Source organism: Brevibacterium sp. 'Marine' (assembly GCF_012844365.1).
GTDB lineage: Bacteria > Actinomycetota > Actinomycetes > Actinomycetales > Brevibacteriaceae > Brevibacterium.
In genome coordinates this window covers 863,861-979,203 of sequence record NZ_CP051626.1, presented here as the reverse complement: position 1 = coordinate 979,203, position 115,343 = coordinate 863,861, and the positions used below count along the sequence as shown (strand labels likewise).

Here is a 115,343-nt window from a genome sequence, read left to right as displayed (position 1 = left end):
CGTGCCGATGACGACGGCGATCTCACCTTCGAAGGCGAGCAGCGAGGTGCCTGCCGGGCGCTTGATGGACTGGCCGGAGGCGGCGACGGAGCTGGCCGCCTTGAGGAAGTAGGACGGCTGGGCGGGGCGTTTTCCTCGTTGCGCCGCACGGGACTCATAGGCCACATGAACGGCAATGATCTTGCCCGGGCGGGCGGGAACACCTGCTGGAGTCGACATCGATCTCACACCTCATTTCGATTGGCTTCACCACAGATCGTATATGATACGGTTCCGGAGAACAAGTAATCCAGGCCACAGAGAATGTGGCCGGGATGCACTGCAGACGCACGACAGGACACAGGAGTCATGGCAGCACAGAAGCACACTCAGACCCGGGTGGCGTTCGCGACGATCGTCGGCACGAGCATCGAGTGGTACGACTACTTCCTCTACGCGGCGGCCTCGGGGCTGATCTTCAACCAGCTCTTCTTCGGCCCGCTCGGATCGACGCTGTCGACCATGGTCGCCTTCGCGACGGTCGGGATCAGCTTCCTCTTCCGCCCCTTGGGCGCATTCCTCGCCGGACATTTCGGCGACAAGCTCGGCCGCCGGGTGGTCCTCATCATCACGCTCATCGCCATGGGCGCCGCAACTGCGCTCATCGGCTTCCTGCCGACCTACGAATCCGCGGGCGTGCTCGCCCCGATCCTGCTCATCGCCCTGCGCATCATCCAAGGCATCTCAGCCGGCGGAGAATGGGGCGGAGCCGTTCTGCTCGCCGTCGAGCACGCAGATGAGAAGTCACGCGGACTGCGCGGTTCCTTCCCGCAGATCGGCGTGTCCATCGGCCTTCTGCTGTCCTCGGGCGTACTCGCCCTGATGACGTCGATCGCCCCGGGCGATGCCTTCCTCGAATGGGGCTGGCGGGTGCCGTTCTTCCTCTCCATCGTGCTCGTCTTCATCGGCTACTGGATCCGCCGCGGAGTCGAGGAATCCCCCGTGTTCCACGAGATCGCCGAACGCAAGGAGCAGGTGACGAACCCGCTGGGCACGCTCATCAAGAGCCACTGGCTGCTCGTCGTCCTCGCCTCGCTCGTCTTCATGGGCAACAACGCCGCCGGATACATGACCACCGGCGGATACATCCAGAACTACGCCACGGACCCGGCCGGCCCCATCGGCCTCGGGCGCGGTCCCGTGCTCTGGGCCGTGGCCGCCTCGGCGGTGTCCTGGCTGGTGTTCACGATCATCGCGGGCGCCGTCTCGGACAGGATCGGACGCCGGAACACCTACATCCTCGGCTGGATCCTCCTGCTCGCGGGCATCTTCTCTCTGTTCCCGCTGGTCAACACCGGTTCGGTGGGCATGCTCCTGCTCGGACTCGTCGTCCTCACCATCGGCTTGGGCTTCACCTACGGTCAGCAGCCGGCGATGTACGCCGAGCTGTTCCCCTCCAGCGTCCGCTTCTCCGGGGTCTCGGTCTCCTGTGCGATCGGGTCGATCCTCGGCGGCGCCTTCGCCCCGACGATCGCGAAGGGCCTCGTGTCATCGACGGGAACGACCGCCTCGGTGGCGGTGTACCTGGGCGTCGTCGCCGTGCACGCCCTCGCCGCGACCCTGCTGCTGCGTGATCGCACCGGAATTCCGCTGGGCCCCGACCACGAGGACGAGCAGGCGGTGAGCCCGATCATCGGGATCGGGGCGCCGCAGGTGACCCGCGATGACGGTGACCGGCGCCACCCCGCCGACACCAGATCGTATATGAACTGATAGCATTCGAATATCACGACGACGTGTCACGAACCGGAGGTTGACATGCATTTCCATCAGAACGGCTACGTGTCCGCGGACCCGCGGATCGAAGAGGCCGCTGGGTACGGAATCGAGCGCAGCGAGGAGCTGCCCGATGAGGTCGATGTCCTCATCGTCGGCAGCGGTCCCGCGGGAATGATCGCGGCGGCTCAGCTGTCGCAGTACCCGCACGTGAACACGCGGATGATCGAGAAGCGCGATTCCCGGCTGGTCATCGGTCAGGCCGACGGCATCCAGGCGCGTTCCGTCGAGACCTTCCAGGCGTTCGGCTTCGCCGAGGAGATCATGCGCGAGGGCTACCACATCACGGAGATGGCGTTCTGGAATCCGGATCCTGAGAACCCCGAGAACATCATCCGCACCGGTCGGCCCAAGGATGACGAGCACGGGATCAGCGAGTTCCCGCACCTCATCGTCAACCAGGCACGCGTGCTCGACTACTTCGCCCAGTTCGCCGCCCAGTCCCCCGGCAAGATCACGCCCGACTATGGGATCGAATTCGTCGACCTCACGGTCGACCAGGACGCCGCGACCGCCTCGGCGAAGGATCATCCGGTATCGGTCACCGTCCGTTACACCGCAGGCGAGCGCACCGGGGAGGAACGCACCATCCGCGCCGGCTACGTCGTCGGGTGCGACGGTGCCCGGTCGAAGGTCCGGTCGTCGATCGGTCGGACGATGTCCGGCGATCAGGCCAATCATGCCTGGGGTGTGATGGATGTGCTCGCGGATTCCGATTTCCCCGATATCCGCACCAAGTGTGCGATCTCGTCGAAGCACGGCAACATCCTCCACATCCCCCGCGAGGGCGGGCATCTGTTCCGGATGTACGTCGATCTCGGCGAGGTGCCCGAAGATGATGCGCGCAAGGTGCGGTCGACGAGCATCGACGAGATCATCCGCCGGGCGAATGCGATCATCGCGCCCTACAGCATCGACGTGAAGAACGTGGCCTGGCATTCGGTCTACGAGGTCGGGCACAGGCTCACGGACGCCTTCGACGACACCGATGAGACCGCACCCGATTCGCAGTGCCCACGCGTGTTCATCACCGGCGATGCCTGCCATACGCATTCGGCGAAGGCCGGACAGGGAATGAACGTGTCCATGCAGGACGGCTTCAACATCGCGTGGAAGCTCGGGCAGGTCATCTCGGGCCGGTCGTCGACGGAGCTGCTGCGCACCTACTCCGCCGAACGGCAGGTGGCGGCGAAGAATCTCATCGAGTTCGACAAGGAATGGTCGACGCTCATGGCGACTCCGCAGGAGGAGCTGCCGGACAAGACCTACCTCGAGGACTTCTACGTCAAGACCGCGGAGTTCCCAGCCGGGTTCATGACCGAGTACACGGAGTCGATGATCACGACGCCGACGACGCATCAGGAGCTCGCGGTCGGATTCCCGATCGGCAAGCGGTTCAAGTCGGCTCGGGTCAAGCGCAGCTGCGATGCGAATTTCATCCACCTCGGTCACGAAGCGCGTGCCGATGGTCGCTGGAGAGTCTATGTCTTCGCCGATCGGGCCGCTCCGGTCGTCGACAGCTCCGCTGACGGCTCCGCCGGTGAGTCGAAGGTGGCGGCGCTGGCGGAGTGGCTCGCATCTGATCCGGCCTCTCCCCTGGTTGCCTTCCGCCGGGAGGGCGAGGATCCCGATGCCCTCGTTGAGCTCAGCGTCATCTACCAGCAGGAACACAAGGAGTTCGCGTTTCCCGATGTGCCGCAGGTCTTCCGTCCGCACGTGGGCGCCTACGACCTCGAATACGTGGAGAAGATCTACGCGACCCTGCCCGACGAGGACATCTTCGAGGCCCGCGAGATCAGCCGCGACGGCGCCGTCGTCGTGGTCCGCCCCGACCAGTACGTCTCCGGCATCTTCCCGTTGGACGCACATGCCGAGATCGGCGACTACTTCGCAGGAGTCTTCGAACCCGTGAAGTGATGCCGGAATGGTTCCGTGCTCAAACGCCCTCGACTGGTGGTCTCTGGACTGCTGGCCGGGGGCGTTTGGTCTGCGCGAGGAGCCCGCAGATCCCAGCTGAGATGAGTGCGGCGGCTCCGACGAGCCACAGCCCATATCCGACGGAGGGGTAGCCGATCTCCATTCCGCCCGTCGGAGTGCCGTCTGGCAGCTGACCGTCCCACATCAACAGCGGCGGCTCGAGGACGAGTCCGATGAGGAGGACGACGATGAGGGCTCCGATGAGCATGGCCGCCGCGGCCCACCACCGAGCCGAGGGGAAGAAGAGACCGAGGACGGCGATGGTGATGATCAGCGCCCAGAGGACGAGGTAGAACGTGTCGGGAGGAGTGGTGGAGTCGAGTGACCAGTCCCCCAGCGAGGTCATGATGATGCGCGGGCCGCTGTCGTTGAAGCTGTCGATGACGGGTATGAAGAGGGTGATGACCCAGGCGGTCAGCGTGATGAGCGGAAGCAACCGTGCCAGGCGCCGCAGTCGGCGTGACCTCTCTGCAGCCTCCCCCGGTGTCCTCCGCTGAGTGGTGCGTTCGATCCGGCGGCGGTCGCTGATGAACCCGCACACTCCTGCTGCGATGAGTGCGCAGCCGCCGAGCGTCCAGAGGAGGACGCCTGCTGACGGATCGGCGACGATGAGGGCTGAGCGGTCCTCGCCGGCGGAATCTGTGACCCAGACTCGCTCACGGGGTGGGCGCGCGAGGAGGACGATCTCGATGATAAGGAGCCCGACGCCGCTGAGACCAGCGACGAAGGACCAGTGAGAGAAGGGGCTGAACGCTCTGGCGGTTGCGGCACAGATGAGCACGACCGCCCATGCCAGCAGCAGTGTCGGCAGGAACTCGAGGCTGCCGAGGGACGTGACGATGAAGCGTTCGTCGCCGTGATCGCCGCTGTCGAAGATCGGGATCCAGATCATCAGCACCCAGGCGGCGACGGCGACCCACGGCAGCCGCTGTGCGAGGCGATGGGTTCGGTTCCCGCGAGGCCACGCGGTGACCCTGGGCTCCGTGCGACTGGGGGATGCTGCATCGGGAACGTGTGCGGTACCGCTGCGGACCCGGCTTCGACGATGACCGCCGAGGAGGCCGCAGACTCCCGCGGCCAGAAGACAGAGACCCCCGATAGCCCACAGCCCTGCACCGACCGCCGGTTGAGCGACGACCGTTCCGAAAACCGGCCTCCCCCGATCATCGACGGCGTCCCACATGATCGTCGGCAGATTCGCCAACGAGGCGGCCAACACGAGGAAGGCGCAGGCGCCGAGAATGAGAGTTCCCACCGACCACAGGCGCCCGACGACGTCCGGCCACGGGTGCGAATCGGGCCGAGACCGGCCGCTGATCAGGGATGAAGCAACCGCACATACGACAACGCCGACGGCGACCAGGACCATCGACACACGAGCCTCCTCGAGGTCGAACGGCGGTCCGCCGAGAGCAGTGACGATGATCCGCGGCGGGTGCGGCGCTTCGGAGATGTCCTCAGAGCTGGCGGCCACCGGAACCCACAGCATGAGAATCCACAGGCAGAGCGCAGACCACGACAGTGCTTGGGCGAATCGCAGAAGCAGTCGGCCGTCTGAAATCCGTCGGACTCTCACCAGCCCGGGCCGAGACTTACGCGGCGGGACCATGGCGCTTCGACATGCAGCGTTTGATCCGTTCACGACGGTCATGGTCCTGTTGGGCAGCTGCGACCAGACCACAGATGCCGGCGGCGACGAACAGAAGGCTTCCCAGAACCCACAGGCCGAAGCCTGCCGCAGGATAGGCGACTTCCATGCCGCCGGTGGGCATACCGTCGGCCGTCTGCCCGTCCCACATCATGATCGGCGGATCGGCGACCATCTGCAGGAGTCGCAGTCCCAGCACTGTGCCCAGAACGATGGCCGCGATCGACCACCACTTCGATGCGGACAGCAGCCAGGCAGTGAACGCGCCGGTGAGAATGACGACCCAGAGCACGAGGTAGACCTCATCGAGGTCATTCATGTCGATCGGCGAGAACCCGAGAGACGTCACACGGATCCGCATCGAGCCGGGTCCTCCGCTGTCGAGGACCGGCACGAAGATCGTGATCACCCAGCAGGCCACCGCCCCTGATGGGAGCACACGCGCCACAAGGTTGAGACTGCGCCCCCGCGCAGTCGTCAGAGGTGTGCTTCCGTTCTTACCCGCCCTGTCCATAACTACGATTCTCTGCAGTCTCTCTGTGACAGGTGTTGCCGCCATGTTCCAGATCCGACACGCAGCTCAGTCGGGCCCGAACACCACCTGCACCAACTGATGCTCGACCATGCTGCCTCCGCAGTCCTTCGAGGACGGGCGCCGGTGCGCATTGCGTCTGCGCCAGTCGGCGATCTTCTCGGCACGCGTGCAATACCGTGGTGGCCGCTCTTCCGGCTGAGCCGACGCTTGCGGTTCGTCTGTGCCGACCTCTTCGGCGGCGACCGTTGCCCTGCTGTCTTCCCTCGCTGCTCTCCTGGCTTCCTCCCTATCCGGTTCGAGGATTCGGGAGAAGAGCTGCTGCCAGTCCGATCCCGGCGGCGAACCGCCCGGTTCCGACACTGATACGGGACGCGGGAACCGTATGCGACGGACCACCGCTGGCGTGGCCACCTCATAGGAACGCCCACTCGGCGTGGTGACGCGCAGCCCGTCCGCTGTGGCCTCGTGCGTCCACCCGGGATGTTCCTTCGCGTAGTTGCAGGACGCACACAGCCCGGAGCCGTTCTCCCAGGTGGTTTCTCCGCCTGCGGCGACAGGCTGAGCGTGATCGGCGTGCCGGATCGGGGCGTCGCACCACGGGGTCCGGCAGACATCGTCACGGAAGGTGATCATCTGCCGCAGTCGGCCGGTGAACTCCCGGCTCTTCGCATCCATTCCCACCAGCTGCCCATCCTCGGGGCGGGTGAAGATCCGGCTGATGAACATCTGTGCTTCGTTCGCGGCGATGAACTCTCGGTCCGTCTTCGCCGGCAGCGGCCCGTACCCCGGAAGCCAGGCCGGAACGAGTCCGTCGGAGAGCAGAGATTCGGTGTCGACGAGCAGATGGATCTCCGCGGGCACCGCCGTTGCGCTCGCCTGCCCGCTCAGCCGTTCGACGAACGTATCGGCGATGACCTGCTGGCGGTTCCGTCCGCCGGCATCACCGGCAGCAGTGATCGTCTCAGCGCCGGCCCGGAGGCTCTCATAGGCGGCGACGGCCCGCGTCAGCGGCAGGATCGCGGAGATCCTGGCGATCCCGTCATCGATCACGGTCATGTTCACTCGACGATTGGACTTCGCTTTCGCTGCCCTCTTCGCGGCCGCCTCGGCGTCCATCTCCGCACTGAGCGCACGCACTTCGGCGCGCAGGCTCCGCAGCCCGGACGGCCCCAGACTCCGCTTCATCCGCATATCGACCGTGCGCCGATCGGCAGCGACGAGGACCGCGGTCTCATCGACCAAGATGCGCACCTTGTCCTCGGAGATCTCCCCGCCGGCCAGAGCTTTGAAGGTATTGGGCATGCCCGTGACGATCGAGCGGGCAGTGCTGAGGAACTTCCGGCCCGATCCGGGCGAGACCTTCTTCGCCAGCCCGACCTCGTCACCGGCGCGCTTTCCGCAGTCGAGCGCGGGCACCCGGTTGAGCCGGTCCCGCTCGATGCGCAGTGTCTCGAAAGCCACTGTCTCTTTCGCCTGTGCGGCGGCGACAGCAGACTTGAGTTCTTCGAGCGCTGTGATCCGCTCCAGCGTCTCGGCCTCGGTGTCGCCCGGGTCGAGTGCGCGCAGGAAGTCACCGATCCGAGTGATCTCGGTCAGCGGATCCGGAACCGACGCTGGTTCCCGTGCGGGGTCGACGTCCATATGAAGACAGTACCCAGCGGCACTGACACGACTTCGCAACCGCCCCCGAAGAAGACCGTTCGCGCAGGTCACGAACTGTTCCCGGCTCAGCCGCCTCCGTTTCGGGCTCAGCCGACTCCGTTTCGGGCTCAGCCGACTCCGCGCTGGATGCGGTTGAGGATCATGTCCATGGCGACGATGTTGTGGCCGCCGTCGGGGATGATGAGGTCGGCATTGCGCTTCGACGGCTCGACGTAGAGTTCGTGCATCGGCTTGACCGTGCCCAGATATTGGTCCTCCACCGACTGCAGGGTTCGCCCGCGGTCGACGACATCGCGTTTGATCCGGCGCAGCAGGCGCACATCGGCATCGGTGTCGACGAAGAGCTTGATGTCGAGCAGCTGGCAGATCCGCGGTTCGGCGAAGATGAGGATACCTTCGACGATGATGACGGGTGCGGGCTCGACTCGCGTCGTCTCATCGCTGCGGTTGTGGATCGAGAAGTCGTAGACCGGGCTGTCGACCGCCTGCGAGTTCCGCAGCGCAGTGAGGTGGTCGACGAAGAGGTCGTTGTCGAAGGCGTCGAGATCGTCGTAGTTGACCTTCTCGCGCTCCGCATAGGTGAGTTCGTCGCGCCGTTTGTAGTAGTTGTCGTGGAAAAGCACCGACGGCGGCCCCTCGCACTTGTCCAACAGCGCCTGAGTCAACGTCGTCTTCCCGCTGCCGGTTCCGCCGGCCACGCCCACAACCAAAGTCTCCACGGCACAAATATAGACCACGACCCCCGCCGAGGCGGCTCCCGGCTTCCGTGCTCAGCCGAGGCTGCGGGTCAGCTGAGTCCACAGCTCCTGGTCGAAGCGCCGCCTGCCGAGCAGACCGGCCATATGCCTCACCGCATTGTCGACCTTGCCGCGCCAGACCTCGATCGCCATCTTCGCGTCCGCCCGGCTCAACGCGCTGAACATGGCACGGTCGTCGCTGACGATGCGGTCGCTGGCCGGAGAATAGTCGAGCTGCAGAATGGAGATGAACAGACGCAGCCGCAGAGTCAGGGCCTCGAAGGCACGCGCCGATTCCCGCAGCCCCGATGCCCGGGCCAGCTCCTGCTGGAAATGGAGGTCGGCGTCCTCGACGTCGATTCCGCTGCGCGTCGGCGCCGAGGCCTCGACCTGCCGCAGAGCCAGCTGCACGGGCACGAGGTAGCGCTGCGGACGCAGGGCCAAGGAGCGGAGCACGACCTCCCCGATGGCCATGCGCGCGGCATAGAGGTCGAGCACATCGACCGTCGTGATCAAGGGGATCCGTGCACCGCCACGAGAACCGTCGAGGAGTTTGTCATCGACCATCCGTCGCAGCGCCGCGTCGACCGAGGCCCTGGGCACCTGCATGCGACGCGACAGCAGGCGCGGATTGATCCGATCGCCGGGTTCGTATCCGGAATCGATGATCTCCTCACGCAGCGCGATCGCCAGGTGTTCGGTGATCGACCGCGTCTCTTTCGGCAGCCACGACGAGATCTCCATTGAGTCAGAAGTGATGGAAGTTCTCTGCGGCTCGTAGGGGACCGATTCCCGCCACAGCACTCCTTCGAGTCCGTGCCGAACGCGGTCGGCCACCAGATCGAGCAGGGACCCGGGAATGTCCTGACACTCGCCGAGGCGGCTCTTGAGTGCGCTGACGAAATCGTCGAAATCCGCGCACACCGCCACCCGGGCTCCAGCCCCGTCGGAGAGGTCGTCAGGAACCTCACCGAGGGGGTCGAAGACGAGGAAGTCACCGTCACCGTCGAGCAGGCCGAGCAGTTCGGCGGTGGGCACCTGCCGATGCTCGCTGTCGAAGCGCTGTGCCCACCGCCCGACTCCCGCAATCCGCAGGGCCGCGGTGATTCCGGCGATGCGTCGCTGGACCCGCCGAGGCGGCACGATCGTCGCGGACTCCTCACGACTACCTGCTCCACCTGCATCGATTCTGCGAACACCGACGATGACGAGGGGAAACCCGCTGGCAGCGAGGACGAGCTCGGAGCCGCCGGACACCTCGGTGACGGGGATCGTCAGCGCCCTCACCGACCGAGAGACGATGCTCTGACTCAGCCCCGTCGCCTCGGACAGAGCACGGGTCGAATAGTCTCGCCCGGAGATCCGGGCCCCCGCGGTCGCGACGAGAGCCTCGACGACCCGGTCGGCAGTCTCCTGGATCGGCGGGCGACCGCTGCGGGGGCGATCCTCAAGGTCGGATCGGTTCGCCCAACGACGCAGGGTCGACGGTGATGCACCCGTGCGCGCGGACGCCTCGGCGAGGGTCGACGTCGTCAGCAGCGACACCGCGTCACGACGGAACTCAGCGGAATACATCCCTCTATCTTAGGACTTCTGACTCAAACATTCTCAGCGTTCCACTCCATCTCTTCACCCCCGGATTTCGGCGGCGCATACTGATCTCACACCCCGGCTCCACGGTCAGCGCCGATACGTGAGAGCACCGAATCCGAGCACCGAAGGAGCACAGTTGCTGCACACCGAAACCGACCTCGCCACGCTCACCGCCCAGTCGATCGACACCGTCCGCCGGTGGCTGCGAGTGTCGACGTCGATGACCACGGCGAAGAACCCCGCGGCCGAACGCCTCTCCGCCGTCCTCTCCGACGACAACGGCCTCGACTTCACTGTCGGGTTCGTCGATCGGGTCGTGCGCACTGACGATGTCCACGCCGCCGCCGACGCGCTGGCCGAGGTCGGCAAGCTCGCCCCTGAGACGATGTCGTACCTCGACCGCGCGCAGATCAAGGCCGGTGCCGCACTGGCCAAGATCGCCCCGCAGGTCGTCGTGCCCGCCGCCCGCACTCGTCTGCGTCAGATGGTCGGGCATATGGTCGTCGACGCCCGGGACAAGCAGTTCGGCAAGACCGTCGCCGCGCTCACCGCCGACGGTCACCGGCTCAACATCAACCTCCTCGGCGAGGCCGTGCTCGGTGACGGCGAAGCCGACAACCACCTGGAGCAGACCCACCGGCTGCTCGCCCGCGACGATGTCGACTATGTGTCGGTGAAGGTCTCCTCGGTGGCCTCGCAGATCTCGATGTGGGCCTTCGACGAGACCGTCGACTATGTCGTCGACCGCCTCCGTCCGCTCTACCAGCAGGCCGCGAAAGCCCCGACCGGTGCGAAGTTCGTCAACCTCGATATGGAGGAGTACCAGGACCTCGAACTGACGATCGCGGTATTCACGCGCCTGCTCTCCGAACCGGAGTTCAAGGATCTCGAGGCCGGAATCGTCATCCAGGCCTACCAGCCCGATGCGCTCGGCGCCGTGCAGCGGCTGAGCGAATTCGCTTCCCGTCGCGTCGAGAACGGCGGGGTCGGGATCAAGGTCCGCCTCGTCAAGGGCGCGAACCTCGCGATGGAGACGGTGCATGCCGAGATCGCGGGTTGGCCTGCCACGACGTGCGATTCGAAGCAGTCCACGGATGCGAACTACAAGCGGGTCCTGCACTGGCTGTTCACCCCGGAGCGGATGAAGGGGCTGCGCATCGGTGTGGCCGGCCACAACCTCTTCGACATCGCCTTCGCTCACCACCTCTCCGTCGAACGCGCGGTGACCGACCGCGTCGAGTTCGAGATGCTCCAGGGCATGGCCAGCGAGCAGGCCGCCGCCGTGACCGAGGACGTCGGAGACCTCCTCCTTTACGTTCCGGCCGTGCATCCGAAGGAGTTCGACGTCGCGATCTCCTACCTCGTGCGCAGGCTTGAAGAGAACTCTGCGTCCGAGAACTTCATGTCCGGAATCTTCGACCTCGCCAACGGCAACGACGTGTTCAAGCGCGAAGCCGACCGATTCACCGCATCGGTCAACCAGCTCGAATCGATCCTCGACGCCGAGGGCGAGACCGCACCGGCCCCGAACCGCCACCAGAACCGGTCGACCGAAACTCTCGGCGAGACCGTGGTGCCGACCCGGTTCTTCAATGAACCCGACACCGACCCGTCCCTTCCGGCCAACCAGGAGTGGGTGCGCACAATCATCGCCGAGGCGACCGCCCCCGGCTACCTCGACGACCGTCCGAACGCGCCCAAGGTCGAATCCACGGACGCACTCGATGAGATGATCGCCCGCGGTCGCGCCGCCGCTGCCGACTGGCGGGCCCTCGGCGCCGCCGGTCGCGCCGAGATCCTCCACCGAGCCGCGGACATCTTCGCTGCCCGTCGCGGCGAGTTCATCGCCGTCGAGGCGGCCGAGGTCGGCAAGATGCCATCGCAGTCCGATCCCGAGGTATCCGAGGCCATCGACTTCATCCGCTACTACGCGCTGAATTCGCTCGAGCTCGACAACCTCGAGGGCGCGGAGTTCACTCCCGATGAGATGGTCGTCATCACTCCCCCGTGGAACTTCCCCGTGGCGATCCCCACCGGCGGCACCGTTGCGGCGCTGGCGGCCGGATCCGCAGTCATCCATAAGCCGTCGAAGCCGACCCCGCATTGTTCGGCACTCATCGTCGACTGCCTGTGGCAGGCCGGAGTGCCCAAGGACGTGCTGCAGCTGTGCGCACCGGTCGAGCGGGAGCTCGGCCAGCATCTCGTCTCGCATCCCGATGTCGACCGGGTCATCCTCACCGGTGCCTCGGAGACCGCGGCGATGTTCAAGTCCTTCCGTCCCGAACTCCACGTCAATGCGGAGACCTCGGGCAAGAACGCACTGGTCATCACCCCGGCGGCGGACCGAGACCTCGCCATGGCCGACCTCGTGTACTCGGCGTTCGGACATGCCGGGCAGAAATGCTCGGCCGCCTCGTTGGGCATCATGGTCGGGTCGACCTACGATTCCGAGCGCTACCGTCGCCAGCTCGTCGATGCCGCCTCGTCGATGGTCGTCGATTGGCCCTCGAACCTCGCATCGACCATGGGCCCGCTGACCGAGGACCCGTCGGACAAGCTGCGTCGGGCACTGACGACGCTGGAGCCCGGCGAATCCTGGCTGCTCGAGCCCAAGCAGCTCGACGATTCGGGGCGCCTGTGGAGCCCGGGAATCAAGGACGGGGTCAAACCCGGTTCCTTCTTCCACCTCACCGAGGTCTTCGGTCCGGTGCTCGGTCTCATGCATGCCAAGGACCTCGATGAGGCCATCGAGTTCCAGAATGCCGTGGACTTCGGCCTCACCGGCGGCATCCATTCCCTCGACCCCGAGGAGGTCGCCACCTGGCTCGATCGCGTCGAGGTCGGCAACGCCTACGTCAACCGCGGAATCACCGGTGCGATCGTGCGTCGGCAGTCCTTCGGCGGCTGGAAGCAGTCCTCGGTGGGGCTGGGATCGAAGGCAGGCGGCCCGAACTACCTCATGCTCTTCGGCCATTTCGCCGATGCCGGCAACCAGGACCTCGAGGCGGCGAAGGCCGATGACAAGCGCTGGTTCGAAGCCGAATTCGGTGCGGCGAAGGACCACACGGGACTGCGCGCGGAGGCGAACATCTTCCGCTACCGTCCCCGCCCGGTCACCTTGCGCGTGACCGCCGAGGCGAGCCTGTTCGATCTCGAACGCTCCCTCCACGCGGCCGCCACGGTCGATTCCCCGGTGCAGCTGTCCGTGGCCGAGGATGTGGCAGCCGAGGTGAAGATCGCGGTGACGAATGCCGGTGTTCCCGCCCGCACGGAGTCGGCCGCCGAGTTCGCCGAGATGGTCGGTCAGGGTCGCTACGACGACACGGTGGGTGCCCGCATCCGCGTTCTCGGTCGGTTCGAGGACGAGCTGCTGGCTGCAGCCGCACCCCGTCCGGAGGTCGCGATCATCGATGAGCCGGTGACAACCTCGGGACGAGTGGAGCTTCGGTACTACGTGCAGGAGCAGGCGGTGTCGATGACCCTGCACCGCTTCGGCAACCCGAGCCGTGACTTCCACGAGCTCGCCGCCACCCTCACCTCCTAATTGCTACCCGACGGCGGCCCAGCAACCTCGCGCGAGGTTGCTGGGCCGCCGTCGGGTAGTTCGGGGGCAGGGTGAGTTGTGTAGGATGAGTGCCACCTGCAGCACTCAGTGGACTGTCCGACTGTTCACAAGCTGTTCACATCTTCGCCGCTGTCGTCGATGAGTGAGCCGCTAGGGTGCAAGGGACCGCGCACGTGATCGTCACGATGCGCACAGCCGCTCATCCGCCCGAAAGGCTCCCATGAAAGTCACGACAACTCTCTCTTCCGCCGCGGCGCTCAGCCTCGTCGCAGGCCTGTCCCTTCCCCTCGCACCGACGCCCGCAGTCGCAGCAGACGCTGCGGCAGACGGCATCCACATCTCCGAGATCGCCTACACTCTCGAGACCGACTTCATCGAGATCGCCGCCGATCCCGGCACCGATGTCTCGGGCTGGACCTTCGGCTCGGTGACTCGCGGCGGCAGCGTCTATGCGCAGGAGAACACGATCACCGCGCCCGAGGACACGACGGTCGGTGATTCCGGTGCCGTGGCCATCGACGTGCCGGTCACGAACTCCGTCAAGGCCGGCTCGGCCGCCGACGGCGAATACGGTTCGAGCGCCTTCGTCATCGACGATGACGGTGAGTTGGTCGACTTCCAGCAGATCGGCGGCGTCGTCGGCGGCAAGGGCGTCACCGGCGCGAAGAACGTCTATACCCCCGCACCGGTCGTCGGACAGGAAGCCGAGCCGACGGGCGCGACGGCCGCCGGCGGCCAGTCGATCCAGCTCACCGACGACGCATGGACGTCGGCGGCGCCCACCCCGAATGCCCTGCCCGACGGCGACGGCGGTGACCTGGATCCCGACGGCGTCACCCCGATCGCCGATATCCAGGGCACCGGCGACGCCAGCCCCGTCCAGGGCAAGACCGTGACCACCCGCGGTGTCGTCACCGCCGCCTACCCCGAGGGCGGGCTGAACGGCTACTACATCCAGACCCCGGGCACCGGTGGAGCAGGCGCCGATGACGCGACCCCCGGGGCCTCGGACGGCATCTTCGTCTACTCCCCCGACACCGTGGCCGATATCAGCATCGACGACCACGTCGAGGTCACCGGCACCGTGTCCGAACACTACGGACAGACTCAGATCTCCGTATCCGCGTCCGGCTTCGAAACAGTCGACGAACCCGCCGAGGCGGTCAAACCCGTCGAAGACGCTTTCCCCGCAGGAGACGAGAAGCGCGAATCGCTCGAAGGCATGCTCGTCCAGCCGAGCGAATCGCTGACCGTCGCCGACAACTACAACACGAACACCTACGGTGAGGTCGTCCTCGCCACCGGTGAGGGCACCCTGCCCCAACCCACCGACGTCCACCGCCCCGGCACCCCCGAGGCAAAAGCCCTGGAAACCGAGAACCTCGACCGCGAGGTCGTCCTCGACGACGGTGCCACCGTGAACTTCCTCAAGGCCGACAAGGACATCCCCCTGCCGTACCTCAGCCAGGAGGACCCGGTCCGCGTCGGCGCGCAGGCGACCTTCACCTCACCGGTGGTGCTCGGCTTCGATCACGAGAAGTGGCGGTTCCAGCCGACGACCCGCCTGACCGGAGCCAACGCCGAGGCGGTGCAGCCGACCACGTTCACCGACACCCGCACCGACGCCCCCGAGGCCGTCGGCGGGCAGGTCAGCCTCGCCAGCTTCAACGTGCTCAACTACTTCACCACCACAGGCGACCAGCTCTCAGGGTGCCAGTACTACGACGACCGCAATGGTGACCACATCACCGTCCGCGGCGGCTGCGATGCCCGCGGTGCCGCGAACGCGGAGAGCCTCAAGCGGCAGGAGACGAAGATCGTCACCGCGATCAACAAGCTCGACACCTCGGTCGTCTCGCTCATGGAGATCGAGAATTCCGCCGCCTTCGGCAAGGACCGCGATGACGCGCTGGCGACGCTGGTCAGACGCCTCAACGAGGCGGCCGGGACCCAGAAATGGGACTTCGTCGAATCCCCGTCCGCGGTCCCGTCCGATGAGGACGTCATCCGCACAGCCCTGATCTACCAACCCGCCGAAGTGGCCCCGCAGAACGAGTCCACGATCCTTGACGATCAGGATGCGTTCTCCAACGCTCGCGAACCCCTGTCCCAGGCGTTCGCTCCGAAGGACGACTCCGGTGAGGTCGAGAAGGACAAGACCTTCGTGACGATCGCCAACCACTTCAAATCCAAGGGGTCGGGCTCAGGTCCGGGCAACGAGGACTCCGGCGACGGTCAGGGCGCGTCGAATGCTGATCGCGTCAAGCAGGCCGAATCGCTCGTCGGGTTCGCCGGTGACCAGCAGGAGGCCGCGGACAGCGACCTCGTCTATCTCCTCGGTGACTTCAACTCCTACACTCAGGAAGACCCGATGCAGGTCTTCTACGAGGCCGGATACAAGGACATCGCCGCTGAGAAGACGGACGAATCCACCTATGTCTATGGCTCGCGCACCGGCAGCCTCGACCATGTCCTCGCTCTCGACGCCTCGGACGCGGGCAACGATGCAGGTACGGATCCGTCGGCCTTCGACTCGGTCACCGGGGCCGATGTCTGGAACATCAACTCGGTCGAGTCCCTGGCGCTCGAATACAGCCGCTTCAACTACAACATCGCCAACCTCTACGCGCCGGACCAGTTCCGGGCTTCCGACCATGATCCGGTCGTCGTCGGTCTCTTCGACTCCTCAGATGAGGGCGGGGACGACGACGCCGACGGTTCCGATGAAGCGGATGCCGGAGACAACGCCGACGGCGCAGGCGATGATGCGAACGCCGACGGTTCGAGCGATCATCCCGGCGGAAAGAACGCAGGGAAGAACGGCAACCACTGGGGCAGCCGCGACGGCGACCACCCCGGAGGCAAGAACGCAGGGAAGAACGGTCGCCACAACGGTTGGTGACACTTAGTCGATGACGGCCACCTGCCCTCGCATGAGCACTCGTGCCGTGCGGAAGAGGGAGGTGGCCGTCACTGTGTCCGCGTCGAACACGGCACCGGCGGTGACCACACCCGACGGGGTAGCCAGCCGCACTTCCGGCCCGACTGCCCCGGGCCGGGAGCGCCGGATGATGCGGTTGATGATCGTGTCCGGGATCTGCGCGGGCGCGGTCTGCCATTCGTCCAGAAGTTTTGGTGTCTCGCCGGCCAGAATTGATTCGGAAGCGATCTCCACGACTCGTTGCGTCTGATCGTCATCCAGAAACGAAAACGAATTCGCGGCGTTGAGGGCAGTCATTGTCTTGCTACTTGCTCTCGCACCCTCGATCCGCAGTGCGCCGGCCGCTTTGAGCCCGAACTGCAGGCCGCTATCCAACACTCCAGGCCGAACAAAGCAGACATCCTGGATCGGATAATGCAGACTCTCTACATCGGAAAATGCAGAAACGCTGCATCGGATAATGCAGAGCAATCCAGTGAGAACTTGTACTCCCGAAGTAACACTCCTACAGACGTCACTGCACGGATGCCAGCGGCCTCAGCGTACGGATCTCGGCACGATCGCCATGGCCGCGAAGCCGAACAGAGCGACGACGGCGAAGAGGTAGAAGCCCCACGGGTAGGCGATGCCCGCGGTGACGAGGGCACCGGTGATGAAGGGGCCGACGATGGCACCGATCCGCCCGATGCCCGAGGCCATGCCCAGCGCGGTGCCGCGGGCTTGAGGCGGGTAGACGGCCGAGACGAAGGCGTAGACGAGCACCTGGGCGGAGAAGACGAAGACTCCCGTGATGAACACTGCGAGGTTGAGCAGCACCTGGCTGGTCATCGGGATCGACAGTGCGGCGAGGAAGATCGCGGCGAGGACGAACCACATGAGCACGATCTTCTTCGTCCCGTGCTTGTCGGCCAACCAGCCGGCCAGGACGAGTCCGACGACGGCGCCGATGTTCATGACGAAGAGCATGACCAGCGAATCAGAGACCTCGTAGCCGGCGTCGGCCATGATCTTCGGCAGCCAGGTGTTGAGTCCGTAGACGAGCAGGAGTCCCATGAAGCTCGCTGCCCACACGCCGATGGTCACCAGCGCGAGCTTGCCTGCGAAGAGTCCGGCCATTCCGGTCTTCACCTGTGCGTCGACAGTGCCGTCGACAGAGCCGGCCGGATCGGCGGCGTCTGCGTCCACCGCTTGTGCAGCGGCGGGGTTGCGTTTGAGTTCCTGAGCGATGAGGAAGACCTCGGACTCGGGCAGTTTCCAGATCAGAAGGGGAACCATGACGAGGCCCGCGATGCCGCCGGCGAGGAAGAGCAGGTGCCAGTTGTGGGAGTAGGCGACGGCGAGCAGGGAGATCGCCACCGCACCGGCGTGATAGCCGGTCATCGTCAGGGTCGTGGCCTTACCCGTCTTGCCGGACTTGTTGTACTCGCTGATGTAGGCGAGCGCACTGGGCATCACGGCTCCGAGGAAGAGTCCGGCGATGAACCGGCAGATGGTGAACAGTGCGACGTTCGGCGCGAATGCGACGAGCAGGGTGAAGACGCTGAAGCCGATGACGCAGCCGATGATCGCCCACCGCCGCCCGATCCGGTCGACGACGGGGCCGACGGATACGGCGCCGAGGCCGACGCCGACGAGACTGAGGGTGGCCACCATCGTGGCCGCCTCGGGGGTGAATCCGAGGGCCTCGGTTGCCAGCAGCTCGGGGATGACCGCGCCGAGGACGACGAGGTCGAAGCCCTCCAGGGCGACGGCCAGCCAGCACAGGACTGCCGGCCAGCGCCCCGCCGAGGCGAAGCCGGTCGTGGATGCGGATGGGGAGGGTGCGGACATCGATGTCTCCGAGGTGGTGTGGTGTCGGTCAGAACGGGTAGGGCGCGATGGACGAGCGCATCGTCACCCATTGGGTTTCGGTGAAGGCTTCGATATTCGCCTCGGCCCCTCCGAATCGGGATCCGTTGCCGGAGTCCTTCATCCCGCCGAAGGGGACGTTGGCTTCGTCGGAGACGGTCTGTTCGTTGATGTGGACCTTCCCTGTGTCGACGAGGTCGGCCAGGTCCATGGCCATCCCCACATCGCCGAGGATGCCGAGCGAGAGCCCGTATTCACTGTCGTTGACCATTGCGGCCGCCTCCTCCAGGGTGGAGAAGCGTGCGACGGGTGCGACGGGCCCGAAGATCTCCTGAGCCCAGGCCGGGTTCGAGGGGCTCAGGTCGGTGAGCACCGTGGGTGGGACGAAGGCACCTTCGCCCGGTCCCCCGGCGACGAGCCTCGCACCGTCGGCGGTGGCTTTGTCGAGGATGTCACGGACGTGGGTGCGCTGTTTCTCGTCGATGATCGGTCCGATCGCGACCTCCTCGGTGGCGGGGTCGCCGACCGGCAGGTTGCGAGCGCGTTCGGCCAACTGTTCGACGTACTCGTCATAGATGGAGTCGTGGACGAGGTGGCGGCCGGTGGTCATGCAGATCTGGCCCTGGTGCATCCACGATCCGAAGGCCCCCGCCGAGGTGGCCGGACCGACCTCGGCTCCGGGAAGGACGACGAGCGCATTGTTTCCACCGAGTTCGAGGTGGCAGCGCTTGAGGAGGCGACCGGCGGCTTCGCCGACCTTGCGTCCGGCCGCGGTGGACCCGGTGAAGGAGATGACGGAGACCTCGGGTGCGGCGACGACGGCTTCACCGGCGTCGAGGCCGCCGGGCAGGACCTGGAGCAGCCCTTCGGGCAGGCCCGCCTCGGCGAAGACCTTCGCGATCGCCACTCCGGCGCACACGGCGGTGCGCGGGTCCGGCTTGAGCAGGACTGCGTTGCCCAGGGCCAGAGCTGGGGCGACGGAGCGCATGGCGAGGATGAGGGGGAAGTTGAACGGGGCGATGACGGAGACGACTCCGGCGGGCACTCGGCGGGCGAAGGACCAGCGGGGTTCGTTCGAGGTCAGCACCTGGCCCTTGGGGTGGCTGGGCAGCGCGGAGGATTCATAGCAGATGGCTTCAGCGGAGGAGATCTCGAGAGCGGCCTTCGGCGGGATGGAGCCGGCTTCCCGGATGATCCAGCCGGCGAGCTCATCGGCGTGTTCGGCCCACAGGGCACCGGCGCGGCGCAGCACTGCGGCCCGTTCGGCCGGAGTGGTCTTCGCCCATTCCTTCTGTGCAGCGGCGGCTCGCGTGGCGGCGGCGGTGACGTCGTCGGCGCTGGCGGCACCGAGGCGGCCGAGGGTCTCACCGGTGGCCGGTTCGATGACGTCGTAGGTCTCTCCCGAGCCTGCGGTCCAGATGCCGGTGAAGATCTTCTCGTGCCAGTCGGTTCCCAGGAAATCAGTCATTGTCTGTCCTCACTTCTTTGTCGGGGCGGGACTGTGGTGCACCTCTCGTCAGGGTAGTGATCCGCACCACCCGAAGCCACAGTGATCCCATTCATTGAGAATCTGGCATCGGAACCGCTAGAATCCGAGGCATGGCGAACTCTCCTTCCGGCGATTCGATGATCGATCGGCTCGTGCGCGTGCTCGCATCCTTCGACCCGGACCATCAGAGCCTGAGCGCCGAGGAGATCGCAGAGCGTGCCGAGCTGCCGAAATCGACGGCGTACCGACTGATCGGTGAGATGATGCGTCACGACCTGCTCCAGCGCGACCCCACAGGGCGCATCCGGATCGGGGTCGGAATGTGGGAGCTGTCGAACCGCGCCTCGGATGCCGTTGATCTGGCTTCGGTGGCCCGCCCGCACATGATGGGTGTGCATGAGTTCGTCGGTGAGAACACGCAGTTGGGCATCCTGCGGGAACGCGAGGTGCTCATCATCGAGCGCATGTCGGCGCCGAATGCAGTCATCCACCGGTCGAAGACCGCCGGTCGGCTGCCCGCTCATGCGTCCTCCTGTGGGCTCGTGCTTTTGGCCTACGCGCCGAAGCATCAGCGGGAGGCATATCTGCGGGGACCGCTGGCCGCGATCACGGAGAAGACGACGACGGATCCTGCCTCATTGCGCACAATGCTCACCTCGATCCGGTCTCACCATTTCGCCGAACTGTCCGGCCATATCGATGAGGGCACGACTGGCATCACGGTTCCGGTCTTCGACGCCGGCGGGGCGGCGATCGCCGGTCTCGGGGTCGTCATCGATTCGGAGCATCGGAAAGGAGTGCCTGCGATCATGCGGGTCCTGCGGACCGCCTCGGCGAGGATCACGCAAGATCTTGCGAACGATCGTCGCTTCGCCGACTGAGCAGGATCGCTGCGGCTCGGACCACGACGACTCAGATCAGCACGCCGACGATCAGGCAGAGAATTCCCAGCAGCGGCAGTGTTCCCTGTTTGAGCGCCGAGGCGAGCAGCTCGCGGCTGGAGAGCGCGAGCACCAATGCCGCGGCGACCATCGATCCGGCTCCGACCAAGACGAGGGTGAGTCCGACTTCGGCAGCGCCTGTGCCGAAGACGATGAGGCCGATGAACACGGTGAGAGCGAGGAAGAGGTTGTAGAAGCCTTGGTTGAAGGCCAGGGACTTCGTCGTCTCGGCCTCGGCTTCGGTCGTGCCGAAGGTGGCGCGGGCACGTGGACTCGTCCAGGCGATGGATTCCAGGTAGAAGATGAAGACGTGCAGGGCGGCGGCAAGGCCGGCGAGGACGAGTCCGGCGATCGTCATGCGCGGGCCGCGAATCTCGCTCGTCGCTTCTCCGCCTCCTCCTCTCGATTCTTCGGCGGCGCGTTCGTCACCAGCGCATCGAGGAGATGCTGAGTGGTGTGCGCGATCTCCTCGACCGCGGCGTCGAAAGCCTCGGCATTGGCCTGCGAGGGTTTCGTCGTCCCGGCGATCTTGCGCACGTACTGCAGAGCGGCGGCATGGACTTCGTCGGAAGTGGCTGCGGGCTCGAAATTATGGAGGGTTCTGATGTTTCTGCACATGCTGAAACGGTACTCCTCGGCACTGACACAGAACAGATCTTCCGCCGACTGCGGACGGAATTCTCGAGGATTGGAGCGCTGAGCCTTCAGTCCCTCTTAGGCCGGTAGGTGCGGCCGAAGCTGCGCGGATTGGCCTCGTCGATCGTGGCGAGTTCCCAATCGAGGCGTCGCCCACCGGGGACATCGAAGATCCGCGTTCCGTCCCCGAGGAAGACCGGGGCGACGTAGACCTGGAGTTCGTCGATGAGGTCGACCTCGAGCGCCTGCCGGGCGATATCGGCGCTGATGATCTGGATATCGCGGTCACCGGCGATCTTCTGGGCCCGCTCGACCGCCTCGGTGATGGTGCAGTTCATCGCCGTCACCGAGGCGTCTGCGGCCAATTCCTCGGGACGATGGGTGAGGATGATTTCCGTCCCCGACCACGCCCCACCGTACGGTTCGGCTGTCATCTCATCGCGGATGTCGGCCTGCGCCTTGGCCGCGTCATAGCCGCGCCGACCGGAGATGATGACCGCGACCTTCGATGCCATGTCCTCCGTGGTGTCCTCGGCGGTCTCCGCGGTCTCGCCCAGCCACGACATGTCATGGCCCGGCCCGGCGATGAACCCGTCGATCGAACAGGTGAAACCCCATGCTACTTTTCCCATCACTCCCCCTCGAGCTGGCGTAATCGGCTCTAGTGATTGCAGATTGCAATTAGTCAACCACTGTTGAGCGCCTCAATCAATGCTTGACGCAATCAAGCAGCCCCGCAGTCAGTGGAATGCTCTCCGGAATTTCATCGTTGTGCCTGATGAGGGCCACATCAGCCGGGCTCCGCAGATTTTCGAGAAAGAAGGACATCGCCATGGCAGATTTCACGAACAAGGTCGCACTCGTCACCGGTGGAGGCTCCGGACTCGGAGAGGCGATCTCCAAGGACCTCGCCTCCAAGGGCGCGAAGGTGGTCCTCACCGACATCAATCTCGACGCCGCGCAGCGCGTCGCCGATGAGATCGCCGAAGCCGGAGGAACCGCCTCGGCGATCCAGCAGGACACGTCCTCGAAGGAGGATTCGGAGAAGGTCGTTCAGTTCGCCGTCGACACCTATGGTGGGCTCAACTTCGCCGTGAACAACGCAGGCATCGGCGGCAAGCAGGTGCCCGTCGGTGAGACCGACCTCGACTCCTGGGACAAGGTCATCGACGTCAACCTCAACGGCGTGCTCTACGGCATGCGTTTCCAGATCCCGGCCATGCTCGAGTCCGGTGCGAAGGACTCCGCGATTGTCAATATGGCTTCGGTTCACGGAACCGTCGCCGCGATCAACAACGGCGCGTACACCGCCGCGAAGCACGGCGTCGTCGGCATCACGAAGAACGCCGCCGCCGAATACGGCGCGGAAGGTCTGCGCATCAACGCGGTCGGCCCCGGTTACATTACGACTCCGTTGCTGGAATCGAGCCTCGATGCCGAAACCCTTGAAGGGCTCAAGGCCAAGCACCCCCTCGGCCGCCTGGGCACCGCAGATGAAGTAGCTAAGGTGGTGTCGTTCCTGCTCTCCGACGACGCTTCGTTCGTCAGCGGCGCCTACTACCTCATTGACGGCGGCTACACCGCGGTGTGAGGCCCCCGGCCGGCGAACCGGACCTGGCGTTCAATGTTCCGTGCTGTTCAATCTCCTTGAACACCTGCGGTTCATTGAACACCGGGAATCGTCTGCCCGCGGGCCATGGTTCAGACCGACGACCAAGCAGCCGCCACCGCTTCTGCAGCCGCTTTCGCAGTCACCTGCGGTCGGCACTGATGGGCGAGATCAGTCGTCCACGCCTGCTCTGAAGGAATCGAAGCGAACGACACGGCACCCGGGCTCGTGAACGGCCCGTGACGCGAGAACAGCTCTGCGGCCTCGCTGCTGATGATCCCATTGACCGCCATCGCCCACATGTCATAGAGATCGCGAGAGGCATGTCTGTCGTTCCACGCTACAAGTTTCGCTGCAGCGAATGCAGGAGCAGTCAACACGGTGAGCCGAGCAGGCGGCGCATCACTGTAGCGCTGTTCGATTTCTCGCCACTCGGTCGGCCAAGGTGGATATCCCTTCTGCGACAGCAGTTGAATCTGAATACGCGAATCGGCTACCGACATCACCGCAGGCTCCGAACGCCGAGTGTCAACCAGATCCGGAGTGAACGCCGGGCGGCCCAACGAGCGTCGCAGGCTCCTGCTCACCGCGGCTTGGATGAATCCGGCCACCAGCTGCCTGTCGCCGACGGCGATCAGATCGATGTCCTCAGACAGCCTCAAATCGGTCAGATGGGTGCGTGTCAGCGCAGTTCCACCGAAGAAGATGACGTCTTCAGAGACCGCTGCTGATAGAGCCGCCAGGACATGCGAAATGAGATGGTCACGGCGCACCTGGGATTCCGCGACACCGAAATCCTCAGCGATTGAGCTCGCCTCGTCTGCGTCGAGTAAACCCGGATCCGGCCCCGGCATCGGAGCCTTCGCTTCACTCATGCCTTCTGCCCCGTCCCCCGCACAATTCGTCTCACGGCGTCATTTGCTCGAACTGATCCGCCGACGACCTCGGCAAACTCGTCGAGGTCGATCTGCGGCCGCAGGTTCCTGGCCGCCTCTGCCGATGCTTCAGGGTTGCCACCCTGTGCCGGCCTCATCAGCAGGTCGAAGAGTGTCTGCTCACGAGACGCGATCAGCCCCGAGCCGAGCTCGGTCCTCTCCACTGAAGCGTCAATGCCACCCAGATCGCGATGAGCAAAATACACGGTTCCGCTTCCGACCCGAAGAGGCCTGCGCCCGGCGACAGGGATCGCCACCACCGTACTGCCGATGGCACGAGGGATCGCACCCCAGAATCGAGCAGCGCCGATCCCCATGAGAATCGCCTGTCGACTTCCGTGCCTGGACGCGGCAACCGCAAGCGCGGCGGCCTCAAGACTCGGTGACCATGTACGGGCATCCTGGCCATTCGGAGGTGCGGTGTACACCCCCCGCGCGATGCGCTTGAGCGCACCTTGGTCGACGAGGTCATCGAGTACTCTCCACGAGTTCGTCCCGAGACTTCGCGCATCCTGATAGCGCATCGTCCTCATCGGCGCACGAGCGACCGCCCTGAGGATATCGATCGCATCTGTCATTCCGACCACCTCTCAACTATGCACAAATATACCTTTTCGGTATATTTCTGCATAGTCACGCCAAAATGGTTGTGGCCCACCTCAGTGCTCGTGCCCGGCCGGCACTCCGACTTCTGCCTCCTGACCTCGCTCGATGACGACTAACTGGCCCATCATGCCCTCGTCCTCGTGCAACAGCATGTGGCAGTGATACATGTACGGCATCGTCGGGTCGGTGAAGTCCTCGAATCGCATGAGCAGCCGGTAGTCGCGATTCGGTTCGAGGTAGATCGTGTCCTTCCTTCCGCTCATCTCCACCGGCGGCGCCTCCCCATCGACCGAGAGCACGTCGAACTGCACATCATGGACATGGAAACTGTGCGGAATCGGCTGCCTGCTGCGCACTTCCCACACCTCGGTGTCGCCGACGTAGGCCACCTCGTCGATGCGGTTCATGTCCATCCGCTCACCGTTGATCTCACGTTCCTCGAGTTCGAACTTGCGGGTCCTGGCGGCCTCGGGCCCGTCCAGGGCATCCTCCTCGGCGTGCTTCGACGGCGACCACGCAGGTTCGGGAGCAGGTTTCAGGGTCTCGGCTGCGCGGAATTCGAGAACGTCGAAGGAATCGTGACCGCCCATCGTCGCCGGCACCGCCACCCCGCCGAGGTCGACCTCGGCCGAACGCATCCGCACCGTCTCGCCCGCCGAGAAGTCGACGACCACCTCGGCGCGCTCCCCCGGCGCCAGGCGGAGCCGGTCGACCTCGGTGGGTTCGCCGAGGAGTCCGCCGTCACCGGCGATGAGATCCATCGTCCGGTCGGGGAATTCGAAGGCGTAGGTTCTCGCCGTCGATCCGTTGAGCAGGCGCAGCCGCACCTTCTCCGACGCCACTTCCTGCACTCCGCCGATCGTGCCGTTGACCATGACGGTGTCGCCGAGCATCCCCGGCTCGGCACCGTCGTGCGAAAGCTCGAGCTCACCGTCCTCGAAGGATCTGTCCTGAACGATGAGCGGCAGGTCGTCGACTCCGTATTCGTCCGGCAGATCCGCCTCAGTGCTGGCATCGTCGTCGAGGATGACCATCCCGGCCAGCCCTTTGTAGACATGGTCTTCGGTCTTCCCGTGCGGATGCGGGTGGTACCACAGGGTCGCGGCCGGCTGGTCGATCGTCCAGTACGGCTTCCACGTCTGACCAGGGTCGATCATCTGGTGCGGTCCCCCGTCCATCTTCGCCGGCAGATGCATCCCGTGCCAGTGCACGCTCGTCGGTTCGTCGAGGTCGTTCGCGACGTCGACGGCGATCTTCTCCCCGCGCTCGGCCCGCAGGGTGGGCCCGAGAAATGACCCGTTGAATCCCCAGGTCTCCGTCGGCCCGTCCTGTCCGGGGAACTCCGTCGCCCCTTTCTCAGCGGTGAGGTCGAAGGTGCGCACACCGTCGTCGACCGTCGATTCCGCCAACGGCGGGATGGCCAGTTCGTTGTCGAACTCGGCCTGCGTCACCGAGGTGGTCGACACTCCGCAGGCTGCCAACCCGACCGCGACGACCACCGCAACGGCGGCACCGGCCGCGACCGAGGCATGCCTGCGCCGTTTCATCGCTGCTCCCGCGTCCTGAGCATCGCCTGGATGCCGAAGGCCGCCAGTCCGGTGAGGGCACCGATTCCGGCGCCCATTCCGAGGCTCGGGATGAGTGCCATGAACACTGCCGGCCCGTTGCTGATCAGCCCGGTCCCGGCGAGCAGTCCGCCGAATGCGAGGGTGAGGAAGCCGTGCGCCGCACCGCAGATCGTCAGGGTGAGCACGGGGCGAGCGACGCGGGCGAAGCCGACGGTCCCGATCCAGATCGCACCGGTGAGACCGAGCAGGGTCAGCGCGCGGACGGCACCGTCACCGAGAATGGGCCACAGTCCGGTCAGCGGCCACAGCAGTGCCAGAGAGGACAGACCGACGATGAGCGGCCAGGACAGGGGGCGTTTCGAATGTGTTGTCATACCCTCAACTCTTCCGGCCGACCGTTCTTCGCACATCGGCGCTGAGGCGTCAGTTCCGCCCGCCCGAAGGCGAGACCCGAGTCGCCTGCAGGCGATCGCCGGATCGACGCCGGACGACTGCGGCGAACGCGTTTGCTCCGTAGTCTTGGACTATGGGTTCGGCAGATGCTGGTGAGACGGGTGAGGAGCGCGAGCGCCTCGAGCCGTGGCTGACCGATGCTTCTCTGGCGGTTGCGGTGACCCTGGTGATCTCGCTGGTCATCGCCGCCGATGCCGAGTCGTCCCCGCTGCCCGGCGTCGCCTGGGCCATCGGCTTCGGCGCTCTGCTGCTCCTGCGTCGCCGACTGCCGCTGGCCGTACTGGCCGTGACCGTGTTCGGGATCTTCGCCTACTACGCTCTGGATCTGCCGCCGATCGGCATGGTCCTGCCCGCTGTCGGCGCTCTCTACTCCACTGCCGAGGTGCGGCGCACCTCGTGGTCCGTGCTCGGCGCCGCCGTCCTTATCGCGGTGTCGACGTTCTACAGGTTCGATGACCTCGACCCGCGTGCCCACCTGACCGGGTACGGCTTCGTCACCGAACTGGCGTTGGCCGCCGCCGCAATCGCCCTCGGCTCCGTGGTCCGCTTGGTCCGCGAGACCCGAACGCAGTCGGCGCGCATCGCCGCCCTCACCTCCGCCGAGGAATCCCGAGCCGCCGAGGCGCGAATGCACGCCGAACGGGTGCGCATCGCCCGCGACCTCCACGACACGATCGGCCACACCCTGTCCGTGGCTTCGCTGCACACCTCCGTGGCGGGCGAGGCCGTGGACCCGGACGACCGTGCGGCCGCACTCGAACGGGTGCGCGGTGCCACCTCGGAGGCACTGAGGGAACTGCGTCGCACAGTCAGAGTCCTCCGCGAGGAGTCCGCGGGCGAGACCGACCCGGGTCCCGCCTCGGCGTTGGGGTTGGCTTCGATCTCCTCCGTCATCGAGGCGGCCCGCGCCGCCGGCCTCGACGTCACGGTCGACCTCGACGTCGACCCCGGACAGCTGCCTCGGGCCGTCGACGCCGCGGCATTTCGGATCGTCCAGGAATCGGTGACGAACGTGCTCCGCCATTCCGGGGCGAACGCGGCCCATGTCTCCGCGCAGGTGCACGGTGACGAGCTCATCGTGCGCATCGTCGACAACGGTTACGGCGGAACCGTCGATCCGGAGCCCGGTGCCGGCATCCGCGGGATGAGGGAACGGGCGGGACTGCTCGGTGGTCGCCTCGGTGTCGGGCCGAACGACGAAGGGTTCACTGTGACCGCGCACCTGCCGATCGATGTCGAGGAGGAACCATGACCGAGGTGATCCGCGTCGTCATCGTCGACGATCAGGAACTCGTTCGGGCCGGTCTGCGGCCCCTGGCCGAACGCGACGGTGACATCACGGTCGTCGCCGAGGCGGCGAACGGAAGGTCAGGCCTGTCGCATGTGCGGGAGCTGCGCCCCGACGTCGTGCTCATGGATATCCGCATGCCCGTCATGGACGGGATCGAAGCGACGCGGGCCATCGTTGACGACGCTGCGTTGAACGGGGTCAGGGTGCTCATGCTCACCACCTTCGACGAGGACGAGAACGTCTTCGCCGCCATTCGGGCGGGAGCCGCCGGGTACTTGCTCAAGGATGTCTCTCCCAGCGATCTGCGCGCCGCGATCCGCGCTGTCGCCGCCGGTGATGCCCTGCTGTCACCATCGGTCACCGCCGGGGTCATGCGGGCCGTCGCCGAGGGACATTCCCCCGATCCGATCGGCCATGGACTCGATGAGCTGACGGAGCGGGAGGTCGAGGTCCTCAGCGGAATCGGGCGTGGGCTGACCAATGACGAGATCGCCGCCGAACTCTTCCTCAGCCCCGCCACGGCTCGCACTTACGTCAGCCGGCTGCTCACTCGCCTCGATGCCCGGGACCGTGCCGCGCTCATCGTGCTCGCCTATGAGACGGGGTTGGTCCGGCCCGGCGATGCCACCCCTCGCTGATCGACGACTGCTCCCATCGAACGTCCTCAGAGCACCCAGTGCACACTCTGTTTGCAGGCGTAGCGTGGCAGGCACAGCCCAAAAGGTTTGGACCGTGGACGAAAACACAAGGTGATCGACCATGAGCACGACACAGACCTATCAATATCCGAAGACCCTGGCGGTGGTCCTCGGCAAGAGGGCGGCACTGTTCCTCTTCATCGGCGTCCTCGGGTTCCTCCTCGTCAAGATCGTCGGCCCGATCCTGCAGTCCGGCCCCGAGTATGTCGTCGAGGCCGTCGTCTCCGGGATTCCGCTGCTCATCGCCGCCGGCAGCGCTATCGCCGCGCTGACTTTGGCGATCGTGCACAGAGTGCGTCACAAGGCTGCGTGAATACTGCCCCACATGGGTTCACTCCGGGTGCGCGACGATATTGAACACGTTGCCGTCGGGTGCGCGGACGAAGAGCCGTCGCACTCCCCATTCTTCGTGGGTGAGCGGGTGGATGATCTCGATGCCCTGCTCCTGGGCTTCGGCGAAGGCAACGTCGACGTCCTCGACGAGCACCGAGGCCACGGGATTCGTCTGCCCCGTCTCATCCTCGGTGAGCACCTGCACGCTGGCGCCGGTTTCCGGGGAGGTGAAGCGTGCGACCCAGCCGAGGTTGAATTCCTCACTGCTCAGCCCGAGGAAGCCCGAATAGAACTCCCGCGCGGCGTCGATGTCGTCGACAGCGATGTCCGGGATGATCCTGTTGACCTTCATGGCATCACCACTGATCGTGGTCGAAGATCTGGCAGAACACGCTCGTCATCTGATCGCTGAAGAGGACGAACTGGACCTCATCGATCGATTCCCAGCGCCCGCGGGACCGGCCGTCGACGATGACACTGTGAGCCGCCTCGGCGACGTCTCTGGGCGACCAACCGTAGACTCCGCCGCCGATGGCGGGGAAGGCTATCGAGGTCGCACCGAGCTCCTCGGCGAGGTTGAGGCTCGATTCGAAACAGGACTCGAGGATCTCCGGGTCCGCCTCGCCCGCGTTCCGGTTCGGTCCGACAGTGTGGATGACCCAGCGGGCGGGCAGATCTCCCGCCGAGGTGGCCACGGCCTGGCCCGGCGGCAGACCGCGCACATGGGTCGTCTGTCTGACCTCGCGGCAGGCTTCGAGGAGCGCGGGACCGGCCGCGCGGTGGATGGCTCCGTCGACCCCGCCGCCACCGAGCAGGGACGAATTCGCGGCGTTGACGATCGCGTCGACGGCCACCTCGGTGATATCGCCTTCGAGAACCGTGATCTTCATGTCTTGAGTCTAGACATCGGCACTGACATTGCCCACCGTTTCGGGCGTAACCTGAGGTCAGCGCGAAGGAGGGCTCATGTGCAGACTGCTCGGGTTCATCTCCCCCACCCCGACTACGGCCGGGGATCTCATCGGGACCGATGAGTGCAGGCAATGGCAATCGATGGGGACCGTCCACGATGACGGATGGGGCACGGCATGGATCGACACCCGCGCCGAGGCGGTCGCACGGTTCCGCACGCCCACGGAAGGGGCGGATGATCCCCGGTTGGCCCGGGCATTGGACACGGATGTCAGTGAAGGTCGGATCTGCCACCTGCGGATGGCGACGACGGGGCTGGCCGACCTCGAGGAGAACACGCACCCGTTCCTCGCCGACGGTGTGGCGATGGCGCACAACGGTTCTGTGCACCCGATCGAACGACTGCGCGAATTCGTCAGCGTCGCCGAGGCGGACGAGGTGGGCGGAACGACGGATTCGGCGATCATCTTCGCCCTTGTTCTGCAGCGGTTGCGGCAAGGTGAGTCGCTGCTCGGATCCGTGGTCGGGACAGTGCGGATGCTGCGGGCCGGTTTCGATCACCCGGGCATGAATCTGCTTTTCCTCACTCTCACAGAGATGATCGTCGTCCACGCCACCGCGGGCACGCAGGTGCCGTATCTGCAGGGTCCGCTGCCGCCGGATCATCACGATCACTACTACCGGATGAGCTGGCGGCGTTTTCCCGACAACGCAATGATCGTGTCCTCCTCGGGGCTCGACCACAAGGGGTGGAGCCTCATCGAGCAGAACACGATCATGCGGCTGACCGTCGCCGATGGGGCGGAGACGATCGTCAGACTGTAGGGGTGTGCGGCCGGGTTGGGGCCGTCAGGCCGGTCAGGCTTTCTGGACGGTGATGGTCCAGCTGGCGTCGGTGACCCGGTCGAAGTGGGTGACAGGGTAGCCGTTCTCGGCGGCCCACTGCGGGATCGCCTCGGTGGCCTGGGTGCAGTCGAAGTTGATGACGAGTTCGTCACCGGCGGTGAGACCGTTCATCGCTTCTTTGGCTTCGACGAGTGGGAAGGGGCAGACCTGGCCGTCGGTTTCGAGTACTTGCTTCATACTGTCCTGCTTTCTGCCGCGGGCGCTGCGACCTGCGACTGCTTCGGTTTGATGGTGGCCTTCGCCGCGATTCCGGCGCCGGCGATCATGAAGACCATGGACACCCAGCCCTGGTATTCGAATTGGGCGGTCGAGACCATGGCGTTGCCGACGGTGCAGCCGCCGGCGATGGCCGCGCCGACGCCCATACCGATTCCGCCGATGATCGACTTGATGATCGTGCCCTTGTCCGGCACGCGGACCCGGAACTCGCCGGAGGCCTTGGCGGCGATGAAGGAGCCGACGAGGATGCCGATGACGAGCATGACACCCCAGTCGATGAGCTGTGTGTCGCCGGTGGTGAGGAACCCGGTGAGGTTCGCCGAGGGGGTGGTGATGCCCAGACCGGAGTTGCGGCCCGTGGCGGCAGAGAGCGGCCAGGCGATCGTGGCGATGATGCCGATGACCACGGCGGTGGCGAAGGGGTTCCAGCGCTTCTCGGTGAGCAGGTGCGCCAGGCCGGTCTTGCGCGGCGGCAGGGTAGCCATCGGGGCCTTGAGTTTGCGATTGTGATGGACGGCCAGCCAGATGGCGATCGCTGAGATGACGGCGACGAAGACCCAGGGACTCAGCCCGGTGCTCGCCTGCAGGGTGCCGTTGTCCAGGGTGATCGAGCGGATTCCGTCGGTGAAGCCGGCGAGAGGGCCGAGCTTCATAACAGCGGAGAACAGCGCGTAGAAGATGAGGGCGAACCAGCTGCCGACGAGTCCTTCACCCGCTCGGTAATAGGTGCCCGTCGCACAGCCTCCGGCGAAGACGATGGAGAAGCCGAAGATCAGTCCGCCGACGATCGAGGCCAACCACGGGAACGGTGTGGCCTCAAGACTGATGACCCCGAAGCTGTTGAGCAGGAACAAGCCGATGGAGTGGACGGCGATGAGGACGATGAGGGCTGAGAACCAGCGCGTGTTCCCCGTCAGGGAGAGGTCGCGGAAAGCCCCGGTCACGCAGAAGCGCCCACGCTGGAGGACGAATCCGAGGACGAGGCCGACGATGAGTCCGGTGATGATCATTGAGCTGCTTTCTGTTCACGGCAGGTTCGCGGACGAACACAACAGTTGCCCATTTTGCTCAACAATCCGGGGCGAGTCAACCGGGGAGGATGCTAGGAAGTCAGATTGCGACAGTTCCCGCCGATTCCGGCTATCAGTCCTGCATTGCTCGCCACAGCGGCGGCATCCGACTGCCAGCCGCTCTCGTGTTCAACGACGAAGGCGATCTCCAGCTCACTCCCCAGACCCAGCAGGCCGCCTAGGAGGTTGGCGGGCACGTCCGTCGTATATGTGCCATTGCCACTTGAGGTGGTGTTCCCGCTCAAGTTGAATCCGGCCAACGGCGCTAGGACCGATCCGAGTCCGCTCGTCGACGCTTTCACGACGATGTCGTCGAGCTGATAGCCATCGGGCAGCCGCCAGAAGATCCGCACGCGAGCACCCAGGCCGAGCACGCCGGGACGGAATTGGCAGTCTTGAGTCAGTTCCGGAGCAGGGATTTTTGCCGCGCTCAGATCCCCCTGGCTCGTCTTCGAATCAGTCCACCCGGCGAGCGTGCCGTTGACCGCGACCGGACCCGCGACGAGGGCGAGCAAGGCGACGACCCCCAACAGCAGACGGGCCCGTTTCCATGATGGCCGCGGCGAAGTTCTGCCTGTCATGACACCCTCGATTTCCGCGTTCTCGAGACGATTGCCGAACCAGTGACCACGAGCAGGAACGCAGCGAGCAGAATCCACTGCCAACCGTCGATTCCGGTCCGCGGGAGATCACCAGATCCGTCACCATCGGAATCAGAATCATCTGGCGCAGAAGGATCACTGGGGTCACCCGGATCTCCGGGCCCCGTCGAGACCTCGTCGCCAAGGCCTTCAGCGAGCACACGCACCCCTGCCGTGGCACCAGCAACCGCCTGACCATCGGCCTCGGCGTCGAGAGCAGCGGTCACTTCGACTCGGCGAGAGTCCTCGCTGTCCATGTCCAACAGCTTGCGCCCTCCGTCGGCTGCGGACTCCAATTCGCTGAGCAACATCCCGCTGGCCAGCAGTTCCGAGCCGGTCGGACACGGGGCTTCCGCTTCGGTCATCTTGCATGACCGCACGTCGATGAACAGCGAATCGGCCAAAGCCTCAGTCGACACTCCAGACCCGATCGAGACCGTTATATTCCCGGCTTCGGGAGCATCAGCCCAGATATCGACCGTCCATTTCACCGATGCCCCTGGCCCGAGATTGCCCATCTTCTCGACATCGCCGTAATCACGCATACGCAGGATGTCGTCCGTCGTTTCTGCCGACGCGGACACGTCGTGGTCCGCACCTGCGCCGAGGACATCCTCGGCGAACGATGTCCCCGGCACTGCGTGCCCTCCGACGGCAACGGCCACCACCACCGGCAATGCGATGGCATGCCGCGGTGACCGCGCACGGGGGCGGGTTGCCTCGGCGAGGGCGTCGTCGTCTTCCTCTTCTCGGCGTGGCCAGAAGGCCCACACGACGAGGAGGCTCGCCGCGACCGTGATGCCGCCGAGCAGGAGCGGATTGCGCCACTGTTGAAGGATAGGAGCGACCCCGGGGACGGAGAACATCACCGTCCGGACGGTCTCGGCGGTGTAGGGGTCAGGGTCTTTCTCGGAGTTCGCGTCGCCCTTCATCTCAAAGGACACGGCACCGGTGGAGTCGTCAATGCTCTGGATCTCGGTGACGCGGTGGGTCACCGGCAGGACCTTCTCACCGCGATCGACGGTGACGATGTCGCCGGCCTTCATGTCCTTTGCGGGGATCTCACGAACGAGAGAGGCCGATCCGGCCGGGATCGTCGGACTCATCGACCCGGTCTTGAACATGATGATCGACACGTTGAACACGAAGCTGAGGATGACGAGCACGATGCAGACCACGCCGAGAACAGCGAGGATGTTGAGCACGGCCCCGCCCAGCCATGAACCCACGCTGTCCTTCGCCGCCATGGTCAGTTCTCCGGCGCGACGGACTCGGCGTCGAACGTCCAGGTGTGAGTTGCCGACTGTCCCTGCGCGTTGGTCGAGGCATCACTCGGCAGGCTCACTTCGAAGCAATAGGCCTGGATCGAGGCACTGGCAGCCTCGAGAGTCGGCTCATTGGTGCTGGTATTCGCAGTCGTCAATGCCACGGTGCTCGACTCCCCGCCGAACACATAGGTCGCCGAGCCGTTGAAGTTCCCGGCACCACAGGCGAACCCGGAGACGTCGCCTGCGGAAATGTTCTGAGTCACCGCCCGATACTTCAGTGCGCCGGCCATGGCGTTCAGGCTGTCGATTCCGTTGCCCCTGACTGTGAGTGCACCAGCGATGGACGTGTCTGGACTGGTTCGCGCGAACACGGGGGCGTAGACCTTCGACCCCGGAAACATCGGCGCGGAATCGAAGGTCATCTCATTGGTGCTGGTCCACTGATCATCGATCGACAGCTCGATATTGAACGTCCCGGCCTCGAACGACCCGTCAGCGGATTCAATGTCCGTCCACGCGGCGACCGTGGCCGTCGCGCCCACGCCGAAGACGAGGCCGCCAGCGAGAATCGCCTTGATGCGGCGGCCTCGCAGCTGGCGCCGCGCGCGCATCTGCCGTCGACTGACCGGGCGGGCATCATCAGGCACCCGCCCGGTCGAGAAGAGCCTGCGAAGCGACGAGAAGTGGAAAGGCATGAATCAGGTCTGCGTGATCATTCAGCCGAGGTCGCGGTGAACCCCCACTGCGCAGTGGTGTTCTGCCCCTGCTCCAGCGAGTCGCCGGCAGTGACCTGGAAGCACAGAGTGACCGGGTCGCCGGTCGCAGTGTCTGCGCCCGCGGAGAGGTTGAAATCAGCAGCTCCCGCGGTCGAGTCCAGCGCCGTTCCCTCGGGCACAATCGACGTGCCCTCTGCGGTGGCCGAGCAGTCCCCTACCGAGGCGACCTGAACGATCGCGTAGGTCAGCGCCGCAGCGTTGTCCCCGCCACCTGCTGCCGAGGTGAGAGCGACGGTCGAGTCATAGCTCGTCGGTCCGTCGAGGCGCAGCACGAAAGGTGCCGCCACGGTATCGCCGGGCGACATGTTGTTCCCGCCGTCGAGGTCGAAGGTCAAGGCCGCGGCACCGTCACTGCTCTCATGATCGGCGAAGTCGGTTCCATTGGTGCTGCCCTGAACGTTGAACGAGCCGGCACCGAAGGTGCCTTCAGCCCACTCATTGTCGGTCCAGGCCGCCAGCGTCACGGCAGCGCCGACGCCGAGGACGATGCCACCGGCGAGGATGGCTTTGAATTTGCGCGAACGCGTCTTGGTTGTCGTCACAATGACTCCTCATCTGCGGCGCATCAGCGCCTCTGTTCTGCGGCGCACCAGCGCCAAGGTCACAAAGAAATGAAGCGGGTAATGACTTCATTGTGACTGCTGAATTACTTTACAGATACTTTTAGAAACCACTTCTATTATCTGTTATTGAATGGTTACCAAGCGGCCACCTCAGCGCTCTCAGACCGGCCCGCGCTATCGCGCCTCCAGAAGCGCCTGACTCCCATTCATTGAGAACGCCATCGCTTCGTGTCCGTGACTGGGAGCACACTGTTGAGAAGACAGAAGGCAAGGAGGCCAAGGTGGCACAACTTCAGACAGACGTTGCGATCGTCGGAGCCGGACCCGCGGGACTCATGCTCGCGCACCTGCTGCACAATGCAGGCATCGAATCCGTCGTCATCGACAACCGCAGCCGCGACGACATCGCCCACACCCACCGCGCCGGCATCCTCGAAGCAGGATCGGTGCGCATGCTCGAGGCTGCAGGCGTCGAATCCCGCGTCCACTCGGACGGGCACCGCCACGACGGCATCGACATCCGAGTCAACGGCTCCTCGAACCACTTCGATTTCCCCGAACTCGTCGGCGAATCCGTCTGGCTCTATCCGCAGAACGAGATCTTCGTCGACCTCTCCGCCGCCCGCGAACGGACCGGTCGCCCCACCTATTATTCGGTCACGGACACCCGCCTCGGCGATATCGAAACCGACCGCCCGTGGGTCACCGCGACCACCTCAGACGGCGACGAGCTGCGCATCGACGCCCGCTACGTCGTCGGCGCTGACGGCTCCCGCGGACCGTGCCGCTCGATGATCCCCGACGGCACCCGGCAGCGCTTCTTCCACGAGTACCCATTCGCCTGGTTCGGCATCCTCTGCGAAGCCCCGCCCAGCCACGAAGTCCTCATCTACTCCCGCTCCGAACGCGGCTTCGCACTCATCTCCCAGCGCTCCGATGACGTCCAGCGCATGTACTTCCAGGCCTCCCCCGACACCGACGTGACCGACTGGTCCGACGATCGGATCTGGACCGAACTCCAGGCCCGCGTCGACGGCCCCGACGGCTTCGAACTCAAGACCGGGCCGATCTTCGACAAGACCGTGCTGCCCTTCCGCTCGGCCGTGACCGAGCCGATGCAGCACGGCTCGATGTTCCTCGCCGGCGACAGCGCCCACACCGTCCCACCGACCGGGGCGAAGGGCCTCAACCTCGCCTTCGCCGACGTCGCCGTGCTCGCACCGGCCCTCATCTCGGCGCTCAAGGATTCCGACGCCGAGGCGCTGGCCGGCTATTCGCAGACCGCGACCAAACGCGTCTGGAAGGCTCAGAACTTCTCGTACCAGATGACACGGATGCTCCACACCGACCCGACTCAGGATGCCTTCGAAACGAAACGCAGCCTCGGCGAACTCCGGTCCATCCTCGAATCCGACCACGGTCGCCGCTACCTGGCCGAGTGCTACACCGGCCGGCCCCACGGCTGAGCCGTAACCCCACCGACCCCACCACGATGTCAACCGACGAAGAGACGAAGAAAGGTTCGACGATGAGTCAGCACCAGTCCTCGGACACCGACGATCAGACCGTGAAAGGCCCCGACGACGCCGCCGAATCCCAGGCGACGCTGTCCGCCGAGATCGACGGCATCGAAGCGCAGTACACACAGGACGTCGCCGGCGGCAAGAAGCCCGAGACCCAGCCGCGCCTGGACTACCGGCCCTACCGGTCATCGATCCTGCGCCACCCGACAAAAGATCCCCGCCACACCGACCCCGAGACGATCGAGCTCTTCTCCCCCGCCTTCGGGCACCGGGACATCGGCACCCTCGAATCCGACCTGACGATCCAGGCCGACGGAGAACCCATCGGCGAGCGCATCCGCGTCACGGGCCGGGTCCTCGACGGCGAAGGACGCCCCGTGCGGGGTCAGCTCGTCGAGATCTGGCAGGCGAACTCGGCCGGACGCTATATCCACAAACGCGACCAGCACCCGGCCCCGATCGACCCGAACTTCACCGGCGTCGGCCGCACCCTGACCGACGACGACGGCTCCTATTCGTTCACGACGATCAAACCGGGCCCCTACCCGTGGAAGAACCACCACAACGCCTGGCGACCGGCCCACATCCACTTCTCGCTCTTCGGGTCCGAGTTCACGCAGCGGATGATCACCCAGATGTACTTCCCCGGGGACCCGCTCTTCGCGCTCGACCCGATCTACCAGTCGATCACCGACCAAAAGGCCCGAGACCGCCTCGTGGCGACCTATGACCACAACATCACCGAGCACGAATTCCTCATGGGATACAACTGGGACATCGTGCTCACCGGCGCCAACCGGACCTGGATGGAAGAAGAGGACGATGACTGACACTCCCACGACCCCTGATCTCACTCCGACCCCGGGCCAGACCGTCGGCCCGTTCTACGGCTATGCGCTGCCGTTCGATCACGACAATGAGCTCGTCCCGCCCGGCTCGGCTCGCGCCGTGCAGCTGACCGGAACCGTCTATGACGGAGCCGGCGACCGGGTCCCCGATGCCATCCTCGAGATCTGGCAGCCCGATGAGCACGGCGTCGTCCCCCGAGAGACAGGCTCGCTTCGCCGCAACGGCTTCACCTTCACCGGCTTCGGCCGCGCCGCCGTCGACCCGGAAGGCGAGTTCAGCTTCTCCACGGTCGATCCCGGCCCCACCGAGGCGGGCAAGGCACCCTTCATCAGCGTCGTCATCTTCGCTCGGGGTCTGCTCAACCGACTGTTCACCCGCATCTATCTGCCCGAGGACACCGCGGCCCTGGCCGCCGACCCGCTGCTGTCCTCCCTCGACGAGGACGAGCGCGCCCGCCTCATCGCCGCTCGGGGGGCTGACGGATCGCTGCACTTCGACATACGGTTGCAGGGTGAGGAGGAAACTCCCTTCCTCCGTTTCCCCAGCCATGAGGACTGACGCAACATGACCGACACCGCCCACACCCGGTTCCTCTTCGCCCCCGGCGATCTGCGCGGTTCCGAAGCCATCGACGACGCCGCGTTCATCACTGCGATCGGCCAAGTCGAGACCGCGTGGATCGTCGCGCAGGGACGGGTGGGGCTGGTGTCGGCGGAGATCCGCGCCGAGGTGGCCGCCGCCATCGATGCCACGATCCGCACGCTCACGGACGATCACACCGAACTCGAGTCCCTGGGCGAGGCCGCCGAGGCCGGCGGCAACCCGCTCATCCCGTTCCTCGCGCTCGTCCGCTCCCGGCTCTCCCCCGACGCCGCGCGATGCCTGCACCGGGGGCTGACCAGCCAAGACGTCATCGATACGGCCATCGGCCTGCTCGTCTCCCGCGTCGTGCGGCAGATGCAGGCCAGGCTCGAAGTCATCGGCGCCTCCCTCGTCGAACTCTCCGATGCTCATGCGACGACCCTGTGCCTGGCCCGCACACTGACTCAGCCGGCGCTGCCGACGACCTTCGGCCTCAAAGCCGCGGCCTGGGCCGCGGAGGTCAATGAAGTCCAAGGCCAGGCACCTTACGTCGACTATGTGCAGGTCGGCGGGGCCGCTGGCACCCGTGCCGCGATCCGCTGGTTCGCCGGCGAATCCACCGACTCCCTGCTGCGCGAATTCCACATGCAGATGGTCGGTCCCGATGCGGCGCTCACCCAGATACCCGTCCCCTGGCACACCGACCGCGTCCGCATCCTCTCCTGGGGCTCCCATCTGGCCCAATGCGTCACCGTCGGAGCTTCCATCGCGCGCGACGTCCTCATCGGCGTGCGCCCCGAGATCGGTGAGCTGTCCCTGACGTCGACCGGCGGATCCTCGACGATGCCGCACAAGTCGAATCCCACTTCGGCGGTGCTGCTCCACCGCAACGGAATGCGCGTGCCTGGATCGCTGTCGACGCTGACCACGGCCGCGGCCGAAGCCGTCGAAGAACGCTCCGACGGCGCTTGGCATGCCGAATGGCCGGCCCTGTCCGAGCTCATGACCCTGGCGATCTCCTCGCTGATCATCCTCGACGAGATGATCGCGGGCCTGCAGGTCGACCCCGAGGCCATGCGCGCGAACCTCGATGCCGCCTCGCCCGGGATCTACGGGGAGAAGCTCGGCATCGTCTTCGGCGACCGGATCGACAAAGACACCCGCGCAGCCATCATCGCCCCCGGATCCGACCCCGTCGCCGCACTCCGAGCAGAGATCGGCGACGACGACGGAATCGAGGAGATCTTCACCCCCGAGTCCTACCTCGGCGAGGCCGAGGACATCCGCCGCACCATCCTGGCGACCATCAACAGCTCCGGACCGCAGGAGATCGACCTGCCGACCTTCGACTGAGACCCGCATTTCGACTTGAGAACCGACCGAAGAAAGTGACACCCATGGACCTCACCGCATCCGTTCTTGCCGCCCCCGCCGCCCCCGCTGACGACGCCCGGGTGCTCGTCGTCCTGCCCTCGCTGGGCACCTCCGCGGCCGCCCTGTGGCAGCAGGCCGCCACCGAGCTGACCGCGCTCAGCCCGGAGACGACGGTCATCGGCATCGACCTGCCCGGTCACGGTCGCTCGGCTCCGATCGACGTCCCCGCAGGGACGTCGGTGGCCCCGCGGATCACGATGTCCGACCTCGCCGAGGCGGTCCTTGCCACCCTGGACCGGGTCCTTCCCGATGTGGCCGCGCCCGGCGCTCCCGTCGACCTCGCCGGAGATTCGATCGGCGGCGCCACCGCCCTGCAGCTGGCACTCGACCACGGCGACCGCTTCGGCCGCATCGCCGTCTTCTGCACGGGCGCGAAGATCGGTGAGGCGACAGCGTGGGAGGAACGCGCCCAGACGGTGGCGACCTCGGGCACCCCGACGCAGGTCATCGGTTCGGCACAGCGCTGGTTCGGTGAAGGGTTCATGGACCGGGAACCGGATGCCTCGGCCGCGCTCCTCCACTCGCTGCAAGACGCCGACCGCTTCTCCTATGCTGCTCTCTGCTACGCGCTGGCCGACTTCGATGTCCGCGCACGACTGCCCGAGATCACGCGTCCCCTGCTGGCCGTCGCGGGCTCTCAGGACCAGCCGACTCCGGCGACGAAACTCGCCGAGATCGCAGGTGATGTTCCCGGGGCGCTGCTCGAGGTCATCGACGGTGCCGCCCATCTCGTCCCGGCCGAGGCTCCGGTCGTGACCGCGGGCCTGCTCGCCGACTTCCTGCAAGGCAAGGGCCTCGGTGCAGGGGCCGGCGGCACCGGCGGTGCGGGCGCAACTGCCGCGAGCGATTCGCCGGCCGACCTGCCCACCGCCTCCGGTCCGCGAGAGGCCAGCCGCGACGAGGTCCGTGAAGCCGGAATGACTGTGCGGCGGCAGGTGCTCTCCGATGCCCATGTCGACCGCGCGAACGCGAAGGTCGACGACTTCACGAGCGACTTCCAGGACCTCATCACCCGCTACGCGTGGGGAGAGATCTGGACCCGGCCCGGGCTCGAACGTCGCATGCGCTCGGCGATCACGCTCACGGCGATGATCGCCGGAGGCCACGAAGCCGAATTGGCGATGCACGTCAAGGCCGCGCTGCGCAACGGGCTCACCCGCGACGAGATCAAGGAGGTCCTCCTCCAGTCGGCGATCTACTGCTCCGTGCCGAGCGCGAACACCGCCTTCTCCGTCGCCTCTCGGGCCCTGGCCGAATACGAAGCCGAGGAGAACGCCGACTGAGGCTGTTCGAATCGTCACAATGCGTCCTCAGGACTACCGGGCAGCGCCGATCGACAATAGGCTGGTGCGGTTGCCTCCCCGATCTCGCCTGCCCTGAAGGAGCCCCATGAGTGATGCCCCGGTCTCCCGCGGAGTCTACAAGTTCGCTGTCTTCGCCCTGGCGATCGGCGCCTTCGCCATCGGGGTGACCGAATTCGCGACCATGGGCCTGCTGCCGATGATCGCCGAGGAGCTGGGCATCACAGTCCCCCAGGCCGGGCATGCGGTGTCGTTCTACGCCATCGGCGTCGTCGTCGGCGCGCCGCTGATCACCACCATCGCAGCACACATGGATCGCAAGCTGCTGCTCCTGTGCCTGATGGGGCTCTTCGCTCTGGGCAACCTCGCCTCGATGCTCGCGCCGACGGCCGGGCTGTTCAACATCGCACGCTTCGTCTCCGGCCTGCCGCACGGAGCTTATCTGGGCATCGGAGCCGTCGTCGCCGCCTCCCTCGTCCCGGCCAACCGCCGCGGCCGAGCCATGTCGCGGGTGATGCTCGGCCTGACGATCGCGAACATCTTCGGTGTGCCCTTCGCCGCGGCCCTGGGCAATCTGTTCGGGTGGCGCAGCGCCTATGCTCTCGTCGCCGGCCTGGGAGTGCTCACCGTCATCATGGTCGTCATCGCCGTGCCGCGCGTCAGTGTCGGAGCCGGTGAGGTTCCCTCGGCCCGAGGCGAGATCAAGGCGCTCGGCCGCGTCCAGATCATCCTCACCCTCGTCGCAGGCTCCGTCGGCTTCGGCGGCATGTTCGCCGTCTACACCTATATCACCCCGACGATGACCGACGTCGCCGGCGTCCCCGGCGTCGCGATCCCGTGGGTGCTCGCCGTCTACGGCCTGGGCATGACCGCAGGTTCGCTGATCGCAGGCCCTCTGGTCGACAAGTCCATCGAACGTTCGGCCACCGGCGGCATGATCCTCTCGGCTCTCGTGCTCGCCGCCTTCGGCGCCTTCACCCACATCGCCGCGATTGCGATCATCGCCCTCTTCCTCATCGGCATCTCCGGGTCCATGATCACCACGGCCCTGCAGATGCGGCTGTTCCGCGAATCCCATGACGCCCCGAGCCTGTCCGCGGCCATGAACCACGCCGCTTTCAACCTCGCCAATGCCCTCGGCGCGTGGCTCGGCGGAATCGTCATCACCGCCGGGCTCGGCTATCGTGCACCGGCTTGGGTGGGCGTGGGCCTGTGCCTGTCCGGGCTCGTCGTCATCTCCGTTGCGATCTTCCTGCGCCGAGGCGGCTCCCCCGACCCGAGCACCCGCACCTCCGTCGAGACCTGAGTCCCAGGCCGCGCCGAGAAACGGGCTGCGTGTCGAGAAACGCGTGCGCACGCCCGTGTCTCGACGCCGCGCCCGTTTCTCGGTGAAAGTGCCGATACGATGAACGCATGGATCACCTCGCACAGAGTCACTCTCATGTCCTGACCCGTCGTCCTCAGCCAGCCGTTGTGCTGACACTGGCCGCCTTCGCCGTCCTCGCTCTTCTGCTGTTGAGCGGATGCGGATCGTCTGATTCCGAGGGTGATTCCAGCGGCTCCGCAGCGGGCACCTGCTCGTACCCCGCCGATTCGCAGTCCGGCGCGAAGGAGGTCGAGGCACCGGCAGAGGAACCGGAGGCGAAGGGCACTGTCGACGCCACCATCGCAACGAACGTCGGGGACCTCGCAGTGACTCTCGATGCCGACCGCACACCGTGCACAGTCAACAGCTTCCTGTCGCTGGCCGCGCAGAAGTACTTCGACGACACCGACTGCCACCGACTGACCACCGAAGGCATCTTCGTCCTCCAGTGCGGTGACCCCACGGGTACCGGCTCGGGCGGTCCCGGATACTCGTTCCCGGATGAGCTCGATGGTTCCGAGACCTACCCGGCAGGGACTCTGGCCATGGCGAACTCTGGTCCCGATACGAACGGCTCCCAGTTCTTCGTCGTCTACGATGACAGCTCGCTGCCGCCCGACTACACGGTGTTCGGACAGCTGGACGAGAAGAGCACGAAGACCGTCGCCGACATCGCGGCCAAGGGCACGGACTCCGGCGCCGGCGATGGAGCGCCCAAGGAGAAAGTGACGATCACGCAGGTCTCGACCGCGGACTGACCGCCGGTCTGAGTCGTCCAGAACACTTCGACCACCTAGTAATCCCAATTAGTGAGACTCGGATATCGCGTTTTGTGAGACGGGCGTAGTGTCTATTCGTCGCCGTCGACGCTGTGCCTGACACAGCGCCGACGGCCTTTTCCATTGGCACGGACCACCCGCCCGTGCCTGCACTCACGAAACAGCGGAGCACCACCACCATGTCCACCCAAACACAGCCGGAGAATCCCTCCTCGGCAACCGAAGTCGACGACGCCATCGCGGCGACTCGGAAGAACAACACCCGCGGCAAGGTCCTGACCGCCTCGATGGTCGGCACCACGATCGAGTTCTTCGATTTCTACGCCTACGCCACGGCCTCCTCGCTGGTCTTCCCGGCTCTCTTCTTCCCCAACCAGACATCGACGACTCAGCTGCTGAGCTCGTTCGCGATCTTCGGCGTCGCCTTCGTCGCCCGCCCCCTCGGCTCGATCATCTTCGGTCACTTCGGTGACCGCATCGGCCGGAAGAAGACGCTCATCGCCTCCCTGCTCATCATGGGCATCGGCACCTTCCTCATCGGCCTGCTCCCGACCGCCAGCACCCCGGGCTGGGTCGTCCTCGCGCCGCTGTTCCTCGTCCTCCTGCGCTTCTGCCAGGGTGTCGGCCTCGGCGGCGAATGGTCGGGCGCGGCCCTGCTGGCCACCGAGAATGCCCCGAAGGGCAAGCGCGCCATCTGGGGCACGTTCCCTCAGCTCGGCGCACCCGTCGGCTTCATCATCGCGAACCTGCTCTTCGTCGCACTCGGCACCTGGACCTCCCCCGAGGCGTTCCTCGCCTGGGGCTGGCGCATCCCGTTCCTGCTCTCGGCACTGCTCGTGGCCGTCGGCCTCTACGTGCGCATGTCGCTCATGGAGACCCCGGCGTTCCAGCTCGTCGCGCAGAAGCAGCAGATCTCGAAGGCCCCGCTCGGACGGGTCTTCGCCACGAGCTGGAAGCCGCTCATCCTCGGCACCTTCATCATGCTCGCGACCTACGTGATCTTCTACTTCATGACCGCGTTCACCCTCACCTACGGCACCTCGCCGGCCACCCCGGAACAGGCGCAGTCCCTCGCCGAGGCGGCAGGGAATTCCTTCGATCCCGCAGGCTTCGTCGCGGGGCTGGGGTACACGAAGAACGAGTTCCTCACCTATCTCATTATCGGAGTCGTCTTCTTCGGAATCTTCACCGTCGTCTCCGGACCATTGGCCGAGAAGCTGGGTCGGCGGAAGATGCTGCTCGGTGTGACCGTGCTCATCGCCGCCTACGGGCTCGTCGTCAATGCCCTGTTCAATGCCGGCACCCCGGGAGTCATCATCGGCCTCATCGTCGGCTTCATCCTCATGGGCCTGACCTTCGGCCCGATGGCCGCGTACCTGCCGGAGCTCTTCCCCGCCAACGTCCGCTACACCGGATCGGCGATCTCGTACAACATGTCCAGCGTCATCGGGGCCGGTCCCGCACCGTTCGCCATGGTCGCTCTGTGGCAGGCCGAAGGAGGTTCGATCGTCTACTGCGGCCTCTACATCATCGCCGCAGCGATCCTTACGATCATCGCCCTGTGGCTGGCCAAGGACACCTCGGAGATCGACATGGAGGATCAGCTCAGCTGAGGCTGCCGAGCTCGACCAACGCCCCGAGGGCCCGACCGACGTTGTCGTCGGTCGGGCCCTTTCGCGACCGCGGCCGGCGGCTCAGGCCGGTCACCCGCATACACGGCAACACTACGATTTCGTCACAACCACCTCGGCGATCATCGATTCGACATGAGTGTGACCCAGTTCACGGTAGGATTCCTCGCAGACACTGCTCAGACTTCAACGTCAGAGCGAACCGCGAACGTGACTCACCTGTCACCGATCCCCTGGAGGAACCATGAAACGACGCTCGAGTCTGGCCATTGCGGCCGTCGGCGCCATGCTCGCCCTGTCCGCCTGCGGCGGAGGCGATTCCGAACCTGCAGCGACCGCCGAGGGCGGGGTGCCCCTGGTCAAGGAAGGCAAGCTGACCACCTGCACCCATCTGTCCTACCAGCCCTTCCAGTTCGAGAAGGACGGCGAGGTCGTCGGCTTCGATGTCGACATCGTCGACGCCGTGGCGAAGAAGCTCGGTGTCGAGCAGGAGATCATCAACACCTCGTTCGAGACGATCACCTCGGGTGCGGAATTCAACCAGAACAAATGTGACGTGGCTGCAGCGGCGACGACGATCACCCCCGAACGTGAAGAAGCCACGGACTTCTCCGAGCCGTACTTCGACGCGAACCAGGCGATTCTGACGAAGGATGACAAAACCGCGGAGGATGAGGCCGGGCTCAAGGACTTCAAGGTCGGTGCACAGTCAGGCACCACCGGCCTCGACTACGCCGAGGAGCACTTCAAAGACTCCGAGGTCATCACATATGAAGATCTGCCGCTCTCGCTCGAAGCGCTCAAGACCGGTCAGGTCGATGCCGTCATCAATGACAATGGTGTGCTGTACAACTACAACAACGAGAACAAAGGCTTTGCGATCGGCTTCGATATCAAGACCGATGAGCATTACGGCATCTCGATGAAGAAGGGCAACACCGAGATGAAGAAGGCCGTGGACGACACGATCAAGGAGATCAAGGACAACGGCGAGTACGACAAGATCTACGAGAAGTGGTTCGGCGACGCTCCGAAGTGATTGCCTGCGAATGGGCGGCCTGCTGCGATCTGTCGTTGCAGCGGGCCGCCCGTTCGGCTGAAATCGACCGGCCTGCCTGAGTCTCTTCCGTCTCTCACGGCACGCATCCCGGCGGACATCCCCGCCACAGTCTTCGAAGGACAACCATGTCAGTTCCCTCCGCGTCAGAGGACGGCCGCCCGACCGGCCCCGCCGTCCCCGTCGCCACCGCCACCCCGAAAGCGAAGATGAGCAAGCGCCAGAAGGCGAAGCTCTCCCGCGGCATCCAGTACGCCGTCCTCGTCATCATCGCGATCCTCATTGCGATCTTCGCCGACTGGCCGACACTCATCGACACGTTCGGACGGGCCGACATCGCCACGGGCATGTTCCCCGACGTCATTACGATGGCCTTGAAGAACACCGTGATCTACACGTTCCTCGGCTTCGCTCTCGGCCTTGTCATCGCCTTGTTCGTCGCGCTCATGCGCCTGTCCTCGGTCGGCGTCTACCGGTGGCTCGCGACGATCTACATCGAGTTCTTCCGCGGACTCCCGGCCCTCGTCGTCTTCCTCGTTCTGGGATTCGGCATGCCTGTGGCCTTTCCCGGATTCAACCTGCCGCAGCTCGTCGTCATCATGATCGCTCTCGGCCTCGTGTCCTCGGCGTACATGGCCGAAACCATCCGCGCCGGCATCCAGGCGGTGCCGAAGGGGCAGATCGAAGCCGCCCGGTCTCTCGGCATGTCCTCCTCGCGAGCGATGTTCACGATCGTTCTGCCACAGGCGATGCGTATCATCCTGCCGCCTCTGACCAACGAACTCATCCTGCTCGCGAAGGATTCGTCGCTGGCCTATATCCTCGGCTCCTCGGTCGACGGCCGTGAGCTCGCGGCACTCGGCCGCGCCGAGATCGTCAACACCGCCAACCTCACACCCTTCATCGTCATCGCACTGTGCTACCTCATCATCACGGTTCCGCTGTCGTACCTGTCGCGGGTGTTGGAGAAGAAGTACGGTTCCGCAGATTCTGGAGTGAAATGATGAATGTCCCCACCGCCTCGGCGCGCGCGACCACAACCCCGATCATCGCCATCCGCAACCTCCAGAAGAGCTTCGGAACGAACCAGGTCCTCACCGACATCAGCCTCGACGTCGACAAGGGCGAGGTCGTCTGCGTCATCGGGCCCTCGGGCTCCGGCAAGTCGACGATGCTGCGCTGCATCAACACACTCGAAACACCCACCGGCGGCTCGATCGTCGTCGACGGCATGGACATGACCGACCTCGATCTCGACATCGACGCCGCCCGCACCCGCATCGGCATGGTCTTCCAGTCCTTCAACCTCTTCGCCCACCTCACCGTGCGTGAGAACCTCACGATCGCGCAGACGAAGGTCCTGGGGCGTTCGAAGGCCGAGGCGAATAAGGTCGCCGAAGCGAACCTCGCGAAGGTCGGGCTCTCCGAGAAGATGGAGGCCAAGCCGGGATCGCTGTCCGGTGGTCAGCAGCAGCGGGTCGCGATCGCCCGGGCCCTGAGCATGGACCCCGATGTCATGCTCTTCGACGAGCCGACTTCGGCGCTGGATCCGGAGACCGTCGGTGACGTCCTCCAGGTCATGCGCAACCTCGCCGAGGCGGGAATGACGATGGTCGTCGTCACCCACGAGATGGAGTTCGCCCGGCAGGTCGCTGACCGCGTGGTCTTCATGGACGGCGGAGTCGTCGTCGAGGCTGGACCTGCCAAGGACGTCATCGGCAACCCGGCCGAGCAGCGGACGAAGGATTTCCTCTCCCGCGTCCTCCATCCCGGCCAGCTGGGATAGCCGCGATCTCGCCGACCGCTCACGTTACCGTCGCTGTATCAAGCTCTACGGCGCGCGCTCGGTGGTAACGTGAGCGGTCAGCGAACGCGAGCAGGTTCAGAGGGTGAAGCCGGCGGGGAACGGGTCGCTGGGGTCGAGCATGAACTGCGAGGTCGCGGTCAGCCAGGCGCTGCCGGTGATCGTCGGCACCACAGCCACATGCTCGCCGACTCTCGTCTCCTCGACGAGGCGTCCGGTGAACGAGGTGCCGATGAAGCACTCGTTGACGAAGTCTGTGTTCAGGTCCAGCTGCCCACGGGCGTGCCGGATTGCCATGAGCGCGCTTGTCCCGGTGCCGCCGGGCGACCGGTCGAGCCAGCCGGGGTGATTGATGAGAACTTGCCGGGCATCCGGCACTTCGCCGCTCGGACCGGGTTGTGTCGGCTCCGTCAGGAACACGACGTGTTCGCAGCCGCTGTAGCCGGTCTCCGGATGCACCGGCGACAGCTGTTCGTTGACGGCGGCCATGATCTCGCGACCGGCGGCGATGAAGTCCTCGGAACGATCACGTTCGAACGGGATGCCGACGTCGGCGGCGGAGACGAAGGCGTAGAAGTTCCCGCCGAAGCCGATGTCGCAGGCGATCGACCCTCGCCCGGGCACCTCGACGGACTGGTCGAGAGCGTGCGCAAACGAGGCGACATTGACGATGGTCACCGACTCGGCGCGACCGTCCCGCACGACCACCTCGGCGGTGATGAGCCCGATCGGGGCGTCGAGGCGCACCGTCGTCAAGGGCGAGGTCACCGGCACCATTCCCGTCTCGACGAGCACGGTCGCCACTGCGATCGTGCCGGCCCCGCACATCGGCAGCACGCCGGTGACCTCGATGAAGAGCACTCCCCAGTCAGCATCGGCACGGGTCGGCGGCTGCAGGATCGCTCCCGACAGCCACCCGTGGCCGCGCGGTTCGCACATGAGGAAGGTCCGCAGATCGTCGGAGTTCTCGATGAACCACTCACGGCGTTCGGCCATGGACTCACCGGGGGAATGGTCCCACTCCCCCGGTGACGACGCGGACGGGCAGCCCCTCGGTGTGGGCTTCGACGGTCTGGATGAGACGGGTGGTCTGCACGGTCGATCGCCTCGCCTTTCTCGCTCAGTTCTCCAGAACCTCTTTGAGGATGACGCGGTAGCCCTGGCGGGAGTCGTAGCCGTGGATCTCTCGGGTGTCGAGCGCCGACATGAAGTCGAGCACCTCGGCGGTGATGACCTGTCCGGGCACGAGCACCGGAAACCCGGGCGGGTACGGGGTGACGAATCCGGCCGAGACCGGATGTTCCCCGTTCTCGACCCGGCGTCGCAGTTCATGCGGCAGCACGTGCTCGATGTTCTGGCGACGCAGACCCGCATAGTAGGCGGTGCGCAGGTCGCCGTCGGGCAGCTGCTTCGACGGGTCGTCGGCGGGCACCTCGGCGGCGTAGTCGGGGGCGAAGGCCGAGAAGTCCGGCAGCGGCGGCATCACCGCGGCGGGTTCGGTCAGCGCATCCTGTTCATGGAGTTCGTGCGGGTCGTTGAACTTCCCGGCCAGTTTGACGAGCACCTCGATGAGGTAGGCGACGGCCGAGCGTGAGGTGCCGATGTTCGTCATGAACAGCACCGTGTTCCGGCTCGTCTTGTTCACCTGGATGCCGTAGCGGTCCATGAGGTGTTCGTGCTTGAACGTGTCCCCGTCGACTCCTGTGCCCGAGATCTCGACGGTGATGCGGCTGGGATCGACGACGAACTCGTCGCGGACCCAGGCATCCCACATCGTGGAGAGCCCATCGCGCAATGGCATCGTCCGTTCGGTGACCCGATATTCCTCGGGGATGAGATCGGCGGCGGTGAGCACCTTGAACGTCTTCTTCAGCAGAGGATGACGCGCGATCGCCGAGGACAGGCTCATCGCCAGATCCAGCTGCTTCTGCACGAGCGCGAAGCCCTCCATCTCCACCTGCCTGCGACCGAGGTCGAGGGACGCGAGGATCTGATAGTTCGGCGACGTCGAGGTGTGGGTCATGTACGCCTCGTGGAAGGCCTCCTCGGCGCCGGTGGAGAACTCCTGATCGTAGACGTGGATCATCGACCCCTGGCGCAGCGCGGTCAGCGTCTTATGCGTCGACTGCGTCGCGTACACGCGGATCGTCGCGTCCGGCGGCGGCAGCAGGTCCTCCTCCAGCCACACCGAATCGGGGGCCGGGGCACCGGTCTCGGGATCGAACAGGCGCTTCTGCTGCTCCCGGTACGCCGCGGCGTGGGCGTTGGTGGCGAGGTTCTCCTCGAGGGTCTCCGCGGCGACCATGGCGGTGCGCTTGCGGGTGACCGGGTGGAACCGGGCGAAGGCGAACCAGGCTTCATCCCAGAGGAAGACGAGGTCGGGTTTGATCGCCAGGCATTCGGACATGACCTTGTAGGGGTCGTAGACGATTCCGTCGAAGGTGCAGTTGGTCAGGGTGATCATCCGCACCTCGTCGAGGCGGCCGGCGGCCCGGTAGTCGAGCAGCAGCTGCTTGATCCTGTTCAGCGGCACCGCCCCGTAGAAGGCGACGTCGTTGAGCGGATACGCCTCGAGGTAGGCGGTGCGGGCACCGGTGAGCATGAGCGCATGGTGGTGGGACTTGTGGCAGTTGCGGTCGACCATGACGACCTCGTCGGGTGAGACGACGGCCTGGTGGACGATCTTGTTCGCCGTCGACGTGCCGTTCGTGACGAAGTAGGTGCGCTTGGCACCGTAGGCCCGGGCGGCCAGCGACTGCGCCTTCTTCAGCGTGTGCACCGGCGCGAGCAGGGAGTCCAACTCCCCCGAGGTGGCGCTGGATTCCGCGAGCAGCAGGTTGAGCCCGTAGAAGTCGACGAAGTCGCCGATCCACTTCGACCCGACGACGGAGCCGCCGCGGGAGACGGGCAGTGCGTGGAAGACACCGGCGGGGCGGCGGGCGTGCTCTCGGATGGCGTCGAAGAACGGAGTGTCGTAGAGATGCTGGGCGCGGCGCAGCAGGGACAGATGGAGTTCGAACTGGTCCTCGCGGCGGAAGACGCGACGGAACCGGTGGGTCAGGGCACCGGCGAGGCTTTCGATATGGGCGCCTGCCATGAGGTAGAGGTCGAGTTCGGGTCGCAGATTCGCCAGGGTGTCGGCCAGCCGCAGCACCCGGCGCACCGAATTGAGCGGGCTCATCGGCGCCGTCGGCGATTCCTTCGTCGAGGTGTGCGCGAACTCGATGGAATCGCGCAGGTCACGGCTGAGCACCTCGCGGGTGTTGTCGGTGAATCCGGGACGGATGACGCAGGCGAGCAGGTTCGGGTTCGTCAGGGCCGCCGCCACCGCATCGTCGGCGGTGGGCACGATGACGTAGTCGTAGATGAACTGGTCGGAGGCGTTGCGGAGTTTGAGCAGATCCGTGTGCAGCTCATCGCGGCCGCCCTCGGTGGTCTCGTCGACGATGAGGACCTCGAAGCGGGGACGGGTGTCCTGGCGGTCCTTGAGTTCGGCGCGCTCATCCTCGGTGAGGTCGTCTTCACCGGTGTCGGGCACGGTGGTGCCGCGCAGCCGATTCACCGCACGTGTGATCATGTCGTGCGCGCGGTCGAATTCGCCGTTCGAGAGCAGGTCGGTGATCTCCTCGACATAGCGCTGACCGAAACCGGCCCAGTAGAGCTCGATCGTCTTCAGCGAGCGCAGCGAGCGCCACACCTCGCCGTCTTCGGCGATCATCGAGAAGTCACCGCCGCTGACGGCCAGGCGTTTGATCGCGAACTTCAGGTACTCCCACGCGTCCGAACGCAGCCGCCACGTACTCGCCGGCATTCCCGGATCCCGTTCGAGCTGGGCCCGGCGCGGCGTCGAGGGGGCTCCTGCGCGACTGTGCCTGCGGCCGCCGCCGAGGTCGGTGGGCTCAAACTCCTGCGCCGTTGCCTGGTCGGAGTCGATTCCGGTCATGCGAGAGCCTCCTGGCTGTCAATCTCAGTCCCCACCCCGGTCCGGTGTGGATTTCCTGCTCACGGACTCAGTCGGCGGACCGTACTGATTCCGTTGTTGCACGATCATACGACCTCACGGTTGCGAATGGGCAGGGTGGTGGGCTGTTGAGACAACCACAGGACGCGAAATGATGATAAGCATGGGGTATGGACACCTCCGCGTCTCTTTCTGCAGGTCATCTCATCGTCGAGGAACTCGAAGCACACGGAGTCTCGCGTACCTATCTGGTTCCCGGCGAGTCGTATCTCGATGTCATCGACGGTCTCCGCGATTCGTCGATCACCCCGATCGTCTGCCGCCAGGAGGGCGGGGCCGCATATATGGCCGTCGCCGAAGGGCGGATGACCGGAGTGCCCGGAATCGCCATGGTCACCCGTGGTCCGGGAGCGGCGAACGTCAAGGTCGGCGTCCACACCGCCTTCCAGGATGCGACCCCGCTCGTCGTCTTCGTCGGCCTCATCCCCACCGATCATCGCGGCCGCGAATCCTTCCAGGAATTCGACCTGGACGGCTGGTTCTCCTCGACCGCGAAGAAGGTGCTCACCCTCGATGATCCCGATAAGGCCGCCGAGGTGGTCGTCGACGCCATGCACACCGCCGTGACCGGGCGGCCCGGTCCCGTCATCGTCGGTCTGCCCGAAGAGGTCCTCGTCCGCCCGACGTCGGGGACGGTGCTGCCCCCACGCGTGCACGGTTCGGCCTCACCGTACGCCGGGGACGTCACGGAGCTGCGGGCCCGCATCACCGCCGCCGACCGTCCCGTGCTCATCATCGGCGGCGAGGACTGGTCCCCGTCGACCTCGCGGCGCATCGCCCAATGGTCACGCGACCGCGGCCTCGGCGTGCTCGGCACCTTCCGCGCCTATGACGGCATCGACCATGACAGTCCGAATTTCCTCGGCATCCTGGGCTATGGTGCGTCCCCCGTGGCGAAGCGAGTCCTCGCCGAGGCGGACCTGCACATCTTCTTGGGCTGTGTCCGCACCGATGTGGCCACCGACGGGTTCACCAACGGCGTCGACCAGCGCACCGTCGTCATCGGCCCCGACGCCGATGCGCACGGCCATTTCGGTCGTCTCGACCAGCACATCGTCACCTCGGTCGGGCGGTTCGCCCAATCCCTGTTCACCGAGGAGGGAACCCGCACGTATTCGGTGTCCTCCGACGGGTCGATCGACGAACCGCCGCTCGGCGATGCCCTGTCCGAGGCGGCCGGGGACGCCGTATCGCTGCCGGACTGGGTCGCCGAGGCCCGGGCCGAGCTCGAGGCGTGGCGGACACCGCAGGTGGCAGGTTCGGGGTCGGCCGCCTCGGCGGGATTCGTCGACATGGACGAAGCATTCGTCCATGTGCAGGACCTGCTGCCGGACGACGCGATCATCACCTACGGGGCGGGGAACTTCTCCGGCTGGGCGACCAGGTTCCTGCCCACGCACGGGTTCCCCTCGGCGCTTGGCCCGCGCAACGGATCGATGGGATTCGGCCTGCCTGCTGCGGTCGCCGCCGCGCTCGTCCATCCGGAACGGCCGGTGTTCTGCATCGCCGGCGACGGGGATTTCCTCATGAACGGGCAGGAGATGGCCACGGCCGTCCAGTACGGCGCGGACCTTACCGTGGTGCTCAACGACAATTCGGTCTACGGCACGATCCGAGGCCATCAGGACCGCGAATATCCGGGCCGGGCCACGGCCACGGCGCTTAAGAATCCGGACTTCGCAGCCATGGCCACGGCGTTCGGCGGGCTCGGCATCCGCGTCGAACGGACCGAGGACTTCCGCGACGCGTTCGAACGGGCTCTGGCACACAAGGGGCTCTCGCTCGTCCACTGCATCACGGATCCGGCCGTTCGCGGGGCGCGCCTGCCATGAACTGCTGGTGTGAACGGGCTGGCGTGAACGGGCTGGCGTGAACGGCGGAGCGGCAGTCGTGCGAATCTGACTAAGGTGGCTCTATGAGAATCGACGCGATCTTCACCGACCTCGACGCCTACACGCTTGATCCGACCCGCCCGCGGGCGCAGAAGATCGGGGTGTGGGGCAACCGGATCATCGGCTTCGACGAGGAGCTCGACGGCATCGACGCCGACCGGGTCGAGTCCCTGGGCGGGGCGACGGTGCTGCCGGGCTTCAACGACGTCCACTGCCACACGACATGGTTCGGTCTCACCCTGGCCTCGGTCGATGTCACGGCGCTGCCCGGCGGTCTGCCCGATGTCTACGCGGCGCTCGAGAAGGCCGCGGCGACGACTCCGTCCGGGGAATGGATCGAAGCCACGGGGTACGCCCACCGTGACTATGACGGGCAGTATCCGGACTTGGGCCGTCTCGACGAGATCACCGGGGACCGACCCCTGTTCATGCGGCAGACGTCCGGTCATGCCGCGATCGCCAACACCGAGGCGATGCGACGGGCCGGGATCCTGGACCCCGATTTCGAGGAGCCGGTCGGCGGGAAGGTCGTCCGCGACGCGGCCGGACATCCGACGGGGCTGATCGAAGAGACCGCACAGACGCTGGTGCAGGACCTCATCCGCCCGTATTCGCTCGACACCGTCGTCGACGCCCTCGATCTGGCGACGGCCTACTACGCGAAGGAAGGCATCACGTCCTTCGGCGAATGCGGAATCGCCTACGGCTGGATCGGCCACTCCCCCATCGAGATCAGCGGCTACCTGCGAGCCCGCGAAGAGGGCAAGCTGCGAGCGCGGGCTCAGCTCATGCCGCAGGCCGACGGGCTGCATCCGATCGCGGCGAACTCCGCCGACGGGTTCGGCATCGGTCTGGACGCGGGACTGCGCACCGGCCTCGGTGACGATCTCATCTCGATCGGGCCGGTGAAGTTCTTCATGGACGGTGCCCTGTCCGGCGAGACCGCGGCGCTGCGGGAGAACTATGCGGGCAAGGACCACCCCGGCTATCTGCAGGACGACGCCGAGGTGCTGCGGCAGCAGATCCTGGACACCTATGCCTCCGGCTGGTCGTTGGCCGTGCATGCCATCGGCGATGCCGCTGTGGATGCGGCGGTCGCCAACATCGTGGAGGCGCAGAAGCGCTACGGCCGCCGGGCGGTGCCGAACCGGATCGAGCATGCCGCTTTGGTCCATGACGAGCATCTGGCGACGCTGGCCGAGCACGGAATCGTCGTCACCCCGCAGGCGGCGTTTGCCGACGGCATCGGGGACGGGATGAACGCCTCGCTCGGTCCGGACCGGCGGCACCTGATCTATCGGGCGAAATCGTTCGTCGATGCGGGTGTGCCGATGGCCGGCAGCTCGGACCGGCCGTGCGCCGACGGCAATGTGCTGCGCGGAATCGAAGCCTATGTCACCCGCCGGACCCGTGACGGGGATGTCATGGGTTCGGCGGCCGAAGCCCTGAGCGTCGATGAGGCGATCGCGGCCTACACGGTCGAGGCGGCAAAGGCCTCGGGTCAGGGCGCGGACAAGGGAACACTGAGCCGAGGCAAGCTCGCCGACTTCGTCGCCCTGGACACCCACCCCGGAAACGTCGCGGCGGACGAGATCGCGCAGATCCCCGTCCGCGCGACAATCCTAGGCGGCAACTACACCCACCAAACCCCCTAATTGCTACCTGACGGCGGCTGAGCAACCTCGCGCGAGGTTGCTGGGCCGCCGTCAGGTAGTAAGGGGAGCAAGTCAGTGGGGGAAGTCTAAGTCGGTGAGGACCTTTTCGAAGACTCCGAGGCCGCGTTCGAGGTCCTCTTCGCTGATGTTGATCGGCGGGACCACGTGCAGTCGGTGGTAGTTGTTGAACGGGATGACGCCGTGTTCCTTCAGCGCCGCCACCACCGAGGCGACTTCGGGTGAGCCGCCGCCGTAGGGGGCCAGCGGCTCCTTGGACTCCTTGTCCCAGACGAGTTCGATCGCCCAGAACGCTCCGGTGCCGCGAACCTCTCCGACGTGCTTCGAGTTCTCAGCGATCTGCCGCAGACGCGGACCGATGATGTCCTCCCCGATCCGGGCGGCGTGGTCGATCATGCCCTCATCGGCCATCGCGTTGATCGTCGCGACCGCGGCCGCGCATGCCAGCGGATGCCCGGAGTAGGTCAGCCCGCCGGGGTAGACGCGTTCGGCGAAGGTATCGAAGATCGCATCGCTGATGACGACTCCGCCCAGCGGCACATACCCGGAGTTCACACCCTTGGCGAAGGTGATGAGGTCGGGGACGATGTCGAAGTGTTCGAAGGCGAACCATTTGCCCGACCGACCGAATCCGGCCATCACCTCATCGGCGATGAGCACGATCCCGAACTCGTCGCACAGCGCCCGCACACCCTGCATGTACTCGGGACTGGGCACCATGATTCCGGCGGTGCCGGGAATGGATTCGAGGATGATCGCCGCGATCGTCGCCGGCCCCTCCAACTCGATGGTCCGCCGCAGGTGCTGCAGTGCGCGTTCGGTCTCTTCTGCCTCGGTGGCGGCGTGGAACTCCGAACGGTAGAGGAAGGGCCCGAAGAAGTGGACAACGCCCGATTCTCCGGTCTCGTTCTCCCACCGGCGCGGGTCACCGGTGACGTTGACGGCCGTCTGGGTTCCGCCGTGGTAGGACCGGTAGCGGGCGAGCACCTTCGTCCGTCCGGTGTGCAGACGGGCCATCCGGATGGCGTGCTCGTTCGCATCCGCGCCGCCGTTGGTGAAGAACACCCGGTCGAGCCCGGCAGGGGTGCGATCGGTGATGAGTCGAGCCGCCTCGGAGCGGGCGGCGTTGACGGTGGCCGGGCTGATCGTGCACAGCACATCGGCTTGGGCCTTGATCGCGGCCACGACGGCCGGATGCTGGTGGCCGATGTTCGTGTTCACCAGCTGCGAGGAGAAGTCGAGGAACTCGCGACCGTCACCGTCGACGACCGTCGACCCGAACGCTCTGACCACCGTCGGCGGGTCGATGAGCCGCTGCGCCGACCACGAGTGGAAGACGTGCGCGCGGTCGAGCTCACGGGCTCGAGCCGATTCGTCCTTGAGCGCTGCGAGGTCGGCATCGCCTGGTTGGTGCACCATCGTCACCCTTTCACTGAAGTACCGGGGATGAGCACGGAATCCGCGCCCGTGGGCTCATCGTAGAACACATTCGACTACAGTGACGAGCATGTCTTACCGGACCGTCGTCAGCCCCGTCGAGGCCGAGATCGAGATCAAGAGATCCCGTTTCCTCGCCCGCCTCTCCCCCGCCGCCGATGAGGCCGAGGCCAGATCCGTCATCGCCGCCGCCCGCGCCGCGCATCCGAAGGCCCGCCACCATTGTTCGGCGTTCGTCCTCGACACCGATTCGCGCACTCAGCGTTTCAGCGATGACGGGGAGCCGGCCGGCACCGCGGGCGCTCCGATCCTCGATGTCGTCACCGGCCACGATCTGACCTTCGTCGTCGCCGTCGTCACCCGGTATTTCGGCGGCACCCTGCTGGGTGCGGGCGGGCTCGTGCGCGCTTACGGTCAGGCCGCCTCGGCGGCGGTGGAGAGGGCCCGGATCGTCACCCGTCGTGAACGCGTCCCGGTGTCAGCAGCCGTCGACTACGCCCAGGCCAACGCCCTGGAACGGGCGGCCGGGAACCGGGGGTGGACGACGCGGGCCGACTACGGCGGTGAGGTCGGACTCGACGTCCTCGTTCCCCTCGCCGAGGTGGCCGATGCGCAGGCGATGTACGCCGACCTCACCGCCGGCCGGGCAGAGCCCGAGGTCGGTGAGGTCGAATGGGTGTGAGGCCGGGGATCGGCGCTCAGATCAGCGAGAGCTGATCAGTCGAGCGCGGCGATCTTCGCGACCTGAGCGTTCGTGAGCATGACGAGGTCCTCGGGTCGGATCTCGATCTCGAGTCCGCGACGGCCGGCCGAGACGAACACGGTGGAGTGGTCGAGCGCGGTGCGGTCGACGACGACCGGCACGGCATGGCGCTGTCCGAACGGAGAGACTCCTCCGACGGGGTAGCCGGTGCGGCGTTCGGTCTCGGCCACGCCGGACAGCTGGGCCTTCTTCGCACCGCGTGCGGAAGCCAGGGCCTTGAGGTCGAGCTGACCGGAGACCGGGACGAGCGCGGTCACGGGCTGACCGTCGACCTGGATCATCAGGGTCTTGAACACCTGGTCGGAACTGACGCCGAGCTTGTCGGCGGCCTCCGAGCCGTAGCGGCGAGTGGCCGGATCGTGATCGAAGCTGCGCAGGCTGTAGTCGATGCCTGCCAGGTTGAGCACTCGCACGGCCGGGGTCGCCGCACTGGAAGTCTTGGATGCAACTGTCATAAGGGGGTAGTGCCTCCTGCCCGCAGGTCGGCGGGGCCAGAAGGCGCAGATCTCACGACTTCGTGTCCCCGCGTCGATACGGACGGAATGTTGTATCGGTGCTGATAGGTACCCGCCCACAATAGGCGAAGTAGGCTCGCGGACGCCAATTCCCATGACTTCAAGTGACTCGTCGGTAAGCCCGTCGTGCATTTCGGCCGGGGAGGTTCAGCCCCACCCGAGCTCGTGGAGCCGGTCATCGTCGAGACCATAGAAATGCGCGATCTCATGGACGATGGTGATGACGATCTCCTCACGCAGATGATCGACATCCTCGGCGAAGTCGATGAGGTTGTCACGATAGATGAAGATGTTGTCGGGCATCTCGAACCCCGCGATCCCCCGCTCCCCGATCGGTGTGCCCTCATAGAGGCCGAGCAGGTGCCGGTCACCGTCCTCCGGCCGGTCCTCGACGAACAGGGCGACATTGTCCAGCTGTTCGGTCACCCCGGCCGGCAGCAGATCCAGGGCTTCGCCGAGGATCGCATCGAACTCCTCTTCACTCAGAGCCTCCATGCCTCCCACTCTAGCGACCCCGATCCCCTCGCCGAGGCGGCCGCGCGAAACGTCGCAAAGCACCGTTTCCGTCGTGTGACCGAGGACACCCCTTTTCGTTTTGCATTCCGCGAATCGGGTGGGATAAGCTTAACGTCGTTGCCCACGGGGAATCCGAGGACAACCTGGGCCCCCATCGTCTAGAGGCCTAGGACACCGCCCTTTCACGGCGGCGACACGGGTTCGAATCCCGTTGGGGGTACGGTGTAAGATCGTAAGGTCTTCCATCACAACAGCAAGGCCCTGTGGCGCAGTTGGTTAGCGCGCCGCCCTGTCACGGCGGAGGTCGCGGGTTCGAGTCCCGTCAGGGTCGCGGAGCATAAGGCTCTTCTTCGGAAGAGCCTTTGTTTCTCTCGGCATACTTGATGAGTATGTCGGCGGCTCGGCTCTGTAGCTCAGTTGGTAGAGCGTTCGACTGAAAATCGAAAGGTCACCGGATCGACGCCGGTCGGAGCCACCAGAAAGAAGCCCCGTTTCCCAGTCCAGGACTGGGAAACGGGGCTTCTTCGCGTCTGCGCTGCGAAACGCCGCCACTTGGGTGAGAGGGCCGGACGTGATCTGCGCCCCGCATTCGGGACCCCTGACTACCTTTGCGGTGACTCTGCGGATTATTCGCGTAGTACTGCGGAATTTCGGCATACCCCCGCCACTACGCTGATTGCGGCCCCGGGAGTGGTTGCTCCTCCCCGGGCAGACCGCCTCCCGCACAATCCCCTGGGAGCCCGGTCTCCACATCCCCACAGTGAGCAGGAGATCCTCGACGTGCGCACTTCAGCAGATATCGGTCAGCTCGGAACCGGAGACCACCCCTCGCTCGCAATCTTCGACCGCGGACCGGTCCCGGCCCCGCGCACACTCATCGACATCTTCACCGAGACCGTGCGCGCCCACCCCGATGCCACGGCCATCGATTCCGCCGATGCCGCCCTGAGCTACCGGCAGCTCGCCGAGGCGGCCGACCAGTTGGCCCAGCGCCTGCACCGGTGTGGGATCACCCGTGGTGATCGGGTCGGCATCCGCGTTCCCTCGGGAACCGCTGACCTCTATATCGCCGTGCTCGGAATCCTCACCGCCGGATGCGCCTACGTCCCCGTCGACTGGGACGACTCCGAAGAGCGCGCGGCCACCGTCTTCGACGAGGCCGCAGTCGCCGCCGTGATCGGAGAGAAGCTGAAGATCGTCCCCACCGCCGAGCCGGCCCCCGCCGCCTCGGCACCCGCCGGGCCGCCGGGCCTCGCCGACGATGCGTGGATCATCTTCACGTCGGGCTCGACGGGCAAGCCCAAGGGGGTGGCGATCACCCACCGTTCGGCCGCGGCTCTCGTCGACTCCGAACATTCCCTCTACCTCGCCTCCGACCCTCTCGGCCCGGCCGACCGGGTCATGGCCGGGCTGTCCGTGGCCTTCGACGCCTCCTGTGAGGAGATGTGGCTGGCCTGGCGCAACGGTGCCGTGCTCGTGCCCGCACCCCGAGACATCGTGCGTTCCGGCCCCGACCTCGGCGACTGGCTGACCGCACAGCGCATCACGGCGGTCTCGACCGTGCCGACACTGGCCTCGCTCTGGCCGGCCGAGGCGCTCGAACACGTGCGTCTGCTCATCTTCGGCGGGGAGGCCTGCCCGGCCGAGCTCATCGCCCGCCTCCACGAACCGTGGCGGGAGGTGTGGAACTCCTACGGCCCCACCGAGGCGACCGTGATCGTCAGCGCCGCCCTCCTCGTGCCCGGGGACATTGTGCGCATCGGCCGGCCCATCGACGGGTGGGAGCTCACCGTCGTCGATCCCGACACCGAACATCCGGTGGGGTGGGGCGAATCCGGAGAGCTCGTCGTCGGCGGCGTCGGCCTCGGCCGCTACCTCGATGCCGAGAAGGACGCCGAGAAATACGCTCCCCTGCCGGCCCTCGGCTGGGATCGGGCCTACCGCACCGGCGACCTCGTCCGTGCCGAGACAGACGGCCTCCTCTTCGAGGGCCGGATCGACGACCAGGTCAAGCTCGGAGGCAAACGCATCGAACTCGGCGAGGTCGACACGTATCTCGCCGCGATCCCCGGAGCCAACACCGGAGCCGCGGCCGTGCAGAAGACGAGCGGCGGCTCCGACGTCCTCGTCGGCTATTTCACCGAGACCGAACCCGGCAACATCGACATCGACGCCGCCCGAGCGGAACTGACCCAGAAGCTCTCGGCCGGAGTGGTCCCGGTCCTCACCGTCCTCGACGAGATGCCGATGAAGAGCTCCGGCAAGGTCGATCGCAAGGCGCTGCCGTGGCCGCTGTCGACTCCCGAGACCGAGGCGACCGGGCTGAGCCCCGATGAGCAGTGGCTGCGGGAGCTGTGGGTCGAACAGCTGGGGCCGATCGCCATCGATGCGGAGACGAACTTCTTCGAGGTCGGCGGCGGTTCCGTCCAGGTCGCCCGTCTCGTCGCACGCATCCGCCGCAGCCACCCGAGCGCCTCGATCGCCCAGCTCTACGCCCACCCCACCTTGGCTCAGATGTCCGACTACATCGGCACGCTGTCGTCCTCCCAAGCCAGGAATCCGATGCCCGAGCGACTGCCGGTGGGTCCGAAGATCTTCCAGATCGCCTTCCTGACCGGCATCTACGCTCTCAACGCCGTCCGCTATATCGTCGCCACGGTCACCGTCGTCTGGGCCCTCTACTTCTTCCTCGCCGCCGCGTGGGTTCCACCCGTGCCGTTTCTGCCCGTCGCCGCCGCCTGGTTCCTCATCTTCTCCCCCATCGGACGCATTGGCCAGGCCGTCATCGTCGCCCGAGTGCTCACCGTCGGCCTGCGGCCGGGACGATATCGCCGAGGCGGCTGGACCCATGTGCGCCTGTGGGCCGCCGATCGCTTCTTCGTCTTCCTCCGCCTCGAGCACCTGGCCGGCACCCGCCTGAACACCCTCGTCCACCGTCTGCTCGGAAATTCCGTCGGCACCGGCGCGTACCTTGCCAACCAGCCGCCCGTGTCCGGGCTCGCCCGGATCGGCGACTGCGCCGTCGTCGAGCGCGATGCCGATCTGCGCGGCTATCGCGTCGTCGGTGACACCGTCCACATCGGCCCCGTCACCATCGGCGATTCCACCCGGATCGGCACCCGCTCGGCCATCGAGCCCGGGGTCACAGTCGGCTGTCGCAGCGAGGTCCAAGCAGGCTCCCTCGTCGACATCGACATCGACGCCGATGAATCCTGGGGCGGTTCACCGCTGGAGTTCCTCGCCGAGGCGGGGCTGAGCTGGCCCGAACAGAACCAGTTGAGCTCGTACGACGCCACCGCTTGGTCGACGGCGACACGGATCCTCGCCGAATCCGCCGGCATCATGCTCATCGGCCTGCTGCCGCTGCTGGCGTTCGTTCCCGGAGTCGCCATCGTCCTCCCCCAGGTCATCGGGATCGGCCACTTCCCGACCGTGGCGACGACGCTGGCCGCCTGGGTGCCGCTGACCGCCGTGCTCACGGCGCTGACCTGGCTGACGCTCGTCACCATCACCGTACGGGCGCTGGCCCACTACGTTCAGCCCGGCTACTACCGCCAGGATTCGGCCACAGGTTGGGCAGTGTGGCTGACTCAGACCCTGCTGGACCGGACCCTGATCTCGGCGTATCCGGTCTACGCGTCGATCGCCACTCCCCTCTTCCTGCGCTGCCTCGGTGCTCGCGTCGGCAAGGACACGGAGATCTCCACGCTCGAGACCATCCCTCACCTGACCTGGATCCAGGACCGGTCGTTCATCGCCGACCATGCCCTCATCAACGCTCCGCGTCACTATCGGGGCTGGATCCACATCGGCACGACCGTCGTCGGGCGGGGAACCTTCGTCGGCAATTCGGCGATCGTCGGTGCCGACATCGATCTGCCGCCGGACTCCCTCGTCGCCGTCCTCGGTTCGAGCCCGGTCAAGGCCGCCGTCGGCACCTCGTGGATCGGCGGGACCGCGCAGGCGATTCCCCGCTCCCGCAATGATTCCCAGTCGGCACGCACCTACCGGCCGTCGACGGCCGTGAAATGAGCCCGGGGCGCGGTGGAGAGCGGACGGTTCATCCCCTTCATCCTCACGAACTGGATCGAGCTGGGACTCGTCGCCGCCCTCAACGCCATCTATATGAGCACTCTCTTCACCACGGACTCCCCAGCGCAGGGCCTGATCATCGCCACACTGTGGGCGTTCCCGCTGACCTTGGGCGCCGGCATCGCCTCCGTACTCATCGCCGTCGCCGCCAAATGGGTGCTTGTCGGGAGGTTCACGGCCCGGGAGCGCCCGCTGTTCAGCAGCTTCGTCTGGCGCAATGAGCTCGCCGATGTCTTCGCCGAATCCCTGGCCGTGGCGTCGCTGATCAAGATCGCCATCGGTTCCCCGCTGGTCGTCTGGTACGTCCGGATGATGGGGGCGCGCGTCGGCCGGGACGTCTGGCTGGAGACCTGGTGGCTGCCGGAGTTCGACATCATCGACATCGCCGACCGTGCGAGCGTCAACCGCGGCGCCGTCCTCCAGACGCATCTCTTCCACGACCGAGTGATGTCCCTTGTTCCCACCCACCTCGAATCCGGAGCCACCCTCGGCGTCAACAGCTTCATCCTCCCCGGGGCCGTCGTGGGCGACCGCACAGTCGTCGGTGATGGATCCCTCGTCCTCCGTGACGAAGAGCGGCCTGCCGACTCCCATTGGCAGGGCAATCCCGTCGAACCGATCACGAAGGGAGTTCCGGCATGACCGGCACCACCACTGAGCGTCCGATGCCCGGGCCCAGGCGGCCGCGTGAGATCTGGACCGGACGGTCCGAAGTGTGGCTGTCCGAAGTCTCCTCCGACCCGGCCGAACCGATGCGCAATGTCGCCGGCGGAGGACTGCGGACGTCGAACCGGATGCTCACGAACGTCGTCGACCGCGAACGACGCCGCAGACGCGCCCGGTCCTCGGGAGTCGATGCCGCACGCGGATTCGCACTGATCGGCATGTTCGCCATCCACATGCTGCCCGCCGCACGCGAGGACGGGACGCCGACCCTGGTCTGGCAGCTGCTGGCGGGGAACTCCGCGGCCCTCTTCGCCGTGCTCGCCGGAGTCTCGCTGGCGTTCAACAGCGGTGCCGAACGCCCCTTCACCGGGACGAAGATGAACCGCTCACGGGCAAACGTCGCAATCCGCGGCCTCCTCCTCATCAGCCTCGGCGTCGGCCTCAACCAGATCGGTCTGGCAGCGTTCGACATCCTCCCCTACTTCGGAGTGATGTTCCTGCTGGCCATCCCCCTGCTGCCGCTGCGAGCCCGGACGCTGCTCATCACCGGCGCCGTCATGATCGTCGTCCTGCCGCTGGTCCGCTTCCTCATCCATCGTCAGGTCGACGGATTCGGCTGGCATCCGAACCCGACTCTCGCAACGATCATCAGTGCTCCGGTCGACGTGCTCTCCTCTCTGCTCATCACCGGTGCCTATCCGGGCCTGACCTGGTTCGCTCTCGTCTGCATCGGCATGGGCATCGGACGTCTGCAGCTGCACTTCACGACTCCGCGGATGCTCATCATCGTCGCCGGTGGAACGGCGATGCTGTTCGCGATCGCCGTCACGAGGCTCCTGGTCTACCTCAACCGCTTCGGCGGATACACGATCGTGCGCACCTCCTTCCCCGGCAAGACGACCGACGCGGTCGATGACTTCCTCGTCTACGGCCCCACCGGCCCCCTGCCCACCGCGTCGCCGGGCTGGCTGATCTCGGGCGGGCCGCACACGAATACTCCGTTCGCCTTCCTCATCGGAGTCGGCTTCGCCATGGCAGCCATCGGCACCTGCATCCTCATCGCCCGTCGCAGCAATCTGCTGCGGCCGCTCGTCATGATCGGCCGGATTCCGACGTCCGTCTACGTCAGCCACCTCATCTTCCTGACCATGGCACCCGACGATGTCGGAGCGTTCCGCCTCTTCATCGTCCAGTGTCTCTTCGCCTTCCTGTTCACTGCTGTGTGGCTGCGCTTCTTCAAGCGCGGCCCCGTCGAAGCCGTCATCACAGCAGTCACCCGCGCCCTGACGAAGCTGCTGGGATTCGGCGCATCAGCAGGCAGCTCCGTGGTCAGGGCCTGAGATGGCGACCGGCGGGGCACCGACGACCGGCGCCTACCGGTGGAGAGATCGTCGGCTGCCGCCGCACACCCAGGTGCTCATCTGCCCCACCGAGGCGGCCGGTGCTTCAGGTGCCGTCGGACTGCTGCTCCCCCTGCTCTCCCGGGAGTTCTCCGCCCCGGTCGATGACATCGTCTGGCATCGCCCGAGCGTCGCCACCGTGCGGACCGGCCCGGACCGGCTCTTCACGTCCATCTCCCGCACCGACGGCTGTGTTGCCGTGGCCGTCAGTCGCCGCCGCATCGGAATCGACATCGAAGCGACCCAGACACAGGAGCAGAGCCGCGACCTGCTGTCGCTCTTCCATCCGCGCGATCAGGCAGCCGCGAACCGAGTGGGCGGGGCAGCTCGCAGGAGGCGCGTGACGACGATCTGGACCCGCATCGAAGCCGTCCTCAAGCTCCGCGGCACAGGGCTGAGAGTCGACCCCGGAACGGTGAGGGTCGGCCCGGGCCCCGGCGCACTGAGAGGCCGCCGCATCCGCACTGTCTCTGCGGTCGCAGCGCTGTCCGCGACGGCCGAGTATTCGGTCTCGCTGGCTTGGGAGCGATCCCGCAGGGCTTCCCACTCCTCTTGAAATCCGCACCGACTGGAGTAGGTTGAAGATGAGTTCGATGACCCGCCCACGTCGTGGTGGTGCCGGGTGAAAGGAGAGCACGATGACGAACAATCCGACGATTCAGGAACTCAGCCACGAGGACAGGGCTTTCCCACCCCCGGCGGAATTCGCCGCGAATGCGAATGCGAAGGCCGACGAGTACGACAAGGCCGCGGCCGACCGGATCGGCTACTGGGCCGAGCAGGCACAGCGCATCAGCTGGGAGACTCCCTTCGACACGGTCCTCGACTGGTCGGAGAAGCCCTTCGCGAAGTGGTTCACCGGCGGCAAGCTCAATGCCGCCTACAACTGCGTCGACCGCCACGTCGAGAACGGCCTCGGCGATCGCGTGGCCTACTACTTCGAAGGCGAATCCGGCGACACCCGCACCATCACGTACTCCGATCTGCTGCGCGAGGTCTCGAAGACCGCGAATGCGCTCACCGAACTCGGGGTGGGGACCGGCGACCGCGTCGCGATCTACATGCCGATGATCCCCGAGACGGTGTTCGCCATGCTCGCCTGCGCCCGCCTCGGCGCCCCGCACACGGTCATCTTCGGCGGCTTCTCCGCCTCGGCGATCGCCGATCGCGTCAAGGACTGCGGAGTCGAGTTCGTCATCACCGCCGACGGCGGCTATCGCAAGGGCAAGCCCTCGGGCCTCAAGTCCGTCGTCGACGAGGCGATGGACGACTGCCCCGAGGTGCGCAATGTCCTCGTCGTCCGCCGCACCGGCCAGGACGTGGACTGGAATGACGACCGTGATCTGTGGTGGCACGAGGTCGTCGATCGACAGCCGGAGACCCACACCGCGGAGGCCTTCGATGCCGAGCATCCGCTCTACATCATGTATTCCTCGGGCACGACCGGAAAACCCAAGGGCATCATGCACACCACCGGCGGCTACCTCGTCGGGACCTCGTTCACGCATTGGGCGGTCTTCGACATCAAACCGGAGACGGACGTCTATTGGACGGCCGCGGACATCGGCTGGGTGACCGGCCACTCATACATCGTCTACGGTCCGCTGGCCAATGGGGCCACCTCGGTGCTCTATGAGGGAACACCGGACACCCCGCACCGGGGACGGTGGTGGGAGATCGTGCAGAAGTACAAGGTCTCCATCCTCTACTGCGCCCCGACGGCCATCCGGTCGTTCATGAAATGGGGTCGCGACATCCCCGCCCAGTACGACCTGTCCAGCCTGCGACTGCTCGGCAGCGTCGGTGAGCCGATCAATCCCGAAGCGTGGATGTGGTACCGCGAACACATCGGCGGGAATAGCTGCCCCGTCGTCGACACCTGGTGGCAGACGGAGAACGGCAGCATCCTCATCAGTCCCCTGCCGGGCGTGACCGAGACGAAGCCGGGATCGGCGATGCGCCCGCTGCCCGGCATCGTCGCCGACGTCTACGACGACGAGGGCAACTCGGTCGAACCCGGAAACGGCGGCTACCTCGTCATCAAGGAGCCGTGGCCGTCGATGCTGCGCACCCTGTGGGGCGATGACGAACGGTTCAAGAAGACCTACTGGTCGCAGTACCCGGACGTGTACTTCGCCGGGGACGGGGCGAAGATCGACCGCGACGGCGACTTCTGGGTCCTCGGCCGCGTCGACGACGTCCTCAACGTCTCCGGGCACCGGATGTCGACCGCGGAGATCGAGTCCGCCCTCGTCGCCCATCCGAAGGTCGCCGAGGCGGCCGTGGTCGGGGCGAGAGACGAGATGACCGGTCAGGCGATCGAGGCATTCGTCATCCTCAGGGAGAGTGCGGACGACGGCGGGGACGATGTCGTGGGTGAGCTGCGAGGTCATGTGCGGTCCTCGATCGGCCCGATCGCGACTCCGCGCTCGATCATGATCGTGCCCGATCTGCCGAAGACCCGGTCGGGCAAGATCATGCGTCGACTGCTCAAGGACGTGGCCGAGAATCGCGAGGTCGGCGATGTCACGACTCTCGCGGACTCCTCGGTGATGGACCTCATCCAGAAGGGGATGAAGGAGAGCTGACCGCCCCGGGAGACCGGCGATTGACGAACCCGCCCTTGCGTGACCTACAGCACACTGATGTACTGTTGAGTAACATCTCGTGGGACCCGCTTGGGCGGGTTCGCTTCGAGACCGACGGCACTGACACCTAACTGCAAGGACGCATAGACATGACGCGTGGAACGACGATCGCCGGCAGCCGCATCCTCATCACCGGGGCCGGAAGCGGAATCGGTCGGCTCATGGCTCTCGAAGCCGCTGACCGCGGAGCCTCCGAGGTCATCATCTGGGACCTCTCGACTGAGAGCGGTGAGGCAGTCCGCCAGGAGGTCGAAGCCAAGGGTGTTCGCGCCCGCGCCTACTCCGTCAATGTCGGAGACTCCGCTCAGGTCGCCTCCACCGCTCAGGACGTCGGCGACATCGACATCCTCGTCAACTGCGCCGGTGTCGTCACCGGCAAGAAGCTCCTCGACGCCGACGAGGCCGCGATCCGACGCACCTTCGACGTCAACACCCTGGCGCTGTACTGGACGACGAAGGCGTTCCTACCCGGCATTCGGGCACGCAACCACGGCTCGATCGTCACCATCGCCAGCGCTGCCGGACTGACAGGCGTGACCAAGCAGACCGACTACTCGGCGAGCAAATGGGCCGCTGTCGGCTTCACCGAGTCGCTGCGCGGAGAGCTGCGCACAGAAGACAGCCGAGTCAACACCCTCGTCGTCTGCCCGTTCTACATCAACACGGGGATGTTCGCCGGCGTCCAGACGAAGTTCCCCCGGCTGCTGCCGATCCTCGAAGAGAACAACGTGTCCACCCAGGTCATCGACTCGATCGAATCCGGTCGGGAGCAGCTGGTCATGCCCTCACTCGTCCGATTGGTCCCGGGCGCCCGTCTCCTGCCGACCCGCGCGTTTGACAAGGTCATGGACTTCCTCGGCGTCAACCAGACGATGGACCACTTCACCGGTCGGACCGGCAACGGCAGCTTCCGCAGCCGTCGTGCGGCACGCAGACGCCAGCCGGCAGGAGTCTGAGGCAGACTCACCCGGTGCGTCCCCGCCGCTCCCGCGCTTCGGGTCCACAATGGGATCAGGGATACACGGGAAGGAGCCGGCATGGCGATGACCGATCTCGTCCTCGAGGGCGGCGGGGCGAAGCTGCCGGGACTGGTCGGCGCAGTCGAAGCCCTTGCCGACGGCGGCTATGACTTCCACCGGATCGCCGGCACCTCGGCCGGGGCCATCGTCGGCGCGCTGACCGCGGCGGGCATCGGCCCGCATTCGCTGCGAGAGAAGGTCCTCGAACAGGATTTCACCGAATTCGAGGACCTGTCTCCTGCATTCCGCCTCGTCCCCTGGCTGGGCAGAGTGCAGGGACTGCTGGTGCACAAGGGGATGTATGTGGGGCAGGCGCTCCACGATTTCCTCGCTTCGGCATTGGCCGATCAGGGAGTGCGCACGTGGGGTGACCTCAAGCTCGAGGATCCGAACAGCGCGGCCGGCCCGGAGCGGTCGTATCGACTCGTCGTCATCGTCTCCGACGTCTCCCGCGGCCGTATGCTCCGCCTGCCCTGGGACTACGACGAGGCCCTCGGCGTCGATGCGGACAGTCAGTCCGTCGCCGAGGCGGTGTGTGCGTCGGCGGCCAGCCCGTTCTTCTTCCGCCCGCGGGCTCTGCCTGCCCAACCGAGTGTTGCCGGCGGGGACTCCGTGCTCGGTGCCGACGGCGGTCTGCTCTCGAACTTTCCCGTCGACGTCTTCGACCGCAAGGATGCGTTTCCAGCACGGTGGCCGACCTTCGGTGTGATGCTCTCGGCCCGGCAGACAGCGGCCGCGGAATGGCGGCCCAACGCGACGACGTACCAATACGCGAAGTCCGTGCTGTCGACGATGATCAACGCCCACGACCGGCGGCACATCGATGACCCCTCGGTGACCGAGAGGACGGTGTTCGTCGACACCACCGGACACAGCAGCACGGACTTCGCCCTCACTGACGATGACAAGCTCGACCTCATCTCGTCGGGCCGAATGGCCGGAGAGAAGTTTCTGGCCCAGTGGGACTGGCAGGAGTGGAAGGACCGTTTTGACCGGAAATGATCCTGACCCCCATGGCCTGCGACCGAACGACGTGTCAGAATGAGGGCCCGACCCTGATTGCGAGTGAAGGAGAGATCATGAGCGAGTTCGACGCGGATGCAGCAGACCGGCTGGAAGACGACCCCATCCTCGATGATCCCGAACTCGACGAACCGACGGCCGATGAGTTGGATGATCCCGAACTCAGCGCCGCCGAGGCCGAGGCCGACCAGGTCGACGCCGACTCCGACATCGATTCAGACATCGATGACGAACCCGGCGACGCCCCCGTCGAACCCGGCGCGGAGGGACCCGAAGGGACCGGCATCGAAGGCGCCGACGATGTGCTCGTCGACGACGCCGGCTGGGAAGACGAGAACGAGGCCCCCGACCTCTCGGACGAGTTCAACACCGATCAGTCGCCCGCAGCGGAACAGGGAAACCGCGTCGGCGACGAGATGGTCTCCGACGGCGATGACGACTTCGAGGTCGCCGAGCTCGACGGGGATGACCTCGATGTCGATGCCCTGGCCGATGACGGGACCGAGCAGGTCTCGGTCATCGACGGCATGCCCGAAGTCATCGACGACTCGTATCAGGAGGACTGAGGCCGGTTCAGGTCGGAGAACGCCTGGTAGGACAGCACACTCGTGATCTCCGCCGGCTCATCGCCATCGAGGACGGCGAGCGACCGCATCGCTTCCGACATCGCCGCCCGGTAGAGCAGTGATCCGGTGCTGATCCGCCCGACCCCTGCCTCGGCGAGTGTCGACCCTGGATATCGCGTACTGGCCAGCACATTCACCGGGACCCGGCTGTGGCCGGTGATCGCCTCAACCGTTGTGAGGTCGAGGTCCCCTGGGACGAAGATGCCATCGGCACCGGCAGCGGTATAGGCGTCGATGCGGCAGGTGACCTCGCCGAGGCTGTCCCGGCCGAGCCAGAATGTATCGATCCGAGCGTTGACGAACAGAGCGGGGAAGGCTTCCTTGATCGCCGTCACCTTGGCCGCGAGGACTCCGGGCTCGCTCATCCGCCCCTGTGGTGAGTCCTGGATGTTGATGCCGTCGATGATGAGGCCAACCTCGGGGTCGGCGGCGAATGATTCGCGTACGACGCCGACGACGGATTCGGGACCGTCACCATATCCGTCTTCGAAATCGCAGGTCAGCGGCAGTTCGGGAACTGCTGCGCGGACGGCGGCGACGAGACGTGCGGTAGCCGACAGAGTTTCCCGGTCCTCGTCGGCGGCGCCGATGCCCGCCGCGACTCCCAGACTTGTGGTCCCGATGGCCGCATGCCCCGCCTCGGCGAAGAGCTGAGCACTGGCCACGTCCCACGCACAGGGCAGGATGAACGGGTCGCCCGGTGTGTGCAGGTCGCGGAAGGCTGTCACTGTGTCAGTCAGAGCCGATCCTTTCGTGCCGCGAGCACCCAGTCGAGGTGTTCACGCCCTTCCGGGGCGATCTTCAGCGCCCGCGAGTTCGGCCGTCTGACAATCCACTCACGGTCGAAGAACGTCCGGCAGATGTCGTCGCCTAAGACCCCGCCGAGGTGCGAGCGCCGTTCCGTCCAATCGAGGCACCGGCGCACCATCGGGCGTGGGGATGACGAGCGTTGACCGACGACCACGCCGAACGCCTCGGCGAGGCCGGTCCGGCCTTCTGCGGTCACGGTCATGGACTCACCGATCCATTCTCGCTGCATCAGGGCGGAGAAGAGCTGAGTGCCGAGCCGGCCTGCGATGTGCCTGTAGCAGGTTCGTGCCTCGAGCAGCTGACGGTCGCGGGTCTTCGCCGCCAAGGACGGTGCGGCGGCCACATGATCTCCGGCGAGAGCCCCCGTGTGTTCCAACCAGTCCGCAATGTCGGTCGAGGCGATCTGGACGTAGCGGTGCTTGCCCTGACGTCGTTCGGTGAGGACCTCGTGGTCGACGAGGATGCTGACGTGGTCGGACAACGACGACATCGGAATCGACAGGGCGCGGGAGAGTTCGGTGAGCGTCCACGCCCGCCCGTCGAGAAGGCTGGCACAGATCATCACGCGCGTGGGGTCGGCGATGGCCGATGCCAGGGCGGCGATATTCGGTGCGGACTCAGGGAATCTCCTCGTCATGTCCTCATCGTAGGGCTGTGTCGTTTCGTGATTCCCGAAATGTCCCGGCTTCGCGTTCTGCCGCCCAGCCTGGACTGCACCACGCATGGCCTAAGGTTGAGGGCGGGAGTTTCCGTCCGAGGTGAGGGGGCATGCGTGGCCGAATTGACAGAGGGCACCGAGGCGGCCGACCGACTCGAATCCGCACTGACCGGCCGAATCGATTCGTCCACCCTCGACGAGATCGCAGCACTTGCCCGGCAGGTGCCGCGTGCCGAGATCGGCCGCCTCGTCCATACTTCGACGCCGCTTCAGTCCGCGATGCTCTTCCGGGTGCTGACGAAGGAAGAGGCCCTCGATGTCTTCGAGGATCTGCCTCCGGCGTACCAGGCCGAACTCATCGGCAACCTCCGCGAACCCGAGGTTGCCGACATCGTCGACGGCCTCGACCCCGATGACCGGGCCGAACTCTTCGGAGAGCTGCCCGCCGGAGTCGCCAGTCGTCTGATGAAGGGGCTGACCCCGGACGAGCGGGCGATGACCTCGGCCGTCCTCGGCTACCCGAAGTCCGCGATCGGCCGCTACATGTCGCCGGAGGTCCTCGGCATCCACGAGGATTGGACGGCGGCTCAGGCGATGGAGGTCGTGCGCGCCCGCATCGACGGACCCGAGACCGTCTATCTCCTGCCCGTCGTCGGACCCGGCCGGGTGCTGCGCGGAGTCGTGTCCCTGCGCAACCTCATCGCCGTCGACGAGGACACGATCATCGAGGACATGGTCCGCGACTCGATCAGCACACATGCGCTGACCGACCGTGAGGAGGCCGCTCGCGAGTTCCTCTCCCACCGGCTCATCGCGATGCCGGTGACCGACCAGGAAGACCGCCTCGTCGGCATCCTCACCATGGATGACGTCCTCGACATCATCGACGAGGAGGACGCCGAGGATATCGCCCGCGGTTCCGGCACGGAACCGTTGGATCGCTCCTACCTGTCCTCGACCATCATGCGACTGGTCAAGAGCCGCATCGTGTGGCTGCTCGTCCTCGCCGTGTCTGCGATCCTCACCGTCCAGGTCCTCGAAGTCTATGAGGACCGGCTCGATCAGGTCGTCGTCCTCGCCCTCTTCATTCCCCTGCTCACCGGCACCGGCGGCAACACCGGCAACCAGGCGGCCACCACCGTCACCCGGGCCCTGGCTGTCGGAGAGGTGCGCATCCGAGATCTCGGCCGCGTGATCTGGCGAGAGCTGCGCGTCGGGGCGCTGTTGGGTGCGGTTCTCGGAGTTCTCGGTTTCTGCGTCGCCGGCCTCGTCTACGGCTGGGCGATCGGCCTGGTCATCGGGCTGACGCTGCTGTCGGTGTGCATGATGGCCGCAACAGTGGGCGGACTGATGCCGATCATCGCGAAGAAGGTCGGGGCCGACCCCGCGGTGTTCTCCAACCCATTCATCTCCACGTTCTGCGATGCCACGGGTCTCATCCTCTACTTCACGATCGCCACCGCAGTCCTCGGCCTGAGCTGATGACGCCTGCTGGGCCACGGTCTCAGCCCGACCAAGCCTCCCACAATCGCGCGTAGCGACCGCCTGCGGCAACGAGGTCGTGGTGGGTGCCTTCCTCGACGACGCGTCCGTGCTCCATGACGAGGATCCGATCGGCCTTCTCGGCCTGGCTGAGCCGGTGCGCGACGATGAGCGCACCACGGCCGGCAAGGGCCGCCTCGGCGGAGGATTCGAGGGCATGGGCTCCGGCCGATCCCGCCTCGGCGGTGGCTTCGTCGAGGATCGCGAAGTCCGGGTCGGCGAGGACGAGACGGGCCAGAGCGAGCGTCTGCTCCTGGACCGCAGACAGACGGACCCCGCCCTCCCCGATCTGCGTGTCGAGGCCGTTGGGCAGGGATCGCGCCCAGCCCGCACCGACCGTGGTCAGGGCCGTGCTGACCTCGTCATCGGTCGCATCCGGACTCGGCAGGGAGACGTTGTCGCGCAGGCTGCCGGAGAAGGTGTGGACCTCCTGCGCGACCATGGCGATGTGCCGGCGCAGCACGGATTCGTCCAGCGATCCCACATCCACCTCATTCGCCGAGGCGGCCCCGCCGTCGGTCAGCCGTGCCCGTCCGTGACCGGGAGCGGAGAGTCCCGCGGCGATCTTCGCCAGCGTCGTCTTCCCGGCACCGGTGGTGCCGACGACGGCAACGTGCTCACCAGGGGCGATGCTCAGGTTCACGCCGCGCAGCACGTGATTGTCCGTATCCGGGTCCGCGTCGTAGGAGAACCACAGATCCTCGAGCACGAGCCACGGGGCGGCGGGAGCGGCCCGGGTCGATCGGCTCGGCGCGGTGGCTGCCTCGTCGATGACTCCGACCATGCGGGTCAGGGAAGCCCCGGCCGACTGGACCTGGTCGAAGAGCCCGACGAGGGCACCGATGGGGTTGAAGAGACGGTGGAAGACCAGAGCCGCCGTGGTCACGGCTCCGGCAGTGGACTCGCCGAACCAGACGAGGGCGAAACCGGCGATGAGCAGCAGGGAGAGCACGACCGCCTCGGCGCGATTGTTGCGGCCGAAGGCGCGGGTGAGGAACCGGAAGACGTCGATCGACAGATCGCGGGCGTGCGCGGAAGCGGAGTCGATGCGACGCATCTCTCCGGCCTCGGCGCGGTAGGCGCGCAGGGTCGCACCCCCGGTGAGCCCGCCGAGCAGACGCCCGGCACGCCGGCCGAAGGCTGCGCGTTCCTCCTTGTAGATGGGTTCCGACCGGGGCAGATACCAGCGCAGGGTGAGCCAGTACATCGGCACGGCGACGAGCCCGGTCAGCCCGAGGCGCCAGTCGATGGCGGCCAGACCTGCGGCGGAGACGATGACGACGAGAAGGGATTCGACGACGAGCGGCAGCACTTGGCCGGCGGCCTCACCGATCTTCCGGGAGTCGTCGGCGACGCGGGAGACGAGGTCTCCGGTGCCGGTGACCTCGATCCGCTGGGACTCGAGGGATAGCGCCGAGTCGACAACCTCGGTGCGCAGTTCGGCGACGACGGGCATGGCGATGCGGGCGAGCGCCCACGCACCGATCCACGTTCCCGCGGCCATGACGATGCCGGCGATCGCGACGGCGACGGCGCACGTCCAGACGAGTTCGGGGCCCGCTCCGGCGGGGAGTTCGTCGACGAGGCGGCCGATCGCCCACGGCCCGACGAGGCCGGCCCCGGCATTGGCCGAACCGGCGATGACGAGGAGGACGATCCAGCCGGCTCTGCGGCGCAGCAGCGGAGCCAGATGAGCGAAGGAGCGACGTCGGGAGGCGATCGTCAGGGTGGTCTGCGTCGGCGTCGTCATCGGGTCACCGCGCCTCTGTAGGCGTCGGCGCTGTCGGTGTCTGCCTCGAGCAGGTCGGCATGAGAACCGATGAGCAGCGGGCCGGACGTCGGGCGATAGACGACGGTGTCGGCGGCGGCGAGGAAGGCCGGTGAGGAGGTGAGGATGATCGTGGCTCGATCCCGTGTCCGGCGGCGCAGTCGGCAGAGTCCGTGGGCGATCTTCGCCTCGGTGACGGCGTCGACGGCGGTGGTGGGTTCGACGAGGACGAGGATCTCGGGGTCGGCGTTCAGTGCACGAGCCAGTGCGACGCGCTGGCGCTGACCGCCGGAGAGGTTCCCGCCGAGCTCCTGGATCCGGTAGTCGAGTCCCCCGTCGACGAGGTCGAGCAGTTCGTCGGCTCCCGAGGCGGTGAGTACCTCGGCCGGGATCGGCCGGTGATCGGTTGCGCGGTCGACTGCGCGGTCGCCGGTGTCTGAACGGTCGTCGGCGACGACCATGGTGATGTTCGATCCGATGGTGCCTTCGAACAGGTCGACGTCGTGGGGTGCGACGAGCATCCGAGCGGGGCCGAGGGTCCGGGCATGGGAGGTCAGCGCCGACCGCAGTACCGCTGCGTCCTCGGCATCCTCGGAGACGATGCAGGTCAGTGTGCCGCCGGCGGTGGTGAGTTCGACGGCATCGCCGTTCGTCGGCCATCCGGTGATGGTGATTCCGGATTCGGTGGTGGTGACGCTCGGGCGGTTGTCGGCGGTGTTACGGGTGGTGGGGGCCGCCTCGGTGATGGTGTCCGTTCCATCGCGGGCGTCGTCCGGGGCGTCGATGTCGCCGAGCAGGCGGGCGATCCGTTCGGCGGCGCCGTGGGATTGGGCGAAGAGGCCGACGATCTCGGCGAGTGCGCGCATGGGTTCGGTGAGAAAGGCGGTCATGCCGAGGATGCCGATCAGCGCCCCGACGCTCATCTGACCGTCGATGAGACGCAGACCTGCGACGATGAGGACGATCGCCAGCACCGCGGACATGACGAGCGCACCGAGCCCGGCCAGGCGTCCGGTCCTCTCACCTGTGGCGATGCCGGCGTCGGCGGCCGCATCGGAGGTGGTCCGGTAGCGACGCACCGCCCACGGCTCACCTCCCATCGCCTTGACCACGCGCAGTCCGTGCATGAGGTCGGACGCCGAGCGTCCCGCGGAGGCGACGGCGTCGAGCTGGGCGGTGGCCTTCGCGGACACCGAGCGGCCGGGCAGAGCGACGATGATGAGCCCGATGGGCACGGCAACGAGGACGACGAGTCCGGTCACGGGGTCGGCGATGAGAAGGAAGACCGCCGCGGTGATCATGCCCAGCACCGAGGCGATGCCGCGGCCGGCCTGCTGGAAGGACGTGGCAGCGGTGTCGGCATCGGCGGAGGCGATCGAGAGCACCTCCCCCGATGTCCGGTCGGGTGGCAGGTGTGATGCGGTCAGGGCGGCGTGGGTGATCTCGACGCGCAGGGCATGGGCTTCGTGTTCGCGGGCGGCGTTGCACAGGCGCGCGCCGAAGCGGTAGCCGAGGCTGAGGATCGTGAAGAGGAGACCGAGGCCGAGGACCGAGACGATGAGTCCGGGCAGCGAGAGCGGGATGATCGCGCGGTCGACGATGATGCCGATCGCCACCGGGACGAGGGCTTCACAGACCTGCCACAGTGAGAGCGTGGCGGCGCCGCCGAGCAGAGGGCGAATACGCCGGCGGGCGGATCGGCGCAGCAGCTGCGCCCCGGTTTCAGGGGTCTTCGGCACGAAGGCTACCCTAACAAATTCGGTGAGGTGGCGGCTCGGATGAACAGCCGACTGCCAGGGCGGGCCCCTAGGATGACCTCATGACTTCTCCGATCGACTACGGCATTCCCGATCTCACGGGGCGCACGGCCCTCATCACCGGCGCGAACAGCGGACTCGGCCGGGTCGCCGCACGCGTGCTGGCGGGGCGGGGCGCTCATGTCGTCCTGGCCGTGCGCAATCGTGCGAAGGGTGAGGCCGCCGCAGCGACGATGCCCGGCAGCACCGAGGTGCGCGACCTCGACCTCGCCGACCTGTCCTCGGTGCGCGACTTCGCTGCGGAATTCACCGCACCGATCGATCTCCTCATCAACAATGCCGGGATCATGATCCCTCCCCTGTTCCGGACCGTCGACGGATTCGAATCGCAGTTCGGGACGAACCACCTCGGTCATTTCGCCCTGACGAACCTGCTGCTGCCGCAGGTGCGTGAGCGCATCGTCACCGTCTCCTCGATTGCCCACCGGTTCGGCACGATCGACTTCGACGACCTCCAGTGGAGGCGGCGACCGTATCGACCGATGGCCGCCTATGGCCAGTCGAAGCTGGCGAATCTGCTCTTCACCAATGAACTCCAGCGTCGACTGTCCGAGCATTCATCCTCGGTGATCGCGACGGCAGCCCACCCGGGAATGGCGGCGACGAACCTCTTCTCCACCAGCGATGACGGCTCCTTGGACGCCCGAGTCAGCCGCGCGTTCACCCGGGTGGTCGCCCAGAGCGAGCAGAACGGGGCCCGGCCGATCCTCTGTGCCGCTGTCGCCGACCTGCCCGGAGACAGTTACATCGGACCGACCGGTCCGTTCGAGATCCGCGGAAAACCGGGATTCGCATCCCGTTCGGCGAAGTCCACCGACACCGAGGTGGCCCGGCGACTGTGGACGGTGTCCGAAGAGCTCACCGGGGTCGGATTCCCGGAATTGTGAGGACTGCCGATGCTTACGATGACGAGGGTGAAGCCATGACGATTCTGCGCAACGTACACATCATCGACGGCGACGCCGCCGTCGGGGATCCTGTCGACATCGACTTCGGTGACACGATCACGTCGATCTACCCGGCCGAGGGCGGGACAGGGGCGGCCGCGGAGAGGTACGTCCTGCCCGGTCTCATCGACACCCATGTGCACCTGAAATCACGGGCACCGCTCGTCGACGCGCTTCGCTCGGGACTGACGACACTCGTCGATCTCGGAACGCATCCGGACTCGTTAGTCGACGAGTTCCGGTCCGACCGCGGAATCCCGGCGATCATCAGCGCGGGATCGGCCGCCTCGGCGCCGGGAAGCACACAGATCGAGGTGATGGGATTCCCCGTCGAATCCGGTGTCACCGGGCCCGAGGATGCCGACCGGTTCCTCGACTGGCGGGAGGCCGGTGGGGCCGATCTCATCAAGATCATCATCGAGGACCCGGACGCCACCGAGGTGCCCGCGCTCGACGTCGAAACGCTGCGGGCGCTCGTCGACGGAGCCCGCGGCCGGGGGCTGCGCACCGTCGCGCATGCGGTCACACCGAGGGCGTACGATCGCGGCCTCGCGGCCGGCGTCGATGTGCTCACACACGTCCCTTTCGTGGCACGGCTGAGCGAGGCGACGATCTCTCGGATCGTCACCACGGGCACCATCGTCTCCCCCACCTTGGTGATGATGCGTGCGATCGCCGAGGCCCGCCTCGGCGATCATGCCGATTCCGCGTTCGCGCTCGCTGTGTCGAATGTGCGCGCCCTGCATGCGGCGGGAGCGCGGATCATTGCGGGCACCGATGCGAATGAGACGCCGTTCGCGCCCGTGCCCCACGGGGCGTCGCTGCACGATGAACTCGGGTACCTCATCGAGGCAGGGATGACCGTCGCCGAGGCGATCCGGTCGGCCACGTCGGGGGCCGCCGTTGCGCTCGGACTGGACGATCGGGGCCGGATCGTCGACGGTGCCCGTGCGGATCTGCTGGTCTTCGAGACCGATCCGCGGGATGACGTGGGGGTTCTGCGCGCCCCTGCTGAGGTGTGGGTCGGCGGAGCGCTCGTCAGCGGCTGACCGGTTGCACCGGTTGACCGTGCCCGGGGCAGTTCAGCGGAAGGCCTGCTGGCCGGTGATGTGGCGGCCGAGGATGAGCGTGTGGACCTCGTCCGTGCCTTCGTAGGTGCGCACGGACTCGAGGTTGTTCGCGTGCCGCAACGGTGAGTATTCGAGTGTGATGCCGTTGCCGCCGAGCATCGTCCGGGCCTCCCGGCAGATGGCGATGGCTTCGCGGCAGTTATTCAGTTTGCCGACGGAGATCTGCACGGGGTCGAGGGTGCCGGCATCCTTGAGGCGTCCGGTCTGGATGGCCAGGAGCGTGCCCTTCTGGATCTCGAGGGCCATATTCACCAGCTTCTCCTGAGTGATCTGATAGGCGGTGAGCGGCTTGTCGAACTGGAGTCGGTTCTGTGCGTAGTCGAGAGCGACTTCGAAGGAGTCGCGGGCAGCGCCCATGGCGCCCCACATGATTCCGTACCGGGCCTCGTTGAGGCAGGAGAACGGACCCTTCAGGCCCGTGACCTCGGGCAGGACCGCCTCGGCGGGCAATTCCACGTCTTCCAGGTCGATATCGCACTGGATGGAGGCCCGCATCGACAGCTTCTGCGTGATCGGGGTGGCGGTGAAACCGGGGGTGTCGGTGGGCACGAGGAAGCCGCGGATACCGTCGTCGGTGGCGGCCCAGATGACGGCGATATCGGCGATCGAGGCCAGACCGATCCACCGTTTGGCGCCGTTGAGGGTCCACGATCCGTCAGCATTGCGGGTGGCGGTGGTGGCCATGGAGGCCGGGTCGGATCCGGCGGTGGGTTCGGTCAGTCCGAAGCAGCCGATGATCTCTCCTTTGGCCATTCCGGGCAGGTAGCGGTTCTTCTGCTCTTCGGATCCGAATTTGTGGATGGCCGACATCGCCAGCGATCCCTGCACGGAGACGAAGGTGCGCAGTCCCGAGTCACCGGCCTCGAGTTCGAGGGCGGCGAGACCGTATTCGACGGCGGAACGTCCCGGGCAGCCGTACCCCTGCAGATGCATGCCGAGGAGGCCGAGCTCGCCCATCTCGGCCACGATCTCGGTCGGGAAGGTTGCGCTTTCGTACCAGTCGGCGATGTTCGGGCGGATCCGATCATCGACGAAGGTCCGGACCTTCGCGCGCAGGGCCAGCTCATCGGCGGTGAGGAGTCCGGCGAGGTTGAGCAGGTCGGAGGGGTCAGCGGTGGTGTCTGGGGCGGTGTCTGCGGTGGCTGTGGTCATGAGGGTCTCCTGGGGCGTCGGGGTCGTCTTCAAGAGTGCCATCGGAATTACTCAGAGTCCAAGAGGTAATATCGAGGTGATTATTTGCAAATAGTTATCAATCTGGGCGGTAGGGGTAGGTCATGGAGTTCAGGCAGGTCACGGCGTTCCTCGCCGTCGCCGAGGAGCTGCATTTCGGGCGGGCCGCGGAACGTCTGCACATCGCGCAGCCCGCACTCAGCCAGATGATCCGCGCGCTCGAACGAGACCTCGACGTCGATCTGTTCGAGCGGACGACCCGGCGGGTCCGACTGACGCCGGCGGGTGAGGCGCTGCTCGAACCCGCCGCTGCGATCGGGACTCAGGTGGACGGTGCCCGGCGCATCGCCCGGGCCGCACAGCAGGGTCTGGCGGGCCGGGTGCGCATCGGATTCGGCGGCACGAGCGGCTACTCCATCCTCTCCAGACTGGCCCGCGAGGTCGGCGAACGGCACCCTGGCATCAGCCTCGACCTGCAGCCGCAGATGTACTGCGGGGAGGCCGCGATCGCGCTGCGCGACGGGGAGACGGATCTCGCGATCATCAGCCCGCCGGTGCCGGCCGGTGTCGAGGTCCACGTCATCCGACAGGAGAGCGTCATGATCGCCATGCCCTCGGGGCATGAGCTGGCCGAGCGCCAGTCGGTGAGCATGGGCGAACTCGCCGGTCAGCCGTTCATCTCCTATGCCCCATCGCACGGATCTCAGGTCAGAGAGGTGATGATGCGGCTGGCCGATAACGCCGGTTTCCTGCCACAAGTCGTCCAGGAGGCACCGGATCCCTACAGCCTGCTGGCGCTCGTCGGCGCGCAGGTCGGCATGGCCGTCGTCGTCGAGTCCTCGGATCACATCCGCATCGACGGGGTGCGCTATGTCCGCCTCGCCGAGGGCGGGGATTCCTTCACTCTCGCCCTCGGCTGGCGCCGGAACAATCCGTCCGAGGCGCTGGCGAGGGTGCTCGACATCATCCGCACCCTCTTCCCCTCCCCTCTTGCTACCTGACGGCGGCCCAGCAACCTCGCGCGAGGTTGCTGGGCCGCCGTCAGGTAGTTCGAGGAGCGCGAAGTCAGCGCGGAAACGAGTGAGAGACTGTGGAGATGGTGCGTTCGCCCGATCTTTCGGACTACGCCGCAAAAATGCGGCGGTTGGCTCAAACAGGTGTCGACCTCGATGTCGACGCCCGGTTCATCGATATGCTCGCGCCCCGCGGGGCGACGATCCTTGATATCGGCTGCGGGATCGGCAGCGCAGTCGCGGCACTGCGCACGGCCGGGCACCGGACATTCGGCATCGACCCGACGCCTGAGGTCCTGCAGGTAGCGACTGACCTATTCGACGCTGCTTGGTTCCGGCAGCTGTCAGCGACAGACCTGTCACCTGGAACGATGACAGATCATCGGCTACCGAAGAACTTCGATCTCATTCTCATGTCAGGTAACGTGCCGGCTTTTCTGACCCGGGCGGAGCTCTCAAGGGCATTCGCCGCCGCAGACGAGCTGCTGGCGCCAGGCGGTCGCCTCGTTGTCGGAACAACGACCCATCGACGAGGCGGCCCTGCCGATCTCGATCACTGCGCGGCCGGAACATCACTGAGACTTGGGCATCGTTATGGAGACTGGCACCTCGGCGCATTCGATTCCGAATCACCGTGGTCAGTCAGCATCTATTTGGCCCAAGGTAACCGCCGCACAGCCGACGGTCCCGACGGCATTCACGTATTACCGCCCGAATAGCCCTTATTACTACCTGACGGGGGCCCAGCAACCTCGCGCGAGGTTGCTGGGCCGCCGTCGGGTAGTCCTGGAAGCGCAAAGTTGGTGCGGAACGAGAGAGACTGCGGGTATGGATCTTTCAACCAGCACTGCCGTTCGGCTAGCCGCAACGCGCGGTGCCTCTTCCTCTCACAGCGACGCCGTCGACGCGCAGACAGGTTGAGACCATGAATGTCCACACCCGAATCGCCGTAATCGGAGACGTCGGCGGCCATTTCGGGCCGCTCGCCCATCTCCTGGGAGAGCTCGGTGTGCGGTTCGGATCCGCGATCGAGTGGCCGCAGGACCTCCATGTCGTCCAAGTGGGCGACCTGGTCCACCGTGGCCCGGCATCCGCTGAGGTCGTCGGCCTCGTCGCCGACCTTCTGGAACGAGGCGTGTGGACTCAGATCGTGGGCAATCACGAGCAGCTCTACGTCGACCGACCAATCTTCGGGTGGAATGAAACCATCGACGAGGCCGCCCAGACGCAGCTGCGGGATTGGTGGGCAGATGGTCGTCTCAGACCGGCGGCGGCCGTCATCGACGACTCAGGCGAGGAGTGGCTGATCACCCATGCCGGCCTGACGGCTGGCTTCTGGCGCCATGGGCTCGGAGCCCCCGACAGCGCCGAAGCGACGGTGGCGGCGTTGAAGGAAGCCGCCGACGATGGAGCGCTCTGGCATCCCGGGACGATGCTCCTCGGTGTCGATGACGACAACGCCGGTCCGGTATGGGCAGCCGCCGGGACGGAAGTTTATCCTTCCTGGCCGCGGCTCGGGACCGAAATGCCGTTCAATCAGATCCATGGCCATTCGAGTGCGTTCGATTGGAACCGCAGCCGGTGGTCGGCCGAATCCTGGATCCAACAGCAGATCAGACTCGACGTCGATCACCGCCATGCCACTTTCGAACATGCCGGCCGCAGAATCGTCGGAATCGACCCCTGCCACCTCGCCGAGGCGGCCCCGGTCTTTGACCCGTTCATCCTCCACGGGGCAGTGATCAGCTGAGGGCCCCTCTGGAGAGACCTTGCTCTCAGTGCTACCCGACGGCGGCCCAGCAACCTCGCGCGAGGTTGCTGGGCCGCCGTCGGGTAGTAATTACCAGGAGATGACTTGGGGGACGCTGACGTGTTTGAGCCCCTCGAGACCGAATTCGAGACCGAAGCCGGACTTCTTCACCCCACCGAAGGGCACGCGGGGATCGACGGCACCGTGCTTGTTGATCCACGTGGTCCCCGCCTCGAGGCGAGCCGCGACCTGCCGGCAGACGTCGAGATCCGTGCCCCACACCGAGGACCCGAGACCGACTTCGAGTTCGTTGGCCCACTCAATGGCCTGGTCGAGGTCGGTGTACTTGATGATCGGCAGCACCGGCCCGAACTGCTCCTCGGCCACCAGCGGATTGTCGTTGTCGATGTCAGCGACCAGAGTCGTCGGGTAGAAGTAGCCGGGCTGGTCGGCGACGGGGTCGCCTCCCAGGAGCACGCGGGCTCCCCCGTCCTTGGCCGCGTCGACGAGACGAGCGACGATGTCGTACTGCTGCCTGTTCTGCAACGGACCGAGGACGTTCTCCTCGTCCAAGCCCACGCCCATCGGAGACTGTCCGGCCACCTCGACGAGGGCCTGGCACACCTGGTCGTACAGGGATTCGGGCACGTAGAGCCGCTTCATCGCCGCACATGTCTGTCCGGTGTTGATGAACGCGCCCCAGAACAGGTCTCCCGCGATCTGGGCGGGATCGGCATCCTCGAGGACGATGCCTGCGTCATTGCCGCCGAGTTCGAGAGTGATGCGGGCGAGGTTGTCGGCGGCGGTGCGCATGATCGCCTGTCCGGTCTTCGTCGACCCGGTGAACATGATCTTGTCGACGTCTGCGTGGCTGGTCAGAGCGGCACCGACCGCTCCGTCTCCGGGAACGACTGCGAGCACATCCGCCGGCAGCACCTGGTTGACCACGGCCACGAGCGCCTGCACGGACAGCGGCGTGTACTCCGAGGGCTTGAGGACGACGGTGTTGCCCATCTTCAGTGAGGGCGCGAACTGCCAGACGGAGATCATCATCGGCCAGTTCCAGGGCCCGACGGCTCCGACGACGCCGACGGGACGGTAGTGGAGTTCGGCGTGGGTCTCACCGTCATCGACGAGAACGTCGGGTTCGAGCTCGAAAGCAGCGTTCGCACGCAGCCAGGCCGCGCACGCACCGACTTCGAAACGCGCGTTGGGTCCATTGAGCGGTTTGCCCTGCTCGCGGGAGAGCAGTTCGGCCAGCGCCTCGGCGGAGGCTTCGATCGCATCGGCGGCTTTGCCCAGCAGGTCGCTGCGCTCCTGGGAGGTGCGCGCGGCCCACGCCGACTGGGCCTTGCGTGCGGCGGCCACGGCAGCGTCGATCTCTGCCGGTGTGCCTTCGTGAGTGCGGCCGACGACCTCGCCGGTGGCGGGATCATGGATCTCGCGTCCGGCGGGGTCGACGATGGCGGCAAGAATTCCAGCGGTGGTGGTCATTTCGGTGGCGGTTGCCTCGGCGGTCATGGTGCTCCTTTGATCGGCGACCGGGTGGTCGGCGGCGGTTGGTGTGGTCATTTTCCGGCGGTGTGTACGGCTGTTTCGGGCGGTCGGAACGCTTACGTCATCCCAGGGAACCACCCGAACCGATTCCTGCATAGAGGTGCGGCGCGGACGAGCGGAGGACGATGGCCCAGATCGTGCCGATGAGCCCGGGGACGAGAACGATGGCCGGCAGCAGCCAGGACAGCACCGAGGTGCCCTCTGCGCCGATGAGGACATTGAAGTTGATGACGATGGCGACGAACAGGGCGAGCAATCCGACCGCAGACAGGCCGGGGGCGATGACGCGGGTCCACAGCGAATACTCCCCCGACTTCGTGCGCAGGAAGCCGACGACGGCGAGCGCGGTCAGCGCCATGAGCAGGACGAGCCCGAAGGCACCCATGTTCGTCAGCCAGGTGAAGAGGGTGACGACAGGGAACAGCGGGTCATCGCTGCCGGAGCCGACCACGGCGAAGACGAGGATGATGACGAGTGCCAGCGCCGACTGGGTGAGGGAGCCGGCCACCGGCGCGCCGGTGCGTCGTGAGGTCCTGGCCAGCGACTGCGGAAGGACTCGGTCCCGGCCGAGGGCGAAGACGTAGCGGGCGACGATGTTGTGGAAGGCCACGAGTGCGGCCAGCAGCGAGGTGAGGAACAGCAGGTTGCCGAGGTCGACGAACCACACCGGGGCGTGTTCGCCGAGGAAGACGAACATGAGGTCGGGTCCGAATTCCTGGGAGCGGCCGATGACCTGCGAGGCCCCTTCGCCGATGACCATCGCCCAGGCGGAGAACGCATAGAACACCGCGATGATGCTCACGGCGATGACGGTGGCCCGACCGGCCGTGCGACGGGGATCCTTGACCTCCTCGTTGTAGATGGCCCCGGATTCGAAGCCCATAAAAGCCGCGATCGAGAATGCCAGGGCCGCGCCGACCCCGGGTGCGAAGAGCTGATCGAACGCGAGCCCGTCGCCGGTGATGCCTTCGGGGCTGTGGGCGAGTCCGATGATGTCGAAGACGATGACGACGAGGAACTCCGCGCCGACGATGATGCCGAGCACCTTCGCGGAGAAGTCGACGCGGAGGACTCCCATGATGCCGACGATGACCCAGGCGATGAGGGCGCAGACCCACCAGGACCAGGAGACGCCGAAGAGGGTGTCGAGGAACGAGGAGAAGACGAAGCCGAACATTCCGGCGATGCCGATCTGCATGGCGTTATAGGCGACGAGCGCGGTCATCGCCGCCCCCATCCCGGCGGGCTTGCCCAGACCTTTCGAGATGTAGGCGAAGAAGGCGCCGGCGTTGTGGACGTGGCGGCTCATCGCGGCATAGCCGATCGCGAAGAGGATGAGGACGATTCCGAGGACGACGAAGGACAGCGGAATCCCGACCAGACCGGTGACGGCGAAGTTGCTGGGTACGCCGCCGGCGACGACGGTCAACGGCGCCGAGGCGGCGATGATCATGAAGACGAGCGCGGGGATTCCGATGCGGCGGGCATCGAGTGAGGCCGCGGCCGCGGATGCGTGCCCGACCTCCGTGGAATTCCGCTCGGCGGCATTGCCGAGCGGGGAACCCAGGCCGCCATTGGCCGGGTCCGAACTGAGTGTGCTCATGTGATCCACCTAACAGTCAAAGTGATTACTGCCAGTGTGGGTGCCGCCCGCCTGTCGCGTCTTGGCTTTGCAGGCAGAGTTCTTGACGATTCGCGCATCCGCGCCTCGGCCCTTTCGGTTCAGCCGCGGCGGGGACCGGCTCAGCCGGCCTGGGCGCTGCGGCGATACCCGGCGGGCGGCTGGCCGACGACGCTGCGGAACAGCCGGGAGAAGTGGGCAGGGTCGCTCAGTCCCCACCGGGCGCCGATGGCGGCCACCGGAGTCTGCCGTTGCCCGGGGTCGGCGAGGTCGAGTCGGCACTTCTCGACGCGCCGCCGCCGGATCTCCCCGGCCACGGTCTCACCGCTGCCTTCGAAGATCTGATGCAGGGTGCGCACCGAGATGAAGTGGGCGGCGGCGATGGTCGAGGGGGTGAGCTGCGGGTCCGAGAGATGAGCATCGATGTAGTCGGTGATCTCGGCACACAGTCGCTGCCGTTCGTCGATCTCACTGCCTGTGGCCGAGAGCTCATCGGCCATCACCGTGGTGAGCAGATCGACGACGTTGCCGGCCAGCCGCACACCGGTCGCCCGGCTGAGGGTCGGCAGCATGGCCCCGGCCTGGGAGATGACCTGGGCGACGACCGAGCCGAGCTGGTGGTCGGCACCGATCGGGGTGGCGGTGAGCTGACCGACGGTTCCGGCAGGAAGGTTGACCCGCGACTGCGGAAACATCATGACGTAGGACGAGAAGTCCGAATCGAAGCTGAGCGTATAGGGACGCGATGTGTCGTAGATGGCCAGCGAGCCGGGGGCCAGGGCCATCTCTCGCCCGTCCTGGACGAGCAGACCGTGCCCGTCGAGCTGCAGTGAGACCTTGAAGTAGTTCGTCCCGGCCGGGCAGCCGTGCGATTCCGATCGGGCTCGGGCGATCAGCTCGGGAGTGCGCAGGACGGCATGCGGGTGGGCGTTGATCTGCGACATCACCACGGAGTCGTAATCGCGCGCGCTGATGCGACCCTGGAATCCGCCTCGGCGCTGGGGTTCGGTATCGAGGGGGACGAACGAGTCCGAGACCAGGCTCCGCCAGTCGTCGAAGTCGTTCGCAGTGTCTTCAAGCAACATCGTCGTCCTCAGTTCGCTCGGCCCCGACCGCTGCGTCGAAGGCTCGTTGTCCGGTCACTCTATCCCCAAACGGCGGGGCAGTCACGACTTCAAGCCAGCTTACCGACCATTTGGTCATATATCTCCAGCAAAGCTCCCTCCACCCGGCGTACGTCGACCCCGTCGGATCAGCTCGACCGGCCGAGTCGGGCGATGAGATAGTCGAGCTGGGCCCGGAAACCGGCGAAGTCGAATCCGTACCCGCCGATGATCGCAGTGGTCTGCGCACCGAGGAAATACGTCAGGAGCACCTCGGCCTCCGATTCGATGTCGACCTCGCCCCGCAGCCGACCATCGGCGTCGGCCTCACCGAGCCAGGCCACGATCCACGCCCGCCACAGCTCCATGGTCTCAGCGGTCGCGCGGGCATGATCGGGATTCTGGGCCACCTCGGCGAGATAGGACAGGACGACGCGGGCCTCATCATGCAGCTCCGGCGTCACCGGGAGCACCTCATAGGCGAAGGCACGCAGCGCATCGAGCCCACGCAGACCCGCCGTCGAGGTCGCCACCCTGGCATTCGTGGCCTCGAAGACGTAGAGATAGGTGGCCGCCAGCAGGTCTGCCTTCGACCCGAAATACGACTTGATGACTCCATTGGCGAAGCCCGCCTCAGTCGCGATATCGCGCATCGTCGCCCCATTCAGACCTTGGCGGACGATCAGGCGCAGCGTCGCCTGCACGAGGTCCAGTCGACGCTGGTCGTGGTCGACGATCTTGGGCATGGCTCCTCCACAGCGGTGCAGATCGAGTCTTGACTTTATTTCCTACGAGTGTAGATTTTAGCGTGACTCAGCCCACAGGCCCAGATTGCAAAGGTGCACCATGTCCTGCCATTCCTCCACTCCCGTCGCCGAGGCGACCACAGCCACCCCCTTCACCCTGCCGACCGAGGCCGAGATCTCGACCGTCACCGCGGTGCTGCGCTCGGCCGGGCACTTCCCCGACTCCGCACGCATGGCCTACATCGGCCTGCTCGATCCCGTGCGGGGCACGGATCGGACCACCGCCGAGGTGGATCACCGCTTCCGTGCCTTCATCCTCGACAAGTCCGCCGGCACCGCCCACGATATCGTCGTTTCGGCGACCCGTGAGACGGTCGAATCCGTCGCCGAGGTGGACTCCACCGAAGAGGGCGAGTTCCCCGTCATGGAAGAGGAGTTCGAGGTCGTCGAAGAAGTGCTCGCCGCCGATCCGACGTGGCTGGCGAGCCTCGAGAAGCGCGGACTGCCCGTCGCAGAGGTGCGGGTGGCACCGTTGTCGGCCGGCGTCTTCGAATACCCGGAGGAGAAGGGACGGCGGATCCTGCGCGGGCTGGCGTTCCACCAGCAGCATGAGTCGGACTCGGCGTGGGCTCATCCGATCGACGGGCTCGTCGCCTATGTCGACGTCACGAACCGAACCGTCGACCAGGTCCTCGACCTCGAGAACGCACCGGTGCCCACCGAACACGGCAACTACACGGATCCCGAGCTGACCGGGCCCGTGCGGACTTCGCAGAAGCCGATCTCGATCACGCAGCCGGAGGGGCCGAGCTTCACGGTCACCGAGGGCAACCACATCGAGTGGGAGAAGTGGTCGTTCGATGTCGGCTTTGATATGCGCGAAGGCCTCGTCCTGCACAACATCGCCTTCGACGACGGTGAGCGCCGTCGCACGATCCTCGATCGGGCGGCGATCGCCGAGATGGTCGTTCCCTATGGTGACCCCTCGCCGGTGCGGTCGTGGCAGAACTATTTCGACACCGGCGAATACCTCGTCGGGCAATGGGCGAACTCGCTCGAGCTCGGGTGTGACTGCCTCGGCGATATCACCTATCTGTCTCCGTGGGTGGCGAACAACCTCGGCGAACCTCGGCAGATCAAGAACGGCATCTGCATGCACGAGGAGGACGCGTCGATTCTGGCCAAGCATTCGGACCTGTGGTCGGGTGTCGCCTACACCCGCCGCAATCGCCGCTTCGTCGTCTCGTTCTTCACCACGGTCGGCAACTACGACTACGGGTTCTATTGGTACCTCTACCTCGACGGCACGATCGAATTCGAGGCCAAGGCCACCGGTGTCGTCTTCACCTCGGCGCTGCCGAACGGGTCGACGGATTTCGCCTCCGAGATCGCGCCCGGTCTCGGCGCCCCGTTCCACCAGCACCTCTTCGGCGCCCGCCTCGACTTCGCCCTCGACGGCGGCACGTGCCGGGTCGAGGAGGAGGACGTCGTTCGTCTGCCGGTCTCGGACGACAATCCGCGCGGCAATGCCTTCAGCCGGTCTCGGACCGTCCTGGCGACCGAGTTGGCTGCGCAGCGGGATGCGGATCAGTCGAAGGCGCGGACCTGGGTGGTGACGAACCCGGAGTCGACGAACCGCCTCGGCGAACCGGTCGGGTACAAACTGCACCCGACGGGTCTGCCGACGCTGCTCGCGGCCGAGGATTCGTCGATCCATCGGCGTGCGACGTTCGCGTCGAAGTCGCTGTGGGTCTCGCAGTATCACGAGGACGAACGGTATCCGACCGGGGACTTCCCGAATCAGCACCCCGGCCATGCGGGGCTGCCGGCCTGGACGGCGGCCGATCGCAGTGTCGACGGGGAGGACATCGTCGTCTGGCACAGCTTCGGCCTCACCCACTTCCCGAGGGTCGAGGACTGGCCGATCATGCCCGTCGACACCGTCGGCTTCAAGCTGCGACCGGAAGGGTTCTTCGACCGCTCCCCCGTCCTCGACGTGCCCGCGCCCGAGTCCGGCTCCCCCTGCTGCGACTCCTGACCTCCCCAATTGCTACCCGACGGCGGCCCAGCAACCTGGCGCGAGGTTGCTGGGCCGCCGTCAGGTAGTTCGGGTGCGATTGGGCCGGAATTGACGATGCGCGCACAACCGTCGCCGACGGCTTGCCGAATCGTGCACACCTCGACCGCAGGCATTCCTCGGCGGTGACCGGCGTCACTAGCCTGAGGCCATGACAACCGAGCAGGAGGCAGGCACCGTGGCCGCGAACATCACCAGTCATCCGACGACTTTCCCCACCGAACTCCCCGATGACCACTTCGACTACATCGTCGTCGGAGCAGGATCGGCCGGGTGCGTGATCACCCGCCGGCTCCTCGATGCCGGGAAGAAGGTCTGTCTCATCGAGGCCGGCGGGGACGAGACGAACCCGAACATCGACCATCTCAACAACCTCGGTCTCATCTGGCATTCGGCTCAGGACTGGGACTACTACACCACTCCGCAGCCGGCTGCGATGGACCGGAAGATCCATCTGCCGCGCGGGAAGGTGCTCGGCGGGTCGAATGCCCTCAACGCCGTCATCTGGGTCCGCGGTGACGCCTGGGACTACGACCAGTGGGTCGAATCCGGATGCCCCGGCTGGTCCTGGGACGAGGTCGCCCCTGTCTTCGCCGCGATCGAGAACTATGACGGCGAGATCACCGAGAACCGCGGCACCAGCGGGCCGATGGATGTGCGCGTCGACTACGCACGCAACCCCCTGCAGGAGGACATGTTCACGGCCGCCACACAGACCGGCGTGCCCGTCAACGACGACTACAACTCAGGCACCGTCGAAGGCATCGGAAAGATCCAACTCAATGTCCGCGACGGCAGACGGCTGAACACCTGGCGCGCCTACCTCAAGCCCCGCCTCGGCGATGAGAATCTGACGATTCTCACCTCCGCTCACGCCCGTCGGCTTCTCCTCGACGGGACCGCGGTCACCGGTCTCGAGATTGATTTCCGGGGACGGGTCGGCACTCTGGCCGCCGGCGAGGTCATCCTCTCGGCCGGTGCCCTGGCCTCGCCCGAGCTTCTCCTGCGCTCGGGCATCGGTCCCGCCGCAGACCTTGCCGAGGTCGGCATCGACTCGGTCGCCGATCTGCCGGGCGTGGGCAAGAACCTCCAGGATCATTGGCTCTCACCGGTCGTCTTCGCCACCGGCGATCGGGAGGTGCCGATGGGAGAGGTCGCTCCGGCTGAGGTACATTTCTTTGCGAAGTCCCGACCGGAGCTGCCGGTCCCCGACACTCAGCCGCTGTTCTTCTCCGTGCCGATGTATGCCCAGGATGCTGCCCCTGCCGAGCAGACCGGACCGGGTCCCGGCGGAGCCTTCACTCTGCAAGGCGGCCTTGTGCGTCCCGAGAGCCGCGGCGAGGTCAGGCTCAGTGGCCCGAACCCGCAGGATCCGCTCGTCGTCGATCCGCAGGTGCTCTCGGCACAGGCCGATGTCGACGCTCTCGTCGCCTCGGTGAGGCAATGCCGTGAGATCGGGCGAGCCGAGGCCCTGTCATCGTGGCAGCCCACCGAGATCCACCCCGGCCCCGAGGTGGCCGACGAGGATCTCGAGGACTACGTCCGCGGGTCGGTCGTGACCTATCATCACCAAGCCGGAACCTGCCGGATGGGCACGGACGCCGAGGCGGTCGTCGACCCGGCCACGTTCGAGGTCCGGGGCGTGAGCGGGCTGCGGCTGGCCGATGCGTCGATTATGCCGTTGGTGCCGACCGGGAATACGAACGCTCCGACGATCATGATCGCCGAACGCGCCGCGACCGCTCTCGTCGGCTCCCCCGCCGACGGAATCACCGCCCCAGCCTCTCACTGATTCCCCTTATTGCTACCTGACGGGGGCTCAGCAACCTGGCGCGAGGTTGCTGGGCCCCCGTCAGGTAGTAAGAGGCTGGTATCTTCTACTTCGTCGGCCGATCTGCAGACGAGAGGGACTGGGAGTGCACGAGGCAAGCGATATGACCGTCCCCGCACAGGAGCTGCTGGTGACGATCGGGACGGGCCTGCTCGCCGGTGGGATCTCGTCGGTCGATGTCGAAGACGCACTGACCGGACTGGCGCCCGCGGTCGGATTGAGGTCCATCAACGTCGCCGCTCTCCCCAAGGGCCTGTTCCTCACCATCGGCCCCGGCAGTCCCACCCGGTTCGAACGCATCGGCCCGGACCTGCGGTTCGACCAAACTGCGAAGCTGCTCGACATCGTCGATGCCGTGCGCTCGCGTCGGCTCGGCGTCGAGGCCGCCAGCCGCATGATCGAGGCCGAGGTCTATGGGACTCCTGCTCGCTGGCCCGGATGGGTGACCTGCCTCGGCGCGGTGCCCATCGGCGTCGGACTGTGTCTGCTGCTCGAACCCGGACTGGTCAACCTCGCCTTCGCCGCCCTCGGTTCGCTCATCGTCGCGGCAGTGCTCGCCGTCAACGCCCGCCACCCCAGCCTCGGACCGCTGCTGCCGGTCACCTCGGCGTTCATCGTCGCGGTGCTCATCCTCATCGGCTACCGCCTCGACTGGCTGGACAGTCCCCTGCGCACGATCGTCGCCACCCTGGCCCTGCTGCTGCCCGGCAGTGCCGTGGTCACTGGACTGACCGAGATCTCCGCCGGGGCATTGTCCGCCGGCAGTTCGCGGCTCGTCTCTGCCACCGTCCAGTTGGCGATGTTCATCGCCGGCGTCGCCGGTGCCGCTGTGGCCACCGGAACCGGGGTCGAAGCCCTTGCGAACTCCCAGCTGACCGCCTCGACCTGGTGGCTGTCGGCTCTCGGCGTGGCGGCCGCGACGCTGGGCCTCATCATCTATCTGCATACCCCACTCGAGCACACGGTGCCGATCGTCCTCACCATCGCCGCGGCCGCGCTGGCTCAGCTGGGTATCGGCGCCGAATTCGGCGCGGCCATCGGCGGGCTGGCCGGCGCTTTGACCGCATCGCTGGTGGCCGTCGTGCTCTCTCGCCTGCCGAAAGGGCCGATCTGGCGGATCAGCTTCGTGCCTGCGTTCCTCGTCGTCGCGCCAGGGTCGTTCGGGCTCCTCAACGCCTCGCAGATCGAATTCGGCGACGGGTCCGGGGTCGCCGGCAGCATGCTGGCGGCTGCGACCACGTTCTTTACCATCGCCATCGGCACGGTCATCGGCGCTGCCATCGCCCACGCGGTCGAACCCAAGGACGAAATCGTCGCCTGAGCCAGGCTTCCTGCTACCTGACGGGGGCTCAGCAACCTCGCGCCAGGTTGCTGGGCCCCCGTCAGGATCCTTCTATGTCGGTCAAGCGGCTTGACCGATCGGGTTCGTGGCCTCGAGAATCCGATACACCGAACGGGCCAAACTACGCTTCATACACCGGATCGTCTCCTTCTTCGTCTTCCCCTCACTCAGCCGTCTAGCCATGTACGCCTGGGACTTCTTATGGTGAGAAAGCCGCGTGACTGCCACCATGTACAACGCAGAATTCAACCGACGATCACCACTGCGATTCAGCCGGAACCTCACCACATTCCCCGACGACGCCGGTATCGGACAGACCCCCGCCAACTTCGCGAACGCAGCCTCGGAACGCACCCGCCCATGATGCGACCACGCCAGGTAGAACACAGCCGCAGTGATCGGACCGATCCCCGGCTCAGCCAGCAACGCCGCCCCCGGACTGTCCTTGACCAAGGCCTCGATCCGGGCGGCGTAGTCCTTGATTTCGGCATCGAGCTCGACGACACGTTTGGCTAACCGGATGGCTTCCCGACGAGCCTCGGTCAGTGCCACAGACTCGTCCCTGATCCGCCACTTCGCCACCGTCTGAATCGTGACGACAGACAATTTCCGACGCGCATCGACACCGAGGTCATGACCACGCAACAGCGCAGTGAGCGCATTGATCGTCCGGGTCTTCTCCCGAGTCATGGACTCCCGCGCCTTGACCAGGATCCGCAGTCCCTGACGCGGCCCATCAGCCTGCCGGGGAAACCGCAGCCGCGACTCATCCAGCGACAGGACCGCGCCAGCGATCCGTCGGGCATCGATCCGGTCGTCCTTGCCCGTGGCATGCCGGTCGCGAGCATTCATGCTGGCAGCCTCGGCGACCGTGTACCCGGCCTCGGCGACATGATCGGCCAGGATCGCCCCGTACGTGCCGATACCCTCGATCACCCACAGGGTCTCAAGGTCCCCGCCGGTACGACGCCCGGCCCACGTCAGGGCTCGTTTGATGCCGGCTTTTGTCGTCGGGAACGTGGCAGTATCGATGTGCTCACCAGACTTGGTGAGGACACTGTAGACGTGGTTCTTCGCGTGGGTGTCGACGCCAACGACAAACGCGTATAAATGCGAGATGATAGTCATGACGGTTCGTGCTTCTCCTGTGTCGGAACGGATGAGGTCCGACCGTCGAACGGTCGGCTCCGGTCCGGGAGATAGTCACGTCGAAACACCACTGTGATGAGTCACGTTCGGTCAGGAACGGACAACCTTCTGATCAAGTTATCGATGTGGGCCGAGCCGGTGCCGACCGCCCACCAATCATCAGACAGATCCCGACGAGGACATCGTTGGAGTCAGTAGCAATTAGAGTCATGATGATCGATGGGACGGTCAGTTCCTACTCTGCCAGCCAGTCCCAGACCAGCCACTATCAATACTCACAGTAGCGATTGGGAGGGAAGTCAGGAGGGTTCTTCCTCCGCGAACGGAGTCGACGCCCGGTCGAGACGATCGACCTCGTCGGCGCTGAGCTCGAGTCCCGGTGCGGCCATGACCGCCTCGAGCTGCTCCGGCGTACGTGCCGAGGCGATCGGTGCCGTCACGCCCTTGGCCAGCAGCCAGGACAGCGCCACCGTCGCCGGAGCGACATTGTGCGAATCAGCGATCGCGACGAGATCATCGACGACCTTGAGCCCCTCGGAGCCGAAGTACCCCTGCACCATTCCACCCCGGTCGGCCCCGTCGAGGTCGGCCTCGGTCCGGTACTTGCCGGTGAGGAAACCCGCAGCGAGGCTGAAGTAGGAGAACACCGCTAGATCTCGCCGCTCGGCGACCGGGCGCAGATCGGTCTCGAATTCCCTCCGATAGACGAGGCTGTACTGCGGCTGGATGGCCACCGGCTTGACCAGCCCTTCGTCCTCGCATGCGGCGAACCACCCGGCCAGACGCGCCGGCGAATAGTTCGACACGGCGATATGCGAGGCCTTACCGGAACGGACGATCTCATCGAAGACGCGGGCCACCTCGGCGATGGGGGTCACCTCATCGTCACGGTGGGCGTAGTAGAGGTCGACGTGATCGGTCTGCAAACGCTCCAGTGAGGCGTCGATGGCGGTGCGGATGTATTCGGGGTCCTGCGTCTTGTGGTCGGGATGGTCGCCGACCTTCGTGGCGATGACGACGTCATCGCGGTTGCCCCGCGAGGCCAGCCAGGTGCCGATGATGGTCTCCGATTCGCGACCGGTGTTGCCGGGCACCCATGCAGGGTAGGACTCGGCGGTGTCGAGGAAATTGCCGCCGCCGGCCACGAAGGCGTCGAGGACGGCATGGGACTGCGCCTCGTCGGCCGTCCACCCGAAGGTGTTCGTGCCGAGATTGATCGGGAAGACGGACAGGTCAGTGCCGGGAATCTGCTTCCGAGACGTCAAACTTTCCTCCATTCGTCGAATGCTCGGCCGCGTTTGGACCGCGCACCGACGTAACGGATGAGTGCGGAGGACTATTCCGCCGAGGCGGCCCGCCCGTATCCGCGCCCCGTGCGGGAGGTCGTGAACGCCGACGTTTCGTAGCCGGCGCGGGCCTCGGCCCGCGCCTGAGCGACTTGGTCGGGCACCATGGCACCGAAGACACGGTCCCGGATCGGCTGCGGCAGGAGTCCGACCAGTCGGGTCACCGGACCGATGAAACCGGGCACGGTGATCTCGAAACGGGGCCGGGTCACCGCGTCGACGACGGCGGCCGCGACATCGTCGGGACGCAGCAGCGGGCCCGCACCGGCGCCGGTCCCCGCGGCCAGGACGGTGTCGACGACGGCGGGCATGACGGCGGTGAAGTGCACCCCGGTTCCGCGCATCTCTGTGCGCACGGCCTTGAGGTAGCCGAGCACCCCGTGCTTGGTCGCCGCATACGTCGCCTCCCCCGGGGTCGGCAGAATCGATGCCGCCGAGGCGACCGTGATGAGGTGCCCGTGCCCGGCCTCGCGCATGGCAGGCGCGGCAGCCTTGATCCCGTTGATGACGCCGAGGAGGTTGACCTCGAGCTGCGCGCGAGCGACCGTATCCGGTTCCTCGTCGAAAGAGCCGACCCACATGATTCCGGCATTGTTGACGAGCACATCGACGGGTCCGAGATCGCGGCGGACGGCTTCGAGGAAATCGGCGAAGGAGTCGGGGTCGGTGACGTCGAGGCCGAAGGCAGCCACTCCCAGTTCCGCGGCGGTGTCCGCAGCCGCTTCACGATCGCGGTCGCCGATGGCCACCCGGGCGCCGGCGGTGGTGAAACGCGCGGCGATCGCCTTGCCGATTCCGCGTGCCCCGCCGGTGACGGCGACGACCTTTCCGCGCGTTGAGCCGGAGCGTTTCATGCGGCGGTTCCTCCCTTCTTCATCTCCCGGTCGATCTCCCACAGGTAGTGGTCGAAGTCGACCTCCATCGTGTGCCGGGGAGAGTCGTAGAACTGCTTCTTGTTCCGGCGGTCGTCGCGGGCCATCTCTCGGACCATGTCCCGACGGCTCGGCAGCTCGCAGTCTCCGGTGAGGATCTTCGCGACCAGCTTCGCCTGGGCCTCGGACAGCGGCATGACCGCGCCCACCGGTTGGAGCAGGCCGATGAAGAACAGACCGGGCCGATCGGGGTGGACCATCCGCTTCCACAGCGGCAGATCGTTGTTCTCGACGTCGACGACATCGGAGGACAGGAATGGGAAGGACACCCGATAGCCGGTGGCCCAGACGATGAGGTCGGCCGGGGCTGAGGTTCCGTCGGTGAAGACGACGCGGTCGCCATCGAGGCGTTCGATCCCGGGACGCACCGTCACGGCACCGGCCTTGAGCCGATCCCGGATGGCATCGGATTGCACAGGGTGGGACTGGCCAGGCGCATGGCCTGGCACCGGCAGTCCGTACTTCTTCAACCCGCCGGAGAGGATCGCGCCAAGGCGCAGCCGGGCCGAGGTCATCCACCACGGAGCCCAGCCGGGCAGGACGATCTGGTCGGCGGCCATGCCCATGATCGTCTTCTTCATCACCCATTGGCCGCGTCGGATCGACAGGGTGACGGTGTTCGCCCGGTGCGAGCCTTCGACGGCGATGTCCATCGCCGAGTTGCCGGCACCGACGACGACCACATCGCGTCCGTCGAGCTGGTCGCCGCTGCGGTAGTCGTGGGCGTGGATCTGTTCACCGGCGAACTCCCCCGGGTAGGCAGGATCGGGCCAGCGGGCATCCCAATGATGGCCGTTGGCGACCATGACGGCGTCGTAGTGCCGAGTCTCCGACACGGCGTCCGGACCGATTCCGGATCTGATGTCGACCTCCCAATCGCCATGGCCGCCTCGGCGAACATCGGTGACTTCGGTGTTGAAGGTGATCGTGTGACCGAACCCGAAGTGGTCGACGTAGTCGCGGAAATAGGCGAAGACCTGGTTGTGGCTGGCGTAGTGCGGGTAGTGCTCGGGCATCGGGAAGTCGGAGAAGGCCATGCGCGGGCACGAGGTGTTGATCTGCAGGGTCTCGTAGCAGGCGCTTTGACCGTTGGGGTTGCCGAAGAGCCATGTGCCTCCGATTTCGCTGCCTTTTTCGAAGCAGTCGAACGGGATCGCCGAGGTGTAGAGGGTCTTCGCGGCGGCGATGCCGGACGACCCTGCTCCGATGATGCAGACCTTCGGCAGTGAGGGGTCCGGGGCGATCGGGGCGGTGGGGGCCGGTGCGCGACGACCTTGTCGAATCATGTAAGCCATGTCACAGAGTATGCCAGTGAAAATATGAATTTTCACTATAATGGGAGGATGGATTCTTCTCCGGCCCAGCCTTCTGCCCCACGTCGCTGGCACGGCACTCTGCGGTCGGAACGGGATTCGGCGCGTCGTACGCGTCTGCTCGACGCGGCTCTCGAACTCTATGGAACGATCGGGTTCCGCCGGACCTCGGTGCAGGCCGTGTGCCAGGAATCGGGGGTCTCCAGCCGGTCCTTCTACGAGCTCTTCCCGACTCAGGAGAGCCTTCTCGAAGATCTCTACATCGAACTCAACGAGGAGATCTCCACGGCCCTCGACGAGGCGCGGATCCCCTCAAGCGCCACACTCGCCGAGGCCGCCGGGCTGATCGTCGGGGCGGCGCTGTCGCCGATGCTCGATGACGAGCGCAAGGCCCGCGTCCTCGAGATCGAAGCCGTCGGCATCTGCGACTCGCTCGAGGAGCGTCGCCACGAGACGATGCGGCTGCTGGCCGCCTCGGTGCGGGGGGCCTTCGATGAGCTCGATCACGCCTACGGCCTCACCGCGCCGGCCGCTGCCGGCGACCTCACGAGCATCGTCCTCGTCGGTGGAATCACCGAGGCGCTCGTGCAGCGCATCCACACTCCCGCCGATGAGCGGTCTTCCCGGAATGAGTTCCTCACCGCCATCGCCGAGGTGGCCCTGCGCGCCCATGGCATCGCCGACCGCCAATTCCGCCTCCGCCCGGTGTGATGGTGCCGCGGGCACGGCGGGGGCCGGTGGTGCCGTCCGGGCCGACGGTCAAGGCTCACCTGAGGAGACGGTCCATGCGACGGTCGGAGAGCTTCTTGCCTCCTGTCTGACAGCGGGGGCAGTATTGGAGGGATTTGTCGGCAAAGGACACCTCGGCGATGGTCTCCCCGCAGACGGGGCACGTCTCGCCGGTGCGGCCGTGAACGGAGAATCCGCGTTTCTTCGCGGTTTTGATCCCGGCCGGCGGCAGACCGATGAGGGCGGTGCGCGCGGCATCGAGCACCTCATGAATGGCGGTGTGCAGCGCCTGCGGGTCGACGGTCTTCGCGGTCGCGAATGGGGAGAGTCGGGCGGCGTGGAGGATCTCATCGGTATAGGCGTTGCCGAGGCCTGAGATGATTCTCTGATCTTCGAGGACCGTTTTGATGCGGGAGGTCGACTCGGACAGCACCGCGGCGAGTTCGTCGACGGTGAGGCTCAGAGCGCCGGGGCCGAGCGATGCGAGGGCGGGCACCTCGGAGAGGTCGCGGACGAGGGCGACGGCGGCGTTCTTCTTCGATCCGGGTTCGATGAGGTCGACGGCGGCACCCGAGGCCAGTCTCACGCGCATTCCCAACGGCCCTCTGCCCATCCGGATCGGACCACTCGGTGCGGTGTCGTGCCAGGTCAGCCAGCCCATGCGGGCGAAACGGCAGACGAGGTCGAGACCGTCGAAGCCAATGATGAGGGCCTTCCCGCGGCGGGCCACTTCGGTGATTTCGAGTCCCGCGAGCGCATCGATGCTCGGGTCGACGGTCTTGAGCAGGCTGAGTTCGGCGATGTCGGCGCGCGTGACGAAATCGCCGATCAGCCGCGGACGCAGGAAGTCGACCAGCGCGTCGACCTCGGGCAGCTCCGGCATAGTCCCAGTATCCCCCTCACCTCCCAATCCCAACACCCCCAATTGCTACCTGACGGCGGCTCAGCAACCTGGCGCGAGGTTGCTGGGACGTCGTCGGGTAGTTCGCAGACGCACATTCCCGGTCTCGGGAGGTGACCGACCTTGAGAACCCTCGAGTGCACGACTAGCGTGGATTAATCACCGGCAGCCGTATGGTTTCGGTGGATCCCTGACTGCCGAAGGAGGCGGACAATGGCTGAGAACGTTGCTCAGAAGCTCATCCGATCACATCTGGAGTCCGGGGAACTCGCTCCCGGAAACGAACTCGGGATCCGGATCGACCAGACTCTCACCCAGGATGCGACGGGCACCCTGGTCATGCTCGAGCTCGAGGCCCTCGGCCTCGACCGGATCCGCACGGATCTGTCCGTGCAGTACGTCGATCACAACCTGCTGCAGACCGATGAGAAGAACCCGGAGGACCACGAATTCCTCCGCTCTGCGGCGGCGCGATTCGGGCTGTGGTTCTCCCCCGCCGGCAACGGCGTCTCCCACCCCGTTCACCAGTCCCGGTTCGGCAAACCCGGTGCGACTCTCATCGGCTCGGACTCCCACACCTGTGCCGCGGGCGCTTTGGGCATGCTCGCCATCGGCGTCGGCGGCCTCGAGATCGCCATGGCCATGGCCGGTGAGCCCCTCTTCATCAGCGCCCCGCAGATCATGGGCGTCGAGCTCACGGGCACCCTGCCCGACTGGGTCTCGGCCAAGGACGTCATTCTCGAGATGCTGCGTCGTCACGGCGTCAAAGGCGGAGTCGGGAAGATCATCGAATACCACGGGGACGGGTTGAGAAACCTCACGGCCATGGACCGTCACGTGATTGCGAATATGGGGGCCGAACTCGGTGCCACCGCCACGGTCTTCCCCGCCGACGATGCCGTCCGCGACTACCTGGAAGCCGTTGACCGAAGCGAAGACTTCACCCGCATCGAGGCCGACGCAGGTGCCGAATACGATCTCTTTGACAGCATCGATCTCTCGCAGCTCGAACCGCTCATCGCCGCACCGTCGTCGCCGGGCAATGTCACTCCGGTGCGCGAGGTCGCCGGCGACGACGTCTTCCAGGTCGTCGTCGGCTCCTCGGCGAATCCGGGCCTGCGAGATTTCGCCGTTGTCGCCGAGACCCTGGCCGACCGTCAGATCCACGCGCAGATCTCCCTCGACATCAACCCCACCTCACGCGAAGTCCTCGCCGATCTCATCGCCGGCGGATGGCTGACCTCGCTGGTGGGGTCAGGGGCCAGGATCCACCAGTCCGGTTGCATGGGCTGCATCGGCATGGGGCAGGCCCCGGCGGTCGGGCGCAACAGTCTGCGCACCATGCCCCGGAACTTCCCGGGCCGGTCGGGCACGGATGAGGACTCCGTGTGGCTGTGCTCGCCGGAGACCGCGGCTGCTGCCGCACTGACTGGGAAGATCACCGACCCCCGCGACCTCGACATGGACTATCCCGAGGTGCGGCTGCCCGAGAAGTACTCCGCGAACCGCAAGATGCTCGTTTCCCCGCTGGAACCAGAGGAAGCCCGATCGGTCGAACTCGTCAAGGGAGCGAACATCTCGACCCTGCCGGACTTCGATCCGCTGCCCGATGACATCGATCTGGAGATCCTGCTCAAGGTCGGCGACAACGTCTCCACTGACGAGATCATGCCCGCCGGCTCCCGTGTCTTGCCGTACCGGTCGAACATCCCGAAGATCTCAGAGTTCGTCTACATCCAGGTCGATGACACCTATGCCACCCGTGCCGCCGAGCACGACGGCGGGCACGCGATCGTCGGTGGGGAGAACTACGGTCAGGGGTCCTCACGTGAGCATGCGGTCATCGCTCCCCGCTATCTCGGTCTGCGGGTAGTGGTGGCAAAATCATTGGCGCGGATCCATTGGCAGAACCTCGCGAACTTCGGCGTCCTCGCCCTCGAGTTCACGGACGAGTCCGACTACGACTCACTGTCCCAGGGCGATGTGCTTGAGTTCCGTGGTCTGCGCGATGAACTCGGTGAGGGGACGACAATCACCGCCGAGGCGGCCGGTCGACCGTTCGAATTCCGCCATGGCCTGTCGCCCCGTCAGGTCGAGATGGTCCTCGCCGGCGGTCGCATCGCCCAACGCGCCGCCCACCTCAGCTGACTCTACGAACTACCTGACGGCGGCTCAGCAACCTGGCGCGAGGTTGCTGGGCCGCTGTCGGGTAGCAATTGGAAAAGAGAAGGCGGCCCGGACGCTCCCGCGGTGGAGAGGTTCCGGGCCGCCGTCTCGTGCGAGCTCTCGAGCGGTCAGGAGCTCAGGGCCTCACGCTGCTTCAGCCCTTGACCTTGGACTCGATGGCCGCGCCGGCCTCGGCGTCGATGTTCTTCCAGTACTGGATCGCATTCGACAGCACCGGCTCCTCGACTCCGTCCGAGAGTGCGCCGGCGACGGTCTCGATGAGACCCTGACGCTCTTCTTCGGAGTAGACCTCGCGGACCAGGGCGTGTGCCTGGCCGAAGTCGTCGTCCTCGGCGTGCAGGCTGTAGGCGCTGCGCACCAGTTCGCCATCGGCCTCCCAGCCGTTGTCGACCGGTCCTTGCTCGTCCTGGTAGGACCGTCCGTACGAGTTCGGGGCGTAGACCGGTGCATTACCCGAGTGGTGGTACTGCATCTGCCCCTCCTTGTCGTACGAATTCGTCTTCGTGACAGGAGCGTTGACCGGCAGCTGGTTGAAGTTCGTGCCGATGCGGTTGCGATGCGCATCCGGGTACGAGAACACGCGGCCCAGCAGCATCTTGTCCGGCGAGAGCCCGGTTCCCGGCACGGTGTTCGAGGGGCTGAAGGCAGCCTGCTCGATCTGTGCGAAGTGGTTCGAGGGGTTCTCGTTGAGGGTGAAGCGGCCGACCTCGATGAGCGGGTAGTCCTTCTTCGACCAGGTCTTCGTCAGGTCGAAGGGGTTGAAGCGGTAGGTCTTCGCCTCTTCGTAGGGCATGATCTGGACGTAGAAGGTCCAGGACGGGTAGTCCCCACGCTCGATGGCCTCGAACAGATCGCGGCGGTGCATATCCGCGTCCTCACCGGCCATCCGACCGGCTTCCTCGTTGCTCATGTTCTCCACACCCTGGTCGGTGTGGAAGTGGTACTGGACCCAGAACTTCTCCCCCTCGGCATTGACCCACATGTAGGTGTGCGAGGAGTAGCCGTTCATGTTCCGCCAGCTCTTCGGCAGGCCGCGGGGTCCCATGAGGTAGGAGACCTGGTGGGCCGATTCGGGCGAGAGCGACCAGAAGTCCCACTGCATGTTGTTGCTGCGCAGACCCGAATCGGGGGTGCGCTTCTGCGAGTGGATGAAGTCCGGGAACTTCATGGGATCGCGGACGAAGAAGATGGGCGTATTGTTGCCCACCATGTCGAAGTTGCCCTCTTCGGTGTAGAACTTCAGCGCGAATCCGCGCACGTCACGCCAGGAGTCCGGCGAGCCGAGCTCACCGGCGACGGTGGAGAAGCGGGCGAGCATCGGGGTCTTCTTGCCCGGCTGCAGGAAGTCGGCCTTCGTGTACTTGGAGACATCCGCGGTGATTTCGAGCTCACCGAAAGCGCCGGATCCCTTGGCGTGGGGGCTGCGCTCGGGCACACGCTCACGGTCGAAGCGAGCAAGCTTCTCGACCAGCGCAACGTCGTGGAGCAGCAGGGGCCCGTCTGCTCCGACGCTCAGCGAATGAGCATCTGATTCCCTCGGCGCACCGGATTCGGTCGTCGAGGGCTTGGTGTTGTCGTGTCCGGCGTACTCATGATCTGTATGTTGCGTCATCACATCTCCTTCAACCGTGAGATTTCAGGCATCGTCGCTCAGCTTGCGATCACGGCCACCGGTGAGAAGTGCTTCCCGCCGGTGCAGCTGATCGAACGACTGAGTGCCGTTGGCCTGATCTCGATTTCCCGACTTCGGCGGAACCTCGTCGGAGTCACTTTCAACATAACGATGTTCGCTACCAGGTACAACCCAGGTTCGGCTGTCAAAATTCCCGTCCCGGACGTTGCCCGTCTCACCCCTGCGCCGAGGCGGCCGATCCATCACTGGAACCGCCCGTCGATCCGCCGGTTCCGGATCCGCCGGAGCCTGCCGATCCGCCGCCCGAACCGTCCGACCCGGAGCCGGTGCTGCCGCTCGTGCCGCCGCTGGTGTCCCCGGTGCTGCCGCTGCCGTCGGTGGAGGTGGAACCGCTGCTCGCATCGGTGCCGTCCGTGGTCGTCGAGCCGCCGGTGGAATCGCTCGTGCCCGTCGTCGTGTCCGAGCCCTGTGAGCTCTGGCCCTCGGCCGTACCTTCGGTGCCGGTCTCCCCCGCCGAGGTGGACTGACCGTTCTGAGTACTCGATCCGCTGTTCGTGGAGCCCTGACCGCCGTCGGTGCCCGACCCGGATCCGCGCGACGATTCATCCCAGCCGGTCCCCGAGTCCGAGGTTCCGTCGTTGATGACGGTTTCGTCGTTCGCGGAGCTTCCGCTCACCGATCGTGAGATCTGCGAGGTGCCCGGTGAGATATCTGCTTCGGTGAAGTTCTCGGCCACAACGACCGCGCCGAGTCCGATTCCGAAGGCGGCGACGCCGATCGTCAGCGGGTAGAGGACCCGTTTGCGGCGCAGCTTCTGCCACCAGGTACGGGATCCGCTCTTGGCGTCATCGGCGCCCCCGTCCACGTCCTCGGACTCCCCCTCTCCCGTCGCCGAGGCGGCCGTCGCGTTCGCGTTGCCGACTGCGGGTTCCGGTGGGGCGAAGGCCGAATCCTCGGCGAGTGAGGGATCGACTGCAGCGGTCTTCCCGTTGGGGTTCTTCGCGATCTTCGCTTTGACTGCCGGGGCGAGTTTGGATCCGACCTGTTGGATCTTCTCCTTGCCTTTGTCGAGGCTGCGGCCGTAGAGGGTGACGGCCAGGGCGGTGACGATGCTGGCGACTCCGGCGCCGACGACAGTGCCCGCGACGCCGAGCTGCCCGCCGATGACCGACGAGGTCGCCGCAGCGCCTGCGCCTGCCAGCAGCTGAGTGGCGGAGATCCGACCGTCCGAGGACTTCTCGTCTTTTTCGTCGTCGACCGTCGCTGTCGATTCGGCGACGCCGGTCGCGGTCGCAGACGTGGTCGGGGCAGCAGCCGTCGGTGAACCTTGGGGTGTGTCGGGCAGCGTCGTCATCGGCTGCTGTGCGACCTCGCCGTCGCGGCGGATCGGGTTGGGCGGCATCACCGGGGTGACGAGATGTTCGGTGGGTTCGGCCGCCGGGGTCGGGTGGGAGCTGACGATCTCCTCGGTGATCAGCGGCAGGGTCTGGGAATGTTCCGGCATACGAGTGTCATCGTTGTGCTCGCGCTGATCGTTCTTGCCGCTGTCTCCGACCGCCAAAGTTCCTCCAAAGTCCGGTGGAGCACCATTCTCGGACACCGACGTTCGGGCATCCTGACACTTCGTGCCCGAAGCTGGGAAAGACCTGATGGAAACGGTCGGGTAAGGCTCCGCCACCTGGGATGATGCGCGCGAATGTGACGCCGGGGACAATCGGCTCCCACCGATTTCTCAGATGTGTTCGTCGCACCTGCCGGTGTGGAGAACGACCACCGAGACCTCATCTGGAACAGCCTCACCCGGGTCGAGTTCGAACAGCTGAAAACGAGGGAAATCGACGTCGGCTTCGACAGTGAGCACCAACCGGATTCCGTCGGCTGGAACCGGCCGACCGATGACCATCTGCAGCTCGCCAGAAGCAGAATCGGATTCTCTGCCCGAGTCAGCGCCTGAGCCAGTGCCCGAGTCAGCGCCTGAGCCAGTGCCCGAGCCAACGCCCGTGTCGGCACCAGCGTCGCAGGCGACGTCGTCTGTGCTGTCATCGGCGACCATGAGGTTGACGGCGAAGCAGGGGTCGGCCAAATCGACGAGGCTCACGTTCTGCTCTCCGTGGAAGTGCACCGGTCGGAGGGCCGGCACGCGATGCACGTGACCGTCGATCTCAAGGGCCACCTCGGCGGTGGGCAGGAAGGTGCGCGCCATTCCGGGCAGGGCTGAGAACGGGCCCACACGTTCGAGCCTGGCGATGCTCAATCGCCAGGGGTGAAGACCTGGAGTCAGCTCCACCGAATCCGTCAGCCCGACGAGCTCGGTGGTCTGACCGCCGCCGTTGGCCCACGGAACGGGATCACGGTCGGCGAAGGAGGCGAGCGCGCGCATGACTCAGCGCGCCGTGGGCGGGTGGGGCCGCCTCGGCGATGGCGCGGTCATCCCTTGCACAGGCAGAACGGGTGACCGGCCGGGTCGAGGAACACTCGGAACGTTTCTCCCGGCTGTTCGGGGGCTTTGCCTGCACCGATCTCGAGCACAGCCTCCTCGGCGACGTCGAGATCGTCGACCATGACGTCGAGGTGCATCTGCTGCGGGTGGGCCTGACCGGGCCAACTGGGTGCGTGATAGTCCTCGACCTGTTGGATGCAGATCGGCGGCCAGGAATTGGAGACGACTTCTGCCCAGGTGCCGTCCTCGTCGACGGTGACAGACCAATCCAGGAGTTTGCCGTAGAACTCCGCGAGTTCACCGGCGTCGGGGGCGTCGAGCACGACAACGGGCTGCTTTGCGATAGCCATGTCCCGAGTCTACGCCGCCGCACTGACACGACGAAGGCCTGGACACCAGGGCGTAGGATTGTTGAGCAGATCCGCCGATGCTTCCGAATACTCTCGGTCGCATCGGCTCCCGACAGTGAAGGTGCGCGATGAGTTCTCATACCCTGCCCGTCGGCGACGCTCCCGCGGTGCACATCATCCACGACAATCAGGAATGGATCGCTCCGTTCACGGATGCGCTCGACCGCCTCGGCGTCGCCCATGTCGAATGGCTGCTGCCCGAGACCACGATCGATCTTGCCGCCGAACCTCCTGCCGGCCTGTTCTGGTCGCGGCTGTCGGCGTCGGCGCACACCCGCACCGATCCGCAGGTGAAGGAGTACGGGCGAGCGGTCCTCGACTGGCTCGCCGCCGCCGGCCGCCGAGTCATCAACGGTCGCGACGTCTACGAGCTCGAGGTGAGCAAGATCCGACAGCATCGCGAGCTGGCCGGCCAGGGCCTCGACGTGCCACGCACCGCGGCCGCGTTCGGATCGCAGGCGCTCGTCGAGGCGGCTGCCGGCTTCACTCCCCCGTTCATCACCAAGCACAATCAGGGCGGCAAGGGCCTCGGTGTGCGCCGTTTCGACTCCCTCGCCGAGCTCGAGGCAGCCGCCGATGAGTTCGCGCCCGGTGGCACGAATGCGCCGATCGACGGAATCACGCTCATCCAGGAATATGTGCAGCCGGCTCAGCCGTTCATCACCCGCGCCGAGTTCATCGGCGGACGTTTCCACTATGCGGTGCGCGTCGACGTCTCAGGTGGGTCGTTCGAACTGTGCCCGGCCGATGCCTGCGAGGTCCCGGGTGCCGGGGCCAGCCCGGACGTTCCCCAGTTCGCCCGTCGAAACGACGTCACGGCCGCAACCCCGCTCATCGCGCGCCTCGAGACGCTGCTCTCAGGTCTCGGCATCGAGATCGCCGGCATCGAGTTCATCGAAACCGCCGACGGCCGCGAGGTCGTCTACGACATCAATACGAACACGAACTACAACCCGTCGGTCGAGTCCGCCGAACTGTCGGCCGGCCGGCAGCCAGCCGTTGACCGGATAGCGCAGTACGTGTCCGACACCCTCGCCGAGGCGTCCCCGCCGTCGGTGTCCCCCGCCGGGTCCGCAGCGTGGTGAGTTCCCGGGCCCGAGTTCTGATCGATCTGCTGGCAGAGCTGCGCACCGTCCGGCCGGGGCAACGTGCCCTCATTGCCCTCGATGGGGTCGATGGGGCCGGGAAGACGATGCTCGCTCACGAGCTCGTGAAGTTGGCCAAGACCGCTGCGGACGTTCCTGGACAAGATTCCCACCGACGGGTCGCCGCCATCAGCATCGACGGCTTCCACCATCCTCGGGAAATCCGCTACGCCCACGGCAAGGGACCAGACACTTTCTATCGTCATTCCTACGACTACGAAGCTTTCGTCGAGTCCGTCGTCGAACCGTTTCGTCGAGGTGATGCGATCGTTCCAGCTGTGTGGGACGTCGACGAGGACGGTCCGCTGGCGCCGGAGCCTCGGAGTCTGCCGAAGGACTGCATCCTCCTCGTCGAGGGGATCTTCCTCCACCGTCCCGAGTTGGTGGGTCTCTGGGATGCGAGCATGTGGGTCGAGGTGCCGTTCGAAATCTCAGTACCACGCGGAAACGAGCGGTTTGCCGGAGGTTTCGCCGCCGATCCCGAGGCCGCGTCGAATCATCGCTACGTCGGCGGTCAGCGTCTCTACTTCTCCGAGGCAGCTCCGTGGGAGAAGGCAACATGGGTGCTCGACAATCGCGATCTGGATCGGCCAGTCCTGACCTGCCGGAACTGATTCGATCACTCTGGCAACAGTTCTTGTCGCGGGTGATAGTGTCGAAGTCCTACAGGGGAGCGCCGAGCGAGCCGGCGCTGAGAGTGCATATGCAGACCCTTTGAACCTGATCCGGTGAGCACCGGCGGAGGGAGTGGAATCGCAATGACCACCACAGACTTGGACACGTCGATCAGCGTGGCCGCTGACGGAGCGGTATCGGCACTGCTGCGATCAACCAGCCGGCAATGGGCGGAGGCCGTCGACCACCGGTTCGTCAGGGAACTGTTCGCCGGTACCGTCGACGACACCGTCTTGCGCGACTATCTGGTGCAGGACTATCAGTTCTTCGAATCGTTCCTGTCCATGCTCGGCGCCTGCGTGGCCCATGCCGATGAGCTCGACGCGAAGCTGCGATTCGCCCGACAGTTGGGCATGCTCGTCGCCGACGAGGACACGTATTTCGTCGATTCCTTCGCCGAGTTGGGAGTCGCGCCCGCCGCCTACCTCCACCCCGAACTGACCATACCGACGGCGGGCTTCCGCGATCTCATGGATGCTGCTGTCGCCTCGGCGTCGTATCCGCAGCTGCTCGTCGTCCTCGTCGTCGCCGAATGGCTCTACCTCGACTGGGCCGAGTCCCGTGAGGAGATGCCGAAGCGGCAGGTTCACCGAGGATGGATCGACCTCCACCGAGGCGAGGCCTTCCGCGAGTGGGTGCAGTTCCTCGTCGACGAGCTCGAACGTGTGTTCCCGACCGACGACGAGGGCGCAGAGGCCGAGACCCTGAACCGCACCTGGAATCAGGCCGTCGATCTCGAACGCGCCTTCTTCGACACCGCCTACGGCAGCTGAGCCGCACTCAGCCGCCCGGGACTGCGCATCTCGGCCGCCCAGCCCACTGGCCTAGACTGGCCTCATGAGCACAGGTGTTGATGCAGTCGTCGTCGGATCTGGTCCCAACGGCATGTCTGCCGCGGTCACTCTGGCCCGGGCCGGACTCTCCGTCGAGGTGTTCGAAGCTGAAGCCACGATTGGCGGTGGTGCCCGCACACTCGACCTCGGCCTGGCACCCGGCATCACCCACGACATCTGCTCGGCCGTTCATCCCCTGGCGATCGCCAGCCCCTTCTTCGTCGACTTCGACCTGCGCGCCCGCGGCATGGAGCTGACCACCCCCGAGATCTCCTACGCCCAACCCCTCGACGGGAAACCGGCCGCGCTGGCCTTCCACGATCTCGACGAAACGGTCGACCGCCTCGGCGAGGCGGGACCGGAATGGCGGCGATTCTTCGCCCCGTTGCTCGACCGTGTCGATGACGCGATCTGGCTCTCCCTCGGTGACAAACGCTCCGTGCCCGAGACCCTCCGCGATGTTCCCGGCATTGCGAACGTCGTGAAATTCGGTCTGCGGCTCCTGTCCCAGGCCAGCCCCGCGTGGAACATTCCGCTGTCCCACGAGTCGACGCAGTCCCTGTTCACCGGGGTCGCCGCGCACGCCATCGGCGGGCTGCCGGCGATGGGCACCGCGGCGACGGCCACGATGCTCTCCACGGTCGCCCATGCCGGAGGCTGGCCCTCCCCCATCGGCGGATCTCAAGCGATCATCGACCACCTCGTCGCCGATCTCGAAGCTCACGGTGGCACCGTGCACGCGAACGCCCCGATCACCCACGTCACCGACCTGCCCAAGGGCCGCGCCTACCTGCTCGACACCTCGGCGCTGAACGCCGCTCAGATCTTCTCCGGCCTGCTGCCGGCCCACGTCGACACGAGCCTGCGAACGTTCAAGCACGGCAACGCCGCGGCCAAGGTCGACTTCGTCCTCAATGGTCCGGTCCCCTGGTCCGACCCCGAGGTCGGCCGTGCCGGAACGATCCACGTGGGCGGCTCACGTGCGCAGATGGCCGCCGCCGAGGCGCAGGTGATGAATGGACGGATGCCCGACCATCCCGTGTGCCTCGTCTCCGACCCGACCGTGTTCGACCCCTCCCGCGAGGTGAACGGCCTGCGGCCGCTGTGGACGTACGCGCACGTGCCCTTCGATTGCCCGCTCGATCCGACCGAATACGTGACACGGCAGATCGAACGCTTCGCCCCGGGCTTCCGCGACCGCATCGTCGCCCACAACGCCATCCCCGCCTCCGAGATGGCCGGGCACAACCAGAACTACATCGGCGGGGACATCGCCACCGGCGTCGTGTCCTTCTACCGGATGATGGCTCGCCCGCGCCTGACCTGGGACTCCTACAGCCTCGGCGTGCCCGGGGCGTTCCTGTGTTCGGCGGCGACCCCGCCGGCCCCGGGCGTACACGGAATGAACGGCTGGTTCGCCGCACGCCGAGCGCTGAAGACCCGCTTCGGAATCGACGAGGCACCCAGCCTGGCACCGGGCGACTGACGGAGTGCGTCCCCGCAGGGACGCACCACCATCCCAAACCTGATCGAATCGGGCACAGATTGTCGGGCGGGACACCCTGGGCCACGGGAAGTATGGATGAGTGAAGGGAGAGATCGTGATCGCTGAACTCAATACACTCATCGACGCCATCGAGTCGAACCTGACTGCCGATTCCGCGGAGTCCGTCGAGATCGGTGCGCTGGCCGCCAGGCTCGGCACGACCGAGTATCACCTGCGGCGGATGTTCTCATCGCTGGCGGGAATTCCGCTCTCGGAATATGTCCGCAGGCGCAGAATGACCGTCGCCGCCGGTGACGTCATCGACGGCGAGGATCTGCTGAGTGTAGCCGTGCGGTACGGATACGGATCGACGGAGGCATTCACGCGCGCCTTTCGGTCCGTCCACGGTACGGCTCCGTCCGAGGCTCTGCGAAATGGCGGTCCCCTTCGCAGCCAACAGTCACTCAGGTTCCGCCTGACGATCGAAGGGAGTTCGACCATGGACACCAGAATCATCGACCACCCCGCATTCGCACTCATCGGCCATGCTGTGCGTGTGCCGCTCATCCACGAAGGAGAGAACCCGCACATCCGCGAGTTCGTCGCTTCACTCCCGCACACCGAGCACGCACGGCTCAGAACGCTGTCGGACACGACCCCGACAGGACTACTTCAGGTCACGGACGGGGTGGATCCGGACTACCGAGAAGGAACCGACCTCACCTACCTCCACGGGGTCGCGGTCTCAGCGGCCGCCTCGGCGCCGGAGGACCTCGATGTCATTGATGTCCCGGCGGGGATGTGGGCCGTCTTCACGGCACACGGCCCGTACCCGCAGGCGCTTCAGGACACGTGGGCGGCCACGGCCGGCGAATGGTTCCCATCGAATCCGTGGCGGCTGCGTCCGGGGCCTTCGATCGTGTCGATTCTCGATCGCGCCGAGGATTTCAGAACGGCGACGACCGAACTCTGGCTGCCGGTGGAACGGGACTGACTCAGCTCCGCAGCCACCGGTCGGCATCGTCGTCGCAATGCCGGTCAACCACCTCGGGGGCGGTGTCGATGACGTCGTTCAGCCCCGAACGTCGTATCCAGGTGCCAGCCCGCCATGAGGCTCGCGGGCCGATCATCGGTATTGCCCGCGGTGGGGATCGTCTCCGGTTCCTCGCCGAGGTGACCCTGCCCTTCCCCCTGGAAGGTGAGGGCCGAGGTGGACTCCGTCGAACTCCTCGGACACCTGTGACCAGTCCGGGATGACCCAACGGCCCTTGCGGCCGGTGGCCTCGAACCAGGTCTGACGGCGTTGGGCGGCGACATCGGCGGGCCCTACGTCATTCGGCTCGGATTCTGGTTCCCGCTGTGATTCCGAACCCGCACCGCACGGCTGCAGACGGTCGCGGCGACCCCTGCACCTTTTCGACGGGAGAGCCGGCGGCGCATGCGGCGCTGCGGAGCTCAGCCAGGGCACGCGCTTCCGCTGTGAGAGGTTCGGCCCAGGCGCCGAATTCGTCATCGTGCCCGCGCTGGGCCAGCCCGAACACGAGCGAGCGTCCCCACGGGGACGGCAGCAGATCTTCAACGGTGAGTCGGTGGTCCGACCCGGTTCGGTGCTCTTCCGGGATGGCCATGGCATCCAGACTCTGTGAGGTCTTCTCAACCTACCCTGACGAATTCCTGCCCGTCGGAATCCTCTTCGTCCGGGCTCACGGGGGCGACCACTTCGGCGACGGCGAGGATCCGGGCACCCTTCGCTGCCTTGAACCCGGCGCCGAGGACTCCGATGATGATGAGGACAGCCCCGCACAGTTCCCCGAGTGTCACGGTCTCCCCGAGGACCAGCCATGCCGCGCTCATTCCGACCACAGGCACGAGCATCGAGAACGGAGCGACGATGCCGGCAGGATTGCGTGACATCAGCCACGACCAGATGCCGGAGCCGAGGATGGTCGCGATGACCACGGTGTAGATCAACCCCGCCGCGCCGAGCAGGCCGGTCGGTGTGCCCAGTGTCGTCATCGAACCGCCGATCGCGGCCGGTCCCTCGACCACGAGGGAGATGAGAAGCATCGGAAGCGGTGGGACGATCGACATCCACATCGTGAACTTCACCGGCTCGACCGAATGTGCCTGCCGATTGCTGATATTGCCGATCGCCCACCCGAACGCTCCGGCCAGCGTGAGGAGGAAGGGGAGGAAGCTCGCTGATGAGTCGAGGCGCTGCCAGCCGACGACCCCCAGTCCGGCCATCGCGACGAGCAGGAACACCATCTGCGAAGCACGGACCCTTTCCTGCAGGAACGTCATCCCGAGCAGCACGGTGAAGGGCCCAGACGCCTGAAGGACGAGGGAGGCCAGCCCCGTGGGCATACCGGTGGCCATCGCCCAATAGAGGAACGCGAACTGGAGCACACCGAAGCCGAACCCGTATCCGAGGATCCACCGGAACTTCACATCCGGCTTCGGCACGAACAGGAGCGCTGGCAGCGCGAGTACGGCGAAACGCAGGGCGACGAGGAAGAACGGCGGGAACTGGTCCAGCGAGAGATCGATCGCAAGGAAGTTCAGTCCCCACATCACCGCCACCGAGGCGGCGAGCAGACAGTGTTTGAATGACATGTCCTCATTCTCGAACCCGATCAGAGTGAAGCACAATCGCAGAATACTGAATCTACTCTGTAGCATACCTTCATGGTCATCGATCCGAAGCATCTCGAACTGCTCCGCCTGTTTGACGAGTACGGCAGCGTCAGCGCCGTCGCCGACGTCACCCATCGCTCCCCCTCGGCTGTCTCGCAGCAGCTGCGGCAGGCCGGTCGCGAGATCGACCGCACCCTCGTCGAACCCGCCGGACGCGGACTCACCCTCACCGCCGCAGGCAGACTGCTCGCACGGGGAGGACGGGACGTGGCCCGCACGCTCGCCCGAGTGCAAGCACAGTGGGAGGGCCACCTCGGCGAGGCCGCCGGAGAGATCGGCCTGGCCGGACTGCCGAGCGCTCTCACCCACCTCCTCCCCGACGCGCTGCGCCGGCTGCGCGAGGAACATCCGCGCATCGACCTTCGCATGGACGATGTCGATCTCGCCGAGCACGAGTTCGCAGGGCTCACCAGGGATGTCGACATCGTCGTCGCGCACAGCCTCGTCGCCGAACGCCCCATCGGCACGGACGGACTCACCGTGGTCCCGCTGGCACGCGAACCCATCGACGTCGCTCTTGCCGTCGACCATCCGCTCGCCGGACGCACCGAACTGAGCCCTGACGACGTCGCCGGATGCCGCTGGGTGGGAGTGCCTCGGGGTTACCCCTTCGACACGATCCTCACCTCGATCGAACACGTGACGGGGCACGACCTCGACGTCGTCCAGCGGATCCGGGACAACCGGCTCATCGAAGCGATCGTCGCCTCCTCGGACCAGGTCGCGCTCCTTCCCCGGTTCACGACCCCGCGCGATGCGGGACTCTCACTTCTGCCGTTGACGGGGGTGACGACGACGCGCTGGATCGTCGCGGTGATGCGGCCGGACACAGCCGAGCGGGTTGCGGTGCGCGCGGTGATCGGCGCGCTCAGCCAGGTCGAGGAATCTGCGGTCTCACCGTCTGCGGGCTGAGGCCAGTTGCTTCAGGCGCGGGCGAAGCGCCGCGGCACGAGTCTCTCCAGCGGCAGGAACGCCGTCCAGCAGATGACGGTCGGCAGGAAGTGGATGCCCAGCGCGAGATACGTCATGAGGTGGAAGAGGAAGAAGAATGCCACGGCCCCGTAGAGCCACTTGCCCTTGAGGAACAGGACGACCGGTGAGAGGAACTCGAAGACGAGTGTCGCCCATTGCGCGGCGATGAGGAGGCCGGGCATCTCGAGGAACGGCTTCGACCATTCGGCGCCGCGGCGCATGAGCGCCCAGATGATGACCGCCCCGTTGGCCCAGTGGGTGATGTTGCCCGAGGCGATCCACTTCATGAGCACCGAGTAGAAGTAGGTGAGGACGACGGCGATCTGCACGATGCGCAGCGCCCAGCCGGCCCGCGCCGAGGCGGTGCCGACGTCCCGGAAGCGCGCCGCTCCGATCGTCGGCAGGACGAAGGCGGCGATGACGAGCGCCATATGGTCGTGCGCGACGTAGCCGTAGCCCTGCGTGTAGAACATCCACGCCCCGAAGCTGATCGCCACGGCCCACCCGCTGAGGCGCTGGAGGATTCCTGCGGCGGCGAGGAGGGAGAAGACGATGATGAGGGTGAGCAGGAGCTGCGCGCCGAGGACGCTGACGGCGGGGATGTGGAGGAACCTCGCCAACCACAGCGGCTGGTAGAACTCGGGCGTCCAACCGTGGGCGATGACGTCACCGGAGATCGTGAGCACATCGATGATGATGAAGACGTAGATGAAGACGCGGAACACGGCCACTCGGGCCAGGGGGACCTCGGGCATGAACCAGCGGAGGACCGGATTGGTGGGGGTCGCCTCGGCGGGGGTGGCCGTCAGGGTCGGGGTGCGGCTCATCGGACCTCCCATGTCGCCAGTGTCGTCTGTTCGGGTTCACCGACGGCCAGGCCGTTCTTCAGCTGCGTGGTGGTGCGGCAGAGGATCATCGTCTCCGGTTTCGGTTCGTCCGGATGCAGCCGGATGTACGAGTCGGCCATCGACTGCAGGAGTTCGGGTTGGGCGATGACCCGATCGAGCTGGGATTCGACGTCGCCGCGTTCGATGCCGACGGTCGCGGTGTTGAACCCGAGGCGGCGCGGTTCGTCCTCGCCGGGGAACTGAGCTTCGAGGCACGTGGAGTTCACGGTGCCGTTGAGGTCTTTGGCGGTGGCGTACTGGGTGAGCGATCCGAGCGGGAAGAAGTCGTTCGTGTTGAGGAACTGTCCGCAGGTGAGGATGACGAAGGCAATCGCGGGCACGACGATGCGCCAGCCGATGGAGACCTTCGACAGCGGTTTCACCCGCGTCGCGGGTTTCGACCGGGCGGACGGTCCCGTGCCGGGGCCATCGGACGCGCCGGCAGCGGGGTCCTGGCTTGTCAGGAGGCGGCGCTTCTTCTCTTCCATACGCTTACAGGACTCGTCCTCTCGGGTGCGGCTCGTTCGCAGACAATCCTATCCGCCCCAATTGCTACCTGACGGCGGCTGAGCAACCTGGCGCGAGGTTGCTGGGCCGCCGTCAGGTAGTAAGAGGGGTCAGGAGCTGCGGGCGTAGAGGTTGAGCTGCTCCCACCCGGCCGCATACTTCTGGAAGGCGGCGACCGCGGACTCGGAATCGTTGTTGCTCAGCGCAGTCACCCACGAGTCGACGAGTTCCGCGGCTTCGCTCGGCCACAGCACATCGGACATCCCGCCGAGGTCGAGCTCGAGGATCGAGTTCATATCGAAGGTGTCGATCCACTCGGCCAGAACCGAGGTCTGCTCGACCATATCGACGACCTTCGAGGTGTCCG

Annotated in this window: 100 protein-coding genes, 3 tRNA genes, 1 pseudogene and 1 riboswitch (2 of these 105 running past the window's edge); of the genes and pseudogenes, 53 read left to right on the top strand and 51 right to left on the bottom strand. The window is 66.0% G+C overall.

Translation table 11 applies throughout. The features are described 5' to 3' along the window. Positions 1–219, bottom strand: partial view of a fumarylacetoacetate hydrolase family protein gene (locus HF684_RS04215; protein WP_169251484.1) — the beginning only. 1,272 nt of this gene lie to the left of the window's left edge; only the first 219 of its 1,491 coding nucleotides appear in the window; its start codon is at positions 217–219; its stop codon lies off the left edge, out of view. Positions 220–348: 129 nt separating this feature from the next. Here HF684_RS04215 and HF684_RS04210 point away from each other — a divergent pair, with 129 nt between their 5' ends. Both HF684_RS04210 and HF684_RS04205 read left to right on the top strand, forming a co-directional pair. After that, on the top strand, positions 349–1,752 hold the full coding sequence (locus tag HF684_RS04210; protein WP_248279106.1) for an MFS transporter: 1,404 nt from the start codon (positions 349–351) through the stop codon (positions 1,750–1,752). 45 nt (positions 1,753–1,797) lie between these two features. Continuing rightward, positions 1,798–3,732: an FAD-binding monooxygenase gene (locus HF684_RS04205; protein ID WP_169251482.1), complete on the top strand. Its 1,935-nt coding sequence runs from the start codon at positions 1,798–1,800 to the stop codon at positions 3,730–3,732. Between the two features lie 19 nt (positions 3,733–3,751). On the opposite strand, the gene HF684_RS04200 is transcribed toward HF684_RS04205, so the two are convergent. The 5 genes from HF684_RS04200 to HF684_RS04180 form a co-directional block, all read right to left on the bottom strand. Further along, a complete protein-coding gene (locus HF684_RS04200) occupies positions 3,752–5,281 on the bottom strand; it encodes a hypothetical protein (RefSeq protein WP_169251481.1) in 1,530 nt (509 codons plus the stop codon). A 103-nt stretch (positions 5,282–5,384) separates the two neighbouring features. Further along, the gene (locus HF684_RS04195; protein ID WP_169251480.1) at positions 5,385–5,888 is read right to left on the bottom strand and encodes a hypothetical protein; all 504 of its coding nucleotides are present in this window, start codon (positions 5,886–5,888) and stop codon (positions 5,385–5,387) included. Positions 5,889–6,020: 132 nt separating this feature from the next. After that, a complete protein-coding gene (locus HF684_RS04190; RefSeq protein WP_169251479.1) occupies positions 6,021–7,616 on the bottom strand; it encodes an HNH endonuclease signature motif containing protein in 1,596 nt (531 codons plus the stop codon). Positions 7,617–7,744: 128 nt separating this feature from the next. Next, positions 7,745–8,356 (bottom strand): uridine kinase, encoded by a 612-nt coding sequence (udk, locus tag HF684_RS04185; RefSeq protein ID WP_025777019.1) that lies wholly within the window; start codon positions 8,354–8,356, stop codon positions 7,745–7,747. A gap of 51 nt (positions 8,357–8,407) precedes the next feature. Next, positions 8,408–9,949: an FCD domain-containing protein gene (locus HF684_RS04180; protein ID WP_169251478.1), complete on the bottom strand. Its 1,542-nt coding sequence runs from the start codon at positions 9,947–9,949 to the stop codon at positions 8,408–8,410. 154 nt (positions 9,950–10,103) lie between these two features. On the opposite strand from HF684_RS04180, the gene HF684_RS04175 reads away from it, so the two are divergent. Both HF684_RS04175 and HF684_RS04170 read left to right on the top strand, forming a co-directional pair. Then, entirely contained in the window at positions 10,104–13,511 is a 3,408-nt protein-coding gene (locus HF684_RS04175) for a bifunctional proline dehydrogenase/L-glutamate gamma-semialdehyde dehydrogenase (RefSeq protein ID WP_211168064.1), read from the top strand. Between the two features lie 241 nt (positions 13,512–13,752). Then, a complete protein-coding gene (locus HF684_RS04170; protein ID WP_169251477.1) occupies positions 13,753–16,434 on the top strand; it encodes an ExeM/NucH family extracellular endonuclease in 2,682 nt (893 codons plus the stop codon). Between the two features lie 3 nt (positions 16,435–16,437). Here HF684_RS04170 and HF684_RS18735 read toward each other — a convergent pair whose 3' ends face one another. From HF684_RS18735 to HF684_RS04155, 3 genes are all read right to left on the bottom strand, one after another. Continuing rightward, a complete protein-coding gene (locus HF684_RS18735) occupies positions 16,438–16,770 on the bottom strand; it encodes a hypothetical protein (RefSeq protein ID WP_248279105.1) in 333 nt (110 codons plus the stop codon). A 240-nt stretch (positions 16,771–17,010) separates the two neighbouring features. Continuing rightward, on the bottom strand, positions 17,011–18,303 hold the full coding sequence (locus tag HF684_RS04160) for an aromatic acid/H+ symport family MFS transporter (protein ID WP_169251476.1): 1,293 nt from the start codon (positions 18,301–18,303) through the stop codon (positions 17,011–17,013). 28 nt (positions 18,304–18,331) lie between these two features. Beyond that, complete coding sequence (locus HF684_RS04155; RefSeq protein WP_169251475.1) at positions 18,332–19,789, bottom strand: benzaldehyde dehydrogenase; 1,458 nt, start codon at positions 19,787–19,789, stop codon at positions 18,332–18,334. A gap of 131 nt (positions 19,790–19,920) precedes the next feature. Here HF684_RS04155 and HF684_RS04150 point away from each other — a divergent pair, with 131 nt between their 5' ends. Then, on the top strand, positions 19,921–20,691 hold the full coding sequence (locus tag HF684_RS04150) for an IclR family transcriptional regulator (RefSeq protein WP_169251474.1): 771 nt from the start codon (positions 19,921–19,923) through the stop codon (positions 20,689–20,691). Between the two features lie 31 nt (positions 20,692–20,722). On the opposite strand, the gene HF684_RS04145 is transcribed toward HF684_RS04150, so the two are convergent. The 3 genes from HF684_RS04145 to HF684_RS04135 form a co-directional block, all read right to left on the bottom strand. Continuing rightward, the gene (locus tag HF684_RS04145; protein WP_169251473.1) at positions 20,723–21,109 is read right to left on the bottom strand and encodes a DUF1304 domain-containing protein; all 387 of its coding nucleotides are present in this window, start codon (positions 21,107–21,109) and stop codon (positions 20,723–20,725) included. Continuing rightward, positions 21,106–21,369: a DUF2277 domain-containing protein gene (locus tag HF684_RS04140; protein WP_039207958.1), complete on the bottom strand. Its 264-nt coding sequence runs from the start codon at positions 21,367–21,369 to the stop codon at positions 21,106–21,108. Before HF684_RS04140 ends, HF684_RS04145 begins: the two co-directional genes overlap by 4 nt. 86 nt (positions 21,370–21,455) lie before the next feature. Continuing rightward, entirely contained in the window at positions 21,456–22,019 is a 564-nt protein-coding gene (locus HF684_RS04135) for a dihydrofolate reductase family protein (protein WP_169251472.1), read from the bottom strand. A gap of 200 nt (positions 22,020–22,219) precedes the next feature. On the opposite strand from HF684_RS04135, the gene HF684_RS04130 reads away from it, so the two are divergent. Beyond that, on the top strand, positions 22,220–22,978 hold the full coding sequence (locus HF684_RS04130) for a glucose 1-dehydrogenase (protein WP_169251471.1): 759 nt from the start codon (positions 22,220–22,222) through the stop codon (positions 22,976–22,978). 110 nt (positions 22,979–23,088) lie between these two features. On the opposite strand, the gene HF684_RS04125 is transcribed toward HF684_RS04130, so the two are convergent. The 4 genes from HF684_RS04125 to HF684_RS04110 form a co-directional block, all read right to left on the bottom strand. Further along, positions 23,089–23,871: a nucleotidyl transferase AbiEii/AbiGii toxin family protein gene (locus HF684_RS04125; protein WP_211168063.1), complete on the bottom strand. Its 783-nt coding sequence runs from the start codon at positions 23,869–23,871 to the stop codon at positions 23,089–23,091. Further along, on the bottom strand, positions 23,868–24,455 hold the full coding sequence (locus HF684_RS04120; protein ID WP_169251470.1) for a hypothetical protein: 588 nt from the start codon (positions 24,453–24,455) through the stop codon (positions 23,868–23,870). Before HF684_RS04120 ends, HF684_RS04125 begins: the two co-directional genes overlap by 4 nt. Before the next feature lie 135 nt (positions 24,456–24,590). After that, positions 24,591–26,084, bottom strand: a complete 1,494-nt coding sequence (locus HF684_RS04115) for a multicopper oxidase domain-containing protein (protein WP_169251469.1) — start codon at positions 26,082–26,084, stop codon at positions 24,591–24,593. Continuing rightward, complete coding sequence (locus tag HF684_RS04110; protein WP_169251468.1) at positions 26,081–26,479, bottom strand: hypothetical protein; 399 nt, start codon at positions 26,477–26,479, stop codon at positions 26,081–26,083. The genes HF684_RS04115 and HF684_RS04110 overlap by 4 nt, the downstream gene beginning before the upstream one ends. A gap of 152 nt (positions 26,480–26,631) precedes the next feature. Here HF684_RS04110 and HF684_RS04105 point away from each other — a divergent pair, with 152 nt between their 5' ends. The 3 genes from HF684_RS04105 to HF684_RS04095 all read left to right on the top strand — a co-directional run bounded on the left by HF684_RS04105 (position 26,632) and on the right by HF684_RS04095 (position 28,860). Further along, positions 26,632–27,810, top strand: coding sequence for a sensor histidine kinase (locus tag HF684_RS04105; protein WP_169251467.1), 1,179 nt, complete (start codon positions 26,632–26,634; stop codon positions 27,808–27,810). 5 nt (positions 27,811–27,815) lie between these two features. Continuing rightward, entirely contained in the window at positions 27,816–28,487 is a 672-nt protein-coding gene (locus tag HF684_RS04100; protein ID WP_211168113.1) for a response regulator transcription factor, read from the top strand. Positions 28,488–28,608: 121 nt separating this feature from the next. Continuing rightward, positions 28,609–28,860 carry a hypothetical protein gene (locus HF684_RS04095; protein WP_169251465.1) on the top strand — a complete coding sequence of 84 codons (252 nt, stop codon included), beginning with the start codon at positions 28,609–28,611 and terminating at the stop codon, positions 28,858–28,860. Between the two features lie 18 nt (positions 28,861–28,878). On the opposite strand, the gene HF684_RS04090 is transcribed toward HF684_RS04095, so the two are convergent. Both HF684_RS04090 and HF684_RS04085 read right to left on the bottom strand, forming a co-directional pair. After that, positions 28,879–29,232 (bottom strand): VOC family protein, encoded by a 354-nt coding sequence (locus HF684_RS04090; RefSeq protein ID WP_169251464.1) that lies wholly within the window; start codon positions 29,230–29,232, stop codon positions 28,879–28,881. A 4-nt stretch (positions 29,233–29,236) separates the two neighbouring features. Continuing rightward, positions 29,237–29,770, bottom strand: a complete 534-nt coding sequence (locus HF684_RS04085) for an O-acetyl-ADP-ribose deacetylase (RefSeq protein WP_169251463.1) — start codon at positions 29,768–29,770, stop codon at positions 29,237–29,239. A gap of 76 nt (positions 29,771–29,846) precedes the next feature. Here HF684_RS04085 and HF684_RS04080 point away from each other — a divergent pair, with 76 nt between their 5' ends. Beyond that, positions 29,847–30,617 carry a class II glutamine amidotransferase gene (locus HF684_RS04080; RefSeq protein ID WP_169251462.1) on the top strand — a complete coding sequence of 257 codons (771 nt, stop codon included), beginning with the start codon at positions 29,847–29,849 and terminating at the stop codon, positions 30,615–30,617. Between the two features lie 33 nt (positions 30,618–30,650). Here the strand turns inward: HF684_RS04080 and HF684_RS04075 are convergent, their stop codons facing one another. From HF684_RS04075 to HF684_RS04050, 6 genes are all read right to left on the bottom strand, one after another. Beyond that, complete coding sequence (locus HF684_RS04075; RefSeq protein ID WP_169251461.1) at positions 30,651–30,875, bottom strand: sulfurtransferase TusA family protein; 225 nt, start codon at positions 30,873–30,875, stop codon at positions 30,651–30,653. Then, entirely contained in the window at positions 30,872–31,927 is a 1,056-nt protein-coding gene (locus HF684_RS04070) for a YeeE/YedE family protein (protein WP_169251460.1), read from the bottom strand. Before HF684_RS04070 ends, HF684_RS04075 begins: the two co-directional genes overlap by 4 nt. A gap of 92 nt (positions 31,928–32,019) precedes the next feature. Further along, positions 32,020–32,502, bottom strand: a complete 483-nt coding sequence (locus HF684_RS04065; RefSeq protein ID WP_169251459.1) for a hypothetical protein — start codon at positions 32,500–32,502, stop codon at positions 32,020–32,022. A 62-nt stretch (positions 32,503–32,564) separates the two neighbouring features. Further along, positions 32,565–33,857, bottom strand: a complete 1,293-nt coding sequence (locus HF684_RS04060) for a signal peptidase I (RefSeq protein WP_248279104.1) — start codon at positions 33,855–33,857, stop codon at positions 32,565–32,567. A 20-nt stretch (positions 33,858–33,877) separates the two neighbouring features. After that, positions 33,878–34,591, bottom strand: coding sequence for a SipW-dependent-type signal peptide-containing protein (locus HF684_RS04055; RefSeq protein ID WP_169251457.1), 714 nt, complete (start codon positions 34,589–34,591; stop codon positions 33,878–33,880). A gap of 17 nt (positions 34,592–34,608) precedes the next feature. Beyond that, positions 34,609–35,214 (bottom strand): SipW-dependent-type signal peptide-containing protein, encoded by a 606-nt coding sequence (locus tag HF684_RS04050; protein ID WP_169251456.1) that lies wholly within the window; start codon positions 35,212–35,214, stop codon positions 34,609–34,611. A gap of 302 nt (positions 35,215–35,516) precedes the next feature. On the opposite strand from HF684_RS04050, the gene HF684_RS04045 reads away from it, so the two are divergent. The 12 genes and pseudogenes from HF684_RS04045 to HF684_RS03995 all read left to right on the top strand — a co-directional run bounded on the left by HF684_RS04045 (position 35,517) and on the right by HF684_RS03995 (position 47,543). After that, positions 35,517–36,701 (top strand): 4-hydroxybenzoate 3-monooxygenase, encoded by a 1,185-nt coding sequence (locus HF684_RS04045; RefSeq protein ID WP_169251455.1) that lies wholly within the window; start codon positions 35,517–35,519, stop codon positions 36,699–36,701. A 62-nt stretch (positions 36,702–36,763) separates the two neighbouring features. Beyond that, complete coding sequence (gene pcaH, locus HF684_RS04040) at positions 36,764–37,588, top strand: protocatechuate 3,4-dioxygenase subunit beta (protein ID WP_169251454.1); 825 nt, start codon at positions 36,764–36,766, stop codon at positions 37,586–37,588. Beyond that, a complete protein-coding gene (gene pcaG / locus HF684_RS04035) occupies positions 37,581–38,165 on the top strand; it encodes a protocatechuate 3,4-dioxygenase subunit alpha (RefSeq protein ID WP_169251453.1) in 585 nt (194 codons plus the stop codon). Before pcaH ends, pcaG begins: the two co-directional genes overlap by 8 nt. Before the next feature lie 6 nt (positions 38,166–38,171). Then, entirely contained in the window at positions 38,172–39,542 is a 1,371-nt protein-coding gene (locus HF684_RS04030) for a lyase family protein (RefSeq protein ID WP_169251452.1), read from the top strand. Positions 39,543–39,586: 44 nt separating this feature from the next. Further along, a pseudogene (locus tag HF684_RS18730) lies at positions 39,587–40,354 on the top strand (alpha/beta hydrolase); the annotation flags it as partial. A 129-nt stretch (positions 40,355–40,483) separates the two neighbouring features. Beyond that, complete coding sequence (gene pcaC / locus HF684_RS18725) at positions 40,484–40,906, top strand: 4-carboxymuconolactone decarboxylase (protein ID WP_248279197.1); 423 nt, start codon at positions 40,484–40,486, stop codon at positions 40,904–40,906. 106 nt (positions 40,907–41,012) lie between these two features. Next, positions 41,013–42,230 carry an MFS transporter gene (locus tag HF684_RS04020; RefSeq protein ID WP_169251450.1) on the top strand — a complete coding sequence of 406 codons (1,218 nt, stop codon included), beginning with the start codon at positions 41,013–41,015 and terminating at the stop codon, positions 42,228–42,230. 107 nt (positions 42,231–42,337) lie between these two features. After that, the gene (locus HF684_RS04015) at positions 42,338–43,048 is read left to right on the top strand and encodes a peptidylprolyl isomerase (RefSeq protein WP_169251449.1); all 711 of its coding nucleotides are present in this window, start codon (positions 42,338–42,340) and stop codon (positions 43,046–43,048) included. Between the two features lie 200 nt (positions 43,049–43,248). Then, entirely contained in the window at positions 43,249–44,682 is a 1,434-nt protein-coding gene (locus tag HF684_RS04010) for an MFS transporter (protein WP_169251448.1), read from the top strand. Positions 44,683–44,944: 262 nt separating this feature from the next. Continuing rightward, on the top strand, positions 44,945–45,739 hold the full coding sequence (locus HF684_RS04005; RefSeq protein WP_169251447.1) for a basic amino acid ABC transporter substrate-binding protein: 795 nt from the start codon (positions 44,945–44,947) through the stop codon (positions 45,737–45,739). Positions 45,740–45,966: 227 nt separating this feature from the next. Beyond that, positions 45,967–46,761: an amino acid ABC transporter permease gene (locus tag HF684_RS04000; protein WP_169253754.1), complete on the top strand. Its 795-nt coding sequence runs from the start codon at positions 45,967–45,969 to the stop codon at positions 46,759–46,761. After that, the gene (locus HF684_RS03995) at positions 46,761–47,543 is read left to right on the top strand and encodes an amino acid ABC transporter ATP-binding protein (protein ID WP_282433916.1); all 783 of its coding nucleotides are present in this window, start codon (positions 46,761–46,763) and stop codon (positions 47,541–47,543) included. Before HF684_RS04000 ends, HF684_RS03995 begins: the two co-directional genes overlap by 1 nt. Before the next feature lie 96 nt (positions 47,544–47,639). On the opposite strand, the gene HF684_RS03990 is transcribed toward HF684_RS03995, so the two are convergent. Further along, positions 47,640–48,557: a proline racemase family protein gene (locus tag HF684_RS03990; protein ID WP_348981431.1), complete on the bottom strand. Its 918-nt coding sequence runs from the start codon at positions 48,555–48,557 to the stop codon at positions 47,640–47,642. A gap of 124 nt (positions 48,558–48,681) precedes the next feature. Further along, complete coding sequence (locus HF684_RS03985; RefSeq protein ID WP_169251446.1) at positions 48,682–51,504, bottom strand: ornithine decarboxylase; 2,823 nt, start codon at positions 51,502–51,504, stop codon at positions 48,682–48,684. 188 nt (positions 51,505–51,692) lie between these two features. Between HF684_RS03985 and HF684_RS03980 the strand changes: the two genes are divergently transcribed. Further along, positions 51,693–53,414, top strand: coding sequence for a thiamine pyrophosphate-dependent enzyme (locus tag HF684_RS03980; RefSeq protein ID WP_169251445.1), 1,722 nt, complete (start codon positions 51,693–51,695; stop codon positions 53,412–53,414). Positions 53,415–53,497: 83 nt separating this feature from the next. Continuing rightward, the gene (locus HF684_RS03975; protein WP_169251444.1) at positions 53,498–55,129 is read left to right on the top strand and encodes an amidohydrolase; all 1,632 of its coding nucleotides are present in this window, start codon (positions 53,498–53,500) and stop codon (positions 55,127–55,129) included. 72 nt (positions 55,130–55,201) lie between these two features. Here the strand turns inward: HF684_RS03975 and HF684_RS03970 are convergent, their stop codons facing one another. After that, positions 55,202–56,566: an aspartate aminotransferase family protein gene (locus HF684_RS03970; RefSeq protein ID WP_169251443.1), complete on the bottom strand. Its 1,365-nt coding sequence runs from the start codon at positions 56,564–56,566 to the stop codon at positions 55,202–55,204. Between the two features lie 88 nt (positions 56,567–56,654). Between HF684_RS03970 and HF684_RS03965 the strand changes: the two genes are divergently transcribed. Beyond that, positions 56,655–57,266: a YigZ family protein gene (locus tag HF684_RS03965; protein ID WP_169251442.1), complete on the top strand. Its 612-nt coding sequence runs from the start codon at positions 56,655–56,657 to the stop codon at positions 57,264–57,266. A 35-nt stretch (positions 57,267–57,301) separates the two neighbouring features. Here the strand turns inward: HF684_RS03965 and ybaK are convergent, their stop codons facing one another. Continuing rightward, positions 57,302–57,802, bottom strand: coding sequence for a Cys-tRNA(Pro) deacylase (gene ybaK, locus HF684_RS03960; RefSeq protein ID WP_101546357.1), 501 nt, complete (start codon positions 57,800–57,802; stop codon positions 57,302–57,304). A gap of 207 nt (positions 57,803–58,009) precedes the next feature. After that, positions 58,010–58,357 carry a metallopeptidase family protein gene (locus HF684_RS03955; RefSeq protein ID WP_169251441.1) on the bottom strand — a complete coding sequence of 116 codons (348 nt, stop codon included), beginning with the start codon at positions 58,355–58,357 and terminating at the stop codon, positions 58,010–58,012. 168 nt (positions 58,358–58,525) lie between these two features. Here HF684_RS03955 and HF684_RS03950 point away from each other — a divergent pair. The 11 genes from HF684_RS03950 (at position 58,526) to HF684_RS03900 (ending at position 69,792) form a co-directional block, all read left to right on the top strand. Then, positions 58,526–58,598, top strand: a tRNA-Glu gene (locus HF684_RS03950). 37 nt (positions 58,599–58,635) lie between these two features. Further along, a tRNA-Asp gene (locus tag HF684_RS03945) sits at positions 58,636–58,709 on the top strand. Between the two features lie 71 nt (positions 58,710–58,780). After that, positions 58,781–58,856: transfer RNA gene (locus HF684_RS03940), tRNA-Phe, on the top strand. Between the two features lie 302 nt (positions 58,857–59,158). Then, complete coding sequence (locus tag HF684_RS03935; protein ID WP_169251440.1) at positions 59,159–62,410, top strand: non-ribosomal peptide synthetase; 3,252 nt, start codon at positions 59,159–59,161, stop codon at positions 62,408–62,410. A 12-nt stretch (positions 62,411–62,422) separates the two neighbouring features. Further along, entirely contained in the window at positions 62,423–63,112 is a 690-nt protein-coding gene (locus HF684_RS03930) for a hypothetical protein (protein WP_169251439.1), read from the top strand. Further along, positions 63,109–64,476 (top strand): heparan-alpha-glucosaminide N-acetyltransferase domain-containing protein, encoded by a 1,368-nt coding sequence (locus HF684_RS03925; protein WP_169251438.1) that lies wholly within the window; start codon positions 63,109–63,111, stop codon positions 64,474–64,476. Before HF684_RS03930 ends, HF684_RS03925 begins: the two co-directional genes overlap by 4 nt. Position 64,477: 1 nt before the next feature. Beyond that, positions 64,478–65,092 (top strand): 4'-phosphopantetheinyl transferase superfamily protein, encoded by a 615-nt coding sequence (locus tag HF684_RS03920; RefSeq protein ID WP_169251437.1) that lies wholly within the window; start codon positions 64,478–64,480, stop codon positions 65,090–65,092. 82 nt (positions 65,093–65,174) lie between these two features. Next, positions 65,175–67,124: an acetate--CoA ligase gene (gene acs / locus HF684_RS03915; protein WP_169251436.1), complete on the top strand. Its 1,950-nt coding sequence runs from the start codon at positions 65,175–65,177 to the stop codon at positions 67,122–67,124. A gap of 149 nt (positions 67,125–67,273) precedes the next feature. Further along, the gene (locus HF684_RS03910; RefSeq protein WP_169251435.1) at positions 67,274–68,140 is read left to right on the top strand and encodes an SDR family oxidoreductase; all 867 of its coding nucleotides are present in this window, start codon (positions 67,274–67,276) and stop codon (positions 68,138–68,140) included. Positions 68,141–68,221: 81 nt separating this feature from the next. Further along, positions 68,222–69,205, top strand: coding sequence for a patatin-like phospholipase family protein (locus HF684_RS03905; RefSeq protein WP_169251434.1), 984 nt, complete (start codon positions 68,222–68,224; stop codon positions 69,203–69,205). A 77-nt stretch (positions 69,206–69,282) separates the two neighbouring features. Further along, positions 69,283–69,792, top strand: a complete 510-nt coding sequence (locus HF684_RS03900) for a hypothetical protein (RefSeq protein WP_169251433.1) — start codon at positions 69,283–69,285, stop codon at positions 69,790–69,792. On the opposite strand, the gene HF684_RS03895 is transcribed toward HF684_RS03900, so the two are convergent. Further along, the gene (locus tag HF684_RS03895; protein ID WP_169251432.1) at positions 69,780–70,580 is read right to left on the bottom strand and encodes an isocitrate lyase/phosphoenolpyruvate mutase family protein; all 801 of its coding nucleotides are present in this window, start codon (positions 70,578–70,580) and stop codon (positions 69,780–69,782) included. The genes HF684_RS03900 and HF684_RS03895 overlap by 13 nt on opposite strands. 8 nt (positions 70,581–70,588) lie before the next feature. Next, positions 70,589–71,299: a helix-turn-helix domain-containing protein gene (locus HF684_RS03890; RefSeq protein WP_169251431.1), complete on the bottom strand. Its 711-nt coding sequence runs from the start codon at positions 71,297–71,299 to the stop codon at positions 70,589–70,591. A gap of 135 nt (positions 71,300–71,434) precedes the next feature. Here HF684_RS03890 and mgtE point away from each other — a divergent pair, with 135 nt between their 5' ends. After that, positions 71,435–72,802, top strand: a complete 1,368-nt coding sequence (gene mgtE / locus HF684_RS03885; RefSeq protein ID WP_169251430.1) for a magnesium transporter — start codon at positions 71,435–71,437, stop codon at positions 72,800–72,802. Between the two features lie 22 nt (positions 72,803–72,824). On the opposite strand, the gene HF684_RS03880 is transcribed toward mgtE, so the two are convergent. After that, the gene (locus HF684_RS03880) at positions 72,825–74,612 is read right to left on the bottom strand and encodes an ABC transporter ATP-binding protein (protein WP_169251429.1); all 1,788 of its coding nucleotides are present in this window, start codon (positions 74,610–74,612) and stop codon (positions 72,825–72,827) included. Continuing rightward, positions 74,609–76,369 carry an ABC transporter ATP-binding protein gene (locus HF684_RS03875; RefSeq protein ID WP_169251428.1) on the bottom strand — a complete coding sequence of 587 codons (1,761 nt, stop codon included), beginning with the start codon at positions 76,367–76,369 and terminating at the stop codon, positions 74,609–74,611. The genes HF684_RS03880 and HF684_RS03875 overlap by 4 nt, the downstream gene beginning before the upstream one ends. 80 nt (positions 76,370–76,449) lie before the next feature. On the opposite strand from HF684_RS03875, the gene HF684_RS03870 reads away from it, so the two are divergent. Then, on the top strand, positions 76,450–77,334 hold the full coding sequence (locus HF684_RS03870; protein WP_169251427.1) for an oxidoreductase: 885 nt from the start codon (positions 76,450–76,452) through the stop codon (positions 77,332–77,334). Between the two features lie 35 nt (positions 77,335–77,369). Further along, positions 77,370–78,443 carry an amidohydrolase family protein gene (locus tag HF684_RS03865; RefSeq protein WP_169251426.1) on the top strand — a complete coding sequence of 358 codons (1,074 nt, stop codon included), beginning with the start codon at positions 77,370–77,372 and terminating at the stop codon, positions 78,441–78,443. Positions 78,444–78,476: 33 nt separating this feature from the next. On the opposite strand, the gene HF684_RS03860 is transcribed toward HF684_RS03865, so the two are convergent. Continuing rightward, complete coding sequence (locus HF684_RS03860; protein WP_169251425.1) at positions 78,477–79,676, bottom strand: acyl-CoA dehydrogenase family protein; 1,200 nt, start codon at positions 79,674–79,676, stop codon at positions 78,477–78,479. A gap of 122 nt (positions 79,677–79,798) precedes the next feature. On the opposite strand from HF684_RS03860, the gene HF684_RS03855 reads away from it, so the two are divergent. The 3 genes from HF684_RS03855 (at position 79,799) to HF684_RS03845 (ending at position 82,457) form a co-directional block, all read left to right on the top strand. After that, positions 79,799–80,695: a LysR family transcriptional regulator gene (locus tag HF684_RS03855; protein ID WP_169251424.1), complete on the top strand. Its 897-nt coding sequence runs from the start codon at positions 79,799–79,801 to the stop codon at positions 80,693–80,695. A gap of 95 nt (positions 80,696–80,790) precedes the next feature. Continuing rightward, the gene (locus tag HF684_RS03850; RefSeq protein ID WP_169251423.1) at positions 80,791–81,426 is read left to right on the top strand and encodes a class I SAM-dependent methyltransferase; all 636 of its coding nucleotides are present in this window, start codon (positions 80,791–80,793) and stop codon (positions 81,424–81,426) included. Between the two features lie 206 nt (positions 81,427–81,632). Continuing rightward, positions 81,633–82,457: a metallophosphoesterase gene (locus tag HF684_RS03845; protein ID WP_169251422.1), complete on the top strand. Its 825-nt coding sequence runs from the start codon at positions 81,633–81,635 to the stop codon at positions 82,455–82,457. 90 nt (positions 82,458–82,547) lie between these two features. Here the strand turns inward: HF684_RS03845 and HF684_RS03840 are convergent, their stop codons facing one another. The 4 genes from HF684_RS03840 to HF684_RS03825 all read right to left on the bottom strand — a co-directional run bounded on the left by HF684_RS03840 (position 82,548) and on the right by HF684_RS03825 (position 87,484). Then, complete coding sequence (locus HF684_RS03840; protein WP_169253752.1) at positions 82,548–83,951, bottom strand: aldehyde dehydrogenase family protein; 1,404 nt, start codon at positions 83,949–83,951, stop codon at positions 82,548–82,550. A 124-nt stretch (positions 83,952–84,075) separates the two neighbouring features. Then, a complete protein-coding gene (locus HF684_RS03835) occupies positions 84,076–85,467 on the bottom strand; it encodes an APC family permease (protein ID WP_248279195.1) in 1,392 nt (463 codons plus the stop codon). Positions 85,468–85,757: 290 nt separating this feature from the next. Beyond that, entirely contained in the window at positions 85,758–86,720 is a 963-nt protein-coding gene (locus HF684_RS03830) for a helix-turn-helix domain-containing protein (RefSeq protein ID WP_169251420.1), read from the bottom strand. 167 nt (positions 86,721–86,887) lie between these two features. Then, complete coding sequence (locus tag HF684_RS03825; RefSeq protein WP_169251419.1) at positions 86,888–87,484, bottom strand: TetR/AcrR family transcriptional regulator; 597 nt, start codon at positions 87,482–87,484, stop codon at positions 86,888–86,890. 100 nt (positions 87,485–87,584) lie between these two features. Between HF684_RS03825 and HF684_RS03820 the strand changes: the two genes are divergently transcribed. From HF684_RS03820 to HF684_RS03810, 3 genes are all read left to right on the top strand, one after another. Beyond that, positions 87,585–89,522 (top strand): primary-amine oxidase, encoded by a 1,938-nt coding sequence (locus HF684_RS03820; RefSeq protein ID WP_169251418.1) that lies wholly within the window; start codon positions 87,585–87,587, stop codon positions 89,520–89,522. 190 nt (positions 89,523–89,712) lie between these two features. Continuing rightward, entirely contained in the window at positions 89,713–91,353 is a 1,641-nt protein-coding gene (locus HF684_RS03815) for a GMC family oxidoreductase N-terminal domain-containing protein (RefSeq protein WP_169251417.1), read from the top strand. A 142-nt stretch (positions 91,354–91,495) separates the two neighbouring features. After that, a complete protein-coding gene (locus HF684_RS03810; protein WP_169251416.1) occupies positions 91,496–92,713 on the top strand; it encodes a threonine/serine exporter family protein in 1,218 nt (405 codons plus the stop codon). Between the two features lie 81 nt (positions 92,714–92,794). Here HF684_RS03810 and HF684_RS03805 read toward each other — a convergent pair whose 3' ends face one another. From HF684_RS03805 to HF684_RS03790, 4 genes are all read right to left on the bottom strand, one after another. Further along, positions 92,795–93,862 carry an IS110 family transposase gene (locus HF684_RS03805; protein WP_169251415.1) on the bottom strand — a complete coding sequence of 356 codons (1,068 nt, stop codon included), beginning with the start codon at positions 93,860–93,862 and terminating at the stop codon, positions 92,795–92,797. 320 nt (positions 93,863–94,182) lie between these two features. Further along, positions 94,183–95,160 carry an aldo/keto reductase gene (locus HF684_RS03800; RefSeq protein WP_169251414.1) on the bottom strand — a complete coding sequence of 326 codons (978 nt, stop codon included), beginning with the start codon at positions 95,158–95,160 and terminating at the stop codon, positions 94,183–94,185. 59 nt (positions 95,161–95,219) lie between these two features. Then, on the bottom strand, positions 95,220–96,083 hold the full coding sequence (locus tag HF684_RS03795; RefSeq protein WP_169251413.1) for an SDR family oxidoreductase: 864 nt from the start codon (positions 96,081–96,083) through the stop codon (positions 95,220–95,222). After that, positions 96,080–97,456 carry an NAD(P)-binding domain-containing protein gene (locus HF684_RS03790; protein ID WP_169251412.1) on the bottom strand — a complete coding sequence of 459 codons (1,377 nt, stop codon included), beginning with the start codon at positions 97,454–97,456 and terminating at the stop codon, positions 96,080–96,082. The genes HF684_RS03795 and HF684_RS03790 overlap by 4 nt, the downstream gene beginning before the upstream one ends. A gap of 48 nt (positions 97,457–97,504) precedes the next feature. Between HF684_RS03790 and HF684_RS03785 the strand changes: the two genes are divergently transcribed. Then, a complete protein-coding gene (locus HF684_RS03785; protein WP_169251411.1) occupies positions 97,505–98,185 on the top strand; it encodes a TetR/AcrR family transcriptional regulator in 681 nt (226 codons plus the stop codon). 55 nt (positions 98,186–98,240) lie between these two features. On the opposite strand, the gene HF684_RS03780 is transcribed toward HF684_RS03785, so the two are convergent. Next, a complete protein-coding gene (locus HF684_RS03780; protein ID WP_169251410.1) occupies positions 98,241–99,086 on the bottom strand; it encodes an Fpg/Nei family DNA glycosylase in 846 nt (281 codons plus the stop codon). Between the two features lie 231 nt (positions 99,087–99,317). On the opposite strand from HF684_RS03780, the gene HF684_RS03775 reads away from it, so the two are divergent. Further along, positions 99,318–101,252 carry an aconitate hydratase gene (locus HF684_RS03775; protein WP_169251409.1) on the top strand — a complete coding sequence of 645 codons (1,935 nt, stop codon included), beginning with the start codon at positions 99,318–99,320 and terminating at the stop codon, positions 101,250–101,252. A 172-nt stretch (positions 101,253–101,424) separates the two neighbouring features. On the opposite strand, the gene HF684_RS03770 is transcribed toward HF684_RS03775, so the two are convergent. From HF684_RS03770 to HF684_RS03755, 4 genes are all read right to left on the bottom strand, one after another. Then, positions 101,425–102,903 (bottom strand): catalase, encoded by a 1,479-nt coding sequence (locus HF684_RS03770; protein ID WP_169251408.1) that lies wholly within the window; start codon positions 102,901–102,903, stop codon positions 101,425–101,427. A 235-nt stretch (positions 102,904–103,138) separates the two neighbouring features. Then, positions 103,139–104,428: a hypothetical protein gene (locus HF684_RS03765; protein WP_169251407.1), complete on the bottom strand. Its 1,290-nt coding sequence runs from the start codon at positions 104,426–104,428 to the stop codon at positions 103,139–103,141. A gap of 228 nt (positions 104,429–104,656) precedes the next feature. Then, complete coding sequence (locus HF684_RS03760) at positions 104,657–105,304, bottom strand: HutD family protein (RefSeq protein WP_169251406.1); 648 nt, start codon at positions 105,302–105,304, stop codon at positions 104,657–104,659. A gap of 47 nt (positions 105,305–105,351) precedes the next feature. Further along, entirely contained in the window at positions 105,352–105,714 is a 363-nt protein-coding gene (locus HF684_RS03755) for a VOC family protein (RefSeq protein WP_169251405.1), read from the bottom strand. A gap of 128 nt (positions 105,715–105,842) precedes the next feature. Between HF684_RS03755 and HF684_RS03750 the strand changes: the two genes are divergently transcribed. The 5 genes from HF684_RS03750 (at position 105,843) to HF684_RS03730 (ending at position 110,907) form a co-directional block, all read left to right on the top strand. Continuing rightward, on the top strand, positions 105,843–106,859 hold the full coding sequence (locus HF684_RS03750) for an alpha-L-glutamate ligase (protein ID WP_169251404.1): 1,017 nt from the start codon (positions 105,843–105,845) through the stop codon (positions 106,857–106,859). Further along, entirely contained in the window at positions 106,853–107,533 is a 681-nt protein-coding gene (locus tag HF684_RS03745) for a uridine kinase (protein WP_169251403.1), read from the top strand. The genes HF684_RS03750 and HF684_RS03745 overlap by 7 nt, the downstream gene beginning before the upstream one ends. Positions 107,534–107,576: 43 nt before the next feature. After that, a riboswitch (TPP riboswitch) is annotated at positions 107,577–107,683 on the top strand. Continuing rightward, entirely contained in the window at positions 107,678–108,367 is a 690-nt protein-coding gene (locus tag HF684_RS03740; RefSeq protein WP_169251402.1) for a TenA family protein, read from the top strand. Its footprint overlaps the riboswitch before it by 6 nt. 64 nt (positions 108,368–108,431) lie before the next feature. After that, a complete protein-coding gene (locus tag HF684_RS03735) occupies positions 108,432–109,913 on the top strand; it encodes an NAD(P)/FAD-dependent oxidoreductase (protein WP_169251401.1) in 1,482 nt (493 codons plus the stop codon). Between the two features lie 115 nt (positions 109,914–110,028). Continuing rightward, on the top strand, positions 110,029–110,907 hold the full coding sequence (locus tag HF684_RS03730; protein WP_169251400.1) for a GyrI-like domain-containing protein: 879 nt from the start codon (positions 110,029–110,031) through the stop codon (positions 110,905–110,907). 659 nt (positions 110,908–111,566) lie between these two features. On the opposite strand, the gene HF684_RS03725 is transcribed toward HF684_RS03730, so the two are convergent. Then, positions 111,567–112,529, bottom strand: a complete 963-nt coding sequence (locus HF684_RS03725) for an EamA family transporter (RefSeq protein ID WP_169251399.1) — start codon at positions 112,527–112,529, stop codon at positions 111,567–111,569. Between the two features lie 72 nt (positions 112,530–112,601). Between HF684_RS03725 and HF684_RS03720 the strand changes: the two genes are divergently transcribed. Next, the gene (locus tag HF684_RS03720) at positions 112,602–113,522 is read left to right on the top strand and encodes a LysR family transcriptional regulator (RefSeq protein WP_248279103.1); all 921 of its coding nucleotides are present in this window, start codon (positions 112,602–112,604) and stop codon (positions 113,520–113,522) included. 11 nt (positions 113,523–113,533) lie between these two features. On the opposite strand, the gene HF684_RS03715 is transcribed toward HF684_RS03720, so the two are convergent. The 3 genes from HF684_RS03715 to HF684_RS03705 all read right to left on the bottom strand — a co-directional run. After that, the gene (locus HF684_RS03715; protein ID WP_248279102.1) at positions 113,534–114,409 is read right to left on the bottom strand and encodes a hypothetical protein; all 876 of its coding nucleotides are present in this window, start codon (positions 114,407–114,409) and stop codon (positions 113,534–113,536) included. Continuing rightward, positions 114,406–114,957, bottom strand: coding sequence for a hypothetical protein (locus HF684_RS03710; protein ID WP_169251397.1), 552 nt, complete (start codon positions 114,955–114,957; stop codon positions 114,406–114,408). Before HF684_RS03710 ends, HF684_RS03715 begins: the two co-directional genes overlap by 4 nt. Positions 114,958–115,086: 129 nt before the next feature. Continuing rightward, positions 115,087–115,343, bottom strand: the final stretch of a protein-coding gene (locus HF684_RS03705) for a hypothetical protein (RefSeq protein ID WP_101555960.1). The gene runs 559 nt beyond the window's last position; the window shows 257 of its 816 coding nt (coding positions 560–816); its start codon lies off the right edge, out of view; its stop codon occupies positions 115,087–115,089.

Bases quoted from the DNA above. Each gene is read 5' to 3' on its own strand.
- pcaG (WP_169251453.1), top strand. From the start codon at position 37,581: ATGACTGACACTCCCACGACCCCTGATCTCACTCCGACCCCGGGCCAG.
- HF684_RS04015 (WP_169251449.1), top strand. From the start codon at position 42,338: ATGGATCACCTCGCACAGAGTCACTCTCATGTCCTGACCCGTCGTCCT.
- HF684_RS03860 (WP_169251425.1), bottom strand. From the start codon at position 79,676: ATGACCACAGCCACCGCAGACACCGCCCCAGACACCACCGCTGACCCC.
- HF684_RS03715 (WP_248279102.1), bottom strand. From the start codon at position 114,409: ATGAGCCGCACCCCGACCCTGACGGCCACCCCCGCCGAGGCGACCCCC.
- HF684_RS03920 (WP_169251437.1), top strand. From the start codon at position 64,478: ATGGCGACCGGCGGGGCACCGACGACCGGCGCCTACCGGTGGAGAGAT.
- HF684_RS03955 (WP_169251441.1), bottom strand. From the start codon at position 58,357: ATGGAGGCTCTGAGTGAAGAGGAGTTCGATGCGATCCTCGGCGAAGCC.
- HF684_RS04070 (WP_169251460.1), bottom strand. From the start codon at position 31,927: ATGATCATCACCGGACTCATCGTCGGCCTCGTCCTCGGATTCGTCCTC.
- HF684_RS03990 (WP_348981431.1), bottom strand. From the start codon at position 48,557: ATGGCCGAACGCCGTGAGTGGTTCATCGAGAACTCCGACGATCTGCGG.
- HF684_RS04110 (WP_169251468.1), bottom strand. From the start codon at position 26,479: ATGACAACACATTCGAAACGCCCCCTGTCCTGGCCGCTCATCGTCGGT.
- HF684_RS04010 (WP_169251448.1), top strand. From the start codon at position 43,249: ATGTCCACCCAAACACAGCCGGAGAATCCCTCCTCGGCAACCGAAGTC.
- HF684_RS04085 (WP_169251463.1), bottom strand. From the start codon at position 29,770: ATGAAGATCACGGTTCTCGAAGGCGATATCACCGAGGTGGCCGTCGAC.
- HF684_RS03800 (WP_169251414.1), bottom strand. From the start codon at position 95,160: ATGGAGGAAAGTTTGACGTCTCGGAAGCAGATTCCCGGCACTGACCTG.
- HF684_RS04000 (WP_169253754.1), top strand. From the start codon at position 45,967: ATGAGCAAGCGCCAGAAGGCGAAGCTCTCCCGCGGCATCCAGTACGCC.
- HF684_RS04125 (WP_211168063.1), bottom strand. From the start codon at position 23,871: ATGAGTGAAGCGAAGGCTCCGATGCCGGGGCCGGATCCGGGTTTACTC.
- ybaK (WP_101546357.1), bottom strand. From the start codon at position 57,802: ATGACAGTTGCATCCAAGACTTCCAGTGCGGCGACCCCGGCCGTGCGA.
- HF684_RS03760 (WP_169251406.1), bottom strand. From the start codon at position 105,304: ATGCGCGCGCTCGCCTCCTTCGCCGACCGTGATCCCGTTCCGTGGGCC.
- HF684_RS03710 (WP_169251397.1), bottom strand. From the start codon at position 114,957: ATGGAAGAGAAGAAGCGCCGCCTCCTGACAAGCCAGGACCCCGCTGCC.
- HF684_RS03985 (WP_169251446.1), bottom strand. From the start codon at position 51,504: ATGACCGGAATCGACTCCGACCAGGCAACGGCGCAGGAGTTTGAGCCC.
- HF684_RS03995 (WP_282433916.1), top strand. From the start codon at position 46,761: ATGAATGTCCCCACCGCCTCGGCGCGCGCGACCACAACCCCGATCATC.
- HF684_RS03755 (WP_169251405.1), bottom strand. From the start codon at position 105,714: ATGGCTATCGCAAAGCAGCCCGTTGTCGTGCTCGACGCCCCCGACGCC.
- HF684_RS03900 (WP_169251433.1), top strand. From the start codon at position 69,283: ATGAGCGAGTTCGACGCGGATGCAGCAGACCGGCTGGAAGACGACCCC.
- HF684_RS04190 (WP_169251479.1), bottom strand. From the start codon at position 7,616: ATGGACGTCGACCCCGCACGGGAACCAGCGTCGGTTCCGGATCCGCTG.
- HF684_RS04020 (WP_169251450.1), top strand. From the start codon at position 41,013: ATGAGTGATGCCCCGGTCTCCCGCGGAGTCTACAAGTTCGCTGTCTTC.
- HF684_RS04005 (WP_169251447.1), top strand. From the start codon at position 44,945: ATGAAACGACGCTCGAGTCTGGCCATTGCGGCCGTCGGCGCCATGCTC.
- acs (WP_169251436.1), top strand. From the start codon at position 65,175: ATGACGAACAATCCGACGATTCAGGAACTCAGCCACGAGGACAGGGCT.
- HF684_RS03830 (WP_169251420.1), bottom strand. From the start codon at position 86,720: ATGTTGCTTGAAGACACTGCGAACGACTTCGACGACTGGCGGAGCCTG.
- HF684_RS04130 (WP_169251471.1), top strand. From the start codon at position 22,220: ATGGCAGATTTCACGAACAAGGTCGCACTCGTCACCGGTGGAGGCTCC.
- HF684_RS04200 (WP_169251481.1), bottom strand. From the start codon at position 5,281: ATGCTGTGGGTTCCGGTGGCCGCCAGCTCTGAGGACATCTCCGAAGCG.
- HF684_RS04115 (WP_169251469.1), bottom strand. From the start codon at position 26,084: ATGAAACGGCGCAGGCATGCCTCGGTCGCGGCCGGTGCCGCCGTTGCG.
- HF684_RS04075 (WP_169251461.1), bottom strand. From the start codon at position 30,875: ATGAAGCAAGTACTCGAAACCGACGGCCAGGTCTGCCCCTTCCCACTC.
- HF684_RS03790 (WP_169251412.1), bottom strand. From the start codon at position 97,456: ATGGCTTACATGATTCGACAAGGTCGTCGCGCACCGGCCCCCACCGCC.
- HF684_RS03880 (WP_169251429.1), bottom strand. From the start codon at position 74,612: ATGACGACGCCGACGCAGACCACCCTGACGATCGCCTCCCGACGTCGC.
- HF684_RS03775 (WP_169251409.1), top strand. From the start codon at position 99,318: ATGGCTGAGAACGTTGCTCAGAAGCTCATCCGATCACATCTGGAGTCC.
- HF684_RS03820 (WP_169251418.1), top strand. From the start codon at position 87,585: ATGTCCTGCCATTCCTCCACTCCCGTCGCCGAGGCGACCACAGCCACC.
- HF684_RS03890 (WP_169251431.1), bottom strand. From the start codon at position 71,299: ATGACGAGGAGATTCCCTGAGTCCGCACCGAATATCGCCGCCCTGGCA.
- HF684_RS03785 (WP_169251411.1), top strand. From the start codon at position 97,505: ATGGATTCTTCTCCGGCCCAGCCTTCTGCCCCACGTCGCTGGCACGGC.
- HF684_RS03845 (WP_169251422.1), top strand. From the start codon at position 81,633: ATGAATGTCCACACCCGAATCGCCGTAATCGGAGACGTCGGCGGCCAT.
- HF684_RS03865 (WP_169251426.1), top strand. From the start codon at position 77,370: ATGACGATTCTGCGCAACGTACACATCATCGACGGCGACGCCGCCGTC.
- HF684_RS03850 (WP_169251423.1), top strand. From the start codon at position 80,791: ATGGTGCGTTCGCCCGATCTTTCGGACTACGCCGCAAAAATGCGGCGG.
- HF684_RS04205 (WP_169251482.1), top strand. From the start codon at position 1,798: ATGCATTTCCATCAGAACGGCTACGTGTCCGCGGACCCGCGGATCGAA.
- HF684_RS03870 (WP_169251427.1), top strand. From the start codon at position 76,450: ATGACTTCTCCGATCGACTACGGCATTCCCGATCTCACGGGGCGCACG.
- HF684_RS03795 (WP_169251413.1), bottom strand. From the start codon at position 96,083: ATGAAACGCTCCGGCTCAACGCGCGGAAAGGTCGTCGCCGTCACCGGC.
- HF684_RS03765 (WP_169251407.1), bottom strand. From the start codon at position 104,428: ATGCCGGAACATTCCCAGACCCTGCCGCTGATCACCGAGGAGATCGTC.
- HF684_RS03965 (WP_169251442.1), top strand. From the start codon at position 56,655: ATGTCTTACCGGACCGTCGTCAGCCCCGTCGAGGCCGAGATCGAGATC.
- HF684_RS03740 (WP_169251402.1), top strand. From the start codon at position 107,678: ATGACCACCACAGACTTGGACACGTCGATCAGCGTGGCCGCTGACGGA.
- HF684_RS18735 (WP_248279105.1), bottom strand. From the start codon at position 16,770: ATGACTGCCCTCAACGCCGCGAATTCGTTTTCGTTTCTGGATGACGAT.
- HF684_RS04090 (WP_169251464.1), bottom strand. From the start codon at position 29,232: ATGAAGGTCAACAGGATCATCCCGGACATCGCTGTCGACGACATCGAC.
- HF684_RS03975 (WP_169251444.1), top strand. From the start codon at position 53,498: ATGAGAATCGACGCGATCTTCACCGACCTCGACGCCTACACGCTTGAT.
- HF684_RS03970 (WP_169251443.1), bottom strand. From the start codon at position 56,566: ATGGTGCACCAACCAGGCGATGCCGACCTCGCAGCGCTCAAGGACGAA.
- HF684_RS03905 (WP_169251434.1), top strand. From the start codon at position 68,222: ATGGCGATGACCGATCTCGTCCTCGAGGGCGGCGGGGCGAAGCTGCCG.
- HF684_RS03780 (WP_169251410.1), bottom strand. From the start codon at position 99,086: ATGCCGGAGCTGCCCGAGGTCGACGCGCTGGTCGACTTCCTGCGTCCG.
- HF684_RS04145 (WP_169251473.1), bottom strand. From the start codon at position 21,109: ATGACGATCGCCGGACTCGTCCTCGCCGGCCTTGCCGCCGCCCTGCAC.
- HF684_RS04150 (WP_169251474.1), top strand. From the start codon at position 19,921: ATGGCGAACTCTCCTTCCGGCGATTCGATGATCGATCGGCTCGTGCGC.
- HF684_RS03825 (WP_169251419.1), bottom strand. From the start codon at position 87,484: ATGCCCAAGATCGTCGACCACGACCAGCGTCGACTGGACCTCGTGCAG.
- HF684_RS03720 (WP_248279103.1), top strand. From the start codon at position 112,602: ATGGTCATCGATCCGAAGCATCTCGAACTGCTCCGCCTGTTTGACGAG.
- HF684_RS03840 (WP_169253752.1), bottom strand. From the start codon at position 83,951: ATGACCACCACCGCTGGAATTCTTGCCGCCATCGTCGACCCCGCCGGA.
- HF684_RS04170 (WP_169251477.1), top strand. From the start codon at position 13,753: ATGAAAGTCACGACAACTCTCTCTTCCGCCGCGGCGCTCAGCCTCGTC.
- HF684_RS03835 (WP_248279195.1), bottom strand. From the start codon at position 85,467: ATGATCATCGCCGCCTCGGCGCCGTTGACCGTCGTCGCCGGCGGCGTA.
- pcaH (WP_169251454.1), top strand. From the start codon at position 36,764: ATGAGTCAGCACCAGTCCTCGGACACCGACGATCAGACCGTGAAAGGC.
- HF684_RS04135 (WP_169251472.1), bottom strand. From the start codon at position 22,019: ATGGGAAAAGTAGCATGGGGTTTCACCTGTTCGATCGACGGGTTCATC.
- HF684_RS03750 (WP_169251404.1), top strand. From the start codon at position 105,843: ATGAGTTCTCATACCCTGCCCGTCGGCGACGCTCCCGCGGTGCACATC.
- HF684_RS04055 (WP_169251457.1), bottom strand. From the start codon at position 34,591: ATGCCTTTCCACTTCTCGTCGCTTCGCAGGCTCTTCTCGACCGGGCGG.
- HF684_RS03910 (WP_169251435.1), top strand. From the start codon at position 67,274: ATGACGCGTGGAACGACGATCGCCGGCAGCCGCATCCTCATCACCGGG.
- HF684_RS04160 (WP_169251476.1), bottom strand. From the start codon at position 18,303: ATGTCCGCACCCTCCCCATCCGCATCCACGACCGGCTTCGCCTCGGCG.
- HF684_RS04155 (WP_169251475.1), bottom strand. From the start codon at position 19,789: ATGACTGATTTCCTGGGAACCGACTGGCACGAGAAGATCTTCACCGGC.
- HF684_RS04105 (WP_169251467.1), top strand. From the start codon at position 26,632: ATGGGTTCGGCAGATGCTGGTGAGACGGGTGAGGAGCGCGAGCGCCTC.
- HF684_RS03810 (WP_169251416.1), top strand. From the start codon at position 91,496: ATGACCGTCCCCGCACAGGAGCTGCTGGTGACGATCGGGACGGGCCTG.
- HF684_RS03805 (WP_169251415.1), bottom strand. From the start codon at position 93,862: ATGACTATCATCTCGCATTTATACGCGTTTGTCGTTGGCGTCGACACC.
- HF684_RS03980 (WP_169251445.1), top strand. From the start codon at position 51,693: ATGGACACCTCCGCGTCTCTTTCTGCAGGTCATCTCATCGTCGAGGAA.
- HF684_RS04180 (WP_169251478.1), bottom strand. From the start codon at position 9,949: ATGTATTCCGCTGAGTTCCGTCGTGACGCGGTGTCGCTGCTGACGACG.
- HF684_RS04030 (WP_169251452.1), top strand. From the start codon at position 38,172: ATGACCGACACCGCCCACACCCGGTTCCTCTTCGCCCCCGGCGATCTG.
- HF684_RS04080 (WP_169251462.1), top strand. From the start codon at position 29,847: ATGTGCAGACTGCTCGGGTTCATCTCCCCCACCCCGACTACGGCCGGG.
- HF684_RS04140 (WP_039207958.1), bottom strand. From the start codon at position 21,369: ATGTGCAGAAACATCAGAACCCTCCATAATTTCGAGCCCGCAGCCACT.
- HF684_RS04210 (WP_248279106.1), top strand. From the start codon at position 349: ATGGCAGCACAGAAGCACACTCAGACCCGGGTGGCGTTCGCGACGATC.
- HF684_RS03735 (WP_169251401.1), top strand. From the start codon at position 108,432: ATGAGCACAGGTGTTGATGCAGTCGTCGTCGGATCTGGTCCCAACGGC.
- HF684_RS03770 (WP_169251408.1), bottom strand. From the start codon at position 102,903: ATGACGCAACATACAGATCATGAGTACGCCGGACACGACAACACCAAG.
- HF684_RS04120 (WP_169251470.1), bottom strand. From the start codon at position 24,455: ATGCGCTATCAGGATGCGCGAAGTCTCGGGACGAACTCGTGGAGAGTA.
- HF684_RS03725 (WP_169251399.1), bottom strand. From the start codon at position 112,529: ATGTCATTCAAACACTGTCTGCTCGCCGCCTCGGTGGCGGTGATGTGG.
- HF684_RS03925 (WP_169251438.1), top strand. From the start codon at position 63,109: ATGACCGGCACCACCACTGAGCGTCCGATGCCCGGGCCCAGGCGGCCG.
- HF684_RS03855 (WP_169251424.1), top strand. From the start codon at position 79,799: ATGGAGTTCAGGCAGGTCACGGCGTTCCTCGCCGTCGCCGAGGAGCTG.
- HF684_RS03815 (WP_169251417.1), top strand. From the start codon at position 89,713: ATGACAACCGAGCAGGAGGCAGGCACCGTGGCCGCGAACATCACCAGT.
- HF684_RS04095 (WP_169251465.1), top strand. From the start codon at position 28,609: ATGAGCACGACACAGACCTATCAATATCCGAAGACCCTGGCGGTGGTC.